General features: G+C 31.3%; 102 protein-coding genes, 4 tRNA genes and 2 other RNA genes (2 of these 108 running past the window's edge). 45 read left to right on the top strand and 63 right to left on the bottom strand.

What is annotated here, in order from left to right:
* The 3 genes from rlmD to NPA09_RS01605 form a co-directional block, all read right to left on the bottom strand.
* Positions 1-253, bottom strand: the beginning of a protein-coding gene (gene rlmD, locus NPA09_RS01615) for a 23S rRNA (uracil(1939)-C(5))-methyltransferase RlmD (protein ID WP_129721852.1). It extends 1022 nt beyond the left edge of the window; 253 of the gene's 1275 nt are visible here — the first part of the coding sequence; the start codon lies at positions 251-253; its stop codon lies off the left edge, out of view.
* 40 nt (positions 254-293) lie between these two features.
* Positions 294-2222 (bottom strand): DNA topoisomerase (ATP-hydrolyzing) subunit B, encoded by a 1929-nt coding sequence (gene gyrB / locus NPA09_RS01610; protein WP_129721855.1) that lies wholly within the window; start codon positions 2220-2222, stop codon positions 294-296.
* Between the two features lie 109 nt (positions 2223-2331).
* Positions 2332-3150 carry a Cof-type HAD-IIB family hydrolase gene (locus tag NPA09_RS01605; protein WP_165036220.1) on the bottom strand — a complete coding sequence of 273 codons (819 nt, stop codon included), beginning with the start codon at positions 3148-3150 and terminating at the stop codon, positions 2332-2334.
* A 63-nt stretch (positions 3151-3213) separates the two neighbouring features.
* On the opposite strand from NPA09_RS01605, the gene NPA09_RS01600 reads away from it, so the two are divergent.
* Positions 3214-4059 carry a hypothetical protein gene (locus NPA09_RS01600; RefSeq protein WP_129721861.1) on the top strand — a complete coding sequence of 282 codons (846 nt, stop codon included), beginning with the start codon at positions 3214-3216 and terminating at the stop codon, positions 4057-4059.
* Between the two features lie 9 nt (positions 4060-4068).
* On the opposite strand, the gene NPA09_RS01595 is transcribed toward NPA09_RS01600, so the two are convergent.
* The 7 genes from NPA09_RS01595 to NPA09_RS01565 all read right to left on the bottom strand — a co-directional run bounded on the left by NPA09_RS01595 (position 4069) and on the right by NPA09_RS01565 (position 11634).
* A complete protein-coding gene (locus tag NPA09_RS01595; RefSeq protein WP_129721865.1) occupies positions 4069-5139 on the bottom strand; it encodes an aminopeptidase P family protein in 1071 nt (356 codons plus the stop codon).
* A gap of 30 nt (positions 5140-5169) precedes the next feature.
* A complete protein-coding gene (gene rpmG, locus NPA09_RS01590) occupies positions 5170-5322 on the bottom strand; it encodes a 50S ribosomal protein L33 (RefSeq protein ID WP_129721868.1) in 153 nt (50 codons plus the stop codon).
* 62 nt (positions 5323-5384) lie between these two features.
* Entirely contained in the window at positions 5385-6203 is an 819-nt protein-coding gene (locus NPA09_RS01585) for a Fic family protein (protein WP_165036222.1), read from the bottom strand.
* A gap of 152 nt (positions 6204-6355) precedes the next feature.
* A complete protein-coding gene (locus tag NPA09_RS01580) occupies positions 6356-7201 on the bottom strand; it encodes an ABC transporter permease (RefSeq protein WP_129721874.1) in 846 nt (281 codons plus the stop codon).
* Positions 7188-8126, bottom strand: a complete 939-nt coding sequence (locus NPA09_RS01575; RefSeq protein WP_129721877.1) for an ABC transporter ATP-binding protein — start codon at positions 8124-8126, stop codon at positions 7188-7190. The genes NPA09_RS01580 and NPA09_RS01575 overlap by 14 nt, the downstream gene beginning before the upstream one ends.
* 66 nt (positions 8127-8192) lie before the next feature.
* A complete protein-coding gene (locus NPA09_RS01570) occupies positions 8193-11279 on the bottom strand; it encodes an AAA domain-containing protein (protein ID WP_129721880.1) in 3087 nt (1028 codons plus the stop codon).
* Positions 11269-11634 (bottom strand): PTS transporter subunit EIIB, encoded by a 366-nt coding sequence (locus NPA09_RS01565; RefSeq protein WP_129721883.1) that lies wholly within the window; start codon positions 11632-11634, stop codon positions 11269-11271. The genes NPA09_RS01570 and NPA09_RS01565 overlap by 11 nt, the downstream gene beginning before the upstream one ends.
* A 79-nt stretch (positions 11635-11713) precedes the next feature.
* Here NPA09_RS01565 and trpS point away from each other — a divergent pair, with 79 nt between their 5' ends.
* Both trpS and thrS read left to right on the top strand, forming a co-directional pair.
* Positions 11714-12721 (top strand): tryptophan--tRNA ligase, encoded by a 1008-nt coding sequence (gene trpS / locus NPA09_RS01560; protein ID WP_129721886.1) that lies wholly within the window; start codon positions 11714-11716, stop codon positions 12719-12721.
* Position 12722: 1 nt separating this feature from the next.
* Positions 12723-14477 (top strand): threonine--tRNA ligase, encoded by a 1755-nt coding sequence (thrS, locus tag NPA09_RS01555; RefSeq protein WP_129721889.1) that lies wholly within the window; start codon positions 12723-12725, stop codon positions 14475-14477.
* 123 nt (positions 14478-14600) lie between these two features.
* Here the strand turns inward: thrS and NPA09_RS01550 are convergent, their stop codons facing one another.
* Positions 14601-14846 (bottom strand): hypothetical protein, encoded by a 246-nt coding sequence (locus NPA09_RS01550; protein ID WP_129721892.1) that lies wholly within the window; start codon positions 14844-14846, stop codon positions 14601-14603.
* A 53-nt stretch (positions 14847-14899) separates the two neighbouring features.
* Between NPA09_RS01550 and parE the strand changes: the two genes are divergently transcribed.
* From parE to NPA09_RS01530, 4 genes are all read left to right on the top strand, one after another.
* Positions 14900-16825, top strand: a complete 1926-nt coding sequence (gene parE, locus NPA09_RS01545; protein ID WP_129721895.1) for a DNA topoisomerase IV subunit B — start codon at positions 14900-14902, stop codon at positions 16823-16825.
* 247 nt (positions 16826-17072) lie between these two features.
* Complete coding sequence (parC, locus tag NPA09_RS01540) at positions 17073-19613, top strand: DNA topoisomerase IV subunit A (RefSeq protein ID WP_416906708.1); 2541 nt, start codon at positions 17073-17075, stop codon at positions 19611-19613.
* A gap of 38 nt (positions 19614-19651) precedes the next feature.
* A tRNA-Leu gene (locus tag NPA09_RS01535) sits at positions 19652-19734 on the top strand.
* A 1-nt stretch (position 19735) separates the two neighbouring features.
* Positions 19736-19820: transfer RNA gene (locus tag NPA09_RS01530), tRNA-Leu, on the top strand.
* A gap of 87 nt (positions 19821-19907) precedes the next feature.
* On the opposite strand, the gene NPA09_RS01525 is transcribed toward NPA09_RS01530, so the two are convergent.
* From NPA09_RS01525 to NPA09_RS01435, 19 genes are all read right to left on the bottom strand, one after another.
* Positions 19908-20717 (bottom strand): MurR/RpiR family transcriptional regulator, encoded by an 810-nt coding sequence (locus NPA09_RS01525; protein ID WP_129721901.1) that lies wholly within the window; start codon positions 20715-20717, stop codon positions 19908-19910.
* 1 nt (position 20718) lies between these two features.
* Positions 20719-21183: an MPN499 family protein gene (locus NPA09_RS01520; RefSeq protein WP_129721904.1), complete on the bottom strand. Its 465-nt coding sequence runs from the start codon at positions 21181-21183 to the stop codon at positions 20719-20721.
* Positions 21176-22024, bottom strand: a complete 849-nt coding sequence (locus tag NPA09_RS01515) for a Cof-type HAD-IIB family hydrolase (protein ID WP_165036224.1) — start codon at positions 22022-22024, stop codon at positions 21176-21178. Before NPA09_RS01515 ends, NPA09_RS01520 begins: the two co-directional genes overlap by 8 nt.
* Entirely contained in the window at positions 22005-22736 is a 732-nt protein-coding gene (locus tag NPA09_RS01510; protein WP_129721910.1) for an L-ribulose-5-phosphate 4-epimerase, read from the bottom strand. Before NPA09_RS01510 ends, NPA09_RS01515 begins: the two co-directional genes overlap by 20 nt.
* Positions 22736-23614, bottom strand: coding sequence for an L-ribulose-5-phosphate 3-epimerase (locus NPA09_RS01505; protein WP_256541853.1), 879 nt, complete (start codon positions 23612-23614; stop codon positions 22736-22738). The genes NPA09_RS01510 and NPA09_RS01505 overlap by 1 nt, the downstream gene beginning before the upstream one ends.
* Positions 23589-24242 carry a 3-keto-L-gulonate-6-phosphate decarboxylase UlaD gene (locus tag NPA09_RS01500; RefSeq protein WP_129721913.1) on the bottom strand — a complete coding sequence of 218 codons (654 nt, stop codon included), beginning with the start codon at positions 24240-24242 and terminating at the stop codon, positions 23589-23591. Before NPA09_RS01500 ends, NPA09_RS01505 begins: the two co-directional genes overlap by 26 nt.
* Positions 24243-24249: 7 nt before the next feature.
* Positions 24250-24735: a PTS sugar transporter subunit IIA gene (locus NPA09_RS01495; RefSeq protein WP_129721916.1), complete on the bottom strand. Its 486-nt coding sequence runs from the start codon at positions 24733-24735 to the stop codon at positions 24250-24252.
* Positions 24736-25020, bottom strand: a complete 285-nt coding sequence (locus NPA09_RS01490) for a PTS sugar transporter subunit IIB (protein WP_129721919.1) — start codon at positions 25018-25020, stop codon at positions 24736-24738.
* Between the two features lie 76 nt (positions 25021-25096).
* Positions 25097-26857: a PTS ascorbate transporter subunit IIC gene (locus NPA09_RS01485; protein WP_129721922.1), complete on the bottom strand. Its 1761-nt coding sequence runs from the start codon at positions 26855-26857 to the stop codon at positions 25097-25099.
* 41 nt (positions 26858-26898) lie between these two features.
* A complete protein-coding gene (locus tag NPA09_RS01480) occupies positions 26899-27963 on the bottom strand; it encodes a phospho-furanose lactonase (RefSeq protein WP_129721925.1) in 1065 nt (354 codons plus the stop codon).
* Positions 27964-28309: 346 nt separating this feature from the next.
* Positions 28310-30481: a dihydrolipoyl dehydrogenase gene (gene lpdA, locus NPA09_RS01475; protein ID WP_129721929.1), complete on the bottom strand. Its 2172-nt coding sequence runs from the start codon at positions 30479-30481 to the stop codon at positions 28310-28312.
* A 1-nt stretch (position 30482) separates the two neighbouring features.
* On the bottom strand, positions 30483-31388 hold the full coding sequence (locus NPA09_RS01470; protein ID WP_129721932.1) for a 2-oxo acid dehydrogenase subunit E2: 906 nt from the start codon (positions 31386-31388) through the stop codon (positions 30483-30485).
* A 17-nt stretch (positions 31389-31405) separates the two neighbouring features.
* Positions 31406-32401, bottom strand: coding sequence for an alpha-ketoacid dehydrogenase subunit beta (locus tag NPA09_RS01465; protein ID WP_129721934.1), 996 nt, complete (start codon positions 32399-32401; stop codon positions 31406-31408).
* Complete coding sequence (gene pdhA / locus NPA09_RS01460; RefSeq protein ID WP_129721936.1) at positions 32401-33510, bottom strand: pyruvate dehydrogenase (acetyl-transferring) E1 component subunit alpha; 1110 nt, start codon at positions 33508-33510, stop codon at positions 32401-32403. Before pdhA ends, NPA09_RS01465 begins: the two co-directional genes overlap by 1 nt.
* 141 nt (positions 33511-33651) lie before the next feature.
* Positions 33652-34623 carry a glycosyltransferase family 2 protein gene (locus NPA09_RS01455; protein ID WP_256541852.1) on the bottom strand — a complete coding sequence of 324 codons (972 nt, stop codon included), beginning with the start codon at positions 34621-34623 and terminating at the stop codon, positions 33652-33654.
* 62 nt (positions 34624-34685) lie between these two features.
* Positions 34686-35651 carry a glycosyltransferase family 2 protein gene (locus NPA09_RS01450; protein ID WP_129721945.1) on the bottom strand — a complete coding sequence of 322 codons (966 nt, stop codon included), beginning with the start codon at positions 35649-35651 and terminating at the stop codon, positions 34686-34688.
* A gap of 7 nt (positions 35652-35658) precedes the next feature.
* Positions 35659-36654 (bottom strand): UDP-glucose 4-epimerase GalE, encoded by a 996-nt coding sequence (gene galE / locus NPA09_RS01445; RefSeq protein WP_129721948.1) that lies wholly within the window; start codon positions 36652-36654, stop codon positions 35659-35661.
* Between the two features lie 321 nt (positions 36655-36975).
* Positions 36976-38061: a DNA-methyltransferase gene (locus NPA09_RS01440; protein ID WP_129721951.1), complete on the bottom strand. Its 1086-nt coding sequence runs from the start codon at positions 38059-38061 to the stop codon at positions 36976-36978.
* Positions 38062-38128: 67 nt separating this feature from the next.
* Positions 38129-38974 (bottom strand): HpyAIV family type II restriction enzyme, encoded by an 846-nt coding sequence (locus NPA09_RS01435; RefSeq protein ID WP_129721954.1) that lies wholly within the window; start codon positions 38972-38974, stop codon positions 38129-38131.
* Between the two features lie 153 nt (positions 38975-39127).
* Here NPA09_RS01435 and NPA09_RS01430 point away from each other — a divergent pair, with 153 nt between their 5' ends.
* The 4 genes from NPA09_RS01430 to NPA09_RS01415 are packed head-to-tail and all read left to right on the top strand — an operon-like array spanning position 39128 to position 42961.
* Positions 39128-40120 (top strand): NAD(P)H-dependent glycerol-3-phosphate dehydrogenase, encoded by a 993-nt coding sequence (locus NPA09_RS01430; protein WP_129721957.1) that lies wholly within the window; start codon positions 39128-39130, stop codon positions 40118-40120.
* Positions 40113-41348 carry a trigger factor gene (gene tig, locus NPA09_RS01425; protein ID WP_256541851.1) on the top strand — a complete coding sequence of 412 codons (1236 nt, stop codon included), beginning with the start codon at positions 40113-40115 and terminating at the stop codon, positions 41346-41348. Before NPA09_RS01430 ends, tig begins: the two co-directional genes overlap by 8 nt.
* Positions 41348-41572 (top strand): YneF family protein, encoded by a 225-nt coding sequence (locus tag NPA09_RS01420; RefSeq protein WP_129721966.1) that lies wholly within the window; start codon positions 41348-41350, stop codon positions 41570-41572. Before tig ends, NPA09_RS01420 begins: the two co-directional genes overlap by 1 nt.
* Before the next feature lie 18 nt (positions 41573-41590).
* The gene (locus NPA09_RS01415) at positions 41591-42961 is read left to right on the top strand and encodes a M17 family metallopeptidase (protein ID WP_129721969.1); all 1371 of its coding nucleotides are present in this window, start codon (positions 41591-41593) and stop codon (positions 42959-42961) included.
* A gap of 44 nt (positions 42962-43005) precedes the next feature.
* Here the strand turns inward: NPA09_RS01415 and NPA09_RS01410 are convergent, their stop codons facing one another.
* From NPA09_RS01410 to NPA09_RS01400, 3 genes are all read right to left on the bottom strand, one after another.
* On the bottom strand, positions 43006-44061 hold the full coding sequence (locus NPA09_RS01410; protein WP_129721972.1) for a DnaJ C-terminal domain-containing protein: 1056 nt from the start codon (positions 44059-44061) through the stop codon (positions 43006-43008).
* Between the two features lie 111 nt (positions 44062-44172).
* Positions 44173-44249: transfer RNA gene (locus tag NPA09_RS01405), tRNA-Arg, on the bottom strand.
* Between the two features lie 60 nt (positions 44250-44309).
* Positions 44310-44744: an L-threonylcarbamoyladenylate synthase gene (locus NPA09_RS01400; RefSeq protein WP_256541850.1), complete on the bottom strand. Its 435-nt coding sequence runs from the start codon at positions 44742-44744 to the stop codon at positions 44310-44312.
* Between the two features lie 60 nt (positions 44745-44804).
* Between NPA09_RS01400 and NPA09_RS01395 the strand changes: the two genes are divergently transcribed.
* Together NPA09_RS01395 and NPA09_RS01390 are read left to right on the top strand one after the other, a co-directional pair.
* Entirely contained in the window at positions 44805-45629 is an 825-nt protein-coding gene (locus tag NPA09_RS01395; RefSeq protein ID WP_129721978.1) for a DNA-formamidopyrimidine glycosylase family protein, read from the top strand.
* Positions 45611-45880 carry a Smr/MutS family protein gene (locus NPA09_RS01390; protein WP_129721981.1) on the top strand — a complete coding sequence of 90 codons (270 nt, stop codon included), beginning with the start codon at positions 45611-45613 and terminating at the stop codon, positions 45878-45880. The genes NPA09_RS01395 and NPA09_RS01390 overlap by 19 nt, the downstream gene beginning before the upstream one ends.
* Before the next feature lie 20 nt (positions 45881-45900).
* Here the strand turns inward: NPA09_RS01390 and scpB are convergent, their stop codons facing one another.
* From scpB to NPA09_RS01375, 3 genes are read right to left on the bottom strand one after another with little or no spacing between them, the layout of a single operon-like run.
* Positions 45901-46473: an SMC-Scp complex subunit ScpB gene (scpB, locus tag NPA09_RS01385; RefSeq protein WP_129721984.1), complete on the bottom strand. Its 573-nt coding sequence runs from the start codon at positions 46471-46473 to the stop codon at positions 45901-45903.
* The gene (locus NPA09_RS01380) at positions 46463-47269 is read right to left on the bottom strand and encodes a segregation/condensation protein A (protein ID WP_129721987.1); all 807 of its coding nucleotides are present in this window, start codon (positions 47267-47269) and stop codon (positions 46463-46465) included. The genes scpB and NPA09_RS01380 overlap by 11 nt, the downstream gene beginning before the upstream one ends.
* Entirely contained in the window at positions 47256-48008 is a 753-nt protein-coding gene (locus NPA09_RS01375) for a lysophospholipid acyltransferase family protein (protein WP_129721990.1), read from the bottom strand. Before NPA09_RS01375 ends, NPA09_RS01380 begins: the two co-directional genes overlap by 14 nt.
* A gap of 94 nt (positions 48009-48102) precedes the next feature.
* Between NPA09_RS01375 and recU the strand changes: the two genes are divergently transcribed.
* Positions 48103-48591: a Holliday junction resolvase RecU gene (gene recU, locus NPA09_RS01370; RefSeq protein ID WP_129721993.1), complete on the top strand. Its 489-nt coding sequence runs from the start codon at positions 48103-48105 to the stop codon at positions 48589-48591.
* On the opposite strand, the gene der is transcribed toward recU, so the two are convergent.
* Genes der through NPA09_RS01350 form a run of 4 tightly spaced genes read right to left on the bottom strand, consistent with a single transcriptional unit; the run spans position 48575 to position 52088 of the window.
* Positions 48575-49876, bottom strand: coding sequence for a ribosome biogenesis GTPase Der (gene der / locus NPA09_RS01365; protein WP_129721996.1), 1302 nt, complete (start codon positions 49874-49876; stop codon positions 48575-48577). The two genes, recU and der, sit on opposite strands and share 17 nt — an antisense overlap.
* On the bottom strand, positions 49863-50534 hold the full coding sequence (gene cmk, locus NPA09_RS01360; protein WP_129721999.1) for a (d)CMP kinase: 672 nt from the start codon (positions 50532-50534) through the stop codon (positions 49863-49865). The genes der and cmk overlap by 14 nt, the downstream gene beginning before the upstream one ends.
* A gap of 7 nt (positions 50535-50541) precedes the next feature.
* Complete coding sequence (locus NPA09_RS01355) at positions 50542-50931, bottom strand: hypothetical protein (RefSeq protein WP_129722002.1); 390 nt, start codon at positions 50929-50931, stop codon at positions 50542-50544.
* A 53-nt stretch (positions 50932-50984) separates the two neighbouring features.
* Entirely contained in the window at positions 50985-52088 is a 1104-nt protein-coding gene (locus tag NPA09_RS01350) for a DnaJ C-terminal domain-containing protein (RefSeq protein WP_129722005.1), read from the bottom strand.
* Positions 52089-52175: 87 nt separating this feature from the next.
* Between NPA09_RS01350 and NPA09_RS01345 the strand changes: the two genes are divergently transcribed.
* Positions 52176-52251: transfer RNA gene (locus tag NPA09_RS01345), tRNA-Thr, on the top strand.
* Positions 52252-52339: 88 nt separating this feature from the next.
* On the opposite strand, the gene NPA09_RS01340 is transcribed toward NPA09_RS01345, so the two are convergent.
* Together NPA09_RS01340 and NPA09_RS01335 are read right to left on the bottom strand one after the other, a co-directional pair.
* On the bottom strand, positions 52340-52891 hold the full coding sequence (locus NPA09_RS01340; RefSeq protein WP_129722008.1) for an inorganic diphosphatase: 552 nt from the start codon (positions 52889-52891) through the stop codon (positions 52340-52342).
* Positions 52891-54183: a glucose-6-phosphate isomerase gene (locus tag NPA09_RS01335; protein ID WP_129722011.1), complete on the bottom strand. Its 1293-nt coding sequence runs from the start codon at positions 54181-54183 to the stop codon at positions 52891-52893. Before NPA09_RS01335 ends, NPA09_RS01340 begins: the two co-directional genes overlap by 1 nt.
* Before the next feature lie 103 nt (positions 54184-54286).
* Here NPA09_RS01335 and dnaX point away from each other — a divergent pair, with 103 nt between their 5' ends.
* From dnaX to NPA09_RS01320, 3 genes are read left to right on the top strand one after another with little or no spacing between them, the layout of a single operon-like run.
* The gene (gene dnaX, locus NPA09_RS01330) at positions 54287-56251 is read left to right on the top strand and encodes a DNA polymerase III subunit gamma/tau (RefSeq protein ID WP_129722014.1); all 1965 of its coding nucleotides are present in this window, start codon (positions 54287-54289) and stop codon (positions 56249-56251) included.
* A complete protein-coding gene (locus NPA09_RS01325) occupies positions 56241-56531 on the top strand; it encodes a YbaB/EbfC family nucleoid-associated protein (RefSeq protein ID WP_129722017.1) in 291 nt (96 codons plus the stop codon). Before dnaX ends, NPA09_RS01325 begins: the two co-directional genes overlap by 11 nt.
* Positions 56532-56533: 2 nt before the next feature.
* Positions 56534-57109 carry a toprim domain-containing protein gene (locus tag NPA09_RS01320; protein WP_129722021.1) on the top strand — a complete coding sequence of 192 codons (576 nt, stop codon included), beginning with the start codon at positions 56534-56536 and terminating at the stop codon, positions 57107-57109.
* 8 nt (positions 57110-57117) lie between these two features.
* Here the strand turns inward: NPA09_RS01320 and NPA09_RS01315 are convergent, their stop codons facing one another.
* From NPA09_RS01315 to NPA09_RS01305, 3 genes are all read right to left on the bottom strand, one after another.
* Positions 57118-57651, bottom strand: coding sequence for an NUDIX domain-containing protein (locus NPA09_RS01315; protein ID WP_129722023.1), 534 nt, complete (start codon positions 57649-57651; stop codon positions 57118-57120).
* 2 nt (positions 57652-57653) lie between these two features.
* Entirely contained in the window at positions 57654-59027 is a 1374-nt protein-coding gene (locus tag NPA09_RS01310) for an FAD-dependent oxidoreductase (protein ID WP_129722027.1), read from the bottom strand.
* 108 nt (positions 59028-59135) lie between these two features.
* Positions 59136-60086, bottom strand: coding sequence for a nucleotidyltransferase (locus NPA09_RS01305; RefSeq protein ID WP_129722030.1), 951 nt, complete (start codon positions 60084-60086; stop codon positions 59136-59138).
* A gap of 112 nt (positions 60087-60198) precedes the next feature.
* On the opposite strand from NPA09_RS01305, the gene rpmF reads away from it, so the two are divergent.
* On the top strand, positions 60199-60390 hold the full coding sequence (gene rpmF, locus NPA09_RS01300; RefSeq protein ID WP_129722033.1) for a 50S ribosomal protein L32: 192 nt from the start codon (positions 60199-60201) through the stop codon (positions 60388-60390).
* A gap of 151 nt (positions 60391-60541) precedes the next feature.
* Here the strand turns inward: rpmF and NPA09_RS01295 are convergent, their stop codons facing one another.
* Positions 60542-61105: a hypothetical protein gene (locus tag NPA09_RS01295; protein WP_129722036.1), complete on the bottom strand. Its 564-nt coding sequence runs from the start codon at positions 61103-61105 to the stop codon at positions 60542-60544.
* A gap of 546 nt (positions 61106-61651) precedes the next feature.
* On the opposite strand from NPA09_RS01295, the gene NPA09_RS01290 reads away from it, so the two are divergent.
* The 3 genes from NPA09_RS01290 (at position 61652) to NPA09_RS01280 (ending at position 75448) form a co-directional block, all read left to right on the top strand.
* Positions 61652-66142 (top strand): lipoprotein 17-related variable surface protein, encoded by a 4491-nt coding sequence (locus tag NPA09_RS01290; protein ID WP_129722039.1) that lies wholly within the window; start codon positions 61652-61654, stop codon positions 66140-66142.
* Between the two features lie 31 nt (positions 66143-66173).
* On the top strand, positions 66174-70997 hold the full coding sequence (locus tag NPA09_RS01285) for a lipoprotein 17-related variable surface protein (protein WP_129722042.1): 4824 nt from the start codon (positions 66174-66176) through the stop codon (positions 70995-70997).
* A 200-nt stretch (positions 70998-71197) separates the two neighbouring features.
* Entirely contained in the window at positions 71198-75448 is a 4251-nt protein-coding gene (locus NPA09_RS01280; protein ID WP_129722045.1) for a lipoprotein 17-related variable surface protein, read from the top strand.
* Positions 75449-75723: 275 nt separating this feature from the next.
* Here NPA09_RS01280 and NPA09_RS01275 read toward each other — a convergent pair whose 3' ends face one another.
* The gene (locus NPA09_RS01275; RefSeq protein ID WP_197722250.1) at positions 75724-76119 is read right to left on the bottom strand and encodes a YggN family protein; all 396 of its coding nucleotides are present in this window, start codon (positions 76117-76119) and stop codon (positions 75724-75726) included.
* 693 nt (positions 76120-76812) lie between these two features.
* Here NPA09_RS01275 and NPA09_RS01270 point away from each other — a divergent pair.
* The 3 genes from NPA09_RS01270 (at position 76813) to NPA09_RS01260 (ending at position 81112) form a co-directional block, all read left to right on the top strand.
* Positions 76813-77370 carry a lipoprotein 17-related variable surface protein gene (locus tag NPA09_RS01270; protein WP_256541849.1) on the top strand — a complete coding sequence of 186 codons (558 nt, stop codon included), beginning with the start codon at positions 76813-76815 and terminating at the stop codon, positions 77368-77370.
* A gap of 14 nt (positions 77371-77384) precedes the next feature.
* Positions 77385-77702 (top strand): lipoprotein 17-related variable surface protein, encoded by a 318-nt coding sequence (locus tag NPA09_RS01265; protein ID WP_256541848.1) that lies wholly within the window; start codon positions 77385-77387, stop codon positions 77700-77702.
* Between the two features lie 80 nt (positions 77703-77782).
* Positions 77783-81112: a lipoprotein 17-related variable surface protein gene (locus NPA09_RS01260; protein ID WP_256541847.1), complete on the top strand. Its 3330-nt coding sequence runs from the start codon at positions 77783-77785 to the stop codon at positions 81110-81112.
* 277 nt (positions 81113-81389) lie between these two features.
* Here NPA09_RS01260 and NPA09_RS01255 read toward each other — a convergent pair whose 3' ends face one another.
* Positions 81390-81947: a YggN family protein gene (locus NPA09_RS01255; protein WP_129722051.1), complete on the bottom strand. Its 558-nt coding sequence runs from the start codon at positions 81945-81947 to the stop codon at positions 81390-81392.
* Between the two features lie 373 nt (positions 81948-82320).
* On the opposite strand from NPA09_RS01255, the gene ruvA reads away from it, so the two are divergent.
* The 7 genes from ruvA to NPA09_RS01220 all read left to right on the top strand — a co-directional run bounded on the left by ruvA (position 82321) and on the right by NPA09_RS01220 (position 89977).
* A complete protein-coding gene (ruvA, locus tag NPA09_RS01250) occupies positions 82321-82911 on the top strand; it encodes a Holliday junction branch migration protein RuvA (RefSeq protein WP_165036226.1) in 591 nt (196 codons plus the stop codon).
* Positions 82898-83839: a Holliday junction branch migration DNA helicase RuvB gene (gene ruvB, locus NPA09_RS01245; protein WP_129722057.1), complete on the top strand. Its 942-nt coding sequence runs from the start codon at positions 82898-82900 to the stop codon at positions 83837-83839. The genes ruvA and ruvB overlap by 14 nt, the downstream gene beginning before the upstream one ends.
* 616 nt (positions 83840-84455) lie before the next feature.
* On the top strand, positions 84456-84782 hold the full coding sequence (locus tag NPA09_RS01240; RefSeq protein WP_129722060.1) for a hypothetical protein: 327 nt from the start codon (positions 84456-84458) through the stop codon (positions 84780-84782).
* The gene (locus tag NPA09_RS01235) at positions 84725-85270 is read left to right on the top strand and encodes a leucine-rich repeat protein (RefSeq protein WP_318035871.1); all 546 of its coding nucleotides are present in this window, start codon (positions 84725-84727) and stop codon (positions 85268-85270) included. The genes NPA09_RS01240 and NPA09_RS01235 overlap by 58 nt, the downstream gene beginning before the upstream one ends.
* Before the next feature lie 567 nt (positions 85271-85837).
* Positions 85838-88495 carry a protein translocase subunit SecDF gene (gene secDF / locus NPA09_RS01230; protein WP_129722066.1) on the top strand — a complete coding sequence of 886 codons (2658 nt, stop codon included), beginning with the start codon at positions 85838-85840 and terminating at the stop codon, positions 88493-88495.
* A gap of 86 nt (positions 88496-88581) precedes the next feature.
* Positions 88582-89253, top strand: coding sequence for a nuclease-related domain-containing protein (locus NPA09_RS01225; protein ID WP_129722069.1), 672 nt, complete (start codon positions 88582-88584; stop codon positions 89251-89253).
* Entirely contained in the window at positions 89228-89977 is a 750-nt protein-coding gene (locus NPA09_RS01220; RefSeq protein ID WP_129722072.1) for a YgjP-like metallopeptidase domain-containing protein, read from the top strand. The genes NPA09_RS01225 and NPA09_RS01220 overlap by 26 nt, the downstream gene beginning before the upstream one ends.
* Here NPA09_RS01220 and NPA09_RS01215 read toward each other — a convergent pair.
* Positions 89974-91179: a hypothetical protein gene (locus NPA09_RS01215; RefSeq protein ID WP_129722075.1), complete on the bottom strand. Its 1206-nt coding sequence runs from the start codon at positions 91177-91179 to the stop codon at positions 89974-89976. The two genes, NPA09_RS01220 and NPA09_RS01215, sit on opposite strands and share 4 nt — an antisense overlap.
* Entirely contained in the window at positions 91172-91495 is a 324-nt protein-coding gene (locus NPA09_RS01210) for a S1 domain-containing protein (RefSeq protein ID WP_129722078.1), read from the bottom strand. Before NPA09_RS01210 ends, NPA09_RS01215 begins: the two co-directional genes overlap by 8 nt.
* 83 nt (positions 91496-91578) lie before the next feature.
* Between NPA09_RS01210 and NPA09_RS01205 the strand changes: the two genes are divergently transcribed.
* From NPA09_RS01205 to NPA09_RS01195, 3 genes are read left to right on the top strand one after another with little or no spacing between them, the layout of a single operon-like run.
* On the top strand, positions 91579-92931 hold the full coding sequence (locus NPA09_RS01205; protein WP_129722081.1) for a glycine--tRNA ligase: 1353 nt from the start codon (positions 91579-91581) through the stop codon (positions 92929-92931).
* Positions 92932-92945: 14 nt separating this feature from the next.
* The gene (gene dnaG / locus NPA09_RS01200; protein ID WP_256541846.1) at positions 92946-94784 is read left to right on the top strand and encodes a DNA primase; all 1839 of its coding nucleotides are present in this window, start codon (positions 92946-92948) and stop codon (positions 94782-94784) included.
* A gap of 12 nt (positions 94785-94796) precedes the next feature.
* Positions 94797-96089, top strand: coding sequence for an RNA polymerase sigma factor (locus tag NPA09_RS01195; protein WP_129722087.1), 1293 nt, complete (start codon positions 94797-94799; stop codon positions 96087-96089).
* A gap of 21 nt (positions 96090-96110) precedes the next feature.
* Here NPA09_RS01195 and NPA09_RS01190 read toward each other — a convergent pair whose 3' ends face one another.
* Genes NPA09_RS01190 through NPA09_RS01180 form a run of 3 tightly spaced genes read right to left on the bottom strand, consistent with a single transcriptional unit; the run spans position 96111 to position 99830 of the window.
* Positions 96111-97154, bottom strand: coding sequence for a hypothetical protein (locus NPA09_RS01190; protein ID WP_129722090.1), 1044 nt, complete (start codon positions 97152-97154; stop codon positions 96111-96113).
* Positions 97155-97163: 9 nt separating this feature from the next.
* Positions 97164-98150, bottom strand: coding sequence for a hypothetical protein (locus tag NPA09_RS01185; RefSeq protein ID WP_129722093.1), 987 nt, complete (start codon positions 98148-98150; stop codon positions 97164-97166).
* A 30-nt stretch (positions 98151-98180) separates the two neighbouring features.
* Positions 98181-99830, bottom strand: coding sequence for a ribonuclease J (locus NPA09_RS01180; RefSeq protein WP_129722096.1), 1650 nt, complete (start codon positions 99828-99830; stop codon positions 98181-98183).
* 96 nt (positions 99831-99926) lie between these two features.
* Between NPA09_RS01180 and ligA the strand changes: the two genes are divergently transcribed.
* Positions 99927-101903 carry an NAD-dependent DNA ligase LigA gene (gene ligA / locus NPA09_RS01175; protein ID WP_129722099.1) on the top strand — a complete coding sequence of 659 codons (1977 nt, stop codon included), beginning with the start codon at positions 99927-99929 and terminating at the stop codon, positions 101901-101903.
* 11 nt (positions 101904-101914) lie between these two features.
* Here ligA and NPA09_RS01170 read toward each other — a convergent pair whose 3' ends face one another.
* Positions 101915-102409: a deoxycytidylate deaminase gene (locus tag NPA09_RS01170; protein WP_129722102.1), complete on the bottom strand. Its 495-nt coding sequence runs from the start codon at positions 102407-102409 to the stop codon at positions 101915-101917.
* A gap of 20 nt (positions 102410-102429) precedes the next feature.
* On the opposite strand from NPA09_RS01170, the gene ffs reads away from it, so the two are divergent.
* An RNA gene (gene ffs, locus NPA09_RS01165) (signal recognition particle sRNA small type) lies at positions 102430-102527 on the top strand.
* A 29-nt stretch (positions 102528-102556) separates the two neighbouring features.
* On the opposite strand, the gene nagB is transcribed toward ffs, so the two are convergent.
* The gene (gene nagB / locus NPA09_RS01160; protein WP_129722106.1) at positions 102557-103267 is read right to left on the bottom strand and encodes a glucosamine-6-phosphate deaminase; all 711 of its coding nucleotides are present in this window, start codon (positions 103265-103267) and stop codon (positions 102557-102559) included.
* Positions 103254-103889 (bottom strand): tRNA (guanosine(46)-N7)-methyltransferase TrmB, encoded by a 636-nt coding sequence (trmB, locus tag NPA09_RS01155; protein WP_129722108.1) that lies wholly within the window; start codon positions 103887-103889, stop codon positions 103254-103256. The genes nagB and trmB overlap by 14 nt, the downstream gene beginning before the upstream one ends.
* A 75-nt stretch (positions 103890-103964) precedes the next feature.
* Here trmB and gmk point away from each other — a divergent pair, with 75 nt between their 5' ends.
* Genes gmk through NPA09_RS01130 form a run of 5 tightly spaced genes read left to right on the top strand, consistent with a single transcriptional unit; the run spans position 103965 to position 107782 of the window.
* A complete protein-coding gene (gene gmk, locus NPA09_RS01150; RefSeq protein WP_129722111.1) occupies positions 103965-104546 on the top strand; it encodes a guanylate kinase in 582 nt (193 codons plus the stop codon).
* Complete coding sequence (locus tag NPA09_RS01145; RefSeq protein ID WP_129722114.1) at positions 104546-105280, top strand: PP2C family protein-serine/threonine phosphatase; 735 nt, start codon at positions 104546-104548, stop codon at positions 105278-105280. The genes gmk and NPA09_RS01145 overlap by 1 nt, the downstream gene beginning before the upstream one ends.
* Positions 105281-106285, top strand: a complete 1005-nt coding sequence (locus NPA09_RS01140; RefSeq protein WP_129722117.1) for a serine/threonine-protein kinase — start codon at positions 105281-105283, stop codon at positions 106283-106285.
* Positions 106267-107127, top strand: coding sequence for a ribosome small subunit-dependent GTPase A (gene rsgA / locus NPA09_RS01135; RefSeq protein WP_256541845.1), 861 nt, complete (start codon positions 106267-106269; stop codon positions 107125-107127). Before NPA09_RS01140 ends, rsgA begins: the two co-directional genes overlap by 19 nt.
* Positions 107108-107782, top strand: coding sequence for a ribulose-phosphate 3-epimerase (locus tag NPA09_RS01130; protein WP_129722121.1), 675 nt, complete (start codon positions 107108-107110; stop codon positions 107780-107782). Before rsgA ends, NPA09_RS01130 begins: the two co-directional genes overlap by 20 nt.
* Positions 107783-107796: 14 nt before the next feature.
* On the opposite strand, the gene NPA09_RS01125 is transcribed toward NPA09_RS01130, so the two are convergent.
* Positions 107797-108600 (bottom strand): HAD-IIB family hydrolase, encoded by an 804-nt coding sequence (locus NPA09_RS01125; protein ID WP_129722124.1) that lies wholly within the window; start codon positions 108598-108600, stop codon positions 107797-107799.
* A gap of 59 nt (positions 108601-108659) precedes the next feature.
* Here NPA09_RS01125 and mutM point away from each other — a divergent pair, with 59 nt between their 5' ends.
* Entirely contained in the window at positions 108660-109478 is an 819-nt protein-coding gene (gene mutM, locus NPA09_RS01120; protein WP_129722127.1) for a DNA-formamidopyrimidine glycosylase, read from the top strand.
* A 61-nt stretch (positions 109479-109539) separates the two neighbouring features.
* On the opposite strand, the gene NPA09_RS01115 is transcribed toward mutM, so the two are convergent.
* Genes NPA09_RS01115 through NPA09_RS01105 form a run of 3 tightly spaced genes read right to left on the bottom strand, consistent with a single transcriptional unit; the run spans position 109540 to position 112629 of the window.
* Positions 109540-110145 carry a ribonuclease HII gene (locus NPA09_RS01115; RefSeq protein ID WP_129722130.1) on the bottom strand — a complete coding sequence of 202 codons (606 nt, stop codon included), beginning with the start codon at positions 110143-110145 and terminating at the stop codon, positions 109540-109542.
* Complete coding sequence (gene thiI / locus NPA09_RS01110) at positions 110145-111278, bottom strand: tRNA uracil 4-sulfurtransferase ThiI (RefSeq protein ID WP_129722133.1); 1134 nt, start codon at positions 111276-111278, stop codon at positions 110145-110147. Before thiI ends, NPA09_RS01115 begins: the two co-directional genes overlap by 1 nt.
* Positions 111268-112629: a hypothetical protein gene (locus NPA09_RS01105; protein ID WP_129722136.1), complete on the bottom strand. Its 1362-nt coding sequence runs from the start codon at positions 112627-112629 to the stop codon at positions 111268-111270. Before NPA09_RS01105 ends, thiI begins: the two co-directional genes overlap by 11 nt.
* Positions 112630-112847: 218 nt before the next feature.
* On the opposite strand from NPA09_RS01105, the gene rpsD reads away from it, so the two are divergent.
* Together rpsD and rpmE are read left to right on the top strand one after the other, a co-directional pair.
* The gene (rpsD, locus tag NPA09_RS01100) at positions 112848-113447 is read left to right on the top strand and encodes a 30S ribosomal protein S4 (protein ID WP_129722139.1); all 600 of its coding nucleotides are present in this window, start codon (positions 112848-112850) and stop codon (positions 113445-113447) included.
* Positions 113448-113454: 7 nt separating this feature from the next.
* The gene (rpmE, locus tag NPA09_RS01095; RefSeq protein WP_129722142.1) at positions 113455-113673 is read left to right on the top strand and encodes a 50S ribosomal protein L31; all 219 of its coding nucleotides are present in this window, start codon (positions 113455-113457) and stop codon (positions 113671-113673) included.
* 85 nt (positions 113674-113758) lie between these two features.
* On the opposite strand, the gene NPA09_RS01090 is transcribed toward rpmE, so the two are convergent.
* The 3 genes from NPA09_RS01090 to ssrA all read right to left on the bottom strand — a co-directional run.
* Positions 113759-114361 carry a hypothetical protein gene (locus tag NPA09_RS01090; RefSeq protein ID WP_129722145.1) on the bottom strand — a complete coding sequence of 201 codons (603 nt, stop codon included), beginning with the start codon at positions 114359-114361 and terminating at the stop codon, positions 113759-113761.
* 22 nt (positions 114362-114383) lie between these two features.
* A complete protein-coding gene (locus NPA09_RS01085) occupies positions 114384-115133 on the bottom strand; it encodes a hypothetical protein (protein WP_129722148.1) in 750 nt (249 codons plus the stop codon).
* A gap of 67 nt (positions 115134-115200) precedes the next feature.
* Positions 115201-115343: a transfer-messenger RNA gene (gene ssrA, locus NPA09_RS01080) on the bottom strand (it continues 237 nt past the right edge of the window).

Raw genomic sequence — 115343 nt, 5'->3', positions numbered from 1 at the left:
TTAAAGGCGCTGCTCCTGACGCTAACAAAGCGCTATCGGCATCAACGACACGGTCATTTGAGATCTTATTAAATCTTATAACCCTGGCATAAGATATTTTGCTAGTTGTCTTATACACCTTAATATCTACGTTTTCATTAATTAAAGCATTTTCCACTAACAGTAAATGTTTATCAAATCGTACGGCTCCATACCCTTCATAAGTTATTTCATTAATATTTACATTTTCAATAATTTGTCCTTGTTTAAACATTGTATTTTAATTATATAAAAAAGAACAACTTGCGTTGTTCTTAAGCATCAATATTTTTAACAAATTTAGCATTTTGTTCAATGAATTCACGACGTGGAAGAACATCACTCCCCATTAATGTACTAAAGATGTTATTTGCTTCACTAAAATCACTAATTTGGACTTGATACATCATTCTAGTTTCAGGATTCATTGTTGTTTCTCAAAGTTGTTCTGGATCCATTTCTCCAAGCCCTTTGTAACGTTGAATTGTATATTTTTGGTCATTTAAATTTGCTTTAATAATTTGTTCTTTTTGTGCATCACTATATGCATATCAAATTTGTTTCCCTTTAGTAATTTTGTAAAGTGGTGGTTGTGCTATATACACAAAACCATACTCAATAATTGGTCTAAAGAAACGATACAAGAATGTTAATAATAAGGTTCGAATGTGTGCGCCATCGACATCGGCATCGGTCATAATAATAATTTTGTGATATCTAATTTTGTTAATGTTAAACTCATCACCAATTCCGGTTCCAATCGCGGTAATCAGGGTTCTGATTTCTTCGTTTGCCAACACTTTGTGGAACTGGTTTTTTTCAGCATTAATAACTTTCCCACGCAGTGGCAAAATCGCTTGGGTTTGACGATCACGCCCCATCTTAGCGCTACCGCCAGCTGAGTTCCCTTCGACAATGTATAATTCGCCAAATTCTGCATTTCGTGTTGTACAATCAGCTAATTTACCTGGTAAAGCACCAATTTCAAAAGGAGATTTTTTTCTTGTTGCTTCACGCGCCGCAATTCCGGCTTCACGCGCTTTTTTACTAATTAATGCTTTAGAGCAAATTAGTTTTGCTTCAGTTGGGTTTTCATTTAGGAAACGTTCTAGCACTTCGCTAAAAACACTATTAACTGCTTTCCGCGCATCTTTATTTGCTAATTTACCTTTGGTTTGACCCTCAAACAATGGATCGGTATGTTTAATCGAAACGATAGCAGTTAAGCCTTCTTTAATATCATCACGAGTTAATTTTTCTTTTTCAGTTTTAATTAACCCATTTGCCATTGAATAATTATTAATAATTCTTAAAAGGGCATCAAAGAACCCGGTTTCGTGTGTTCCGCCTTCGGCAGTAATAATGTTGTTAGCATAAGAAATAATATTATTTTGGTAGTTTTCATTATATTGGATTGCAACTTCAACTTGAATTGTATCTTTGCCATCGCTGTATTCGCCTTCAGCATAAATTGGTTCAGGGTGTAGTACTTTACGGTTTTTGTTTAATTCGTTAATATAATCAACAATTCCACCAGCAAATAAGAATTCTTTTTCAAAGTTTACACGTTCATCAATAACAGCAATATGAATTCCTTTATTAAGATAGGCGATTTGCTTAGCGTGGTCTAAGATAACTGAGAGATCAAATTCATTATTATCCATAATAGTAAAATCAGGTGTAAATTTGATGGTTGTTCCCGTATCGCTAACTCCAACATCACCGATTACACTTAATGCCTTAACTGGCTTACCACCATTTTTAAATTCCATATAATGAATTTTACCTTGACGTTTTACTCATACTTCAAGATGACTACTTAAGGCATTAACTACTGAAGCACCAACACCGTGTAAACCACCAGAAACTTTATAAGATGAACTGTCGAATTTACCACCAGCATGTAAAACTGTTAATACAGTTTCAACAGTTGATCTTCTTGTTTTTGGATGGATATCGACTGGAATGCCCCGTCCATCGTCTTCTATTTTAATCGAACCATCATTACCAATAGTAATAATTACTTTTGTCGCTTCGCCCGCCATTGCTTCATCGACTGAGTTGTCAACAATTTCTCAAATTAAGTGGTGAAGACCTCTTTTACCAACACTCCCGATGTACATCCCAGGTCTTTTACGAACCGCTTCTAGTCCTTCTAGAACCTGAATATTACTTGCGCCATATTCATTATTATTTTTTGCCATATTTCTCCTTATTATATATATAAGTTATATATATTATATAAACATTAAAATTATATACTATTATGTAAAAAGTGATGTATTACGCAATCAGTAAAATAAAAAAAACAAGCTACGAAATTTGCTTGTTTTTTTTGTTTATCAAATCTTTTAGTATATATTTAATTGCATCATCTTTAGCACAGACATCGTAAACTTCATCAGCAATTTCTTTTAATGCGCTTGAGGCATTACCAACCGCTATTAACTTACCAACATACCCCTTGCAAGTTCCGTCATTCATTGTATCGCCAATATGAATACAGTCCTTTGGATCAACTTGATAGTAATTAGCGACAGCAACCTCCGCAAGTCCTTTTGTTGCTTCCTTATGAGTGATCTCTAAATAATGTGATCGACTACCTGAAAAAACACAAATTGTATTTGGTAGTGAATTAACAAAATCATAAATTTGTTGTAACTTTTTGCGAGTATGACCAAAAACAAGCGCCTTGTAAAAAATCTTATCTTCATCAAGGCGTTTAATGTGACGAACATAAGCACCCTTGACAAAAACTGAAAACATTTTAAGTCAATTACTACGGAAATATGTGTCCTTTTTATTACTTTCAAACACAATATTTAACTTATTAGCTTTTGCGTATTTAATAAAAGCGTTAGCATCATTTGCGGCCATTGGTTTATCTACAATAACCTTATTATCCACAACGGCGCTGGCACCATTTCAGTAGATAATATCATCAAGCTCAAGCGCCTTCATTACCCGAACCGAAAGGTCGCGAAAGGGACGACCAGTTGAAATTACAAACCGAAAGTGCTTTTTAGCTGCTTTAATTGCTTTAATATTAGCATCGGAAACAAACAATTTTTTACCATGTTTATCATTAAGTGTGGTACCATCTAAATCTAGGAAAATAATATTTTTATTCATATTGCAATTATACATTGAATATAGTAAAATTAAATAGTAAACTATTCATCCAAAGGAGGATTAATGTTTTTAAAATTACCACAAGAAAACGATAGTGTAGAAAAACTTTGAAAAAATGAAAAAACAGTGTATCGTTACTGAATATTTGGCACAATTGCCGCAATTGTCTTTCTTATTATCTTGTCATTTCTTCAATTACTTTTTAGTCACGTTCTTTTTAAAGAACAAGTAAATAATGTAATGCAAACAATTGCTGATAGAAATGAAGCAAAAGAAAAAGAAGCATATGCACAAGGAATTTTTAACTTATCAAGTGTTTTTATTCCCGGTATCTTCTTTATTGGCGCAATTGTTAGTTTGTGTTTTTATATCCAATCAGTTGTTAAATCATACAAAGTCAAAGATTTTCAATACTTGAGCCGTAACTTCCGTGTTTTCTTTACTACTTTCTCATTTTTAATTATTCTTAGCTTTTTATTTTTTGGATTTAATGAAAATAATGTAATCGTTAATACAATGAAATCGGTATATTTTATCCCTTTTACAATGCTTTATATTGCTACACCAATCACCGCATTTTTACTAGGTGAAATCAACTTAATTCGCCAAATCTTTGCAACCGTAACCATTCGAAGAGATATGAACAATTTTCTTGAAAAAATCAAAAATGGCGATATTGCTAGCGCCATTCAAACCGCCCCAACTGGCGAAAAAATGCAAGTTGCTGAAGTAACAGAAAGCGATGCTGTTAAAGAAATAGAACATGACAAAAACAATGTTCGTGCCACACTCGAATCATTACCTAATGCAAAACTTTATGCAATCGCTGAAAAATTAAACATCTTTGGTTACAAAGATATGAGTCACGAAGAACTTATTAGTAAGATTATTGAAAATATAAAAAAATAACCATCGCGGTTATTTTTTTTCTGCTTTAACGATTTTTGTTTTGATGTTGTAGCTAAGAACACGGTGTCCTTCAGCGGTTACTAGGACATCGTTTTCATCACGTGCTCCGCCTAAACCTTCAATATAAATTCCGGGTTCAACAGTTACAACCATTCCTGGTTCAAACACAATATGACTACGTGATGATACATAAGGAAGTTCATGAACATCAATTCCTAAACCATGTCCTGTTGAGTGAGCAAAGTATTCGCCATATCCTTTTTCAGTAATGTAGTCACGGCAAATTTGATCAATCTGCGCACCAGTCATACCTGGTTTAACAGCATCACGTCCTTTTTTAGCTGCTTCCTCAACAATAGTCATAATTTCAACTAATTTAGGATTGCTTGCATTTTCCTTGCCACCAAAAATATGGGTTCTTGTAATATCGGCAGAATAACCTTTGTAAAGGGCACCAAAATCAATTTTAACAATGTCGCCATAAACTAATTTACGGTCAGTTGGGTGGTGGTGTGGTTCGGCAGCATTAGGTCCAAAAGCAATAATGTTATCAAATGATTCTTTGTCTGCGCCTTCTTGTTTCATGAAGAAGTTTAATTTACGATCAACTTCCTTTTCACTCATTCCTTCTTTTAATCATGAAACAATGCGATTATATGCACGCATTGAAATGTCAATTGCTTTTTGCATTTTTTCAATTTCATCATCTGATTTAACAATTCTTAACTCTTGTCCTTTTAAAAAAACGCTTTTGGCATTTGGACTTAAGCTTTCTAGTGATTTAAGTGTTTCAACTTTGAGATAATCATCTTCATAAGCAATTGTTTGATATTTTTTCTTAGCTAAAAATTCCTTTAGAACACCTGGTTTAAGTAAAATAACTTCGACATTTTTGGCGTTCTTTTGACAATATTCGATATATCTAGCATCAACAAATAAATATGCTTTTTCCTTTTCAATAATAATATAACCATCACTAGTTGCAACTTCAGCATATCAAAGACGAGTTTGTGGCGCTTCTGAAATTAAAGCATCAAAGTGGAGTTCATTAAATTTTTCATTTAGTTTTGTGCGATTCATTTTTTACCTTTCCAAACAAAAAAAGAGAGACTATTTTTTCTCTCTATGGTTAGTGTGTTTATTGCATTTTGCACAGTATTTAGATAATTCGATTTTTTCTGTTTGAGTTTTCTTGTTTTTCTTGCTAATGTAATTTTCCATCTTACATTCGGTGCAAGCAAGTGTATATCCTTCTCTTGGCATAACTTCTCCTTTTACATACAGTAATTTAATAATACATTATATTTTACTAAAAATAAACATTTTTAACGAATTTTATAGAGGGAAGTAATTTCTGTTTCATACTCATCGTTCTTTGCTTCAACTTCTTCCATATATTGCGTTACTTCTTCTTTGCTACGATTTAAGAACGGATTAAATTCAGCGCCATTAACAAAACGATTATTTTGTAAAAAATTATCAATGTCAAGACGAATATCATGACTAAAATCTGACTTATCACCTTGGTATTTTTTGTAAATATTATTGATATAAGGAATTATATTTCACTCATCAAGTAAACGCTTGCTCGATGCTAAACTTGTTTGTTGGTCAGCGAGAATACGATCAAAATATGGTCCTAAATCATTATTAATTAATAACTGGTTAGTAAGAAAAAAAGTAGTGCGTTTGTTGCCGTTAAAAAACAACTGATTTTTTAATAAATAACTAGAAATTAAAATAATTTTAGATAGTTTGTGTTTTGGCTTTGTAAGCATTAAATCTAAATCAGTCAGTAAGCCTTTATAATCGAGTAGAAGTGGTGGTTCAGATTTTTGTTTATTGCTAATTTCATCAGTTAAAACGATCATATCTTTTTTTGTCCGCAAAATTCCGGCATTGTCCTTAAGTTCGTTAATATTATTAAAAACTTTCGTATTAAGGGCAATTGCTCTTTTTAAAATATCTTCTGGTTTAATTTTTTCTAATTTCAAATTATTTTCTTCACGACAAATATCTTCGAGATTAAAAGCGAAGTTTTTTAATTCTTGTTGCGATCTTAAGTTAAAAAGATCCTTGCTAACAAAAAAATTATCATCCTCTTTGTTGGCAACTAGTTTTTTAATAACATCCTCAAAATGCATTTGATTATAGGGTAAACAATAATGAACAAAAAACAATTTTATAATTGTGTTTTTATTATCTAATAACAACTTCTTCCGATCCATATTAACCTCTTCCTTGTGTAGACAAAAAACAACTTTTTCAGTAAAAAACATTGTTTTTTTGTTGAATATTATTGTTTTTTAATTTTAAAATTTACTGTTAAATTAATCGTTAACATCAGCGCTAATCAAGCTGCTATATAAACATATGCTACTCAAATATCAATTTGTTTATTAATTAAAACAACGTGTTGTGGTTGATAGGCAAATTTAATTTCGCTAATATTAGAAATCATAATATTTTGGAAAATATTTACAATCTGCGTTTGTGGTAAAACTGATGCGGCGAACTTTAATCCTTCAGGCATTGCTCCTCAAGGAATATATGCGCCAATTAAAAACCCAATCACACTTGAAAGTACTGCGGTAATTGCTGAAAACACATTAACGTTGCTGATAAAACTGAGCGCAAACGAAACAATTAATGTATTAACTAGCGCTGCAAAAAAAATGAATAAGAAACAGTATACATAATAAATTGGATTACCAACTATCGTTCCCACAATCGCCATATAAACTACAACAATAACATAAACTAACGCTGTTAATATAACATTCATTAAGTAGTTAAAAATTACATAACTAAAGCGTACAAATGCCGAGTTGGTTGGTGTAATCCCAAAATCAGTTAGCACTTTGTTTTGTTTGTCATAAACTAATGAACCACTAAGTGATAAAGCATTTGTAAATGTTGAAACCGCACAAATACTTGAAAGCAATAATAAGTCTGCATACGAAGCAGCTCTTTCAGGAGTAAAACCCGGAATATGTTCAACCGATGATACAAACTGACGACGTGCAAACAGTAAGAAAACCATAACAAAAATGATTGGCGCTAAAAAGGTAAAGAAAACAGCTGCTTTATTTCTAAAAAACCGAATTACATTACGTTTTAAAAGGACATTAATTTCTGACATCTTGCTCCTTTCAGTTACGTGTTACCCTTAGAAAAACATCGTCCATATTTCCTTTTTGTACTTCATAATCACTAATAAATTCCTTATTTTCTTTAAAAAATTCATCTAGTGAAGCAAAATTTTTAAACAAGATTTGATATGTATCACCTTTTAAGTGATATTGCAAACCTTTCTTATTAAGCAAACCTACAAAATCAGGATGATTTACTTTGTAACAATATAAAAACGCTTGCGAATATTTTGTTTTCAAATCAAATGGTGTTCCTTCGGCCACGCATTTGCCATTTTCAATAATCGTAATAAAGTCACAATTATTAGCTTCTTCCATATAATGTGTCGTTAACAAAATTGTTAGCTTGTCTTCATCACGAATCTTATTAAGAATACTTCAAACTAATTTACGTGAACTAGGATCTAAACCTGTAGTTGGCTCATCCAAAAACAGAATTTTAGGTTGATGAATTAAAGATCTGGCAATATCCACCCTTCGTCTTTCACCACCCGACAACTTACCATAACGACGCTTTAAAAACTTTTCAAGTTCAAATTTTTTAACAATTTCATCAAGACGTTCGTTTAAGTTTTTTGACCCTAAGTATTTTTTATATAGCGTTAAGCGAATTTTTAAATTTTCTTCGACACTAAGTTCAGGATCAAGAACTGATTCTTGAAAAACAACACCAATTTTTTGGCGAACTCTTTTTATGTCTTCAAAAGCATTGAGTCCATCAACTTCAACTTGACCGCTGTCACTGTCTACTAAACCTAAAATAATATTCAATGTTGTTGATTTTCCTGCTCCATTAAGGCCTAAAAAACCATACAATTGTCCCTTTTGCACTTTAAAACTTAAATCATCAAGTGCACGTAAATTTTGAAAAGATTTAGTTAAATTTTTCACCTGAATAATATTCTCGTTCTGCATATTTCCCCTTTTTTCTGTCTTTGTCTCATAAATTATAATTTATAAAAATAAAAAATAGCCAAACGGCTATTTTTGTTCTAACAATTCTTTAATTTTATTAATCACTTCTTGTTTTTGGGTATATCAAGCTAAGTTATCGATAATAAATGTGTTGTAGTTTTTAGCATTAAGGAATTTTACTTTATCTTTAAGGGTTATATAATTTTCAACATTATCTTTATAGTCATTATCATCAATCTTGATGCCACAAACATATTTTTCACCATCAAAAATGGCTAAATCAATCTTTTGTGTTCCAACCACATAATCAGAAACAACATTAACTTCCGAATTTCCAAATTCATTTTTTAATGCCTCAGTAATCGTAATTGCCAATTGACTATATTCAGCTGTTTTTTCTAGTAAAACTTCTTCCGTCTCTTTAAAATCAATATATGAATCTTTTTCTTCTTTGGTTAATTCAAGAAAACGAAGTCAGTATTTGAAAACACGAGCGTCCGAATTATTAATAGTATTAGCAATATCATCAGCCTTAATTGACTTAACAACAATCATTTTATCTTTTGCCCGACTAATAGCGACATTAAGCGCATGTTTTCCCGAGTCACGACCAATGTATGTTGAGTGTAGCTTAGCATTTTTATCATAAACTACAGAAACAATCACAAGGTCCGCTTCCTCACCTTGAATATTTTCAATATTTTTTAACATTAATTGTTTATTAAGAATTGCTTCTTCGAGATCAGGATATTTTTCAAAAATTAAATCTTGAATGAAGTTCATTTGTGGCGAGTTAAAAGTTAAAATAATAATCTTTTTATATTTTGCTAAATTTTCTTGCGCTAAACGAATTACGATTTCGATTTCTTGCTCGTTTTTCGAGTTTTCTCAGACACCTTCGGCCTCAACTACTTCAATTGAGAATTCTTTTTCAGGAGTGTTTAAATCAATAATATCAAGTTTTGAATCGTAGAAATGTTTCGAACTAAATGTCATTAACGATGCATAATTCGATCGATAGTTTTTATCAAGTAGAATCTTATAAATTCCTAGTGACTTAGCATATTCTAATAGTGACTCTGATTGACCAAAAATTGAATCACTTTGATTTCTAGCAGTAAATCATCTTGAAGGACGCATTTGTTGGTCATCGCCGGCTAAAATTTTAATTTTCGCCAAGTATAAAACTGGCAATCCTTTTTCAATGAACATTTGACTACATTCATCGATAATTGCATAATCAAACTCTTCACGTTTTCACTCACTTAAATCAGTATCAGGAGTTGTAATAATAATTGGAAATAACTCTTTAATAATTGCTGAAAAGTTTTTAAGAAAACGAGAAATATTCATTGATGCCAAACGTACAACGGCGGCAAATTTCTTATATTGATTAGTTTTTTCTTGGTCAAAATTTTTGATTTTTGACAATGTTTTATGAACAATAAATGACTCAATATCTTTATCTAAATTAACGAAATCTGCATTTTCAATCCGTTGTTTTAGTTCTCATAATTTTATAATTAATAAGATTTGGTGGTTATCGAATTTTTTAACTAATTCAACAAATTTGTTGATATTTCCTTGAAATCCTTTAATTTCTGTTAATGAATTTACTAGCTTATCAACTTGTGATTTATAGCGCTTATTTTCCTTCTTAATTTGTTTTATAAAGTTGCCATTTCATTTAATATTTTCTGGAAAATGTAAATTAGAAGTATGTTCTCTTAAATCATTAAACAACTGTTCGCTATATTTAATGTGGTTAGCTTCTAAAATACCATTTAATTCAAATAACTCAAATGAATTTGGGTTTTTTGCAACCTGATTAATTAACTGCACATATTTGTTTTCTTCGTCAGAAATAATATTGACAGTATTGATTGGTTTTCGTTTGTTAGAGTGTTCAATTAAATCAATATATTTTTTAAGAGGTTCATAGAAATCTTCTTTGTTAATTGAATTACTATTTAGTAAAAATAATCCAAACTTCGAAAGACTACCAAGACGCTTTTGAATAACCTCAAGTGCGGCACGCTTTTGCGAAACAACAAGTGCAGTTTTTTCATAGGCTAAAACATTAGCTAAGATATTAACAATTGTTTGTGATTTACCCGTTCCTGGTGGGCCTCAAATAATTGTGTTTTGATTAAGCGCACTAACAATGGCTTTATCCTGTGAAAAATTAGTTGGCGTAATTTTTAGGAAACCAAAATTCTTCTTACTAATCGTTTCATCAATACATTTTTTATAAACATTTTTATCGATTTCTACATCAAGAATTTTGTTAATATGATCATTTTCAATAATTTCAATCATTCGGTTACGAAGGTATCCACCTAGAGGTTGAAAAATTCCAAGAATCATTCCTTTATGAAAAGCTACTTTTTCGTTTTTAATATCTTCATAAGCAAATTTCTTGTGTTTTGCCACAATATTTTCTTCAATGTCAAATCTTGAACTTCAAGTTACTTTAACACTGTGAATTACTTGCGCAATTGACATATCTTCATGCTTAACATTAACGTCTAAATTAAAACCTTCATTTTGCAAGAAGTAAAATAATTTTTCGTTTTTACGGATAGTTCCATCTGAAACAAGGAATGGGTTAGAATTACGAAAATCAATATTAACTTCTTTTAAAAATAATGGTGCATAAATTTTCTTATCATCATTTGGTGTTGATAAAGTAATGAACATAAAACCAATGTACATACTTCAGATGTTTGATTCTGAATTAATGTTTTCTGCTTTATTCAAAAATAATTTTCATTTTGATGATGATTTTTGTTTTTCAACCTCAAGCAAATCAACTAATTTTTCTTTCGCAAAAGTAAAATCAGTTCGAAGATTTTTTAATTGTTGGTTAACTAAATCTTTACGTTTTTGCATTACTCTAAGCACATCATCAACATTTTCGCACGTCTTTAAGTTTTCGATCAAACGCGAGGTTTCATACTCGATAACCGGAATATCTAATGTAACCTCATTATAAATTTTGTTCATTAATTCTGGCCCAAATGTACTCATTACATCAAAATATTCTTTGTTATCTTTACGACAAAAAATTGATGCATCATTGCTTGAAATATCAAGTAAATTATCAAGAATTACGTTGTATGTTTCATCATCTTTGGTAATTTTAATTGCCATTTACAACCTCCATAATTGCATTTTTAAGATTCTCTGCACCATAACCAACAATTAAGCTGAGTGAAGATGAAGATAAAACTAATCCGCTTGCTGCTTTGATTTGTTTGATAGCTTCTAAATCAATTTGTTTTTTATCTTTGAAAAAAACCTTTATTTTCGATAAAGTTGCTTCAACATTTGAAATATTATCTTTTCCGCCAAAAAGCGAAATTAAATAATCGGGTTTAATTGGTAATTTTTGTTCTTTGTCGATGTTATTTTCTTTCACTACACGTTTTTTCTTCAAAACAATTAGAAAAAGACCGAATGTAATAATCACTAAAAAGATAACTAATGCTTTGTGTTTTTTACTCATAAATTCCTTAACGTGCCCAGGGCAATATATATTATTTATTATAGTCACAAAAATATAAAAATTGTATAATTAAAACATCATGATTAACAACGACAAAAAAAAGAAACTAGTAAGTGGAATAACAGCAACCGGCAAGCTTACGCTTGGTAATTATTTGGGTGCAATCAAACAATTTATCAAACTACAAGATGAATATGATTCGTATTTTTTCGTTGCTGACTTACACGCTCTAACTGGTGATATTTCTAAACTTGATTTAAAACAAAATCGTAAGGACATTTTCGCACTTTATTTGGCCTGTGGTCTAGACCCAGAAAAATGCTGCATTTTCTTCCAATCAGATGTTTTAGAACATACATATTTAAACTGAATTTTAACTAACAATTCGACAATGGGCGAGCTTTCAAGAATGACACAATTTAAAGATAAATCAAGTAGAATCAAAACTGCTAATAATACCGAAACTATCCCAACCGGTCTTTTTATGTACCCAATTTTAATGGCTGCTGACATTATTTTGTACGAACCAGATGTTGTTCCTGTTGGCATTGATCAAACACAACACGTTGAATTAACACGGACTATTATCAACCGTATCAATAACAAATACAACTTAAATATCAACGAACCTGTTGCGCGTATTCCAGAAATTGGCGCAAAAATTATGTCACTTGTTGACCCAAGTAAAAAAATGTCTAAATCTGACCCAAATCCTAAGGCTTCAATCTACTTATTAGATAATCCAAAAGAGGCATATAACAAAATCTTAAAAGCAGTGACGGATAGTGAAAACAAAGTTTATTTAGATGATAACAAACCTGGAATTAAAAACCTTTTAACAATTTATTCTGCGCTTAATGACATCGATATCAAAGAAGCTGCTGAGAAATTTAAAAATGCAAATTATCTTGAATTCAAAGAAGCAGTGGCTGAAAATGTAAAAACATTTTTAGAAAAAATTCAAGAAAAATTCAAGGGTTTTTACTCAAAAATTGATTTTTACGCAAAAGCAGGTGCACAAAAAGCCAGCGCTGTAGCCGGCCGTACAATGAAAAAAATAACCAAGAAAATTGGTTTAGGAGATTAATATGAAAGCAGATAAATTTTTAAACCACACCACCAGTCACTTACTAGCAGCGGCGATTTTCGAAATGTTTCCAAATACTAAATTCGCCTTTGGCCCAGCAATTGATGAAGGGTTTTATTATGATTTCGAATTTAGCGAACCACTTAGTGACGAAAAATTAGTTGAAATCGAAAAAAGAGTTAAACAACTTGCTAAACGTGACATTGAAATGATTAAAGTAACTAAGAAAGAATTTGATGAATTCTTTAAAACAAAACAACCTTACAAAGAGTATATGCTTGATAAATTACAAAACGAAGGCAAGGATATTACTTTTTATTCACTTTATGATAAACAAACAAAAAAACATGTTTTTGTAGATTTATGTGCAGGCGGTCACATTGAAAACGTTAAACCTATTAAATATTTCAAATTACTTTCACTAGCGGGCGCATATTGATTAGGCGACTCAAATAGCATTCAGTTAACAAGAATTTATGGAACCAGCTGATACAAAGCAGAAGAATTAAAGGAATACGAAGAAATTCTTAAAAACCGCCGGGAAAATGACCATCGTCAACTCAATAAAACTCTTAATGTTTTTGGTTTTGATAATATGGCTGGACAGGGCTTTCCATTCTGATACCAAAACGGAATGAAAATCAGAAATGCAATTCGCGATTACGTTCTTAAGTTAGATAAAAAATATGGCTTCACAGAAGTTCTAACTCCACACTTTGGAAGCATCGAGCTTTATAAAAAATCAGGCCACTTATCACACTATAAAGATGATATGTTCAAACCACTAGAAGTAGAAAATGAAAAACTAATCCCTCGTCCAATGACTTGTCCACACCATATTTTAATTTATCAAAACGACTTACATTCATACCGTGACTTACCAATTCGTTTTAGTGAACAATCACGTCTTTACCGTTATGAAAAATCAGGAGCATTAACCGGTTTAGAACGGGTAAGATCAATGGATTTAACGGAAGGCCACTTGTTTGTAACTCCAGAACAAATCGAACAAGAAGTTGAATCAATGTATAAACAAATAAATGAAATTTTAAGTGTCTTTAAAATTCAAATTGACTACATTTCACTTTCGCTTCGCGACAAAGAAAACAAAGAAAAATTCTTCCCAGATGACAAGATGTGAGACGACTCTGAAGCAATGCTTGAAAGAATGATGAATAACCTTAATATCAAGTACGAAAAGAAGGTTGGCGAAGCTGCTTTCTATGGCCCAAAAATTGATATTCAGATTAAAACATTGCTAAATCACGAAATCACAGTTTCAACAATTCAACTTGATTTTTTACTCCCTAGAAAATTTGATATTTCATACATTGACAAGAATAATGAAAAACAAATTCCGGTTATGATTCACAGAGGATTAATTGGAACTTATGAACGTTTTATCTCGGTCATTTTAGAGCAATATAAAGGTAACTTACCTCTATGATTAGCACCTAACAAAATTCAAATTATTCCTGTAGTTCTTGATCACAAATTAATTAAATACGCTAACAAAATTAAAGACTTTTTAGCGTCAAAAGACATTGATGCAAACATCAATTTAAAAGATGAAAGATTACCAAAAAAAGTGCGTGAAGCGCACTTTGAAAAATACAAATACCAAATCATCTTAGGTGAAAACGAAATGAAAAGTAATACCATTTCATATCGTGAATATGGAAACGATAAAACTATCACCATACCCAAAAATGAATTTGCTAAACTCGTTTTAAACAAAATTAAAAATTATGAATAATCAACAAAAAATATACATTTTTCTTGCGTTTTATTTAATTTGTGTTATTACGCCTTTGTTCATAATCTGGATCTTTTTTGGGGGCGATATCAATAAACCTGTAATGCAATGAAAAAAAAGTATTTATATCTCAATTGCCGTAGTTATTGGAATTTTGTTGCTACAAATACTATTCATATTACTCAAATTAATAAATCTAAACACAATCGTATATGTAGCACCTTTTGCCTTAGCGATGCTCGCTTTGACATATAGTCACCCATTACCAATGTGAGCAAGAGTCTTAATCATGATTGGCTGTGTCTTAATTGCGATCCCACTTAATTTTTTAAGCGGGTATCTCGAAGATAAGAAACTTAATAAGCACATATAGTGCTTTTTATTTTATATAAATTTTTTACATATTATTTATAATTAAAATTATGGAAAAATATGAAGCATCGAGCATAAAAAAATTAGAAGGATTAGAGGCCGTACGTAAAAGACCAGGGATGTACATTGGCTCAACTGATGTAAATGGTTTGCACCACTTAATTTGAGAAATTGTTGATAACTCAATCGATGAGGCGTTAGCGGGTTTTGCCAATAAAATTACTGTTACATTATGCGCTGATAAAAGCGTTATTGTTGAAGATAATGGTCGGGGCATTCCAGTTGGTAAACACTCAAAAGGAAAAACAGCTGTCGAAGTTGTCTTTACCGAATTACACGCTGGTGGTAAATTTGATGACAGCGCCTATAAAACATCAGGTGGTTTACACGGGGTAGGTAGTAGTGTTGTTAATGCCCTTTCAACAAATCTAGCGGTTACCGTCTTTCGTGATAAAAAAATATACTTAACCGAATTCGAAAATGGGGATAATATCGTAACAAGAACCAAGATTATTGGCGACACCAATAAACGCGGAACAAAAGTACAATTCATGCCTGATTATGAAATTTTTAAAAAGGCAAGTTTTAGTTATGATCGTATTAGCGAGCGTTTAAGAGAGCAATCATTTTTAATTGCTGGTTTAAAAATTGAATTAATTGATGAAATTAATAAAAAAAGCGAAACATTCCATTTTGAAAACGGGGTGGCTGCTTTCATCGAATTTATCAATAACTCAAAAAAAACAATTTCGCCTGTTGTAACTCACAAAGAAATGGATAAAAAACGCGACATCGAAGTCGAGTTTGGTTTTCAATATACCGATGGATACAACGAAACAATCGTTTCTTTTGTTAACAACATCAAAACTCGTGATGGTGGTACGCACGAAACGGCATTAAAAACTGCGCTAACCAAAACTTTTAATGAATATGCAACCGAAAAAAACATTTTAAGAGGTAAAAAGTCGTTTGAGGGCGAAGATATCAGAGAAGGTATCACATTTATTATTTCTTTAAAAGTGCCAGAAAAGATTTTAGAATTTGTTGGTCAAACAAAAGATAAATTAGGAACGCCTGCTGCTAAGGGTGCTGTTGAAGACATTGTTTCGCGCTTTTTAAAAATTTGACTCAACGAAAACAATAAAGATGCTCAAGTCATTTTCGAAAAAATCAAACACGCATTTGATGCCAGAATTGCATCACGCCAAGAACGTGATGCTAATAAGCAAACAAAAAGCAAATTAAAAGAAAAACAAATTTTAAGTGGGAAATTAACCCCAGCACAAACAAATAACCCCAATGAACGTGAATTATTCTTAGTTGAAGGTGACTCGGCCGGCGGTAGCGCAAAATCAGGACGTGATCGCCGAACACAAGCAATTTTACCGTTAAGAGGAAAAGTTCTTAATACTGAAAAAGCAAAATTAATCGATATCCTAAAAAATGAAGAACTAGCCACAATTATCAATATCATTAATGCCGGAGTTGGAAAAGATTTTGATATTAAAAATGCTCAGTACAAAAAAATTATTATTATGACCGATGCCGACACCGATGGTGCCCACATTCAAACTTTACTGCTAACTTTCTTCTTTAGATTTATGCGTCCACTTGTTGAAAATGGAAACGTTTATATAGCCTTACCACCGTTATTTAAAATTATTAAAAAAGGTGCTTTTGAGTATGCTTGAACCGAAGAAGAATTAAGAGAAAAAATTGCTAAAATGAAAGGTTATGAAATTCAACGTTACAAAGGGCTTGGTGAAATGAATGCCGAACAACTTTGAGAAACAACAATGAACCCTGAAACAAGAACACTTATTCAAGTCTCTATTACTGATGCCGCAATCGCTGAAAGACGGGTTTCAACCTTGATGGGAGATGCCGTCGAAAAACGAAAAGAATGAATTAATAATAACGTTGAATTTAGTCTAGAAGACTCATTCGAAATCAACACTAATAAAGTTAATTTTTAACCTTATTTTCAAAAAACATTAATGACTAAAAATCAATAAATATTCAGCGTTTTTCGTTCAAAATATAATAAAAACGAATATGAAATTAACTGCTTAAGCACGAAATATTTTATCAATTTTAACTTAAATATTAATAGTATAATAATAGTATAAAAAATGGAGGAATATGGCCAAAAATACTAAAAACGTAACCACCGAAAATAAGCCAATACAAGAAAATGTTATCGTCCAAAGTATTGACCAAGTTATGGATGAAAAATTTGGCCGTTATGCCAAATATATTATTCAACAACGTGCTCTACCAGATGCACGCGATGGTCTTAAACCAGTACAACGTCGGATTTTATACTCAATGTACGAACTTAATTTAACGCACGATAAACCATTTAAAAAATCAGCTCGTGTAGTTGGTGATGTTATTGGTAAATATCACCCACACGGAGACAGCTCAATTTACGAAGCAATGGTCAGAATGTCACAAGACTGAAAGATGAATATCCCACTTGTTGAGATGCACGGAAACGTCGGAAGTATTGATGATGACCCTGCTGCTGCGATGCGTTATACAGAAGCAAGACTTGCTAAAATTACAAGTCATATGCTCGAAGATTTGAAAAAAAATGGCGTTAATTATGCACCAAACTTTGATGACTCGGAAAAAGAGCCAGTTGTTTTACCTTCACTAATCCCAAACTTATTAGTTAATGGTACACGAGGAATCGCTGCTGGTTATGCCACCGAAATGCCACCACACAATCTTGGCGAAATTATTGATGCAACAATCGCCAAAATTAAAAACCCTTCAATCACACTAAACCAACTCCGTAAATTTGTGCAAGGACCCGATTTCCCAACGGGCGGTGTTATCTATGGTGGCGATGGTATTATCAAAGCGTTTGAACGTGGAAACGCTAGAATTATCCTTGTTAGCAAGAAACATATCATCGACAATGAAAAAGATGAATTTAAATACATTGAAGTTACCGAAATTCCTTACGGCGTAGTTAAATCAAAATTAGTTTATGATATTGACTCAATCATTCAAAACCAAAGCATTGATGGACTTCTTGAAGTTAAAGATCAAAGTGATCGTAATGGAATTTCAATTATGATCAAACTTGATAAAAACGCTTCGGAAGAAACAATTTGAAAATTCTTGCTCTCGAAAACCGAATTACAAGTTTACTATTCATACAACAATGTAGCAATCGTTAACAATACACCAAAGGTACTTAATTTAACACAATTATTAGATGAATTCATTAATCACATTACTGATGTTAAATACCGTACCATTCAATTTGATTTAGAAAAATTCTACGCTCGTCTTGAAATCGTTGAAGGTTTCATCCGAGTTGCTGAAATGCTTGACAAAGTAATTAAGGTGATTAGAAACGCCGAAAACTCACGTCAAGGGGTAATCGATGCTTTAATCAGCAACTTTAACTTTACACCAAATCAATCAGCAGCAATCGCTGATATGCGTCTTTACAGATTAAGTCAAACCGACCGTGAACTTTACATCAAAGAACGTGATGAGTTAAAAGCAAAAATCGCTTTCCTTAATAACTTAATTCAAAATAAAGATGATTTTAATAAATGATTAATCGAGATTTTAAAAGGTATTCGAAAAGATTTTGCCGAACCGCGGAAAACCCAAATTGAACAAAAAGAATTTACAACCAGCTACAACGAAATTGACCTTGTTAAAGAAGAAGAAGTTTTTGTTGGTGTAACCAATGATGGTTATCTTAAAAAGTTGTCGAAAAAAACATACAAAGGCAATGAACTACAAACATATAAATTGAAGCCTTACGATTACTTGTTAGCGCTAATGAAAGTTAAAAGTACAACAAATCTTTTGATATTTACTGATTTGGGGCGTTATGCACTAATTCCAGCCTACAAAATTCAAGAAAGTAAATGAAAAGACTTAGGGGTACACATTACCGAATTTGTTGATTACAAATCAGATGAAAGTATTGTTAGTGTAATTGGGGTTGATGACTTTGATTTAAATGCATATGTAATTATTGCTACTAAATCTGGTCTTGTCAAACGTATCGCTTTAGAAGATCTAGTAACTTCAAGATACAATAGCTTTCTAATTGCCATGAAAATTAAAGAAGGCGACATGGTAATTAACGCACAAATTTCAAATAATAAACAAGATGTTATCTTTATTACTAAAAATGGACTTGCAGCCAAATACTCAGAAACCGAAATTCCAATCTACGGAACAAGAACACAAGGTGTTAAAGCCTTTAATATTGGTAGCAAAGACTATCTAACATCATTTTGTTGTATCAATGAAAATGAAGAGCTATTGATGTTCACCAAAGATTTTGCCGGTAAACGGATTAAGTATTCAGATATTAGCTACACAAACAAGAAAAATGTTGGTAAACAATTATTTAGCCAAAAATTAACTAAACCATATTTACCAGAAATTGTTGCCGCCGTATCAAAAACCGATAAATTCTTACTTAAACATAACGAAATTATCGAACAAAAATTAGTTACTGAAATCCCGCTCACAAATGTAAACGATGGCTTCCGCAACCTAAAAGAGACCAAAATGGAAGGGATTACAATCTGAGTAAACCAAATTGTTAATGCTAACAATAAAATGTTTACATCAATCAGCAAATCTAAAGAAGAAGTTGACAGGGATGATGATCGTCAATTTGAAATTGCTGAAAAAAAACTTATTGAATTAAGTGATAATATGGACATCGACGAAATCCTTCGTCGGATCAATGAAAATGTTAAAAAAAATAAAATGTAAGTAAGGTGTTTTGTTATAAAATATTATTACTTATCTTAGCCCGAATGGTGGAATGGCAGACACGAATGACTCAAAATCATTTGCCTCTGGCGTGCAGGTTCAAGTCCTGTTTCGGGCACCATGCCTAGATGGTGGAATTGGCAGACACGCTAGACTAAGGATCTAGTGGAGCAATCCGTGCAGGTTCAAGTCCTGTTCTGGGCACCATATCATATTTGATCAAAAAAATGCTGACCATCACAGCATTTTTTTAAAACAAAAAGTTGAAGCTTTGTTCTTCAACTTTTTTTCATTCTAAGACTCATTTCAGTCTTTAATTAACTTGTTTCATTGCGTAATATTATTTTTATTTGGTAAGTTTTCAATCACGCTGCCAAGAATCACATCGCAAATGTAATGTTGAACAATTTTTGCACTAAGGGAGGTAAAGCCAAGTTCGCGTTCAGTAATTTCATGTAAAATGGAGTATTTATATTTATTTTTAATTAAACGATTGGCAGTAATAATTAGATGTGGCACCTCATTATCAGTCACCACTTTTAATAAGTGATTGAATTCTCTAGTTTTAGCAGCTTTAGAAAGTAAAATGACAAAAGGTTTTTTATTGTTTTTAAAAATATAATTCCCGAGCCACAAAAGCACCGCGTGATAGTCAGTATCAAAGTAAGAACCAACGTTGATTTTTTGTAAATTAAGCGATAATTCTCTTGCGGCCACACTACTTGATCCAGTTCCAAAGACTAGCACATTATTAGAAGATAAAATGGCTTTGGTTACATAGTCTAAAATATCTGGATCGATTAAATTGTTTGTAGAATTGATAGCATGAATATAACTTTTGGAAATTTTTTCAAAGATTTCGTTTTTAACATATATGTTTTCCGTTGATAATAAACGGTGTTTAATGTAAAATTGTAAATCTTTAAAAGAAGTAAAATCTAATTTTTTATAGAGTCTAGTTAAGACACCGGTCGATGTTTTACTATTATTAGCACACTCTTCAATCGAACTAGACGCAAAAACATCAGGATAATTGTTAATATATTCTAGCGCTTTGCGTTCGGTGTTTGTTAATTTCTCTACTTCGTTAACAAAGAATTTCATGTTAAATTGCTTCCTTATTGATAATAAAATAATTTTTCCGTCAAGTTAAAATTAGCTTCTCTTCTGGTGTTACTTTCTCTGTTATTAAAAGATGTTCAAAGTAATGTTTTGGACAGCCGAAGATCCGGCCGCTTCGAATTAATTTAATGCTTTTTTCATCTAATTTAATAAACAAATTTTCGAATATTTTCAATAAAATTGTTGATTTTTCACTGAAATTTTGGTTTTCTAGTTTTATCAAATAACCAAGTTTTTTTTGAATATCATTAAAATGTTTAAATGTTTTATCGCCATTAAAATTAAAGGCGGTAGGCATAATATTTAAATCTAGTTTTTCAAACAATAAATCTAAATTTTTAAATGGAAATGATGCTCATTTACGACGACTAAAAGTAAAAATACTAGGGACAATCCAATAACGACCATCAACATAGTTAATGCGTAAATTATTAAGACTACTACTCATTTTTGCCTAATAAATCAACAAAGTAACTAATACCATCTTCTGTATTACTTTTTGTAACGAAGTTTGCATTCGCTTTAACCCGTTCGTTGGCATTTCCCATGGCTACAAAATATCCCGCTGCTTCTTGCATTGACAAATCATTATCAGCGTCACCAAAAGCAATTACTTTATTTTTATCAATGTTATGATTTTTAATAAATGCCGCTAACGCATGACCTTTTGATGCATTTTTAGGCATAATATCAAGAACATCTCTTTGAGAATTAATTCCGTAAATATCATCAAATTTAGTGATTAATTTGTTTAGTTTTTCAATCTTTTCTTTGTTAGTATCTTCTAATAAAATCAAATACTTAACAATTTGAAAATCGTTAATCATTTTTGTAAAATCATGAGTAACAATATTCTTAAATGGATATTTATAGTTTTTGTCAATAAAGGGTAAAACGATTCGGTTACAAAATTCAGATGGCGAGTATTGTGCCACGATCATTGTATCGCTAGTATAAACTAAATGATTTATTTGATTTGCTTCAAGATAACTCGAAATTTCAAATCCTGTTTTTGTACTAATAGTATCGATATACTCAACTTTTTTGTTATCGATATCATAAACTAATGAGCCATTTGATGAAATCATTGACGATGTTAATTTTAGTTGATCAATAAGCTCATAGTTACGATAAAATGGACGTCCAGTAGCAATAACAATCTTTTTGCCTTTAGCCCGTAAATCATTTAACGTTTTAACTGTTTTTGGACTAACACGCTTATCTGGTGTATATAAAGTGCCGTCTAAATCAAAAACAAAATATTCAAAATTACTTAGTTTTTTGTCCATAATATGCCTTTTCTCCGTGTTTTCTGTCGTAGTGTTTTTTAATAAGTGCGTCTTGCGCACTTGTTGCATTATTATTATAAACGATAAATGTTTTTATCGCCATTTTAGCCACTTCTTCTAGGGTTAATGCAGTATCGACAGCGTGTTTTGGATTATTGTAACTTCAGGCAAATGGACCATGTTCTTTAACTAAAATTGCACTGCAGGCTTTTGGGTCGATGCCACGTCTAGCAATTTCTTCAAGAATTACTAAACCTGTATTGTGTTCATACACACCATCAATCTCTGCTTTGGTTAAAGAACGAGCGCAAGGTACTGGACCATAGAAATTATCTGCATGGGTGGTACCTAAGCAAGGAATATCCTTACCAGCTTGCGCAAACGCAACAGCGTTTGGGCTATGTGTGTGCACAATCGCTTGAATGTGGGGATTGTTTTTATATAAAAGAGTATGTGTTGGTGTGTCGCTTGAAGGATTATATTTACCTTCAACAACATTGTTTTCAAGATCGGTGACAACCATATCTTCGGGTTTAAGTGTTTCATATGAAACACCACTAGGTTTAATCACCATATATTTACGATCTTTAGTAATTCCTGAAACGTTTCCTCAGGTGTGAATTACAAGATTGTATTTTACAAGCAACATATTTGCTGCATAAACTTCATTTTTAAGTTCTATAATTTCTTTTTTATATGACTTATCAAGCATTAATTATCACCTTTCACTTTAGCTCATTGTGCTTCATAAAAATCTTTGGCATCTTTAATATATTTAATCGATGCGGCTTTGGTTTCGTTTTTATCATTTAACGATCACATTTCAATCATAATTGGTTGATTTAATTCTAAGTCTTTTAAAATTGTTAAAAGATAAGGAAAATCAACACTTCCGGTCCCAAATGGGGTATCACGGAACTTGCCTGGAACTGTATCTTTAAAGTGAAAAGCAACAATGTGGTTTTTAGCTAAATCAAATTCGTGATATAAATCTTCTTTTTTAGCTCATTGGAAAATATTTCCTAAGTCAGGGTAAATTTGTAAAAATGGCGAATCAACAATTTTAACAAACTTCATTGCCCGCGAATTAAGTCCCATAAATGGTGTATCCATAATCTCGAACGCTAACATCACTGAATGTTTTTGCGCCAAACGAGTTGCTCATTTGATTCCAACGATAAAATTATCAATCGTTTCTTGATCGCTTGGTTCATAATAAACATCATAACCTGCTAGCTGAACGGTTCTAATTCCTAATTTTTTTGCTAAAATGATCGCCTTTTCCATAATTTCATAGGCTTTTTGACGAATTTTAGCATCTTTTGAACCAAATGGATATTTACGGTGTCCACTTAAAGTCATCGAATTAAAATTAAATTCGTGCTTAATTAACAATTTTTGCACTTCTTTAATTTGTGCGTCGCTTCAGTCTAGCCGCGCTAAACGCTCATCGGTTTCATCAACTGAAAACTCCATAAAATCAAAACCTGCTGCTTTAGCAATTTTGATTTTATCTTCAAGACTTCATTTATTGTTGATTCCCTTTTCGTAAATACCAACTAATCTATTTTCAGTATTTTGCAAATTCATCCTTGAATTCCTTAGCGGCTTTTTCTGGATTAGCAGCATCTCTTAAAGCACGGCCAGCGATAAAGATAAAAACAGGAATATCTTTGAATAATTTAATATCTTCAAGTTCAACACCACCAGTAATAGTTACTTTAAAACCATCTTTGGCCAAACGACTTACAGCATCGATATCTTTTTGTCCTCATTTAACACCACTAGCTTGCGAGTCACGTGAACGGTGTCAAACAACTTGTGGCACACCAGCTTCTTTTCATGCTTTTACTTGGTCTCAAGTAAAATTGCTGGTTAATTCAATTTGTACTTCTTTATCTTGACCATATTCTTTAGCAATTTTCATTGTTTCTGAAATGGTTGGAACTTCTGCGGCACAAATACAGGTAGTAAAATCTGCTCCGTTTTCAAAGAACATCTTACCAAACACTTTACCAGCGTCGGCAATTTTACCATCAGCGACAATAATTTTACTTGGGAAGGCTTCTCTTAATGCTTTAACTGCTTTTTTACCTTCGCTAGCAATTAAAATAGTTCCAACTTCAATTACATCAATATATTTTTCTACTTTTTTTGCACTTGCAATCGCATCTTCAATTGTTAAATTGTCAAGCGCAATTTGTAACATTGGTTTCATCTTTCTCCTAACTTAAATATTTTGTATAGTCAATTGCCTTGATGATATCAATAATTTCTTGTTTTGATTTAGCATCAGCAATTTTTTTAATGTTTTCTTCGTTTTCAAAAACGGCAATGATTTGAGGAATCGCTACAGCGGTGTGGGTTTCACCGTCTTTAGCGGCAAGCGCAACCAAAATGCTGACACGACGTTCATCATTTTCAAAAGCAACAGGTTTAGTTAAGGTTAATAGTGAAAAACCATTACCAAACACTGAATCAGTAGTTGCACTGGCATGAGGCATTGCAAGACCTTCAGTAATAATGTAATAAGGCCCGTGTTTTTTTGTTGATTCTAAAATAGCATCGTAGTATTTTCAGTTAATAATTTTTTTATCAACAAGTGGTTCAAGAGCTTTATGAATAGCATCTTTTCAATCTTTGGCATCGTAATGACAAATGATTGAATCGTTTAATACTAAATTGTCAAGTAAATTTAACTTTTGGCTCATTTATTTGATTCCTTTACTTTGTGCATCAGCCAATGCCGCTTTAATTTCTTCAGCATTCATAATGTTTTTTAAACCATAAGCTAATGCTTTACCTTTTGATACTTCACTTAAGAAGTTTTGAGTACATAACACAACATCAACAGCGTTGATAAGACCTTTTCCTTGGCCTAATCCCATCGCTTCAACGCTACCAGCAATTCCTAGTTCTTTCATGGCGTTGGTTACTTTAACTTTAATAATCATACTGGTTCCCATTCCTGAACCACATAGACATAGAATTTTCATTTTAATCTCCTTTGAATAATTGACACATAAGAAATAAAAACGGATGCCCGTTTTTATTTTAAGTTATTTTTTTAGATTATTCCGCTGCGACCGCTTCGGCTTTAGCTTCTTCTCTTAAGTTTGGTTTAATTCTGAATAGTTTTTGGAAGAATGTAGCTTTTTCTTGTCTGTTTGAGTCAACGATTTGTGCTGATAAAATAAGGAGTACAGGCACTAACGAGAAGACAATAAATGACACATACATATTGTATGAAGCAATAATTAATAGAAGACCTCATACTAATGTTCAGTCAAACATACCATTATAACCGGTTGCATATGGACTTGCTCATCCTGCGTTATTACCACCGTATGTTTGAAGAATTGAAAGACCAAATGCAACTACTAGAATTTCAACAAAACCAAAGATTGCAGGAACAATTAATGATGCTTTGAAACCACCTGAAGCGTTAGCAAATACACCAAGTGTACCCGAGTTAAAGAATAAAGTAATAAATAATGGAATTGGAGTTACCAATTTGAAGTCACCTAAAGGTGCAAATGATAACCCAAGTACAAGTCCCATTGCAGCAAATTGCGCAATAGTACCTGACACGAAACCATAAGTTACTGAGTTAGGTGAGAAACCATATGTTGCAGCACAGTCAACAGCAACCACAGCACCAGGAACTAATTTTTCACTAATTCCTTGGAATGATTGTTGTAATTCTGTAACGAACATACGAACACCCATTTGAATAACAAGGATTGAACCAACAACTTTAAGTGATCCAAGAACCAAGTTTGTTAATCAAAATGCTCCACCAGCAACATTTCATGTACCATATTCTTTACTATTTAGTACAACGTTATTAATTGAAAATCTAACCTTTTCAGCAGTAACAGAATTTGGAAGTGGTGCGAATTGTAAAATTAGCACTAAAATTAAGAATAAGATAAGAATGATTACTGATTGAGTAAAGATGTTATCTTCAAAAACCTTAATTTTGTTTGATAGTTTTTTGGTTTCAGCTGAATCTTCTTTTTTACCAAAGAATTTACCTACACCGTAAGCAACTGCTGCCCCAATCATTTGTTGGTGACCAACAGCAAAACCAGCATCTTCAGTTACAATATCACTACCTTTAATAGTTGCAGTTGATGCAACAGCTCAGTAAGCACCAAGAATTAATCCTGAAAGAATAACAACTCCGGCTTGTGCGGCTGCTGTAGGTAATTTTGCGCTTGTTAAGAATTGTGCACCACTAAACATTGTAAAGAATACTGTGGTTACTACAAGTGCTGATTGTTGGAACATAACGTGACCTGTAATCATAAGTGAGTGCACGTTTGTTCATCTTCTAAGAGCAACTAAAATAATGTTAATTGCAAAACCAATTAGAAGAGCAAATGAGATTCATGACACGAATGCACCATCAATCCCTTTAAGGAATGTTTCTCCCGAAACTCATCCCATGTATGGGTCAAGTGGGGTAACGTTTGAACCTAGTTTACTAATCCCCACGAAGATTGGTTTCGCCATATTAATTAGGACACCTGAACCAATTGATAGGACAAGTACCCCGATAATGGCTTTAATTGTACCAATTAAGGAATCTGAAATACTTCTACCAAGCACTAAATATCCAATAAGTACAAGTAATCCAATTAGAATCGCATTAACACCTAGAAAGTTGTCGATAAGGATGTTCTTCATAAAGTAGGTTGTACCTGCTGCAAAGTCTCATTTTTTAAGACCAACAGTGAGCAATCATCCACCAACAAATAAGGCAAGAATAACTAGGCCGACAACTAATGCTTTTCAGTTAAATTTTCTTGTCGTCTTATTTTCTGACATTTTTTCTCCTTCATATTTTATATAAGAACTAACGCAAGATTTTAGTCTAATTTTAATTCTTTTTTAAGTTCTAAAACTTCTTTTGATACTTTCTTTGGCTCTCATTTACGAGGTTCATCGAAAGCAAGTACCCGCGCAGGGTTGTTAACAAGAATGTCTTTAATTGCTTCATCGCTAACACCGACTTGTTTAAGAAGTGGGATAAATCTTTCAAATAGGTAAGCAAAACCAAATGTTTCTTTACCTTTAGTAAGACCATAATTTCTTTGGTATAGAATTCTACCAGCATCTAATGCTAATGTAATGTGTTTTTGTAAACCTTTGTCAACTAAATACTTAATGTTTTCAGCAAGTGTTGAGTCTGGGTAGTATTTAACACGGTCTGGACCATCAAAACAAATTGTTACTCCGGTTTCTTTGATAATTTTTTCGTAGTAGTACTTGTCTGGGTTTTTATTTAAGTGTGAAAGTTGAATTTTATCTGGGTTAGCACCAAATCCAATAAGGTGTTGTGCAACTTCAAGTGCCATTGTACCTAATTGTGTATGAACTAGAATTGGACATCCAGTTAAAATACTGGTACGAGCAGCAATTTCAAGCGCTTTTAATTCAAGACGGTCAATTGCAGCGTATCCTGTACCTGCTTTAATAATTCCAGCTTTAGCTTTTGAACGTTTAACAACTGGACCATTGTAATTGTATTCGTCCATACCTTCTTCAATTTCAGCCACTGTCATTTTAACGATTTCGTCAGTTGGCACACATGCTAATCATGAACAATATTTGTCATAGAATTTAGCTTTGTGGAAACCTGTTGACATCACGATGTTAATTTTACCTTTGATGTCTTTGTGGTTTGCAATTTCAAGCATTCTGATAACATCACGTCCAACATTAGGTGGATCCATTGTTACCATTGTTTTACCGTTATGCTTTGCATATTCAATTAATTCTTTAACTGCAGCATCGGTACTTAACATTAAAAAGTCAATGTGTTCTTCCATTTCTGGACCACCGTTTTTAATAAGGTGGTCGTGACAGTCGGTAATTCCGATTGAATCTGCAGGAACATCACCTAAAACGGTTCTAACAAATTTTTTACTCATTTTTCTCCTTTATATTACGCATAATTTCTAGAACATATAAAACATAATGTTCTAATCTAATTTTACTAATTTATGACCCGCAAAAAGCAAATAATTGAAAAAAATTATCAAAATATGGAAAAATAAAAACAGAAATTTTCAGAATTTAAGCAAACGTTTTCAGCGTTTTTATATTCCGAAATGATAAATTATGTTAAAAAACTTGTATTTTTCCGAAAAAAAATGTCAATTTATTGAGTTTTTGTCATATAGCACTTTTTAGAAAAAGTTATTAAATTTTTTATAATTTAATTTTTTTGTTTCATATAAAAAACCAACAACCGCGGGGTTGTTGGTTAAAAACTAATTATTTTTTGTGTTTTAAATGTAATTTAAGAGCAGCGCTACGAGCAGCTTCTCAGATAATTTCAGCGAAAGTAGGGTGTGGGTGAATTGTATTTGTCAACTCAAACACAGTCGCTTCAAGTTCAATTGCTAATGCAATCTCTGAAATAAAATCGGTTGCATGAGCACCAATAATATGGCAACCTAGCACTTCTCCAAATTCTTCATCGACAACAAGTTTAATAAATCCTTGTGTTGCGTGGGCCGCAAGACCTTTTCCTAAATATTCAAAAGCATATTTACTACTGAAGGCTTTGTAACCTTGTTTTTTAGCTTCTTGCTCTGTTAAACCAACTGTTGCAATTTCAGGGTGTGTATAAATGCATCCTGGTGTTGCTTTGAGTGAGGTTTTTACATTTTTTCTACCCAAGATGTTATCAACCGCAACAAGCGCATGTTTATAAGCAACGTGGGCAAGCATATTTTGATTAGTTACATCACCAATCCCATATACTCCTGCTACATTTGTTTTTTGGTGTTCATCAACAATTAATTCACCACGCGAGCCAAGTTTGAAACCGGCTTCTGCTAAACCAAGAGAAACTGGAACACGACCAATTGATGTAAGAATAACATCAGATTTAATCTTTTGCTTTTTACCATCAATTTCGTAAATTAATTCCGAAGTTTTTTCATTGAATTCTTTAGTATCGACATTGTAAAGAATTTTAACTTTACGTTCAATTAATGATTGTTCTAAAACTTTAACAATTTCTGCATCAAGGGTTGGTAAAAGACGATCTGCGTTTTGTAAAATTGTGACTTTTGTTCCAGCGGTTGCGTAAACTTGCGCAAATTCAACCCCGATTACACCACCACCAATAATAGTTAATGATTTAGGTAATTTCTTGTCATAATTAATCGCTTGTCTTGAAGTAATAATTTTACCTGTTTTGTAACCTTTGTCAAAACCTTTAAGATTAAGAAGGCGGTTAACACTACCAGTTGCAATAATGAGGTTTTTAGCACGATAAACCTTACCATTTACTTTAACTTCGTGCGAACCTACAAATGTTGCTTCGCCTTCAATAATGTCACATTTTGACATTTTCATCAGATTTTTAACCGAAGCAGAAATTTTATCAACAACAGCTTTTTTCTTGCTGTGCATTCCTTTTCAAGTCTTATCAGCATCTATTTTTAAATCTTTAAAGTTACCGGCAATACCATACTCAGGAGCATGATTAATATAATCAATTACTTCACTTGATTTAAGTAATTCTTTGGTTGGAATGCAACCAACATTAAGACAAACACCACCTCAGTGTTCTTTCTCAATAATTAAGGTTTTAAGTCCTTGTTTACCTGATTCTTCAGCAGCTAAATAACCACCAGGACCAGAACCTACAACAATTACATCGTATTCTTTTTCAACAGCACCGGTATAAGCTTTACCTGGTTCACCGACATAACTATCGGTTTCTTGGGGGTTTACTTCGTTTGCTACTGGTGCACTTTGTACAAATTTTTTAGCAGGTGCTGAAAGTACGCTTAAATCAAATAACTCATCAGAAACTTTAACTTCGCCAACAACACTTGCACCACCTGATTCGCCAGCAGTTTGTGACTTGGTAACAGCAGCATTTTCATGTTTTTTTCCATCATCAATATGATAAATAACTTGGCCAACATGAATGGTGTCACCCTTATTCATTAATACCTTTTTAATGGTTCCGCTAACCGGACTAGGAATATCGCTTGTTACTTTATCGGTTTCTACACTAAATAAAGAATCGCCCTCATTTACTTTATCGTTTTCTTTTTTATAAATTTCAGCAACTACACCCTCATGTAGTCCTTCACCAATGTCGGCAAATTTAAATTCATAGAATGAACTGCCACCACCTGTACTTGAAACACTTGGTTGTGCTTGTGGCGCTGCACTCTCATTGCCTTTGCTACCATCATCAATTAAGAAAATTTCTTGGCCAACATGAATAGTGTCACCTTTTTTCATTAAAATTTGTTTCACAGTTCCTGTCACAGGACTAGGAATATCACTTGTTACTTTATCAGTTTCCACACTAAATAAAGAATCGCCCTCATTTACTTTTTGGCCTTCTTTAACATAAATGTCGCCAACTACACCCTCATGTAGTCCTTCACCAATGTCAGCAAATTTAAATTTATACATCTTAGTACACTCCTAAAATTTCGGGATTTTCAAGTAATTCAGCAATTCTTGAAGCAAAACGGCCAATTGTTGCTCCATCGATTCAGCGATGATCAGCAGCAACAGTTAAGTACATTGCTTTTCCAGCAACAACCGCACCATTTTTAACAAATGCTTCATCAACAATTGCACCAATACCAAGAATACCTAATTCTGGTCAGTTAATAACTGGTACACCATACAATGATCCAACGCTACCATAGTTGGTAATACTAAATCCAGCACCTTGCATATCAGCAGATTTGATAGTTCTTTCACGTGCAGCTTTTGCTAAAGTTGAAATTTGGTTTGCTAATTCTAAAACACCAAGAGTATGCGCGTGTTTAACAACTGGCACCATTAAACCTGCAGGTGTATCAACGGCAATTCCTAAATTAACAGTATCTGGATAATCAATTGTGCCAGCTGCTTCGTTATATTTAGCAGTAAAAATAGGGAATTCTTTAAGAGCAATTGCAACCGCTTTAGCGATATAAGGTAAGAAAGTTAGTTTAACACCGGTTGTCTTAAGAACTGTATCCTTAATACTTGCGCGCAAATCTCATAACTTTGTCATGTTAACACGGTGAATTAGGTTAACATAAGCCACATTATTTCATGAATTAGTCATCGCTTTAGCGATTGCTTTACGAATTGGGGTAATTGGTTCTTGACGTGATTGTAATGGGTTAGAATTAAAGGTTACTTGTGGCGCAGAAACGGCTGGTTTTGCACTTGGTGCACTTGCAGGAGCACTAGCGGCAGGATTGAAGTTTTTAACATCTTCAACTAGAATTCTGCCACCTATTCCAGAACCTTTAACGTCTACAATATTAATATTAAGTTTTTTAGCCATTGCCCGAGCTAATGGCGTTGATTTTATTTGCATCTCTACTTCCTTTCTAATTAAAATTGAAACCCAACAACTTCTTTAATTTTGGCTACAATTTTGTCAGCATTAATAGCGTGGAACCCTTCGCCCTTAGCAAGCGGCACGGTAACATCATAACCCGTCAAACGAGCAAGTGGTGCTTTTAAATATTCAAATGCTTTTTCATTTACTTGGGCCATAATTTCCGCAGAAACTGAAAATGACTTAACCGCTTCATGAACAACAAGTAAACGACCAGTTTTCTTAACTGATTCAATCACAGTTTTATAATCAAGTGGTTTAATTGTTCTTAAATCAATTAATTCAACACTAATTTCAGGGTTTGTTGCCTTTAATTGTTGAATTGCTTGAATTGAATCGTGAACTTGTACACCATAAGTTACAAGGGTAATTGAATCACCTTGTGCAAGAACATTTGCTTTACCGATTTCAACTGTATAGTATTCTTCTGGAATTTCTTGTTTTCCTGAACGGTAAATTTTCTTAGGTTCAAAGAAAATAACTGGATCATTATCTTCAATTGCTGCTAATAAAAGTCCTTTTGTGTCATATGGAAAGGCTGGTAATACCACTTTAACACCAGGCACATGTGCATAAATTGCTTCGAGCGCTTCTGAGTGATGTTCGAGCGCTCTAATCCCTCCCGACATTGGAATCCGCATCACAAGTGGACAGTGGAAACGACCACGTGAACGGTTTCTCATTCTTGCCGCATGAGTAAAAATTTGTTGCATTGCTGGATACGAGAAGCCGCTAAATTGGATTTCAGCAACAGGACGAAGTCCGGCAACTGCCGCACCAACCGCTACCCCAGCAATTGATGCTTCAGAAATTGGGGCATCCCAGCTACGTGTTACACCAAATTTAGCTTGTAAACCTTCAGTAGCACGAAACACTCCACCTTCAAACCCGGCATCTTGACCATAAGAAACAACACGTTTGTCTTTCTTCATTGCTAGCTCAAGCGCGTGGGTGATTGCGCCGATATTATTTAAGGTAATATTAGCCATTATTTCGCTCCTTTCGCTTTTGATCAGTACTCAATAGCTTTTGTTCTTTGTTCTAATAAATCATCATCAAGTTTTTCGTATGTGTAATCAAAAATTTCTTCGATTTTTGTATTCACTTTGGTAAGCGATTCTTGATAAGCTGCTTTAGCAGTTTCCATAGCATCGTTTCAAATTTTCTTGATTTGATCCTTGGTAATAATTTTATTGTCCAGCATATATTTTTCAATCCGGTGCATTGGTTCTCATTTTTCATGCTCTTTTTCTTCTTCTTCGGTTCGGTAGATCCGTGGGTTATCACTTGTAGTGTGCGAACCTTGTCTTCAAGTAACAAATTCCACTAAAACTGGTTCATTTTTTTCACGGGCAAATTCAACTGCATCTTTGATAACCGAGTAACTGGCAAGTAAGTCGTTGCCATCAACTCTTAAACCATTAATTCCCACCGCATGTGCTTTAGCAGCAATGGTTAAAGAAACCGTTTCAAAATGGTTTGGTGTTGAAATTGCTCACTGGTTATTGTTTACGCAGAAAACTGCAGGTCATTTTTGTACTGCGGCCATATTCATCGCTTCAAAAAATTCACCTTCGGTTGTTCCCCCGTTACCGATAAATGAAACAGCAACTGCTTTTGTGCCTAGCTCTTTTGATGCATATGCAATTCCCGCCGCGTGCGAACATTGGGTTGCAATTGGAATATTAACTGGTAAAACATTAACGCCTTCAGGCATAAATGAACCGTTTTCATTCCCGTTTCAGTACATCATTTGGTTAACCATTGGCACTCCCAAATGTAGCATAGCAGCATTTGAACGGAATGCTGGTACAAGTCAGTCTTGTTTTTCCATTGCTAAACTTGTGGCAATTTGTAACGCTTCTTCTCCTAGGTTAGGTGGAAAAGTAAGCATTCTGCCTTGTCTTTGAAGTTGTAACATGTATGTATCTTGTTGACGCGATAGCACCATGAATTTATAACCTTCAAGAATTTGGGCTTTGGTTAATTCGATTGGTTCTTTTTTGTTAATCAAATTACCATCAAGATCTAAAAAGCGAATCATTTCGTCAGGTTTAGACATCACGATTGGCTTGCTTAAATATCTAAATTTTTTCATCACTCCTACTTTCTTTCTTCCATATTCTTAATAATATATATTAAGTCTATGCCTTTATAATATATGATAATGATATCACATTCCAAGCATAAAATATATTCAATGTGTAATTGTTTCCACTTTTATGCAAAATAAAACGAGCTAGGCTCGCTCTTTAAAAACATTAACAATCTTTTTATAGCAATTCATATACATTTTTCAAGGTGCTAAACTAAACTTAGGCCGTCAACCCACGCTCTCACCAAGTGGTTTAAAGTAGTTTCTAGCATGTTCAATAATCTTTAATTTATCTTTTGCATCTAATCGATCATAAAACATAAATAAAACACCAAAATATTGGTACATTTTATGCGAAATTAATGCTGCTTTATACTTTGGTTTTTCATCACTATGATAAATAAATTCACACGCTTTTTTGTAACCCTCATATGCACCTTGTAAACGCTCTTCTAATCACGATGGATTATAACTTGAAAGCGAGTTTTTTCTTCGTAAATATCTAATTGAATAAACATTTGCATGAGCGTAACTTCTTGCATTTAAAAACATTTTAACAGGTGGGAAAACATCTTCATAAAACGTTGCGCCTATTATTAAATTTAAACTATCATAATACTCTTTTTTTACAAAATAACCTCAGAAAAAAGTCATATTATGTAGAAGAAAATCGCTTGCTCCTTTAATACCACACCATTTGTAAAAAGGCGGCATAATAACTATAAAAAGCTTCTTTCATACAAATTTAATTTTGTACTTTGATGTAATCATATCAGCATCAGTTTTTTCAGCAACTTTAATCATTTTTTTCATCGCATTTTTGTAAATAAAATCGTCATCATCTAAAAAGAAAAAGTACTTTGTATCACACTTACTAATAAGCAAATCACGCATTGCCCCTATACCTATGTTTTGTGGCGATTTCAAAATCGTGAATCGCTTATCGTTTTTAATTTTTTCTTTTAAATAAGTGTATGTTCCATCCGTACTACAATCGTCAATAATTAACACTTTAAAATTAGGATTAGTCTGTTTTAAAATAGCATCAATCGTTTTATCAATGGATGACATAGCGTTATAAACTGGCATTAATATAGTTACAATTGGGTTATCCATACTTATCCTTCTTTTTATAAAAAATTGGTTTTTTAACAAAAAATCCGGTTAAAAATGTTTTTTTACTCTTTTAGTGGTTTTACTATCTTAGAATGACTGTTAACAAAAATCTTTCAACTAGCCATTGAAAACTTGGGCTTAAAATTAACTTTTTTAGCAAGTGGTTTTACCTTTTCTTTTACATAGCTAACAATTTGTTTTTTATGAACACCTTTTAGCTTTTTATAAAAAAGAACCAAAATTGCTAAGAAACTATACATTTTAGAATCAATCATTTGTTGTTTTTCCAAATTAGTTGCGTTACTTTTATTGATATAATCAAATGATCTTGCATAACCTAAAATAAGATGTTTTAATTTCATATTAAGGTTGTTGTGTTCAAACGATGAGAGCGATTGTTTACGACGTAAATATCTAATTCCATTAACATTAGCATGGGCAAATGACTTTGCCTTTAAAAACAACTCAGTAACAGGACCAATATCCTCATAAAGTGCGCTTCCTATCGTTAAGTTTAACGAATCATAATAAGATTTTTTAATAAAATGTCCTCAAAAATATACAATGTTATTAATCATAAAATCTCTTGCATGCAAAACTCTATGATACTTATAAAATGGCGGATAAATGGTAATACCTCATTGTGGTGAACCAAAACGATACTTAGTTTTAGAAGTAACCAAATCTGCATCTGTTTTCTTCGCAGTTTTAATCATTTTTTTCATTGCATTTTTGTAAAGAAAATCGTCATCATCAAGAAAGAAAAAGTACTTTGTATTGCACTTGCTAATAAGCAAATCTCGCATTGCTCCTAACCCGATATTTTGTTCTAATTTTTCAACTACAAAACGAGGGTCATTTTTTACTTTTTCCTTTACATGTTCATATGTATTATCACTACTACAATCATCAATAATTAAAACCTTAAAATTTGGGTCTGTTTGCTTTAAAACAGACTCAATAGTGTAATCAATATATTCGCTTGCATTGTAAACAGGCATTAAAATTGTTACTAATGGTTCATTCATCTTTCCCTTAATTTTTCATATTTTTCTTTACAACATTTTTTCTTCATCTAAATTCACTGGCTACTATATCATCTAAAGAATAAATATTGCTGAAGTTCATTAATTTTCTTATTTTTGTTGAATCAGCTACAAGAAAATCAGGATCTCCCGCTCTTCGAGGGCCGATTTTATATTTGAGTTTAATTCCATTTACTTTTTCGAATGATTTAATTATTTCTAACACAGAATATCCGTTTTTAGAACCTACATTAAAAATGTTGGAATTATTTTTATCTAAATATTTAACAGATTCAATATGCGCTCTTGCTAGATCAACAACATGCACATAATCGCGAACACATGTACCATCTTTAGTTTTATAATCATCACCAAAAACTTTTAATTCCGGAGTTATATTAAAATAACTAGAACTAATTACCGGTACAATGTGCGAGACTTTTGTTTGATCCTTAGTTAAATAACCAATTTTATCACTTTCGCTAGCACCAGCTACATTGAAATAACGTAAAATTACATACTTAAATTCAGCAACATTAGCAAGGTCTTGAATCATTCTTTCAACCATTAATTTTCCTGCACCATATGGATTAATTGGCGATTTGGGATCATCTTCTTTTAATGGTTTATTTTCTCCCAAACCATATGTTGCAGCAGTTGAAGAAAAGATTAACTTTGGTACATTAAATTCTTTGATACATTTAAGAGTATTAATCGCACCTTTTACATTGTTATCGTAATATTCGATAGGTTTTAAAACGGATTCGCCGACTGCAATTTTAGCGGCAAGTAAAATAACGACATCTATTTTATTTTTAACAAAAACAGATTTTAATTCTTCATAATTTACAAAATCGCCTTGAACAACTTTAGCGCCTGTTGTAAATTCTTTAAAACCCGTTGAAAAATTATCGAAAATAATTATGTTATTTTTTTTATCTTTTAGTAATTCTTCTTTAATATGAGAACCAATGTAACCGGCTCCACCAATCAATAAATAATTCATAACTTCCTCAACTCCTAGAATAAATATGTAAGTATTTGTTATATTATAATGCAAATATTTTATCGCCTTTTAATTTTAAAACACTTTGATACTAAAATATTGAAAACTACATTAAAGTATAATGTATGCATAACTATAAATTTTAGAATACATTTTTAACTTGTTTTCAATAAAAAATACTGAAATATTGTTGAAAATAATATATTTTTGATATTTTTTTAAATAAATAATAAGAAGTTAAAAAGCAATTGAATAATTAAAAAATAGCACTACAATTTCGCTAACAAATGTAAGTGTTTAGCAAATAATAATTGCAATGTTTTATATGTCGTTTTGTAATCGTAAACGATACTCATTTCTAATTTCATCAATAGAAATTAATTTATTATTGCGCTCAACAAAGAAATAACTAAATGCATTTTTACGTCGAGGGGAATTCATCATTAATCCCGCAATTTCATGCATAGAATCAATTATTTCATTATATTTTAATGACCCGTTTTCATCATTTAAATATGCAACTTTACCGTTTTTGTGTATAAACTTTTCACCAACAACAAAAAAGCCTGCAGCAACCATTTTATTAAATGGTGCTTTAGAAGGTTTTATATCAAATTCCGCTGATTCAACTGCACCAATTACCGGTGTAATATTATCAATTCGCTTTTGTCCAAATTTAATATATTTTTCATCTCTTTCAATCATTGTAAACGATCTACCTGTCATTTTAGCGACTGCAGCGGTAGTCATAGTACCGCCAAATGGATCTAAAATTAAGGCGTTCTTATTAGTAAATAATGTAATTATTCGATGCAATAATGCTTCTGGTTTTTGAGTGTTATGTAGTTTCTTGTTGTTTTCATCTTTTAGTCTTTCATTACCATTACATACTGGAAATTTTCAAATTGAACCCATCTGTTTACCGCTATTTAAATGTTTACCGGTTTTGTAATTAAAAATAAATTTGCTTTTCTTTGATTTTGAGGCTCAAAGTATTGTCTCGTGCGAATTGTTCAAGCGACTTCCTGAAAAATTTGGTGTTGGATTACTTTTTTCTCAAATAATGTCATTAATAATTCAAAAACCGAGTTCACGCAAAATATTTCCTATTTCGTAAACCGATTGCATACCCGATATTACGCAAATTGTTCCGTTGTCTTTAAGTAATCTTTTAACTTCTATTAATCAATTTCTTGTAAATTCCTTGTATGCGGCCATTGAAGGAAATTTATCTCATTCATCATCACAACCATCAAATTCTGTTCCTTCAACTCTAAATAATTTTTTACCTTCTTCAATTTGCATAAAATAGGGAGGATCAGCAAAACAAAAATCAAAAGTTTTTGGCGGTAACTTTTTCATTTCTTCTATACATTCACCATTTAAAATACTATTTTTGAATTCCATTTTTCCTTCTTTTCCTCCTGTTTTACATAATAATTTTATAAAAAACATAACTAAATAAATAATTTGTTTATCTTTCAAGTCCTTTTTCATATTCTCGCGATTCTTTTGCTTTTTCTAAATTATCACCCGATGAAAATAATTCTTCTCGTATTTGAATATAATCATCTTCATTAGAAAGCAACTTTTTTCATTCTTTATTTGGTAATTTAATAAGAGCATTAAGAACTTCGTTGCTATTCCCGAAATTAGGAATTTCTACATTTTCATTTTTATTTAATTTATGATAATTTTCTAATAGAAATATTAATTCCTTCCAAGCTTCGTTACCATTTTTTAACGAATTAAAAAACTCGCTACCATAAAACAAGTGCAATTCTGTATTTGGAATAATCACTTTATCTAATTCATCAACATAAAATTTTTTATTTTTTACCATTCCACCATCTACAAATCACATTGAGGCCACGATGTTTCGACATTTATTTTGTCTTTGAATTGCTTCGAGTTTGCGTTTAAAATTATCTAACTGACCTCGTTTTTTTGAACTGTCATGATCATCTCTGACTTTCATTTCAACCATGTAAACAGTTTGACCGTCTGTAAAATATTGATCGATATTTAAAATTTCGCGTCTCCCGTCGCTGTTTTTTGCCTCGAGTCTTTTATCAAGGTTTTTATACCCTAAATGTTTTATATAATCTCTCGTAATGTCTTCTAGTAAATCTCCGAATTTAATCTCAATACTTTGTGTAATGTTTTGTAAAAGTTTTGTTTTTGCATTAGATAATCTAAAAATCCCGACATATCTTTTAGGATTATTTATTATATTCTTTAAAAGCTTCGAATAAAATTCCTCATCTTCTTTAATTTTGGATTTTATTTTCTTTATAAATTCATCGTAACTAATATACATTATTCTACCTTTTGCCTTTGTGGAATTGAAACCTTCTAAATAAATTGTTTCACTAAAATAATTAATTGTTATTATAATAATTATTTATAATAATTAATATTGTATCTAAAATATTCAAAAAACAAAAGGTATAAGCTTAAAAATGGAGATTAAATGAAAATAACAATTTGTGGAACTGGCGCATGGGCTACAGCGCTAGCAACGGTGCTTGCTAAAAACAAACACCAAATAACAATGTATGGAATTGACGAAGAAGAAATAAAAAACATTAATTCAGGCAAAAACCCTGAATATTTTTCAGAGCCATTCAAATATAAAAATATTAATGCGACCAATAATTTAGAAACAGCACTAAAAGACACAAAATTAGTTGTCTTAGCAATTCCTAGTCAGCAGATCATTAATGTTTTATCACAACTTGCCGATGTATTAAAAAATAAAAAAATAAATATCGTTAATGTAGCTAAAGGTTTGGATGGAAAAAGTACTAGTTTTTACTCAGTTTTAATTCGTAAAAACTTTTCAAAAAACCTTAATATGCTTGCTACAATTATTGGCCCCTCATATGCTCATGAAGTATACGATGAACAACTAACTGCAATTAACGTTGTTGGTAATAATTACGACTACTTAAAAGAATTAAAAAATATTTTTCAAACCGATAAATTTATTTTAATCCCAAGCACAAAAGAACATGGTTTAGAAATGTTTTCGGCAATGAAAAATGTTCTTGCGATCGGAATTGGAATTGCTAAATTTTATTATTCTTCATCAATGAATCCAATTTCAGCCTTATTTGCAATCGGGTTTAAAGAAATGTATTTAATTTACAAAACACTTTATCCACTTGAATCTGATGCGATTGGTTATGATTTAGCGGCAATTGGTGACGCCTTTCTAACCTGTAGTTCCTTCAAAAGTAGAAACACACAGTTTGGCTACAACGTTGCAAAACTAGGTGTCAAACAAGCGCTTGCCACTAACAAGGCAACCATCGAAGGTTATGTGAATGCAAAATTTATTGATAACATTATTAAAAACGAAAAAATAAATGTCCCATTTATTAGTTCAATCATTGATATACTTTACTTTGATAAGGAACCGGAAACAATATTTGATTTTTTAGAAAAGGAGAATTATGATTAATATTGACAAGAAGAACCAAACAGCGACAATAAAAATTGTTGCTGATGAAGGAAAATGAAGCGAAACAATTAAAAATGTAGAGTCTTTTTTAAAATCGTTAAACCACGAAGTTAAAGATGTAAAAAAAGAAGTTTGAAATCCCGCAGTTCAAATCTACCTACAGGAAAATGCTGAGGCAATTATTAAAAACTATGAAAAGAAAAATAAAATTATTTTAATTGAATCAGATATTTTCAAAACACCAAAAATTAGCGAAAGCGAACTAGAAATTGAATTAAGTTTTGTTTACTACGATCAAGATACTAAGCTAAAACTTAAACACGAAACAACGCTTGAAAAAATTAATCCGTTGTTTGTTCGTCTTAATGCCGAACAAGAATTAAAACAACTGTTAGCAAGTCACACAAAAGAAAAAGAAGTTAAAAGAAAAGCGAAAAACGGCGACTTTATGACATTTGACTTTGTTGGCAAAATTGATGGCAAACCATTTGAAAACGGCAGCGCTAACGACTATGAATTACAACTAGGAAGTAAACAATTTATCGCATCGCTTGAAAGCCAACTTGTTGGTCTTAAAAAGGGAGATAATGTTGATCTTGATGTCACATTCCCAGATAATTATCACGCTAAAGAATTAGCTGGTAAAAAAACAGTGTTTAACATTAATGTGAAAAAAGTTGCAACCAAAGAACAACCAAAACTCGATGATGAATTTGTTAAAAGTTTAGAAATGGGCACTAACACCGTTAAGGAATTACAAGATAAATTATCAAGAAAACACGAGTTATCACTCGAAATGCGAACAAAAAATCAATTTTTTGAACAATGTTTACTCGAATTACAAGAAAAAAATAAAATTAAAATGAGCGATCAATTAGTTAACTTTGTTAAAGAAAACATCAAACAAAAAGCACTTGCTCAATTGGATCAACAAGGTCAAACCTTAGAAGATTATTACAAAGCAACCAATACAACAAGTCAAGATTTTGAAGAAGCAATGACAAAGAATGCTACTGAAAGTGTGACAATTAACACATTAGAATCGCTTCTAAACAACCAACTTAAAATCAAAGCAAGTCAAAAAACAATTGATTTGGTTTGAGAATATATCGCACTTCAATACAACAAAGAAGTAGAAACAATCAAAACACAAATACCACAACAACAGATTGATGCGTTTGCTAAACATATCGCATTAATTGATGCATTAGTTAAGGAGGGAAAATAATGCCAGGATGAGGAATTGCACTACTAGTTGTCTTACCTATTTTGTTCTTTTTAGGTGGTGGGTTTGCCGGGTTTTTCATTGCTAAAAGAATGTTTGAAAAACAAATTCGTGAAAATCCACCAATTACCGAAAAAATGATTCGTGTTATGTTTATGCAAATGGGTCGCAAAGCTAGTGAAGCACAAATTAAACAAGTGATGCGTTCAATGCAAAACGCAAAATAATAGATTAAAGGAGAAATTATGTACATTAAAAAATCAGTTGAAAACAATAACTTAGTTTTACGAACTATAACTAAAGATGCTAAACAAAATAAGATCGTAAAAGAAAATAACTATTTAAATGATTTTCTTAGTGAAAATGTATCTTACGTATACATTGAAAATGCAAAAAAATATAGTGCTAAAGATTTTAAGGAGTTAGTAACAAAATTAGTTGCCAATAAACGCTCATGTGTAATTGATGCTAAAAGCTTTATCTTTGAAAACCTTAAAATTCATGAAATTATCAAGACTTTTCTTGATACTTACATCTTTGAAAAACACATTTTATGAAACGAAAAAACAACAGTAAAAAACAAGGAATTTACAGTTGAATTACTGCTATCTGAAGAAGATACCAATAAATTTAGTGATTTAATTAACAAAACACTAATCGTTGCTGAACAAGTAAATATGGCGCGTGATTTACAAATCATGCCACCAAATATTTGTAATTCAGAATTTCTTGCTAGCTACATTGAAAACAAAGCTAAAGAAATTAAAAACCCTAATCTAAGTGTTAAAGTCTTAGGAAAAGAAGAAATTACAAAACTAGGAATGAATTTACTACTTGCTGTTAACCGGGGCAGTAAATACGAACCACGTGTCGTAATTTTGGAATACACTGGTGATAAAAATAATAGCGACAAAACTGTTTATGTTGGTAAAGGAATCACTTTCGACTCTGGTGGTTATAACCTTAAAACTGGCGGTTATATTCTAGGAATGAAATATGATATGTCTGGTTCAGTGATCGTGGCAAGCGCAATGCTAGGGATTGCCAAACTAAATACCAAGAAAAACATTTCATGTGTAATGGTTATTACTGATAATAGAATTGATGGTGATGCTAACTTGCCAGATGCGGTTTGAAAATCAATGAACGGTAAAACAGTTGAAATCAACAACACTGATGCTGAGGGCCGTCTTGTTTTAGCAGATGGTATAACCTACGCCATTCGTGAACTAAAGGCGACAAAAATTCTTGATATTGCAACCTTAACTGGTGCAATTAAAGTTGCTCTTGGACAAACTTTTACCGGGATGTGAGCAACCGAATCAAAATTTGCAATCGAATTCAAAAAAGCAGCCAAAGATGCTAACGAACTCATTTGACAAATGCCATATCATGAAGACTTTGCTAAGGACATTAAAACATCAAAAGTTGCCGATTTAAAAAACTCTTCAACTACAGGGATGGGCGGTAGTATTTCAGCCTTTATGTTCTTAAACGAATTTAACGAAAAATTACCACACATTCACCTTGATATTGCTGGTACCGCAAAATCTGCTGAAGAACCTGTTGGTGTAATGGTAAAAACATTAATTGAACTTGGAATTAATCAAGGCTAAGCCTTGATTTTTTTATAAAATAAAAAAATAGAGGCATTTTGCCTCTATTTTGCTTCTTTTACTTCTTTAACAAAGTTTTTGTTTGTTGGATCATAAGCTACTGAAAGTAAACGTTTTAACTCTTGTTTAAGCAACTTATCATATTCAGGAACAACAACCTTTAATCTTACCCGCAAATTACCGACTTCACCATTGATATTAACACCTTGTTTTTTAAAGACAACAACGGTATCAGTTGTATATGTTTCTTTAAGTTGAATTGTGATTGTTCCCGTTGGTGTTGGAACAACAACTTTTTCTTCATTTAAAATTGAGTTAATTGAAACTGGCATTGTTAATAATAAATCATTGCTATCATATCTTTTGAAATATTTGTGTTCTTCAACAGTAACGACAATAATATAATCACCATTACCCTTACGGCCAAACTTACCTAGACCCTTAAGTTTTAATTTACCTTTATTATGAATTCCACTTGGAATCCGAATATTAACTAACGAACTAATTTCAGTATATTGACGGCCATTACATGCTTGACACTTCTTGCTTAAAATATAACCATTTCCATAACATTGGGCGCAGACAATAGATGAGAATTTACCACCCAGTTGTTGAACTAATTTTCCTTGTCCTTTACACAAATCACATTGTGTTTTATAACTCAAATCATAGCCAGACATTTCACAGTATTTACATCCTTCTTGACGAGTTAATTTCTTTTGAATAACAACTCCACTTAACGATTCAGCAAAACTTACATTCATACTTGCATAAATATCTTCACCAACCCGACCAGGATCAACGTATTGAGGTTTAACTTTAGCGGTGTTTGTGTATTCAAACCCTTGTTCAAATTGTTGTTTTTGTTGGGTTGCAAATTTTGCTTTGTTTTTTAGTGAATTATCATATTCTTCACGACGAGACTCGTCACTTAAAACGCTGTAAGCCTCATTTAACTCACGCATTTTTTCTTCTGAATTGGCGTCGCTTGATTTATCTGGATGATATAGATTAGCAAGTTTTCGATAGGCACTTTTTATTTCAGCAGTCGTTGCTGTCTTATCAACCTGTAAAATGTAATAATAATCTAATTGGCTCATAACATTTATTTTAACACAATATACTCTTACTTGATAATTATATTAAGCGATATTTCTAATGAGTTAATCAGTAAATTTAAGTGTTTTTATGCCAAAAAAGGCATAAAAAAATGGCGATCACGACAGGATTCGAACCTGTGACCACAAGCTTAGAAGGCTCGTGCTCTGTCCATCTGAGCTACGCGACCGTGCTTATAATAGTATATACTTTTTTACCAAAAAATCACACTGTTTTTATGTTTTCTTGCTTAATTACGCAAATATGTCTTTGTTTCCAAGACGAAAATTGAACTTGGTTTACCATTTGGGGTGCAATAATTAAGATATTTTTTTACTTGAGGGAATTTTTTTTTTGCTGCTTCAAAACTTAACGGCAACTCTTTGGTTTTGTTAGCGCTCGTAACATGCATGGCCCCATTTGCTAGAAAAAACTCACAGAGTTTAGGACAATCTGGCATACGAAAACCGACCCCGTTAACAATAATCGATCGTGCGCCAGGTCAGTGTTTTTTTGCTCAATTTGTTGCTTTTTTATTTCAAACAGCAAAGGTTTCTGCTTGGGCAATTGAACCAACAAGAATGATAATTTTTTGGTCTTGAGCGCGCCCTTTTAAACGATTAAGTGTTTGTTCTAAGTCATCTTTTACAAACGCACCTATACCACAAACGGTATCGGTAGTCATAAGCCAAATTTTATCGATGTTTTCATTAAAATGCATATTTAATCTATTATAATATATAGTATGCCAGAATTACCAGAAATCCTAACCATCAAACAAGCGATGAAAAACGTCTTAGTTGGTAAGACATTTAGTTCAGCCGAAATTAGAAAAGCGACCTTAATTAAAAATATTGAAATGACTGATTTTGAGAAAACAATTAAGGGTGAAACTATCCTAAAAATAAGCTCAAAAAATACCTGCTTATTGCTTGAATTAACAAACAATAAGATTTTAATTTCCACCCCAAAACAACACGGAAGTTATATGTATTTTGCTGAACCAACCACCCCTTCAAAACACACTTTAGTGATCTTTCGTTTTACTGACACAAGCGAATTACACTTTGCCGATCCAAGTCAACTAGGGTGTTTCCACATTAGTTCGTGCAAAACATACGACTGCAAAGCGCCAGTTTTATGTAAGGGTGCTACCGCAAAAATTGTTAACCACGAAATTCTTTACTCAAACTTATACAAAAAGAATAAATCAATTAAATGAGCACTTAAAAGTAATGATTACATCATGGGAATTGGCGATGTTTATGCTGATGAAATTCTTTATAAATCAAAAGTTCATCCCTTTACTAGCTGTAAACGCGTAGGTAAAGAAGAAATTCGCCAAATAGTTATTAACGCACAACAAATTTTAGAAGAAGCAACCCAAAAATTTGGTAGCGATACTAAATCAGTTATTGATAAAGATTTTAAAATCGGACTTTACAAAAAAGAATTAAAAGTTTACAATCGTGAAGGCGAAAAATGTCAAATTTGCAATGATAAAATTAAACTCATTACTCGCCACAATGAAAGTTCGTTTGTGTGTTTAACATGTCAAAAAGAAAAATAAAAAAATCTAGTTATTACGAACCCAACATTACCGCCGAATACAACTTTGGTTTACCAGAATATGATTTACACGGAATGTATATTGATGAAATGATTAGTTTTGTCGCAACAAAACTAATTGGCCTTAATGGTGCCATCTTTATTACAGGTCACGGAACAGGTGCTTTAAGCACCGCGTTAGAAAATTTTCTTGATCAAGAAAACTACAATTATAGATTAATTCACAAAGGTAAATACGAAGTTTGAAAATAAAAAACGCGTCTTGCGTTTTTTTATTGGTCATGACGTTGCGAACTAAATAAATCAATGCCTTCATTTGCTTCAGGATTATCATCAAATTCAAATTCTGCTAATTTAGGTAATTCCGACAATGTTTTAAGTTTAAAATAATCGTAAAACTTATTAGTTACACCAAATAATGCCGGCGTTCCAGGTGTTGGTGATTTACCAACTTCTTCAATTAGTTTTTTATCAATTAACGATTGTACCAAACTGTTTGAGTCAACCCCACGAATTTTACTAATTCCGCCCCGAGTAATTGGTTGTTTGTAAGCAACAATCCCTACAACTTCCATCATTCCGGCAGTAAGTTTTCCTCGTCTTTTAATCGAAACAAGTTTTTCAACTGCTTCCCGAACAGTTTCACGAGTCGCAAGTTTATAAACGTCGTTAAAATTAACAACCTTAAGTCCACGGTCTTGTTGATTAAAGAATGAAATAAAGTCTTTAATAACTTTTTTAGCTTCTTCAATTGTCATTAAATCAAAAACTTCTTTAATTTGTTCAAGACTTAAACCTTGATCACCTTGAATATATAAAAGTGCTTCAATGATTTTATTCCGCATACGCTTCTCCTTTAGCAATGGTTATTGGTCCATATTCTTCTTCTTGAAAAAGAACAATTTCTTGGATTTTAACAAGTTCTAGTAGCGCCATTAAAGTAATAACGAAGTGCTCGAGACTTGGTAAGTAGAAAATATCTTCAAAGGTAACATTTTCTTTTTCGCGAAAAAGTTTTCTGATGTGTTCAATTTGATCACTAGCAGTAATTTTAAGTGTTTTTACTTTTGAACGACGTAACGCTACAGCGTGCACACGTTCAAACATTAAACGCAACGCTTTGATTAAGGTCATTGGATTCCCATTACCATCTAGCGCTGTTCGATCAATTGGTTTTTTAAATTCATCAACATTGCTTGGTTTTTTAATAAAAATATCGCGTCTTGAAAGTTCATGCTCTTGTAAGACAGGGGTAAGTTCTTTGAACTGTTTGTACATAGCCACTTGGAGAAGAATCTCTTTTTTGTCTTGGGCCAATTCTTCATCTTCTTCTTCGTCTTCTTCAAGTAAGCTCCGCGCCTTAATTTGTAAAAGAGTAGCGGCCATAACTAGATATTCACTAGCCAAGTTAATGTCACGATCCTGAACGCTTTTAATAATTCTTAAATAATTTTCTGCCAACTCAACAAGATCGACTTCCATAATATCGATATTTTTATCTTTAACTAGATTAAGTAATAAATCAAGCGGACCATTAAAATTCTTAATTTCAATGTTGTATGGGTTATCAGTATAGACGCTATTAGGACTAATTTTTTTGTCGTCATCGATTTCGATTTTGATTGACTTAGTTTCGATCATAATTTTCAACTCCGTTTTGTACAATTTGTTGAACGCTTTGCGCTAGTTTTTTGCGGTCTTGTGAAACAAAGGTCATTGGTTTAATTACTGAATGAAAAATAATTGTAATTTTTTGCTTACCACGACGACTTAATTTATCAGCGCCAAATCCATTAATAATTGACACTGGCACAATTGGTAAAAAATAGGCTTTTGCAATATCGAAGGCACCAGATTTAAATTCATTCATTTTGCCATCTTTACTTCTAGTACCTTCAGGGAAAATAACGCCATATGTTTTATTTGCTTTGACAAAGGCCCCAAAATTCTTTGAAATTTCATACGATTCTTTTGCTTTGTTACGATCAATTACAAACGTATCTAGTAAAGACATCGCATTGCGCACTACGTGTTTTTTGGTTAGCTCTTTCTTAGCAATAAAAGTAGTTAAACGATTCGCTTCATCCTGTTCAAACGATTGTTTTCTTAGGGCGTAAATAATTGCTAAAACATCTATATTTGATGTATGGTTTGGAATTAATAAGCAAGGTGATTTATGTAAATTTTCCAACCCTTTTGTTTCAACTTCAACATTAAGTGTTTTTAGCATTTTCGTTACGTACTTAACAATAAAATCTTGACGACTTTGAAGTGGGTGGAGGTCAGGTGCTTTACGATATTTTCTTGCCCGTTTATTAATCCGTGTCATTCTTCAAATTCAAAGTGGGAAAGTCAAAATTAATTTTGCTCTTGGTGTCATATTCCTCCTAATATACTAATAATTTTATTTGATATTTCCTATTTTTTTTCGTTTTAGTAAATAAAAGTATATTTTTAAGACATTATATAGTGGAATGAAAAATAATGGCAAATTTTTAGAAAGTATAATTGACAACAGTTTAACGTACTACAAAATCAATAATCTCGCAATTGTACATCGTGTATTTTTAGATATTTCCTTTGGCAATGTGCAAGAAAATCACAAACTAAATAAAGCGAAAATTCGCGCTAAAAGTACTGTAGATTACTACGGAATATATCAAGGGAAATTTTTCGCATTCGACGCTAAATCAACAACCAAAAGTTATTTTGAAATGAAAAATATTAAAAAACACCAACATGAATATTTGCTGGATATTATTAATCATAAGGGGCTAGGTTTTTATATCATTGGTTTTTTAAATTTCAATGAATTTTACTGAATTTCTGCTGAAAAATTGAATTTTATGTCTTCTCGTTTTAGTTATAAATATATTCAAAAAAACGGTTATAAATTACAAATAATCTTGCCCGGTTTTCTTGATTTTATACCAGTTATTGCTAAAATTATTTCTTGTCAATAAAATTGAGTTTGATTGGACAACCTTCAAGATTAATTGAATTTCTCAATTCATTTTCAATTGAACGTTCATAGGTAAAGTGTAGGTATTTTTTGTTATTGACATAGAAATTAAAAGTTGGAATATTAGCTTTGATCTGTTTGACCAAACTAATACTTAAAACACCGCCTTGAAATGCTTTCGGTTGACGAAAAACTTGCATTTCAACCATTAAACTAGTAAGGATTCGTGGCGCGATTTCCTGGGTCAAATTAGTACGAACTTGGTGTAATTTTTCAATTAGTTTATTAACATTTTTATTTTCCTTTGCAGAAATAAAAACGATTGGCACCCAAGGTACAAAGTGAATTTTATTTCGTACTTTTTTCTCAAAATCACGTAATGTGTTCGTGTCTTTTTCAATTAAATCTCACTTGTTAATGACAATAATAATTGGTTTCTGATTTTCAAGTGCATAACCAATAATTCGCGAGTCAAAATTACTCAACTCCTGAGTAGCATCAAGAACAATAATTGACAAATTAGAGTCTTCGAGCGAATCTTGTGCCCTTAATCAAGCGTAATGATCAACACTCTCAACTAACTTTGATTTTTTTATTAAACCAGCAGTATCGATTATTTGATACTTTTGTTTATTGATAACAATCGTTTCTTCAACACTATCTCTTGTTGTTCCGGCAACATCAGAAACAATTGAACGTTCCTTTTGTGAAAGTAAATTAAAAAGTGTTGATTTACCAGTGTTAGGTTTTCCTAAAATTGCTAGTTTGAATTCATTATCTTCTTCATCTTTTTTATTACTCAAAAACGAACATGCCAAATCTAACATATCGCCAATTCCTTGGCCATGTAATGCTGATATTTTAAAAACATCTTCAATACCAAGTCCGTATCATGAATAATCAAGATTGTTTTCGTCTTCCATTTTGTTAAGGGCTAAAATTATTTTTTTACCAGACTTACGCAATAAATTAATAATAAAAATATCATCACTCGAAATTTCGCTTCGCGCATCACAAACAAAAATAATAACTGCGGCATCATTAATTGCAATTTGTGCTTGGGCTAAAATTTCTTTTTGAAAAACGGCGTTTTGAATATGAATTCCACCAGTATCAATAATATAAAAATGATGATTAGTTCAAGATGCTTTGTGATATAAACGATCCCTTGTTACACCTGGCTCATCATGAACAATTGATTTTCTTTTGCCGATAATACGGTTAAAAAGCGTACTTTTACCAACATTTGGTTTCCCAATTAAAGCAATCGTATTATTTGTTTTCACTTTCCTTGCTCCTTACTAATTCGGTAATAACTTCAATTACTTGTGCTTTATTTAAATTAGTACAATCAATTTTAATGGCATCTTTTGTCTGATGTAATGGGTCAACTTCACGATTCATATCTTGCTCATCGCGCGCAATAATATTTTTTAAAACTTCGTCATAATTTGAAACAAAACCCATTTCCTTATCTTGTAATAAACGTCTTTTAGCACGCTCACTAGCATCAGCCCATAAAAATATTTTAAGCTCAGCATTTGGCATTAAGCGGAAAGTGGTATCACGGCCATCCATAATATAGCCTTTTTTATTTTTTACAATGTTTTGAATTAGTCGAACTACGAATTCACGTACTTTAGGATATGAACTAGAAACTGAGGCAATTTGAGAGATATGTTGTTCACGTAATTGATTTTCTACTTCTTTACCATTTAAAAAAACTCGATCTTTTTCTAGTTCGATTTTGATATTTGGAAGATTTTGAATTACTAATTCTTGATTTTTATAATCAATTTTTTTAAGATATAAATAAAGCGCAACTGCTCGATAAACACTACCACTGTTAATAAAGTTATAACCCAAATTTTCACTAATATGTTTACTAATTGTCGACTTCCCTACACCGCTTGGTCCATCAATTGCAATATTAATCTTACCCATCTTGCTCCTATTCTTCATCCTCAGAAGGAATGTAATTTACATTGTATATAACTGTATCATAATTATTTTCAAGCTTATTATCACCAGTGTTTTCAAATTCGATTTCTTCACTTTTTAAAAAATCATAAATATCATTAGAAATTTCGCTTAAATAATCCAAATTCTCACTATTTGTATTTACTCGGATCTCATCAAATAAATGTAAAAAGTGATTAGTTTTTGCTCATTTTAAACCTTCGAATTGTTTAATATTTAGTAAATTTTCTAACTCATGTTCCACTAAAAAATCATCAATATTTTGATTGTTTTTTGCGAGTAAATGTGAGATTTTAACTTGTAATGCAGGGTTATCACGAACAAGTCAGTGATCTTTGATGTTATCCTTGTTATATTTCATAAAATTAATTATAAAGTAAAAAAATATATGCAATTGGATTTTGCATATATTAATTAGTTATTTTTTAAAACGTCTTTTGCGTATTTTTCATTTACATCATCATGCGCTTTTTCAAGCACTGATCTCAATAAACTTTCAGTTTTATCGTCATATTTGGGGTGAATAATTTCTAAAATAGCAATTAAATTACCATCGCCTTTATTAGTAATTACCCCTTTACCACGTAAGGTTACGGCCATTCCGTTTGTATAATTGCGCTTCATTTTAATTTCAACAATACCGTGTGGAGTAGGAACCTTAACATTTTTTTCGGTTAATACATCTTTTAACGAAACCTTCAGTTCAACATAAATATCGTTGTTTTTACGTTTGAAAAATTTATGTTCTCTTACATTAACAATCATAATGTAATCACCATTGCCGGCTGGACTAAATTCGCCAAAACCAATAACCCTTAATTTTGTTCCATCATTTACACCGGCTGGAATTTTAACATTAACTTCTTTTTCAACAATACTATATTTTTTACCGTGACAGATATTACATTTTTCTTCGTAACGATAACCATTTCCATCACATTTTGAACAAATATATGTTTTTGTTTGAACGCCAAAAATTGAATTAACCTGTTTTAAAATCTCGCCGCTACCATTACATTCATAACAATCTTTACGTTCAGATTTTAAATTATAACCAGTTGCATTACATCCACTACAGTGTTCATATTTTTTAAGTTTCTTTTTAATATTAGTTCCCAAGATCGAATCAACAAAACTGATACTTATTTCTTCGCCAAAATTTCGAGCACCTGATTTATTTCAGCTCCCACTATTTGCCTGATTAAAAAAGCTCTCGAAAATATCACCAAAGCCACTAAATCCACCAAAATTACCAAACCCTTCAAAACCATCAAAACCGCCAAAACCTGATTGTGCATTTGGGTCACCAAAACGATCATAATTAGCGCGTTTGTTTTCATCAATTAAGGTATCATAAGCCTCATTAATTTCCTTCATTTTTTCTTCAGCATCAGGGTCTTTTGATTTATCGGGGTGATATAAATTAGCAAGTTTACGGTAAGCGGTTTTGATTTCACGCGCCGACGCATCTTTGCTAACTCCTAAAACCTCATAAAAGTCTCTTTTTTGTTTACTCATATCCTAATTTTAGCACACTATCACTTTAAGTGCTAAAAAATATTTACATCAATTATTATATTTTTTTATATAATAAAACTTATAAACGCCGTCTTAGCTCAGCAGGTAGAGCACATCCATGGTAAGGATGGGGTCGCAAGTTCAAGTCTTGTAGATGGCACCATATCACTTTGTGACACTTGCAATAACTTTTTGCCAAACTGTGCAAAAAGTTATTTTTTATTAAAAAAACAGCCGTTTTTGCTGTTTTTTTAGATTGTATATTTTTCAGGGTGTTCTTTTTGCATTTTTTTAACAAATTCTTTTTTAGGTAATTTACCATATTTATTCATTAATTCAATGCATTCATTAATTTCAGCCAACGCTCACTTTTCATCTTCGAAACCTGGCACTTTAGTAAGATCTTTACCTTTTCAATCTTTATAATGACTAAAGAAATATTTTACATTTTCTAGTCATTTGCTTGGTATGTCCTTAAGTGAGTTAATGCCATCAAGTAAATAATCATCAGCATGAACCCCAATTAATTTTGTGTCAGTTTCACCACTGTCAATCATTCGCATCGCTCCTACAATTCGAACATTAAGAAATGTACCTGGTAAAAAATCACGATCGCTGTAAACTAAAACATCAAGTTCGTCTCCATCTCAGTCAAGTGCTTGTGGTAAAAAACCATAAGTTGCAGGATATTTAAATCCATCCCGTAAGATTCGATCAACTTCAATCGCATTTGTTGCACGGTTGTATTCATATTTAATCTCTGAGTGACGAGGAATTTCAACCATTATTTTATATTTTTGCATTATTTATTCCCTTTCAAAATTTTAAACATATTTGTTTTATAAACTTCCACACCTGGTTGGTCAAATGGATTGACCCCAAGCATATACGCGCTCATTGCTAAGGCTCATTCAAAGAACATAAAAATTCATCCTAGTGATGCCTCATTTGCTTCTTTAATATTAATTACAAGGTTTGGAATTCCCGCATTTTTGTAGTGCGCCATTCTTGTTGCTTCGTATGCTGCTTTATTAATATTATGAATATTGTTCATATTCAAGTAGAAAAGTTTGTCAATATCTTCTGATTCCTTAATTTTAACTTCAAAATTTAAGCGTGGTTTTTCCAATCAAAAAATTGTTTCAAATAAAATCGGACTTCCTTCTTGAACAAATTGACCAAGTGAGTGTAAATCAGTCGAATAAACAAGACTGTATGGTAAAAGCCCTTTGCCTTCTTTACCTTCTGATTCCGCGAAAAGTTGTTTTCATCACTCGCTTAAAAAGCTTCAATTTGGTTCATAAGTAACAAGTGTTTCTAGCTTATATTTTTTACCTAGTAAAAATCTTGTTACTGCATATTTATATGAATCATTAAGTTTAAGATCGGGATTTGAAAAAACTTTTTGTGCTTCTTTTGCTCCTTGCATTAACGCATCAATATCAACACCGGCACAGGCTAATGGGAATAACCCAACAGGTGTTAAGATACTAAATCTACCACCAACATCATCAGGAATAACAAATTTTGTATATCCTTTTTTTGTTGCCAAGTCAAATAAAACACCTTTTGCTTTATCAGTGGTTGCGACAATAAAATCTTTTGCTTCTTCCTCACCAATTTTAGCTTCTAATAATTTACGAAATTCACGAAAAGCAATTGATGGCTCAAGTGTAGTTCCTGATTTCGAAATAACATTAATTGCAAACTTTTTATCCTCAACATATTTAAGTTTATTGATTAAATCATAACTACTAATACTATTTCCGGCAAATAAAAGCTCAATTTTTGGTTTTTGAGTTGCATATTGTCCATAAAGATATTCGTATGCAGCCTTGATTCCTAAATAAGAACCACCGATTCCGATGGAAACAATAACTTCAACACCATTTTTTTGCCACTCTTTGGCTTTTGCTTTTATTTTCTTAAATTCATCATTATCATAGTTATTAACAAGTTCGCATCAGCCTAAAAAAGCATTGCCTTTACCTGTTTTATTTACAATTTGTTTGTGAATTTGATTAACCTGTTCTTGATGTTCTAAAACTTTATCTTCATCAATTGCGGTACTCAAATCTAAATTTAACATTTTCATTTTGCCTCCAATAAGACCTTTTATATTATATTGATTAATAACTAAATATGGTGTTAAATGATAAAATAATTTTAAGTAATCTAGAATTGTAGGAAGGAGCAAAATGGTTAAAAATAAAACTGATAACAATCAAAACACTGAACACATCAATTTATATCGAAAATATCGTCCGCGTAAATTTAAAGAAGTAAAGGGGCAAGATAATATTGTTACCGCTTTAACCAACTCATTAATTAATAAAAAACACGGACATGCTTATTTATTTTCAGGACCCCGTGGTGTGGGAAAAACTTCAGTAGCTAAAATTTTTGCAAGCGCTCTTAATTGCATTCATCGCAATAGTGATGATCCTGAACCTTGTGAAAACTGTATTGAAAACGTTAATAATTCATTAAATATTGTCGAGTTTGATGGCGCTTCTAATAACACGGTTGATGATATGCGTGATTTAATTGAAAAGGCCTCAAACGCCCCTTTTGAAGGCGATTATAAAATTTATATTATTGATGAAATGCACATGCTATCAAATCATGCATTTAACAGTTTATTAAAAATTTTAGAGGAACCACCAAAACACATTGTTTTTATTTTAGCAACAACCGACCCACAAAAAATCCCTTCAACAATTCTTTCACGATTAATTCGTTTCAACTTCAAATTAATGAGTCAAAAAGTAATTGTTTCGCAATTAAAATACATTTTTGATAAAGAAAAAATTACATATGAAAATCAAGTCCTAGAACATATTGCTCGACTTTCAACTGGTGGGATGCGGGATGCGCTTTCAATTGCCGATCATGCGATTAGTTTAGGTAATCGCAACATTAAACTTGATGAATTGGTTCATGCATTCAGTATTGTTTCAAACGATAACTTAATCGCAATTATTAACCACATTAAAGAAAAAAACAAAAAAGAATTGATTGCCCTACTCGAAGATTTGCATCAGGCTGGAATCGAAACTGAAAAACTTATTTATAACCTAATCGATGTGCTAAAAGATTTTGTTGTTTACAAGGCTACTAACCGTACAGGATTATTAAATGTCCTATTAAAAGAACAACTTGAAACTTTTAAAATTGATTTTGATGAAGCTAGAACATATGTCTTCGAGTTATATTCAATTTTAAAAAAACTTTACTACATTGAAAATACATTTGAGTATCTTGAAATGAAGTTGCTTGAAATTTCTCTTGGTTTGCCAGAAAAACAAGAGGTATCAAAATCAGTTGATTCACTAAAAAAATTCATAAATAATACAGAACAAAAAAATGATATTATTCAAGAAAAATCTACAAAAATTACTGAAAAATATAAAAATACAGATATTGAAAAATCAATTAATATTCAGGGATCAATTAATTTTCCTGAACCACCAGAAATGCCTGAAATTCCAAACGTAAAAATACCAAATTTACTTAAAGAAAGCAATTCTAAAAAAACCAAACCCTTAGTTGATGAAGAACAAAAACCAACACAAAGCACAACCGAATCAAAACCTAAAACAAAGTTTGTGTCACGCAATAAAAAAAGCGATATTAACAAATACTCTCTTGAAGATTACACAAGCTTATTCTTGCAAAGAGATAAAAATCTTAAAACATCTGATGAAGCAAAATTTTCTTCAATTGAATATATAGTGTATTCCGACTTTACAGCAACTGACCAAGCACAATTTACTGAAAACGAACTTCATTTAGTACAACAATCACTAGCAAAATGTAAAATAGTCTTTTCATCAGAAAAATTCTTGTTACTAACTTCTGATAGCGAAAGGGCGCTTAGTCACGTAGATGAACAAGTTAAAAAATTATGTATTAATTTACTAATCTATAAAGTATTCAAGGAATACCGTTATATCTACTTAATTGATCGTGAATTCCAACAACAATTACTAGACTATATTAAAGATGTAGCTAATGGAAAAGTTCCTAAACCAAAAAAACATGAAATTTTAAAAGCAGATTTTGTAATAAAATTCTTAGAAAAAGAGAAAAAAGAAATGGATGAAATATTTAGTAATACTATGCTTTTAAAAAAATTTCAAAGGAGAAAAGATGAACATTAATGAAATGATGAAACAAGCAAAGAAAATGCAAGCCGAACTCGAATTAAGAGAAAAAGAATTTATTAAAAAAGAATTTACCATCGAAAAACAAGGGCTTAGCCTTGTTATGACTGGTAATAAAAAGATTAAATCATTGAAAATTGACCCAATTTTAATTGATGAAGATGATATCGAGTTGCTAGAAGATATGATCGCACTTTCAATTAATGAAGCAGTTGATAATATTGATACAGAATACGAAGCATCGGCACCAAAAATGCCAAAAAATATGCCATTTTAGTTATGGAAAATCACATTATTAACGAACTTAATCAGGCTTTAAGTAATTTGCCTGGCATCACTAAAAAAACAGCAGCAAAAATTTCGCAACATCTATTAAAGATGGAACCACAAGAAGTTGCTAATTTAATCAAAGCAATTGAAAAAGTTAAAAATTATGTTTTTATCTGTGACCACTGTCATTATATTGCCACTGATTATTTATGCAATATTTGTTTAGATAATAACCGCAATAAAAATCAACTAATGATTGTTGAAACAATTAACGATGTTGACAAAATTGAACAAGGTGAATTTTATAATGGCGAGTATTTTGTTTGAGAACAAGCAATTGATAAAAAACAAAATGCTCCGCTTGAGTTAAAAAGTAACGATTGAGATTATATTAATACTCACACTAATATTATTTTGGCGTTGAGTCCAAATTTACAAGGCGAAATCAAATCAGAATTTTTAATTAACAAATTGAAAAATAAAAATATTTCCAAACTCGCAATCGGTTTACCTTTTGGTTCGCAAATTGATTATATTGATGAAATAACCTTGAAACAAGCATTTGAAAACCGAAAAAAAATCTAGTACAATGACTAGATTTTTTTAGTTAGTAAATAACAAGACGTTAGGCTAGAAAGATAAAGTTCTCTTTCAAAAATTGTTTCTAATTCAGCAGCAGTTTTTCACTCATTATAAGAAACAGCTTCGAATAAGGAACCATCATTCATAATCTCGCCTTGTTCCAAATTTGTTACATCAACTAAAAAATTGAAAACCTTTTCATTCATTTGTGTCGTTGCGATTGACACAGAACTTGCTTTAATATGCTTTTTAGTAACTTTAAAGCCAGTTTCTTCTTGAATTTCCCGGATTACACACTCAACTGGTTTTTCTCCCTCTTCAATTGCGCCCGTTACTGTTGAAGGAAAACAATCATCGAATTTTGTTTTCTCCTCTACTTCTGGCAAAGGTTGATAATGAACTAAAAATAACTTTTCATTATCAACTTTTTTATAAAGTAACGCCGCAATTGAGTTTACGCTTTTGCGCTGACAATAAATAAACCCTTTTTCAGATTTGTGTACAGAAATTCAATCAGTTTCAAATAATTTAGTTGATTTTGACATATTTATTTTTTGTATTTAATACCTAATGCGTTAAGTAATGGCATTAACATGAAGTTAAATGGCTTGTTAAAGTGAGGTAGGAAGTAAACATCACTTAAAGCAAGATCTAGTAATGTCATTTTGTTTTGAATTGCTACAGAAAACATATAAATTGCTTCTGTGTGTCTTACTTTTCCTCAAGTACCTAATTGAGCACCTAAAATTCTTAAAGAATCTTTATCATAGGTCACTTTAATTCCCACTTTTTCTACACTTCTCATGAATTCTGGTCTGTCATTGTCAATTCAATATTCAACAGCAGCGTTTTTGAAACCATTTTCTTTCGCAGCCTTAAGTGTAAATCCTGTTGATGCGTACGAGCAACCAAAAACATTAATTGCGTTTGTTCCTGCTACACCAGGGAATGGAGCATTAACACCAGCAAGGTGAGTAGCAGCCACAACACCAGTTTTAACAGCGTTTGTTGCAAGGGCAACGTGTTGGTATTCACCATTAACCATTGATTTTAAAGCAGCTGAGTCACCTAATGCATAAATGTTAGGATCCGAAATTGTTCTTTGGAATTCGTCAACTTTAATTGCACCATTTGGTAATTTTTCAACATCAATACAATCTGTACGAGGTTTAAAGCCAATTGACATAATTACAAGATCAGCTGGGTATTCACCTTTATTAGTTACAACGCTTGATACGTTTTTACCATCTTTTGATTTAAATTCTTGAACAATTTGACCCAACGCCATGTTAATTTTGTGTGTCTTCATTCTTTTTTCAAGCTCATCTGTAAATTCGGCATCAAAGTAATTTGGAAGCACACGACTTTCCATATCAATTAAAGTAACATTTTTACCTTTAATATGGAATGCCTCAACTAGCTCAACACCAATGTAACCAGCACCAACAACAACAACATTTTTAATGCTTTTATCGTTTGCTTTTTGTTGAATATATTCACCGTGCTGGAATAATTTTGATAACACAATGTTGTTTAAGTTTGCGCCTGGAATGTTAATTTCAACAGGTCATGTTCCACCAGCAAACACTAGTTTGTCATAACTATCCTTAAATTCTTTCTTGGTTCTAAGATTTAAAACAGTAACAGTTTTATTTTCTCGATCAACACCAATTACTTCGTGTTCAATATGAAGATTAATCCCATAATCCTTAATTAATGATGCGGGCGAAGAGTAGAATAAACCGGTTGGTTCTTTAAATTCTCCCCCTACTCATAATGCAATACCACATCCTAAAAATGATGTGTTAGTATTACGATCATATGCTGTGATGTTAGCGTTTGAATTCAAAGTTTTAATTGTTCTTAAAAAACTTGTTCCCGCGTGGTTGGCACCAACAACAATAATTTTTTCTTCTTTCATTTTTTCTCCTTCTATAAGTAATTATTTCCACAATATCACTTCAGAAATATTTTACCATTTTTGAAAATAAAAAGTTTCAATGTAATTTCGTGTGTTTTCATGGCTTTTTTAATAAAAATTGATTCAGAACTTACGAATTTTAAGTCGTAAGGGAAACTGTTTCAAAAGAATCGCAAGCATTACTCGCTTAATTCTCGAGCTAGTATAACGTTTTGAGTTACAACGATCGATAAATTCTTCATATGTTTTTGCATCAATATGTTTTTTAAATAAGTTCTCAATTCCTTCGCTGACAAGTGGAATTTGCGCTAAATCAGTATTATCTGTTTTACGTAAAATTTCTTTAAATCTCTTGAATTTGTCTTGAATTTTAGGAAATTTTGTTTTTAATTTTACAGGCGTATATTTACTTGCTTCTTCATAATTACCTTGTACTAATTGTTCTCGTATATACGTTGCTGATGCATAAACTCCATTTGGAATCTTAGCGTGAAAGTCATTTGTTCTTTTATGACAAAATGGTTCGATCGATAACTTATGTTTATAAATTGCTTTGACATATTCGAGACCTAAAATATCATTTGGCATAATAAATTCACGACCAAAAATTTCTTTTAATGCCTCATTATTAGCGCGTGGAAAAGAGAAGCCTTGCTTCAAATATGATTTTAAAGTCGCACGAAAATTCGAATCTTCGCTACAAATTACATTCGCCGTCTTTTTAAAAACATCAATGTCATTAGTTTCGCTGCCAAATAATAAAGAATTAATATGGTGTTTCTTCATCATTAAAATTGCGTGTTTTGCAAAAATGTGCGCTGCTTGAATAACATATTTTTGTTTCAATTTGATTACTTTTTTCACACCAAATTTCTTTGCAATTTTAACACGTGTGCGAAACGGTAAAATATTTATTTCTGCACGCTGAGTATATTTGCCTGACATAAAAAGATAAATATCATGGCATGGAAAGTGTTTTTTCGCATATTCTAATTGAAAAATATGTCCGTTATGAAACGGATTATATTCAACTACAATACCTAATCGTGGTTTTCGCATATTTTTATTATATAAATTTGCACTTTTATTTTAAAAATTATTTGATAAAATTGAAAAGAATGATTTATAATATTCATTACGATTAATAGCAACATCACATAAGGAGGAGAAAGTGGCAATTGTTCCCAAGCGTAAAACTTCAAAGCAACGTAAACATTTAAGAAGAACCCATGATTCTTTAACAGCAACAGGTACAAGAGCGTGTTCTAATTGTTCAAAACAAATTGAACCTCATGTTGCATGTCAGTTTTGTGGATTTTATAAAAATAAAAAGGTTGCAGGTTTTAAACCTTTAAACGATTAATTAAAAGCAGCGCTGCTGCTTTTTTTATTGCTTTATACTTATCATTGCTAAAACTGTTTTTTGCACAGTAACCTTATGCGATTTTCAACTTCTTCAAAATATAGTTTTAAGTAAATAAAAAACGTCTTACAAACGTTTTTTATTCTCAAAATTAGTTAATGTTATGAAATGACTTAAGTATTAACACATCAGATTGAAGAACTGCAACATCTGTTTTGAGTTGCGCGACATCTGTTTTGAGTTGTGCAACATCTGTTTTGAGTTGTGTGACATCTGTTTTGAGTTGTGTGACATCTGTTTTGAGTTGTGTAACATCTGTTTTGAGTTGCGCGACATCTTGTTCTAGTATATCGAGTCTAGAATTAACCTTGTTAAATTCAATATACATTTCTTTTTTTACGTCAGCAATTGCGCCAAGGAGGGTTTTAGTAAGTGTCTCAAACTTTTCTTCAAATCTCGTTTCAAAGCTATCAAATCTCTTATCAATTTGATCAAATTTCTGATCTATTTGTTTGAATTTGTCATTTTCTGTTTTTTGTTTCATATTATTTTGATCTATTTTTGCAATTAATCAAAGGATATTGGGTTCATTTTCAAACATCATTTGAAACATATCAACATCCGAGTAACGTTTTAAAATAGACATTACCTCCTTATTGGTTAGTTTGGTTGCATCTTTAATTAAATTATAAAGTGCATTTTCATTTTTGGGCATAGATCACCCCCTTTCTTTTTTTATAACCACTTATATATGTATTCTGGAGGGATAAAAAATACTAAAAAAATAAAAAAATATGAAAAGCTGTTATTTTTTCATAGCAACTTGGGTACTTATTGCAATTTACTGAGAATAAAAATGCGTTCATTTCCCTAATTTAGCGTATTTTTTTATCTTTTTTCTCGCTTGCAAAAATGTTTTTTTTCACATTAATGTCTATGTCTGTTTTAAAACATTTTTCGGTTAAATGCAAAGATTTACACTTCATTGATTTTTGTAAATGTTATAAGTTTTTTTTAATCAATTTGTTAAAAATATCCCCTCAAATAGCGCAAAAACTTACTGAAAAATTTTGTTAGTTGAAACCACTATTAAAAAATGATTTATTTCATTTTAGGGCGATATTTGGCCATTTTTTTGCTTTTTTTTTTTTTTTTGCAAAGTTGTATATTTAGGGAGGAAGTAAGATTGTAACTATGTTACATATTAATAGATATACAAACATAACTATAACTTCTTTCACTAAATAGGAGTGTTAAAAAAATGAGTAAAAAAGAACATAATCAAAACGCTGATAGTCATACCGAAAACAAAGACCTTCAGCTAACTCAAAACTCAAACCCAAATCAATTGACACCGCAACCAACACAGACAACAAATTTGCCCGAATACTACACACAATACAACCAACAACCAACCTCTATCCATCCACAGCAAATTGCTAATGCTAGACGTCCACTTAATGTAAAGAATATTGTTGGCGCTTTAATTGCCGTTGCTGCTCCCGTTATTGTTTCGGTAGGCACAATAGCTGTATTGTTAAATGTCGCAAAAAAACAACAAGAAAGCAAAAGTGACATTCAACAAATGAAAACTACACTAAGAAGTTTATCGCTTGATGTTGAAAATAAAGAAAGCAAAAGTGTGATAGATGTTTCATATGACAACTTGCAACTAATTGGAAGCGTGCCAAGCGACTATACCGTGAGTTACGATATTATTAACATCGATAAAAACAATAACAAGCTTACGGCTTGCATTTTTTTAATTGACAAAAATGGTCATACCGAAGTTAGTGACGAAATAACTATTACCGGTTTTAAAGCCCCTGATTGAAATAATAAGGAACTAATAGCCTTAATTGGGGCAGTTTCAAGTTTACGTGGTAACCTAAATGCTATTCGTAAAATCCCACTAAACAAAAACAAAGTTGTAACCTTAAACAATAAAGATAAAGTTGTAACTAACGTCCTTTACCCTGAACTTAGTGATTTAGCAGCAGATACTGGCTTACCACTAACCGAACTTGCTAATAGCGATCCAACTCTTGGTAGTATACCAATTGAGTTAACGTTTAGTTATACACCATTCCTAAGACCAGGTACACAAGAAGTTGATGCGATGGAAGTAACACTTAATCTTACTTGTGACCAAGAAAGTGCAAGTGTTAAATTCATTATCGAAGGTTATCTACCACAAAGTGTTAAAGATTCGCAAACCCTTGATGAAGCTTTTGCTGGTTTAGGTAAAAGTTTTTTAACAAGCAATTACAAAGCCAAAACAACAGAAGAAGTAATTGCTAGCGATTATCTTAATGTTGAAAATATTTTCCAAGATATCCATTTTGATTTTGCAAGTCTAAAATCTAAAATTCCTGAATCAAGTTTTGATACACCAACCTTTGAATTAAAATCAAACGACTCTATAGATGTAAGTATTGTTGCTAAGTTACGCAAAACAACCAAAAATATTAAATTTAATGTTGAAGGTTTTGCGCCTTTACAATTTTCACACCAAAAAGAATTAGAAAACGTTGCTTTAGAAATCGCTAACAGCACTGTTACAAGACAAAACACTAATAAATTACCAAGTCTTCACAAATACGTTGACTACATTGATTTCTTTAACGATGTTGACTGACACTTTGATGACGAGGCAAAGAAAAAAAATATTAGCTTTACACTCGAATCACAAGCACCTAATGATACTCGTGGTGAAAAACTCTTAGTTTTAGTGCTTAGCAAACAAAAAGCTAAGTTACGTAAAAACATTACAGTCACTGGCTTTATGGATGAAAACGCTTGAGCAGAGTATGCATTTAGTCAAATCTTTAGAGAAATGGATGAGTACCATTTTAATACCAAACATGTTAATAATGAAGCATCAGAAGTTACATTTGATACCATTCAAAAACTGGCAACTGATACCGGATATGATTTTGAAGCAAAAACACAACCTTACAAAGTTAACTTAAGAGTTGTACACGAAGTTAATGATGGCGTGTACTATGAACGCGGTGAAAAATTAGTAACAATTGAAGCAGAATTCAACAATATTACTAAAACAAAAGACATTATAGTTCATGGCTTTTTAACTAAAAACAATATTGATCGTCGTAACTTAATGCACTTTGTAAATGAAGTAGGTAAAGAAACAGTAACCAAAAATCACACCGATAAAGGAGTAAGTTCACCAGCTTCAGCATATGCTAATTTTGATGACTTTACCGCTGATGTTGCCGTACCAATTAAAACCATTATGCTAAACTACCAAGGTTTAACTGTAAAAGATTACACCTTGCTTGCTAATGGAGATGGAGTAAGAACCGTTAGTTTTATTGCACAAATTGGTAACGAAACCGAACTAATTACCATGAAAATTAAAGGCTTTTTAAGTGATGCCGCATCACTTAACAAAGATATAGCTGCAATTAAAGCCGCGATTAATGATGAGTACCAAACAACGCTTTACAATGATGATGTTGCTTCAGCAACTTATGATAAATATAATGTGATCGGCGATCTTGATAATGATTGCAAAACATCATTAGTTGACTTAGCAAGTCAGTACGGTGCTACAATCACAATTAAACAACGATTAAATAATGATCCACTCGGGTATGTTAAAGTTACCTTAAACATTAACTTGCGTGGAACTGATTATGAAGAAATTTTCCTAATTAAAGGCTTTTTAACTTCGGCACAATGAAGACTAAAAATACTTAATGAAGCTAAAGCAAAAATTAAAAGTAGTTATACAACTAGCATGTATAAAGACTTAATTCCAAGTACTGACCCTAGTGCAGCGATCTATAAAACTATTACTGAATTAGAAAATGATATTAAAGTAAGCTTTGCAGCGCTAGTACCAAGGATTGATGTTAGCTTTGCTTCAGCAACTCATACTTACAGTTCGCTATCAGGTTATGTACAATGTGACTTAAAACTAAGTTTTCATGGTGAATCAATCGTTCACAGAATTACAGTTACTGGCTTCTTAACAAAAAAAGTAGCATTAAAAAGAATGGTAGATAACTTAATTAATAAACTTCCTAATGAAGTAACCACTAAAAACAATATTGATAAACACGCAAGTATTGTTCCATACCAAACAAGAGATGCACTAAAAAATGATACTCCAATTGATTTAGCAGCACTTGAGGCTAGTCATGAAGTTTTAATTAATATGCAAAAAGTTGCAACCGTTGGTGATAAAAAAGAAATAACACTTCTAATTAAATCAAAAGAGGATCCAACAATTTTTGCAGAAAAAATCATTAATATTACTGGATACCTTACTGCTAAACAGTTTGAAGAAAAAGTTCTTGTTCAAGAACTCATTACACAATGGGGCTCTGAATCTGTCGAGATCATAAGAGCGTACAGTAACTTACCATCAATGATTCGATTTACCGATTTTGACCTAACAATGTCATTTTGCAAACCAAAACCATCGAAACTGCAACAATTAGCAAGACAAATTACAAGCAAATATAAAATTCACGATAATACCCGAGATTTTACGTTTGCTATCGATGAAACTGTTGGTAATGAGAACGATGATGAAAATGGTACAAAAAAAATATATATTTTGATTACATATGGAAATCTTCAAAAACGAGTACCGTTAGTCATTACAAACTTCTGCTCACATAAATGAAAAAAGAAAATGATAGACGGACTTAATTACTGAAAAAATACACGTAAACTAAAATTCGTATTACTTAATAATGGTTTAGAACAAGATGGCAGTTATCATCAAAATGACCCAGATAAGGTTAAAAATGAAGATATTGTCCTCAGATCAGAGGATGGCGCCTCACTTCCTGCCCCTTATAAAATTCGCGAGACAATAAGAAAAAATTTCGACGATTACATCGAAATTAAATATAAACTTATGGCAGAAGAAAATGGTAAGTGATATATCGAAGATACTCAAGCAATCCAAAAAATTTACACAGCAAACCCGCAAACAGTGATTAATAGAGTGTTTGATGCAACAGATTTTGGATATATGATTCGAAGCGAGCACGCTGAATTCCGTATGCATCCTGCTGATACAAAGGTGGTAATTAATTGTTCTTCCCCTGGCACATTAACTGCTCGCGATCTTCAACGTGAAGTGGATAATTCAGGAAAACCAGACACCGTAAATAAATGGTCACAAATGCAATATTTTGAAAAACCACAATATCCTACCGGTTTAACAAATGTAAAAATAACACTTGCACGTATAGATGGAATGATATCTACGGTTGATGAAGAACATAACATTGGTCATAAACGTTGATTAGTAGTAAAAAAACCTACTAATGGAGTTATTGAACGTTCCATTCATTGCTATTCACAAAATTTAGCAAAACACCCCGCGTTAAAATATATTTTTAAGGATCTAGTTTTATATCACGAAAAATATAGTCATATATCAATTCCATTGACTCATTTACCAGCACAAATTCAAACATATTCTTCAGCTATTAATAAAAAAACTGGTACAACTTTTACACACAACCTTGTAATTCAAATTGAATATACCTATTACGGAAAAGTTTATTACAAAAATATCACATCTGCAGAGGCGGCAATTTATATTCCAGAAGACGATAACACAGACGCATATTTCCCTGCCCCAACTCCTGTAGAACAATATCCCGACCAAAGTACAGGAGAGCTTGGTAATGGAACAATATGTTACATATTTGATTTTTCAAAAGCAAATAAAGCTGTTGTAAGAAAAGATGGTAAAGCAATTTAGTTTGTTGCTTTATATATAAAGAAAGGAAAACATGAATCAAAAACCAAATAATATTCCAAGCGTTGCCGAACAACAACCGCAACAACCTACTCAATATTTTCAACAACCAACCCAAATAGTGCCGCTTCACCAGCCGCCACTATCTCCCCAACCGGCACCTAGATCTAGTCTTACTAAGAAAATTGTTAGCTCAGTAATTGCTATTGGGATTCCGGTTGTCATTACAGCCGCGATTGTTGGTGGATTTTTAGGAGCAAGCAAGAAAAAAGAACAAAGCGATCCTAAACTAGCTAATCAAATGAGTTCTAGCTTGAATGGATTAAATGTTGAAATTGAAGATAAACAAGATAAATATCTACTTGATATTAATGATAGCGATCTTAAATTAAAAGGGATTGTTCCTAAAGATTGTAGTGCACACTGCAACATTACCGAACTTGATTATAAAAATAACACAATGCTTGTTTCTGTACGAATTGTGACCAAAGAAGGCCGCGTCTTTGAAAAAGAAATTAGTATTGGCGGGTTTAAAGAAATCAAATATGATGATGCCAATGTAATGGCAGCGCTTAGTGCTGTAACCTCATTAAGAAACAATATTAAAGCTACAAAAAACAAAAATACTGATAAAAAGATCATTACCGCTAACCACAAAAACACTGTTGTTAACGACCTTGTTTATAACAATTCCACTGAACTTGAAAACGATACACAGTTGCCAATTACCAAAATTGAGGCTGATAACAATGTGGTAATTGAGATTATTCAACGTCCACACTACAATCCCGTAACCAAAGAAGTTGATCAATTACAAATCATCGCAACAATTAGTAGCGGAAGTGTAAAATCACAAGTTATTTTCTACATTGATGGCTTTATGTCACAAACCAAAATGGATCTGCAAACCCTTGATTCAATCTTTAGTTCGCTTGGTAAATCATACACAACAATTCACTACGACACCAAAACTAACGAACAAGTTTCACAAAATGAATACTTGGACTTAAACAAGATCTTTGCTGATATTAACTTTGATATCGCTAGTGTAAAAACAGCAAACCCTGAACTTTCATTTGAAGCACCACAATTCAAAATTAGTGGCGACACTGCGCTTGAAGTCAGCATTAATGCTAAACTAGGTAATGCAACAAAAGCACTTGTTTTTGAAGTTAGTGGCTTTAGTTCTCTTAAACAATACAACCGGACTGAACTTAATGAATTTGCCAAAAAATTCATTAGTCCGGTTGCAACAAGATACTACACTAACCGTTTACCAAAAGCATATACTTACCGTGATTACTTAGATTTATTTAGTGATCTTGACTGACACTTTGAGGCTGAAGCACAAACAAGAAATATCACAATTGATTTAAAGTCGCAACAAAACAATGACGATGCTGGTGAAAAGATTGTTGAAATTATCTTAGGCAAAAACCAAGCCGAAGTTAAAGTTTTATTACGTGTTACTGGTTTTAAAACTTTAACACAGTTTGCCGAAGATAACTTTAATACTTTCTTTGAGCAAATCCCTAGTCCTTTATTTACCACAAAACACACAAAGCAACAGCCAAAAGATGTTGACTATAACCTTAATGAGCTTGAATCTGATACCCACTTTAACTTTACTAATGTTGCTAAAGATTATGGTTTAACCATTAGTATTAAAGCGCAAAATAATAGTGGTACATTTGCTGAAAACGGATTTAAACAAGTTACCTTAGAAGTACAGTTAGGTTCACTAACAAAAACCAAAGACATTGTTGTTGAAGGCTTTTTAACTAAAGGCGAAGCGAATAAAATTGATTTTCCAAAGATTTTGGCCGCAATTGGCAATGCGCCACAAACAACCAAAAAATACACTAACCGTGGTGCTAGCGAACCTGATTCACAATACAATACTTTTGATGATTTTGCCAATGATGTGCAAATCAATTTTGCTAGTCTTAAAAGCAGATACCCTGATTTAAAATTCGAAAGTTTCCACACTCTAAACAACGAAGATGGTTTCCGTACCGTTTCGTTTACTGTACGTTTAGGAAAAGAACACTCTGTTCGCACAATTCGCATTAACGGTTTCCTTAACGATGCTGTAGCAGTTGAAGAAAACGTTAAACGAATTAGAAACGCTATTAATGATACTTATGTAACAACAAAACACACAAAACAGTTACCAGCAACCACCTTATATAGTAAGAATCTTGCAAAATATGATGCTGATTTAGGCACAACCCTTAGTACCTTAGGACAAACATACCACGCAACCATTAGCGCTAAAAATGAAACAACCGATCAAAACAATGGTTTAATGATTATTACCTTAAACATTAATTATAATGGTAAAGATTACGAAGAACGCTTTACCATTACCGGTTTCTGAACCAGAGATATTTACATCAATAAGGTTCTTGATTCAGTAATTGCTAAACTAAACTCAACCTACGCAACAACTACCCATACTAAAAAAATACCTAGCAAAGTTAAATACGCCAATGCAGCAGACTTATGCGCTGATTTAGGAATTGATTATGCTGGCATTACCAGAAACAATGGTAATAACGATATTACAATCGAAATCGATAACACCAAACCAGAAGTTAATGATGATACTAATGGAACCAAACAAATTTATCTAAACATAGCCAAAGATGGTCATGTACGAAGTCATCGCATTCTAATTACTGGTTTTAGTAATGAGGAACAATTACATAACAAGGTTGTTGATGATTTTGTCAATGGCTTGACAAAAGAATACACAACTACACTTTACAAAAACACTCACAACACCCAAGTCTTATACCAAACTAAAGCTGATATTAAAAATGATATCGGTCTTGATTTAAGTCAAAAAGAATCGGAGCTAGGTTTATTAATTGATTTTAGTAAAGGGACAATCGGCGAGGGATTTATTGAATTTAATTTAAATGTTAAGTCAGCAGCAAAGCCAACTATTAGTCGCAGTGCCACAATTACCATTCAAGGCTTTTTAGCAACAAATATCTTTGAACGCAATGTGCTTAATGAATATATTGCTAACTTTACGAGCAACTTCACAACCCTTAAGTACACGCAAACCTATGTAAAAAACGTTAAATATAATACTCTAAATGAAATCTATAATGATGGCGCTAAAGGCCTTGAAGTAAAAGCAGAGGAAACTTCGACTAAATACCAAAATAACGATAATAATCGTCAAATTACACTTGAGCTTAATAACGGCATTGCTGATATCGATGATATCGATGCCGCAACCAAGGTAATTCACTTAAAAGCCAGATATGGTAATGAGGTTAAAGAATTCACAATTACATTCGCAGGTTACTTGTCACAAGCTAAATTTGAAGAAAAAGTTCTTGATGAATACTTGTCTATTTTCCGTAATACCCAATTTACAACAATTAACAATAAAAATAATTTACCAGCCAGTGTTAAATATAACAACATCAATGCTATTTTTAATGATGGTGCCAACACACTTAAAACAAAAGCGCATGAAATAACAGAAAAATATAAAGCAAATAATGCCCGCCAAATCTCACTTGCGCTTGATAATACAAAAACAGATATTGACGATAAAAATTCGGGAACAAAAAATATTCACTTACGAGTAAGTTATGGACAAAGTACCAAAGATTTTTCAATCACTTTTACTGGCTACAGCAATGCAGCAACACATAATACATTATTAAAGAAACAACTTAACGACTTCATTAATAATGAATTAAAAGCAATGTTAAAAAATAACGGCAACCCTGTTGATGATCGTTATATGCAAAATCTTCCTAGCGCAGTGCGTAATGAAGATATTATTTTTGGGAAAAAAAATGGTTCGGCAATCGAGTCTTGATTTAACGTTAGTTTGTCCAACATTGTTCGTGATGACCATACCCTACAAATCAGTGTTGATCTAAACGTAACAATTTCCAAAGATGGCGACTCTGCGACACAAAAAGTAACGCAAATAATTAAAACAGGCGATCCTCAAAAAGTAGTAAATGATTTCTTTGAAAATTCTAATTTTGGTTATGTAAAACTAACAAGAGGTTATGACGTCCGTGGTGATTACGAAACAAAAATGAATTTATTCGAGGTCGCAATACCAAGACATACCGATTTTATAAATCTAAAAGATAATTTGGAAGCAAATGATTTGAGCATAAATTATATTACGAGTACTTGAAAACCAAACACAATGAATATTTCCTTTGATATTGCAAAAGTAGAATATAAAACGGATACTACCTATACTGCATATGAAATGGAAAATACTATAGTAACCGAGCCAGGAATGGCGGGGGATATGATATATTTACTTGATAAAATTAATTATGGTGCGTATCGTGGTGTGTTGAGCGAAATTCAAAACAACAAACTTATTCCTTATTATTACAACGGTGACATATCGAGTTCTTTAGAACATGTTGGTGTTGCCTATGCAACAGATTTTGAGCCTGGTAATACCAGTGGTGGCGAATTAAAAACGAGATACAAATCATATAGCAGCACTTCTGACCAAGCGTTGTATGGCGCTTGTCATGGTGTAAGACTAGGACGTTTTGCTGTTGAAAATAATCCTATCCCTGGTTTGGACCACGACGGTATGGCAGACGTTTTTTACCAAGCTCAAATTAACGTAAAAGGCAAGGGCTACATCCATGACGAACCAACCCTTTGAATTAATGTAACATTTGATTTTTTAGGTAAAAAATACTATAAATCTATTCGTTCATCAACGCCGGTAGTTGATTTAGATACAAATATAGGAGTCTTTACAAAACAAAATAATAAATTCTACATTAACTATTACTTCGACATTTCTAAAGAAAATGCAATAGCACGTGAAGACGGCAAAAAATAAAAGAAGTAATTAGCAGTAATTCCAACACAAATTCAACACTTTCGCTTGAATTTGTGTTTTTTTATATTTTTTGCCCGCAATTTTCGGGTTTTTTGCTTTTTTTTTTTTTTTTTGTAAGAGAAAATAATATAATCAAATTGTCATAATAATAAATTATTATTTAATAAAAACAAGGAGGTTAGGTCTCATAACCTATAAAAATGAATAATAAACATAACCAAGATAACCAAAATATTGATGTAACAAGTAATGTGCCACAAATACAACCTACTACATATTTACAACCATACCAAACCCAAGCCGCTCCTTACCAACAACCAATTCAAAAACAACCTAGCATGACAAAAAGAATCATTAGTTCAGTAATCGCTGTTGGTGTACCAGTTGCAATTACTGCCGGAGTTGTTATTGCTTTTTTAAACCTTAACAAACAAAGCAATGATGATCAATTACAAAAAATGAAGCTTATTGTTAAGAATTTATCACTAAATGTTGAAAAAAAGGCGGAAAAAGAAGCCCTTACAGTTCAAAATAAGGACTTACAGTTAATTGGTGTTGTCCCTAATGAATATAGTTTTAGCTCGCATATTCATAATCTTGATGCTAAAAATGGAAGCTTACAAGCCACCATTACTTTAATTGCTAAAAATGGAACCTCAGTCGACTCTAGCCCAATTACAATTGATGGTTTTAAAAAGCTTGATGCTAACGATCTTGATGCCTTAAGTGTTGCTAGCGCTGTGGCAACACTTCGTGGTAATTTGCAAGCGATTAAAGCGCTTAATAATGATAAATTAATAATCACTAAAAACAAAGGACATTTAGTGCCTAGTGAATATATGTATACTAGTGATTATGATTTAGAAGCAGATACTGGCTTACCAATTAAAGAAATTGCTAACGGAATTAACTTTAGCATTACCCAAACTCCATACTTTAATTTTGCAACTAATGACACCGACCAACTTAAAATTACCGCAACTATTTCACGGGGTAAACACGCATCACATGTTGAGTTTTTAATTAGCGGTTTTATGTCGCAAACCAAAAAAGATTTAGCAGAACTAAATAAGATCTTTGAAAACTTTGGTAATTCATACTCTACCCTTAACTACAGCGCCAAAACTGCTGAAGCCGTAATGCAAAACGAATACTTAGAAGTTAATGAAATCTTTCGTGATATTGCTTATGACATTAAAAGTATTAAAGAAAAATACCCAAGCATAGTCTTAAGTGAACCACGTCATGAAATAAGCGGCGATACCGGTTTAAGCATCGAAATCGATGCCAAACTTAATAAAGCAGTTAAAACCCTTAAATTTAAGGTTAATGGTTTTAGTTCATTGAGTAACTATAACCAAAGCGAACTTGCTGAATTTATGAAAAACTTTAATTCACCTGTTGCAACTCGCGAACACACAAATAAACTTTCTAGCGAATACAACTATCGTGATTACTTAGATTTATTTAGTGATCTTGACTGACATTTTGACCAAGAAGCAAAAGCTAAAGGCATTACGATCACCCTTGGTAACTCAACCAACCAAGACGGCGTTAAACTAGTTACTATCATCTTAACTAAAAACTCAGCGCAGCTAACTAAACAAATTAAAATCACCAACTTTAAGACTAATGCTGAATATGCTGATTACATCTTTAAACAATTCTTTGACCAAGTTCCTGATATTCTTTACACCAATAATCATAGTGATAAAGTGCCAAGCGCTGTAAACTATGACATTGTAAGCCTTGATGAAGATACCAAATCTAATTTACGCTCGCTTGCGGCTCGTTTTAACATCACGCTTGGTGTTAAAGCACAAAATAATGAAGGTGTCTTTGCCCAAAACGGTAGCAAACAAGTAACCCTTGAAGCTAAAATTGCTGGACAAGTAAAAACCAAAGATGTAATCGTTGAAGGTTTTTTAACTGCCAACGAATCACACAAGCAAACCTTACCAAAAATTGTTGCTGAAATTGGTAACAAAAACCAAACAACTAAAAATCACACCGATAAGGGAACTAACGATCCTTTATCTGCTTACGACAATTTTGAAGCTTTTGCTAACGATGTGCAAATTAATTTTGCCAATATTAAAAGTAAATATCCAGGTGTAAGCTTTGAAAGTTTTTATACAGTTTCGAATGATGATGGTTCTAGAACTGTTTCATTTAATGTTAAATTAGGTAATGAAAGCGCCAACATCATTATTACAGTTGAAGGCTTTAAAACCAACCAAGTTGTTACTAATGAAACAGTTAAAAAGATCAAACTTGCTATTAATGAAGAGTATACAACAACTAAATATGCCAATAAATTACCAAGCGAAGCAAGTGATTTATACACCGATATTGCCGAAATTGATGCCGATTTATCAACAAACCTTGAACAATTAGCAACAGCTAACGGTGCACTAATTGCAATCAAAAACAAAAAAGCAAATGACGAAGCTGGAACAATGATTATCAGCCTTGATATTGTTCTTGGTGCCCAACACTATGATGAATTCTTTGTTGCAAAAGGATTTACAACTCCTAGCGCTCGTGCTAACGCTCAACTTGATGCTGTTATTAATCAGTTGCAAACAACTTATCCAACCCAAACACACCAAAACGAAATTCCTAGCACTGTAGATTATGCAACTGTTAATGAATTAGCAACTGATTTGGGAATTAACTTAAGCGCCCTAACACCAAAAGTTAATATTAATTTTGATAAAAATAGAGTAGCTCAAAATGATGATGCTAAAGCAACCAAAAAAGTATTTTTAACTTTAAGTATTAATGGTTATGAACGTAGTCATGCCATTACTATTACCGGCTTTACTACTAGTCGCGAAACCGAAGTTAAAAGAATCAATGATTTTGTTAATAGCTTTAAGAAAGACTATACAACCTTACTTAACAACACAAAACACGCAAGCGAAGTCGATTACCTTAGCAAAGAAGAGCTTAAAGCCGATACTAACTGTGACTTAAGCGCACAAGAAACAGCTAATAATGTTTTAATTAATCTAATTTCTCAAACAACTAACGGTGATGTTAAAGAAGTTAATTTAGAAGTTAAATCAAAACAAGATAGCACAATCAAAGCAACGCTAAAAATTAATGTTCGCGGTTTTATTACTAGTACACAGTTTGAAGAAAAAGTATTGTTTGAGTATGTTAATAACTTTACAAATAATCAGTTTACAACAATGAACAATAGCAAAGCATTCCCAATAGATGTATCCTACAGCGATGTTAATAAAATTATTAATGATGGTGCCAAAAAACTAGAAGTTAAAGCACAAGAAATCACTACTAAATACCAAGTCAACAATAATAATCGCGCCTTAAGACTTGAACTTAATAATGCTGTTTATGTTATTGACGATGATGATAACGGTACCAAAACAATTAGTCTAAAAGCAATTTATGGTAATACTACAAAAGTCTTTAATGTCATTATGACTGGATTTTACAGCAAGAAAAGTAAACGATATCTTGAAGATAAAATCAACGAATTTATTAATAAGAAACTCGATGTTAAGTTAATAAATAACGGCGAAATGATTGAAGGAGCCTACCGGGCAAAATTGCCTTCACAGGTACCTGATGGTGATATATTGTTTACTACTAAAGATAGCGGTGCAATTGATAATAAATTCCAGGTATCATTAATCCGAAAAAATGCAAATGACACTAATCATTTATTAGATGTTTACTATAATGTAACCTATACCGAAAACGGCAATTCACTTACTTCACAAGAAAAGCTTAAACAGATTCCAACTAGTGATATTAAGCCAATTGTTGATAAATTATTTGATGCATCTGATTTTGGTTACTTTAAAACCACAAGAGCATGAAGAGGAGTGTATGATAATAGCGATTTCTCATTTCAAGCTGTAAATAATAATTTTAATACCTCCGCAAATTCCGGCGATCCTAGAGAAAGTGACGATTTTCAAGTTAACTACATAATTAAACCTTCTTTTCCTAAAGGAGCAGAAAATATAAAGGTTGAATATGAGATTGCTAAGTATGAAATAAATGAATTTGATGAAAGTACAAATCTTAATAAATACCCTCCAATACTTCTAGTTAAGGATATTATTAATAATAAAATAACATACGATACTTATGCAAAAACAAGGTTGCTTTCTCCTAGTTTAAGAAAAGCCGCTGCTAATCTTAAGAACCTATTATATGTTAATCGTGGTGAGATTTTTTACAATAAGAATTATGGTCCAATGTACGATAAAATTAAAGCATTAATCAATATTAAATATACATATATGAATCAAACAATTTACAAAAATATATTATCAGATTATAATACTATAAAAGTTGCTAATAATCCCATAGTTTTTATAAAAAAAGGTGATTTTCCATACAAAGTATATATTGAATACTACTTTGTTTTATCAAAAAGCGCTGCCACAACACGTAAAAACGGAAAAGCATAATGAATATATTTTCAACACAAATTCAACACTTTCACTTGAATTTGTGTTTTTTTATGCTTTTCAACTTCTTCTTTACTTTTTAAACAGTTTAAATTTGTTTATTTAATCAATTTAACGCTATTTATGCAATCGATAAGATTATAAGCGCTATTAACTATCTAAAATCAATAACTATAAAGTACTAATAGTTGCTTAATGTGATCAACACAAATTCAAACTTATTAAACAAAAAACCGCACATTTGGCGGTTTTTTAATTTTAACTAGTTTACTAGCTTATAAATTGTGAAGTTTTTTAAGACCCGAAACATCTTGTTTAAGGATTAAAACATCCTGTTCTAAAACACCTAGTCTTTGTTCTACCTTGTCTAGTCTTTGTTCTTCCTTGTCTAGTCTTTGTTCAACTTTGTCAAGTCTTTGTTCTACTTTGTCAAGTCTTTGTTCTACTTTGTCTAATCTTTGACTTAACTCATTAAAACCTTCATTCATTTTTGTTGTGATAGTATTAATAGCGCCAATAACAATGTTTTTAAAATCTTCGAATGTATTTTCTAATTTCTCAAACTTTTTATTAAAAGTATCTTCAAAAACTTCAAATTTGTTTTCCAAGAATTTAATGGAGTTTTCTAGTTGTTGAATCTTATTATCTTTATCTTTAGTAACTTGAATCATATTTTCTTTAGCAATTTCATTGACTATTCAAAAACGATCATTAACATCATTTGAAACATATCAACATCCGAGTAACGTTTTAAAATAAACATTACCTCCTTATTGCTTAGTTTGGTTGCATCTTTAATTAAATTCATTTTTGGGCATAGATCACCCCTTTTCTTTTTTTATAACCACTTATATATGTATTCTGGAGGGATAAAAAATACTAAAAAAATAAAAAAAATATGAAAAGCTGTTGTTTTTTCATAGCAACTTGGATACTTATTGCAATTTACTGAGAATAAAAATGCGTTCATTTTCCTAATTTAGCGTATTTTTTTATCTTTTTTCTCGCTTGCAAAATGTTCTTTTTTCACATTAATGTCTATGTCTGTTTTAAAACATTTTTCGGTTAAATGCAAAGATTTACACTTCATTGATTTTTGTAAATGTTATAAGTTTTTTTAATCAATTTGTTAAAAATATCCCCTCAAATAGCGCAAAAACTTACTGAAAATTTTTGTTACTTGAAACCACTATTAAAAAATGATTTATTTCATTTTAGGGCGATATTTGGCCATTTTTTTGCTTTTTTTTTTTTTTTTGCAAAGTTGTATATTTAAGTAGGAAGTAAGATTGTAACTATGTTACATATTAATAGATATGCAAGCATAACTATGACTTCTTTCACTAAATAGGAGTGTTAAAAAAATGATTAAAAAAGAACATAATCAAAACGCTGATAGTCATACCGAAAACAAAGACCTTCAGCCAACTCAAAACTCAAACCCAAATCAATTGACACCGCAACCAACACAGACAACAAATTTGCCTGAATACTACACACAATATAATCAACAACCAATTCAAAAACAACCTAGCATGACAAAAAAAATCATCAGCTCAGTAATTGCTGTTGGTGTGCCAATCGCAATTACTGCTGGAGTTGTTATTGCTTTTTTAAGCCTTAACAAACAAAGCAATGATGATCAATTACAAAAAATGAAGCTTATTGTTAAGAATTTATCACTAAATGTTGATAAAAAGGCGGAAAAAGAAGCCCTTACAGTTCAAAATAAGGACTTACAGTTAATTGGTGTTGTCCCTAATGAATATAGTGTTAGCTCGCATATTCATAATCTTGATGCTAAAAATGGAAGCTTACAAGCCACCATTACTTTAATTGCTAAAAATGGAACCTCAGTCGACTCTAGCCCAATTACAATTGATGGTTTTAAAAGCTTGATGCTAACGATCTTGATGCCTTAAGTGTTGCTAGTGCTGTGGCAACACTTCGTGGTAATTTGCAAGCGATTAAAGCGCTTAATAATGATAAATTAATAATCACTAAAAACAAAGGACATTTAGTGCCTAGTGAATATATGTATACTAGTGATTATGATTTAGAAGCAGATACTGGCTTACCAATTAAAGAAATTGCTAACGGAATTAACTTTAGCATTACCCAAACTCCATACTTTAATTTTGCAACTAATGATACCGATCAACTTAAAATTACTGCAACTATTTCACGGGGTAATCACGCATCACATGTTGAGTTTTTAATTAGCGGTTTTATGTCGCAAACCAAAAAGATTTAGCAGAACTAAATAAGATCTTTGAAAACTTTGGTAATTCATACTCTACCCTTAACTACAGCGCCAAAACTGCTGAAGCCGTAATGCAAAACGAATACTTAGAAGTTAATGAAATCTTTCGTGATATTGCTTATGACATTAAAAGTATTAAAGAAAAATACCCAAGCATAGTCTTAAGTGAACCACGTCATGAAATAAGCGGCGATACCGGTTTAAGCATCGAAATCGATGCCAAACTTAATAAAGCAGTTAAAACCCTTAAATTTAAGGTTAATGGTTTTAGTTCGTTAAGTAACTATAACCAAAGCGAACTTGCTGAATTTATGAAAAACTTTAATTCACCTGTTGCAACTCGCGAACACACAAATAAACTTTCTAGCGAATACAACTATCGTGATTACTTAGATTTATTTAGTGATCTTGACTGACATTTTGACCAAGAAGCAAAAGCTAAAGGCATTACGATCACCCTTGGTAACTCAACCAACCAAGACGGCGTTAAACTAGTTACTATCATCTTAACTAAAAACTCAGCGCAGCTAACTAAACAAATTAAAATCACCAACTTTAAGACTAATGCTGAATATGCTGATTACATCTTTAAACAATTCTTTGACCAAGTTCCTGATATTCTTTACACCAATAATCATAGTGATAAAGTGCCAAGCGCTGTAAACTATGACATTGTAAGCCTTGATGAAGATACCAAATCTAATTTACGCTCGCTTGCGGCTCGTTTTAACATCACGCTTGGTGTTAAAGCACAAAATAATGAAGGTGTCTTTGCCCAAAACGGTAGCAAACAAGTAACCCTTGAAGCTAAAATTGCTGGACAAGTAAAAACCAAAGATGTAATCGTTGAAGGTTTCTTAACTGCCAACGAATCACACAAGCAAACCTTACCAAAAATTGTTGCTGAAATTGGCAACGAAAACCAAACAACTAAAAATCACACCGATAAGGGAACTAACGATCCTTTATCTGCTTACGACAATTTTGAAGCCTTTGCTAACGATGTGCAAATTAATTTTGGCAATATTAAAAATAAATATCCAGGTGTAAGCTTTGAAAACTTTTACACTGTTTCTAATGATGATGGTTTTAGAACTGTTTCATTTAATGTTAAATTAGGTAATGAAAGCGTCAACATCATTATTACAGTTGAAGGCTTTAAAACCAACAAAGTTGTTATTATTGAAACAGTTAAAAAGATCAAACTTGCTATTAATGAAGAGTACACAACAACTAAATATGCTAATAAATTACCAAGCGAAGCAAGTGATTTATACACCGACACTGCCGAAATTGATGCCGATTTATCAACAAACCTTGAACAATTAGCAGCAGATAACGGTGCACTAATTGCAATCAAAAACAAAAAAGTAAATGACGAAGCTGGAACAATGATTATCAGCCTTGATATTGTTCTTGGTGCCCAACACTATGATGAATTCTTTGTTGCAAAAGGATTTACAACTCCTAGTGCTCGTGCTAACGCTCAACTTGATGCTGTTATTAATCAGTTGCAAACAACTTATCCAACCCAAACACACCAAAATAAAATTCCAAGCGCCGTAAGTTATGCATCTGTTAATGAATTAGCAACTGATTTAGGAATTAACTTAAGCGCCCTAACACCAAAAGTTAATATTGATTTTGATAAAACTAGAGTAGCTCAAAATGATGATGCTAAAGCAACCAAAAAAGTATTTTTAACTTTAAGTATTAATGGTTATGAACGTAGTCATGCCATTACTATTACTGGCTTTACTACTAGTCACGAAACCGAAGTTAAAAGAATCAATGATTTTGTTAATAGCTTTAAGAAAGACTATACAACCTTACTTAACAACACAAAACACGCAAGCGAAGTCGCTTACCTTAGCAAAGAAGAGCTTAAAGCCGATACTAACTGTGACTTAAATGCACAAGAAACAGCTAATAATGTTTTAATTAATCTAATTTCTCAAACAACTAACGGTGATGTTAAAGAAGTTAATTTAGAAGTTAAATCAAAACAAGATAGCACAATCAAAGCAACGCTAAAAATTAATGTTCGCGGCTTTATTACTAGTACACAGTTTGAAGAAAAAGTATTGTTTGAGTATGTTAATAACTTTACAAATAATCAGTTTACAACAATGAACAATAGCAAAGCATTCCCAAAAGATGTATCCTACAGCGATGTTAATAAAATTATTAATGATGGTGCCAAAAAACTAGAATTTAAAGCACAAGAAATCACTGCTAAATACCAAGTCAACAATAATAATCGTGCCTTAAGACTTGAACTTAATAATGCTGTTAATGTTATTGACGATGATGATAACGGTACCAAAACAATTAGTCTAAAAGCAATTTATGGTAATACTACAAAAGTCTTTAATGTCATTATAACTGGATTTTACAGCAAGAAAAGTAAACAATATCTTGAAGATAAAATCAACGAATTTATTAATAAGAAACTCGATGTTAAATTAATAAATAACGGCGAAATGATTGAAGGAGCCTACCGGGCAAAATTGCCTTCACAGGTACCTAATGGTGATATATTGTTTACTACTAAAGATGGCAGTGCAATTGATAATAAATTCCAGGTATCAATAGCTCGAAAGGTCCCAAATGACACAAACCATTTATTGGATGTTTACTATAAAGTAACCTATACCGAAAACGGCAATTCATTTACTTCACAGGAAAAGCTTAAACAGATTCCAACTAGTGATATTAAGCCAATTGTTGATAAATTATTTGATGCATCTGATTTTGGTTACTTTAAAACCACAAGAGCATGAAAAGGAGAATTATATAATCAATACGAACATTACTTATTTCACGCTGTAAATAGTAAATTTAATACCGCCGCAAATTCCGCCTATCCTAGAGAAAGTGATGATTTTCAAGTTAACTACATAACTAAACCTTCTTTTCCTAAAGGGGCAGAAAATATAAAGGTTGAATATGAGATTGCTAAGTATGAAATAAATGAATTTGATTATAGAGAAAATCTAGATGAATACCCTCCAATACTTCTAGTTAAGGATATTAATAATAATAAAATAAGATACGATACTCATGCAAAAACATCGTTGGTTTCTAAGGAATTAAAAGATGCCTTTAATCGTCTTAATGATAAGTATAATTATGCACATCCTATTCATGCTGCTGCGATTTTATACAATAAGAATTGAGATACAAAGTACGATAAAATTAAAGCATGAATTAATATTAAATATACATATATGAATCAAACAATTTACAAAAGTATATTATCAGATTATAATGCTATAAAAGTTGCTAATAATCCCATAGATTTTAGTAAAAAAGGTGATTCTTTATGTCATGTATATATGGAATACTACTTTGATTTATCGAAAAGCGCTACCATAACACGTAAAGACGGAAAAGCATAATAAATATATTTTCAACACAAATTCAACACTTTTAATTGAATTTGTGTTTTTTTATACTTTATTCGACTTCTTCTTTACTTTTAAAACAGTTTAAATTTGTTTATTTAATCAATTTAACGCTATTTATGCAATCGATAAGATTATAAGTGCTATTAACTATCTAAAATCAATAACTATAAAGTACTAATAGTTGCTTAATGTGATCAACACAAATTCAAACTTATTAAACAAAAAACCGCACATTTGGCGGTTTTTTAATTTTAACTAGTTTACTAGCTTATAAATTGTGAAGTTTTTTAAGACCCGAAACATCTTGTTTAAGGATTAAAACATCCTGTTCTAAAACATCTAGTCTTTGTTCTACCTTGTCTAGTCTTTGTTCAACTTTGTCAAGTCTTTGTTCTACTTTGTCTAATCTTTGACTTAACTCATTAAAACCTTCATTCATTTTTGTTGTGATAGTATTAATAGCGCCAAGAACAACGTTTTTAAAATCTTCGAATGTATTTTCTAATTTCTCAAACTTTTTATTAAAAGTACCTTCAAAAACTTCAAATTTGTTTTCCAAGAATTTGATGGAGTTTTCTAGTTGTTGAATCTTATTATCTTTATCTTTAGTAACTTGAATCATATTTTCTTTAGCAATTTCATTAACTATTCAAAAACGATCATTAACATCATTAAAAGTAACATAATGTATCTTTATATTTGAATATTTCTTTAAAATTGCTGCTTCCTCCTTCTTGGTTATTTGTGGTGAACCTTCTATTACATTATAGAATGGTTCTTTATTTTCATTACTATTATTCATGTTTTTTTTATGAATTTTCTTCATTTGTTTTCCTCCTACTTATATATGTATTCTGAAAGGAAAAAATACGCCAAAAAATAAAAATTTAGGAAAAACTGTTATTTTTTCATAGTGACTTTAATGTTTTATTTGCAATTTGCAATTATTAAAAACAATCAGGTAACAAAAAATAAAGAAAAAAGATGCATTAGTGACACACTTACCATTACTAAAAATAGCGTATTAAAATACCGCAACCTTGTTTTTGTTACTGAGAATAAATTAATCATTCAAACTGCTTGCAAATCAGGGCAGTTTTTACCGATGCCGCTATGAAAAAACAGCATTTTTTCATAAAATAGTTTTTTTATCAATGTTTTTTAGCCATTTTTCACTAAATATAAGCGAGGTGAAAAAAATGGTTATTTACAAAATTGGAAAAATTCAATACAAATCAAAGAATTACATTATCTTTGATTCAAATTTAACGGGTTACAAAATCTTTGTAGCTGATATTGCACGATACGATGAAGACAAGGCTTTTCGTCTTTATTTATATGAACATAAAAACGAATACTCAAGTTCAACATTTGGGTTTTTAGATTTTAAAGAAAAAATGTTATTTGAAGATCTTTTAAGTTTAAACGGCGTCGGACCAAAGACGGCACTTGAAATGCTTAACTCAGGTTGAAAACAAATTGCTACCCTAGTTGCCCAAGGTAATGTCGATGAACTAGCAAAATTTAAATATGTAGGTCACAAAACTGCACGACAAATTGTTTTCGAATACCAAGATAAGTGACAAAAACTAACAAACAATTTAGAATATACAGAAAGCTCGAAAGTTTTAAATACAAACGAGGTAATTGAAACTCTCAAGATGCTTGGTTTTAAACGAAACGAAATTAATTCTGTTATTGACAAACTAACTGCTAAAGATACAGAAGCAATGGTAGAAGAAGCAATTGAATTGTTGACATTAAGACCACAATTAAATGCAACAGATTAATTCTTTCAAACGTTTCATTGGTCAGGAAAGTGTTAAAAAAACAATCAAGACCATGATTAATTCCAAACTAAAACAAAATAAAACCCTTGATCATATTTTGTTTTACGGAATGCCAGGAACTGGAAAAACTACACTAGCAAATATTATTAGTCAACAAATAAATACAAAAGTACATTACGCGCAAGGGCCTATGCTTGATAGAAAATCGGACATCATTACTTTATTTAACAACATTAAAGAAAATGATGTTGTTTTTATTGATGAAATTCATGGCATCAATAAAAATATTGAAGAATTACTTTACTCAATCATGCAAGATTTTAAAATTGATATTGTTATTGGTAAAGATGCAAACTCGAAAATGGTAAGAATTAATATCAAACCATTCACATTAATTGGCGCCACAACAAAATTACACCAAATTGCGCAGCCATTACGGGATCGGTTTGGCTATATCGCCAAATTTCAACCATACAATATCGATGATATTGCGCAAATTATTACTAATTATATTACCGATCGACAACTAGATATTAGTGATAAAGAAATAATTTATATTGCACAATTTGCAAAATATACACCCCGAATTGCCTTAAATTTAATAGAAAGAATCATCGATTTTAGCGTTGCTAACAATACGCAAAAAATCACAATTAACAATATTAAAAAATATTTAACAATTATGGGTATTTATAAATATGGTTTGAACGATGAACATATTGAATATCTAAAAGTATTAAATGAAGATAATAAATACAATTACTTCTCATTAGATTTAATTGCCGGAATTACAAACTATGACAAAGAAAATATCTTAATGGAAATTGAACCAATTTTATTACAACTAAAATTTATCATCAAAACTTCCCGCGGGAGAAGAATTACAAAGGCCGGAATTGAATACATCAATAGCTTTAAAAACATATAATAAATTAATTTTTATATGTGTGTACTAAAACATTAGATATATAAATAGTCAGATTCATAAAAATAATTAGTAATTTTATTGTTGTCGTTCGTTGCTGCAATTAACTCAATTGTCTTTAGTGCTTTATTTTTGTTTCTAAAAATAATATATTAATTGAATATAGTGGTGAAATTAAAGTAATTATTCAAAAAATTTATTAATCGCAAAGATAAAATCCCTGCATTAGCGGAGCGCGTCAAAATCAATTGATGTACATCTAAATAATAAACATTAACCAGCAAAAACCACATAGTTGTGTGTTTTTTTCTTTTAAAACACTAAATTAATTTTTCTTAATTTTTATTTTTAATAAAAAAACAACATGCACAGAAAATCTTTATATCAAATTAAATACCAAAACCCACTAACGGTTCTTTACAATATTATTAAAACGCAAAGTGATGTACACAAAATATATTGATATCCTTTATATTAATGAAATCTACAACCACTATATATAAATAAATTTTTACGTAAAAACATTAATGAAACCTTTACAAAATTGAACATTTTTACTTATTTTTTAAGAAAATACCGAAAGTTATTACTCTTTTTTACAAAATAAGATAATTAACGCGTGATAAGAGTTACATTTGCAACTGTTTATTACATTTTAATAAAGAAAAAGACTAAACTAATTTTATTTGGATTATGCACTGTATCAGCAATCGCAACAGCAATTGCTGCAGTTAGCTGCAATAACAGTAATAACAGTGAAAACCAGGGGAATGAAAACCAAGGGAATCGAAATTGAGAAGCGGAAGGAACAAAGTATATTGAAAAAATTGCCGAGGTTGATGAAGATGGTGTATCAGTACCAATTAACAAGCAAATTTCTTACACTAAATTTCCAAAACACATCAAAAAATTATTATTCCAAACACACTTAATGGCAAAAAAGTAACAGCGCTTGGTGGTTATTTATTCTATGACTTACAATCAGAAGTTGATGAAATTGTAATTGAACCAGAAATTACCGAAATCAAACGTACAGCTTTTAATATGTCTAGACGTGAAAATGAATACTGAGTTAGAAAACTTGTTATTCCGAGTACAGTAAAAACGATGAGTAATTACGCTTTTGCTGATCCTGGATCTGAGGAAAACGGTGCTCAAATTAAGAATCTTACTTTTCAAGATGGTGTAAAATTAAGATGACAAGATCCTGATACAAGCAAATATTGACCAACAACCTACTTATTTAAAGAGGCAAAAATTGGAATATTAACCTTGCCTGACGACTCGGATGTCATTTCAGAATGATGATTTGATAACGCAAAAATTGAAAACTTCAGAATTCCTGATGCTGTGAAATTTCCTGATCCAACCGCATTTGCAGATGCTAAATTTGGTACATTCACACTTCGCAAAAAGGTATACGACTATATATAAAGCAAATGAACATACTTCATTCCTGGCGAACCCGATTCAGCATCATGAGATAAGATTGTCATAATATAAAACATCCTAAAACATTAAAATAAAACTGCTTTTATGTAGTTTTTTATAAACCGTTTTTAATAAATATTGTTTATAATTTGTTGATTTTATCTAGAATTTTGCTTTTTATTGCTATTTTATAAACCATATATGTATGGTGAATAATTAACTCTTATTAATTACTGTTCCAAAATTTCATAATACTCAATTATATTTTGTAATTATCAAAATGTGCAGCTCACATTGCTCTAAATTTAATACATGGCAAACAACACTAAAAATACAATTAAAACGATATACACATGCATCGTAAATAATGAATATACCAAATACTTAAAAACGTTAAACAATATTAAAACACAATTACTCTCATCAGTTTGTGAAAGATATTTTAATAAACTTTTACAGCTAAAATTTATCATTAAAATTTTGTGGTTGTATAACTAGTAAAGCCAGAATTGGATATTAAAAACATATAAAGAATTAATTATTATATATATGTGTTAAAATATTTTGTACATGAATAAAATTAAGAAATTTTTTAGTCTAAACTCGTGAAAAAGATGAGTAATTCTATCATTAACATTCATTACCACAATTATCTCGATTGTCTTTGGCAGTGTGTTTTTTGTTTCAAAAAACATTAATAAATCAATTGAATATGGTGGTGGAATTCAGGCAATTGTACAAGTAGTTAATAAAGAATCTGCTAACCCTGAAGATGTAGATCCAGCCTTAGTTGAAACTGTTTCAGAATCTATTAATACACGTCTAAATGGTGGTAATGGATTAAACGGAATTAAAACAACAATTGGTAGTGATGGCAAAATTCGTGTTACTAAAAATGGTTCAATTTCCGAAAGTCAAATCCAAGAATTTATTAATCAAATTATTAGTAAACCACAACTAACAATGACTGATACGAAAATGCAACCATTGTTTATTGATGGAGTATTCAATTACAGAATTAAGGATTCTAGCGATCCTGCTAACAAGATTGACTATAAAAATTTATCAAAATATACTCCACCAATCCAATCAGGAAGTGTTAAAGCTCTACTAAATCAAGATGGTAGCAACTACCTTTCGCTTGATTTAAAAGATGATGGTCAAGGCGGATATGAAGTTGAATGAACCAAGGCAACCGAGTATATGTCGCAAACACAAGATCGAACAATTTTAATGTGAATTAATTTGGATACCCTTGTTCAAATCGCTAAAACAAGTTTTCCTAAAGAATGAAAAAATGCCAAAGAAAATCCATATAACTTTGTATACGTCAATGAGACACCAACCATTACAGCACCGCCTGGTGCACAAGATTATTCACAAGTAATTCGTCCACTATTAAAAGAAAATGCTTTTAATGCTAAAAATTTCTTAATTTCAAGCGCCACTGTTTCCCAACCACTTCACGGTAAATCATTTACCATTTCCGGTTCATTTACAAACCAAGAAGCCAACCAACTTGCTCTTAACATCAACTATGGAACGGCAAAATATGATTTAAAATTCATATCAAGTTCAATTATTGCACCTAATAGTTCAAACGTTTCAAATTTTGACCACGCAATTATTGCTGGTGTTGTAGTTTTGATTTTAATTGCTGTCTTTATGATTGCTAACTATGGCTTACTAGGTGTATTATCAACCCTATCGATGTCCTTATACATTTTCCTAACGCTTTTACTATTCTCGGCACTGAATGGTGAATATTCACCGGCCACAATTGCTTCTTTAGTTATTGGAATTGGATTAAGCGTTGATGCTAACATCATTACATATGAGCGGCTCAAAAACGAGCATTATAATGGTGATAGTTTAGTCAAAGCAACAAGGAACTCGCATCGCTTCTCCTTGTCTTCAATTTTAGACGCTAATATCACAACCTTAATCATTACTGTCGTACTCTTCTTCTTTGGATCAATTAATGTTAAAAGTTTTTCAATTTCATTAATGATTTCAATTATGTTTACGTTATTTGTGATGCTTGTTTTTAACAAGTTACTAGCAACATTACTTGTGAACATTACCACTATCAACAAACGTCCATGACTCTTTGGAATTTGAAAAAAACAAAAACATCAAGTCGAAAATCCAAAGACACCATTTTACAAAAAAATTGATTATGTTAAGGTTTCAAACTATATGTTTATCGTTTCATTTTCAATTATCGCAATTGCCATTGTCGCCTTTGTAGTATTAAGCATTATTAACAAGAATGTATTTGGAGCATTCGAATTATCGGTTGATTTTAGCGGTGGAAGCATCGTTTCAATCGAATCATCTGGTGGCGAAATCCCATTAAATGATAATTTAAACATCCGCAACGCTACAAACATCAAAAATGAGGTTATTAAAATTTTCGCAAGTCGTGGTATTGATATTGCCAACGATACCAAAATTGTCCAAAAAGATGTGGCTGGAACAAACTACGCAATTGAAATTAGAACCGCAAAAGATATTATTGAATTCCTTAATGATAAGACAAACAATGGTTTTGAAAAAATATTAGGCAACAAATTTATTGATTTGAAAGTTGCAAACTACTCAATTTCACAAGCTGAATCAATTAAAATTGTTAATAATGTAATGCTATCGATTGGGATTTCATTTATTGGAATTATTATCTATACCTTAATTAGAATGCGCTGAACATACTCAATCGCCGCAATTATCGCACTACTTCATGACATCTTATTTGTAGCTGGTAGTTTTGTTGTGTTAAGACTTGAGCTTTCACCGATCATTATTGCCGCAATGTTATCGATTGTTGCGTTTTCAATTAATGACACAATTGTTATCTTTGACCGGATTCGCGAAACACTAAACACCGAGTATGCAACAAAAATAATTAATAAACAAGATCTTAAAACAATCATTAATAAATCGATTGGCGAAACAATCAAACGTTCACTATTTACATCTTTTACAACAATTCTTACAGTATTAGTTCTTCTTGCCTTTAAAGATGCAACCGGATTAACTTTTAACATTGCGATGTTAATTGGATTAACTGTTGGAACATATTCTTCAATCTTTATCGCTTCACAAGTTTGATATCGTCTTGAAACATGAAGACAAAAGGGAATTGAAAAACGTAAAAAAACAAACTACTGAAACATCAATAAACCAGGTGAACAAATCTTCCCAGGAATTAATGATTTTAAATATTAAACATCATATTGATGTTTTTTATTTTTTGCTTTTAATCTGATAATTTATTTTGGTTTAATTTAAATAACATCAATTATAATATTCATATGTTAGCCGGAATTATTATTGGATCAATTATTACCTTTTTATTTGTAATTTGCATCATTGCTTTTGCGATTATTAACAAGAAAAACGTTAATTCACGTCGCAAAAAGGGAATTGTTGCCGAAAAAAGGGTGAATCAATTTTTAAGTGATTATGCATCGAAACACAATATGACATTTATTCCTTCAAATGTTTATGCGTACGAATATGAAGGGAAAAAGAAATACTTTGAAATTGATGGAATTTTAATTGGTAATGATTTAATGTTAGTTGTTGAAATCAAAAGCATAAATGGCACAATTTATGGCGATGCCAGTGCTGAAAAACTTAACGTTAAAAACAGTTTAAGTTACACAATTAAAAACCCTATTGTACAAAATGATGTTCATATTGAACATATTGAAAAAATCATAAATGATTCATTTCCTATTTTTTCAGTTATTGTGCTTTGCGAGATCACAAGAGAAAACATTAAATTCAAACCAGACCACGTAATTCTTGCTAAAGAATCAAAATTAAAAGAAGAACTTGATAGTTTTTATGCTGCTGTTGACACCAAATTCAAAAAAATTGGTGACCAAAAATATAAAGAAGTGATTACAAAAATTAAAAACCAAGTTGCAAACCATGAAGATTTAATGAGATTTTATGAAATTACCAAAAGATTCAATTAGACTTCTAACCAATATCAATACAAGCAAACACTTAAATCCTTTGCCATCTGAATTAATTTATCAGTCATCAAATAGCGAAAACTCGCTATCTTTTCCAATATATTTTAAAGATAAAAATGTCTGACAAATTACCTTAAGATTATTTAAAGAAAATTATTTTGTTGTTTCATACAATAATCGCTTGCATACGCCAGAATTTCTGGCACAAATGATTCTTAAAAATGCGCCAAAATTAATCAAACGACAACAAAAAATTCCTCAGGAAAAATTAAAATTCCTTAATTTAAAAGAAAATGAATTTGCATTGTTTGATGAAATTCATACCTTTAAGGTTATTGATAATAAATTAATAATTGATGATAAAAAAATCATTAGTATCGTGCGTAAAAACACAAATATTCGCGCCGTTCTTGATAAATACATTGCTAATCAACTATTGATGTATCTTACAAAAAGACAAAGCGAACTTGAAGCAATAATGAATACACCCGCCTACAAAATCAAGTTAATGAACGCCAATACCTTGTGGGGTAAAAACTGGTTTAATCGACGCGAAATTGCTTATTCATTTAATTTAAGTAAGCAAAAAATAGCATTTATTGATGCCACAATCATTCATGAGCTAGCACACCATTTCCATCAAAATCACTCAACTAAATTTTGAAATGTTGTCTTAAAATACTGTCCTGAATACAAAGAAATTAAAAAATATGCAACCCTTTAAATAAATGGGTTCTTTGCATCTAAATATCTTAGTAAAATGCAAATTCGTTGCATTAAAACCATAAAATGTGACAATGTTTTATTGCTTGTATCCTCAAAAATAAACTCAATAATTGGCGTGTTGCCAAAATTGCTTTTAACTTCAATCGTAGATTCTTTAATACTGTCTTGAATATTATTCATACTTAAAGTATTAATGTTTGCTAAATTATCTTCGTTATAAATATCATCGTAAACATCGTAGTCATACATTTTATTTTTGAATGAAAAAATATGATCTAGGGTTGAAAGACCATTACGCATTAAATTAACATTTGTATAAAATGCTAATGGATATTTTTGTTGAATAACAATCTTTTTAGAAACATTTAAAAGTAATGACGTAGTGAATTCAATTAGCTGTTCGTTCTTGTTTTCGAAATATCCAAAAGATAATGTTTGACGGTTTAAAGCGTTTACAATAGTGACATATTTTAACAATTCATTAAAATCAATATCTAGCTCATTAAATTCAGCATCTGCTTCAATTGCCGATTTAATAATCTCTTCGACGTTAACACGATTTAATGCCAAAATAAGTAATGATGGATAGGAAAAAAACGAAAAGTTTTCCATAAATTTTTCGTTAATAACTAAAACATTAAACTTCTTATATTTAGCAAAATAAAAGTTTTCGCGATCAGATGTTTTAACAGCAAAATAGATGTATTTCTTTGAATTATATTTACCTTGTGAGGCAATTAACAAATTATTAAAAATTTCAAAAACGTGTTTTTGATAGTTGTTTTTTGAAAACATAAAATTGATCAAAATGAATGGCTTTTGTTGAATTTTCTTGGAAATTTCGTTAATTTTATCAATTGAATCACCATTAGAAATGAAATGCGTTTTAATCGTATTTTTACTGTGAACATGCTTATTCATTAAAAAATCAAGCGCAGCAGCTAATTGCTTACAAACAATTGGAGAACAAATTACAACAATATCTTTAATCTGTAATTCATTAATTTTTTTAACTTCTTCTGCTAACATCAAGAATGTTTTTTTGTTGTAACCGTAAATAACATCTTTAAACGATAAATATTCAAAACCATCAATTGTATAATTTTCAATTGCGTTCGCCACTTCTAAAACCTTGGGGGCGTTCGCTTCTAAAATTGAAGCAACTGGAACATTATGATAATTAATTAAAATGTTACTCATCATACTCCTTAATGATTGATGTTAACAAATTCTTAAACGCATTATCTGTTTCCTTAAGTTCAAAACTTCCAAAATCTTTTTGAAAATTCATATGTAAATCTTTGAAAGAAGCTAAAAAACGTTTTTCTGCTTCTTTCACTTCTAAAACACGAAAAGTAATTTTTTCATTCACTGAAAAAATTTTACCAATGTTTATTTCGCTGTAATCAGTAATATCGCAATATTTGATAATTCCTTTCCAATCACCTGATTTTACTTTAATAAAATTGTTACCAATTTCATAAATTCAGCCATACGCATTTGTGTTTACTTCCATATAGTAAAAATTATACACATATATAATTAAATAATAATATTGTTAATATAATATAATAATACATAGATTTGAAGGTGGTAGTTATGGCACAAACCAAAGATATTAATGAAATAATTAGTCACTTAAAAGTACAAGGATTTGTTTTTCAAGGCTCACAAATTTATGGCGGTCTAGCTAATACATGAGATTACGGACACCTTGGTGTCTTACTTAAGCAAAACATTTATAATGAATGAAAAAAATTCTATGTTTTAAGTGAACCAAATAATTATTTACTCGACTCAAAAATTTTAATGCACAAAGATGTTTGAGTAACATCTGGTCATGTTTCGAACTTTAATGATCCATTGATTGAAAACAAAATTAACAATAAACGTTATCGAGCAGATAAACTAATTGGTGAATTCGATGACAAAATTAACGCTGAAGCAATGAGTGAAACTGAAATGTTCAATTGAATTAAAACACATATTAAAGAATATGATGGCAGCAAATGTGAATGACTACCAATTCGCAAATTCAATTTAATGTTCGAAACAAAACAAGGGGTAGTTGAAGATAAAAAATCACTTGTTTACCTTCGTCCAGAAACAGCGCAAGGGATTTTTATTAATTTTAAAAATATGCTTCGCGCAACCAGAAGTAAATTACCAATGGGGATAGCCCAACTTGGTAAGTCGTTCCGTAACGAAGTCACACCAGGAAACTTTATTTTCCGTACTCGTGAATTTGAACAATTAGAACTCGAAGTCTTTTGTGAAAAAGCAGATGCAAAACAAATTTTTAAGAAATACCTTGATAAATCTGTTGCTTTTCTAAAATACTTGGGAGTAAACGAAAAAAACTTTCGATTAAGAGCGCACGCAAAAGAGGAATTAGCACACTACTCACTTGGCACAACTGATATTGAATATAATTTTCCATTTGGTTGAGGTGAACTTTTAGGCGTTGCCAACCGGAGTGATTTTGACTTATCAAGTCATATGAAAGCGACTGGCGAAGACTTAACTTATCTTAACGAACAAAATCAAAAAATTACACCTTTTGTAATCGAACCATCAATGGGACTTGATCGTTTAATGCTCGCTATTATTTGCGACGCATTTGAAAAAGAGCAAGCAAATGATGATCGAATTGTTCTAAAATTCAATAAAAAACTTGCTCCTTACAGGGTAGCAGTTTTACCACTTGTTAAAAAACAAGCGCAAGAATCACAAGCAATTTACGATTTACTTGCTAAAAATGATATTAGTGTTACTTATGATGAAACAGGTAGCATTGGTAAACGTTATCGCAGACAAGATGCAATTGGAACCTACTACTGTATAACAATCGATTATGATACAAAAGATGATAATTGCGTTACCATTCGTGAACGTGATTCGATGAAACAAGAACGAATCGCAATTAAAGATATTTTGCAATACATCAAATAGAAGGGACTAAATTAATGAAATATTCTAATCAATTAATTCAAGAAATTAAGGATAAAAATAATATTGTTGAGGTCGTCAGCGAGAATATTTCATTATCAAAAAGTGGAAGTAATTATTTAGGAATTTGTCCGTTTCATGATGATTCGAAACCTTCACTTTCAATTAATGAAGCAAAACAAATCTTTAAGTGTTTTGCTTGCAACACAGGTGGAAATGTAATTAAATTCGTTGAGTTATATGACAAAATAAGCTTTGTAGCTGCACTTAAAAAATTAGCGCAACGCGCAAATATTACAGCAGATTTTAGTCAAATAGACGATAATATCGAAGTTGATAACTACTCAAGAGAACAATATGAATTGATCAATAGTTTAATTGATGCAACAAGATTTTTCCGTTTTAAATTGCATAACAATGAGCAAGCAAAAGCTTATTTATACTCGCGTCATATTGACGACCAAATTATTAACTATTTTAAAATTGGTTATGCCGATGGTAATGATGTTATTAAAGAGTTAAAAGAAAAACTAAAATATGAAGACTATCTTTTAGAAGCAGCTTCATTAATGAATGAAAAAGGAAATGCCATTCTTTGAAACCGGATTTTCTTCCCTATTAAAGACGAATTTGGTTATATCGTTGGTTATAGTGCAAGAAGTCTAGAAGAAGGTCAAACCAAATATATAAATTCTAAAGAAAGTGCTGTTTTTCAAAAAAATAGGATTCTTTTTAATTATGAACGGGCACACATCATCGGAATTGAAGAAAAAGAAATGTATTTGACCGAAGGTTTTATGGATGTTATCGCCTTACACCGTGCCGGCATTAAAAATGCCGTTGCCCTAATGGGTACTGCATTAACCGAAAATCATTTTCGCCTTTTAAAACACATTCCAAAAATTGTTTTATTCCTTGATGGGGATGAAGCAGGAAGAAAAGCAACATTCAAATCAGTTGATTTTTTAGTCAAAAACAACTTTAAGGTTGAAATTGTTAACAATACAACAAATTTAGATCCTGATGAATTGCTTAATCAAATCGGACAAGAAAAATTTATCGAACTTACCCAAAATCGCAGCACAGCGATTGATTGACTTTATAAGTATTTACTTGATTATCACAAAATTTCCAAGGATAATATTGTTTCATACGCTATCACCGATTTTGTTAAACAATTTGGTAATTATTTAAAATTTGAACCCAAAGAAATCTTTAATTTTTATGTTGCTTTAATTGAAAACGAATATAAAATCTCGCGTAATTTATTTACCAAACCCAAGGAAGTTGTTTACCCAACATACATTGATATTGAACCATTTAGGGCGAAAATAATCAAAAAAACCAACATAAAAATTCAAAAAATATTAATGTTATTTCTAAAACTTAATCCTAAATTTATGAACCTGTTGGCAAAAACAATTGATGATAATACACTTAGTTATCCCTTTTCCGGTGAATATTTAGAAGATTATATGAAACTTTATGATAATATAAAGGCGAATATTACCCTAAACAACCAAAGCGATGGAATAACAAGTGAGCGAATCGAAGCTAGAAATCAATTAGAAGAAATAGAAGAAACTTACGGCGCTAAAAAGGATATTCAAAACATTTTCAGTATTTTTTGAAAGGCTATCGACGGGGATACCGACAATAACCTTCACAAAGAATTTTGACAACTTTACTCGCGCGCCTTACTTGAATCAATTACCGACCAAATTGAAATAGCATACGAAAACTCAATCAAAAGCGGAGCAACCGCCCAACTAAAACAAAATATTCATAAAAAAATTAATGATTTAAAGGCAAAACAAGAGCAAGCAAACCGATATATTAAAATATTCTCGGAATAACGAAAGGATAAAATGGCAAAAAACGAATTTAAAGGCTTAATTACTGACTTGAAAAAAGACCTTCAAGGCAAAAAGAAGGCTAAATTTCTAAGTCACGAAGCAGTTATAGAATATCTTGATAAGAAAAAACTTGAGCTAGATGATGACCATCTAGATAGTTTTTTTGATGAATTAATCAAGGAAAAAATTATTGAACCATATACTGATGAAGATGATGATAAAGAAGTCAGCGAAGAAGATTTTGAAGAAGAAGTAACAAATGATGATTACAACCCCGACACCGACGAAATCAGCCTAAGCGAAGAATTAGATGAATTAGACGAAGAAGATGATGAAGTCTATAACTTTGATGACTTCGATGCTGAAAGAATCAATCTCGAAGACGATGAAGAAGAAAAGTTTAAAAACGATAAATTAACTAATAAACTTACCGAAACCAACGATATTGTTAAATGATATATGCGTTGAATTGGTAAGTATGGAAAGCTTTTAACTGCCGAAGAAGAAAAGGAATTATCAAAACGCATTCAAAAAGGTGGGCTTCGTGGAAAACGTGCTCGTGAAACCTTAATTAAACGTAACTTAAGACTTGTAATTAATATTGCCAAAAAATATAAAAACCGGGGACTAAGCTTTATCGATTTAATTTCTGAAGGTAATGCCGGAATTATTAAAGCTGTAAGTAAATATGACTTTACTCGTGGTTATAAATTCTCAACTTACGCTACATGATGAATTAGACAAGCTATTACTCGTGCCGTAGCCGACCAAGCTAGAACAATTCGGGTACCAGTACATATGGTCGAAACCATTAACAAAGTAATTCGTCACGAACGTGAATTACAACAAGAGTTAGGTTATCAACCTACCGACAAACAAATTGCCGAATCAATTGGCGAAGACTTTGATGAAGAAAAAGTACAATACATTCGAAAAATTAACATCGACCCAATTAGTCTTGATAAAAATGTTGGTAAAGAAAACGACACCAGCTTTAGCGACTTTGTTAAAGATGAAAATGTAGTTAATCCAATCGATTATTCTGCTAAAAAAGAATTAGCGGTAATTCTTGAAGAATTACTAAGTGAAACACTTGATTATGACGAACAAGAATTAATTAAAAAACGTTATGGGGTTGGTGTAGATGACTTTGGTAATCGTTTCCGAATTCACTCACTTGATGAATTAGCGGAAGAAAAAAATGTTACAAAAGAACGAATTCGTCAAATTGAAACCAAAATTTTAAGAAAACTTAAAAACAATTCGTCAAAACGCAAAATTTTAAAAGATTATTTAGGAATATAAAAACAGCCATTTGGCTGTTTTTTATTCTTGATATTTATACGAAAATTTCTTTTGGTTTCCGTTATAAATTGAATATCTTAATAGCTCAATAATGCTATAAACATCCCTTTTAAGATCTGTCACTGTAGTTTTAACATATGATTCTAAATCATTAAAATTTTTACCTTCAATAATTAAATGTTTTTTATTTAATGGCGCGAATGTAACACGCACAACATTGTCAAATTTACGAACAGCAATTCGTTTTAAAAGCGAATTTTTCATTCCATCTAAAATTTCTGCTTGTATAACTGGGGTAAATAGTAGTCTTGCTTTAATTTCGTCAGGAACGTTAAGTTTAACTTTCTTATTGAATTCGCTTGATTCAAGATTAATATTTGTTTTTCAATTACTAAACATTGCATAATTAATATCATTTGCTTGATCAATATTTTTCAGATTAATGGTATGTTGTAAAATCCCAACATTACAATATACTTCGCGAGTGCGTTGTCCATCGCTTTCTTCTCATCGATATTGCATAATTTTTAGCTCGATAAAATCTGCAAATTTAAAGCCTAATTTAAATTCGTAGTGCCCTCAGCTTTTTGATACTATAGCATCTGAAGGAATACCATATTTTGATAATTCAAAATCGTACAACTCATGAATATCACGCGACTCTTCAAACCCATCTTCTGGAACAATAGGTTCTATCAATGGATCAGAACAAAATGTTTCTTTAACTAGTTCTCTTTCATTAATTAATTTCCTTAATTCGTGTAAGTAACTTCTTCGTTTAAGAATTGCAATTAGTATCAATATGCCAGAAAAAAGAACAAACGAAACTATAAATACGCATAATAATAAAATATCAAAATTTTGAATAACAAACCACGAAATTGTAGCTATTAATAAACCTGACACCAAGCCTATTGCAACATAAAGAAATCATTGTCAAATAGAAAAAAAGAATTTCTTTCGCTTGGTGTTGGTGTCTCAGAATTTTGATACATCATTTCTAATTCTTTCTTTTAAATTTTGATCTACAAATTCTGAAAATTTTTCTTTCTCAATTATCTTCATAACTCTCCTTTATTTCTTTTCCTTTTTCTTTTCTCAAAATGGATTATTTGTTAATTCGAACTCGACGCTGTATTGATCTTCAGTATTTTGCGCATTCGAAATTTCTTGAGTAAATGAAAAAGTGGATGTATAACTTTTTTCGGGTTCTTCTGAAATTGCCGATTCATCGTCAATATCAACTTCTGTTCTTAGAACTTCTTTAGTAATTGAAAGTTGTTCTTCGTTTAAGTTGCTTACTTTATTTTCAGTAATCGCTTCCTCTTTTTGGCTGATTTCATTAATAGCATTTTCTTCATTTTTCAATACTTTTTGTTTATTTTGTGTTGATTTTTTAACTTTTGTGTTTGCCAATCATTTATTAAAAAGTTTATATTCTTTATTAAATAATAATGTAAATGGTTTTTTAAAAACTCCAATTAAAACTAAATATGCAACAAGAAGTAAAGCTACAATAAGTGGGGTAATGTTGCTACCTGTTAGACATAATAAATCATAAATAACGGCTCAAAACATTCCATAAATATTTGTGTTTGGAAACATACTATTTGTTGTATTGGTAAAAGTTGCGTGTCATTTTTTAGTATTAACAAAGAAACCATGATCAAATCCAAACCACATTTTACGAACGTGTGCATCAAAACCAAATTGGATAAATAGTGCAACCATTAAAACAAATAGTACAATACTTACGAATTTGATCCGCCCTGTAAATTCATAATAAAATCGTTTGTGACGTGAAACTTTTACTTCTATTAATAGTCAAATTCCATAACTAAACATAATGAAATATCAAAGATACGAAGTATATCCAAAGACCATGCCGAATGTATATGCGTGAAATACACCTAAACCTTCAACGTTTTTTCCGATTGCCGAGACCAATAAAAAGGTACTTAGCGTCACAAAAAAGATAAAGCGGACAATTCGACTTTTAACAAATCTACTATTAACTACACTTTGAATGAAAGTGAGAAATTTATTATTTTCTGTTCTCATAATTACGTAACCTATTATATATTAAATTTGTTAGGCGCCATAAAATGTAACCACAACCATTGGTTCTTTATCAGTGATTTTAAAAATCTTTTTACGGACGATTCGACGAATTCGCTCTTGCGCTTCCTTAATTCCTAAAAATGTTTCTTCTGTTAAAGTTTGGATGATAATCGACTTAATAAATTCATCTATTGTTTTCTTTTGTGATTTTGAAATTACACCATAGTAATTAATATTAATATCGCCCACAATTTCTTTAGTTGCATTCGAAAATAGTAAAGCAATTGCAATCACACCATTTTGACCAATTACTTCCCGTTCTTTAATAACTTCAGTGGAAACATCACCAATTCCAAAACCATCAATAATAGCATCGCCAATATCTGGAATTTTACCCTTACTACTTGATAAAACACCATTAATAAAATGATGAATTTTTCCATTTTGCGAAATTAAAACATTGTTGTGTTTTAGTTTAGTGTTTTCAACAATTTTATTTTGCGTCACAATCATATAACGATACAATCCCATAACTGGAATTACATATGTTGGATTAAGAACATTAACGGTATCAAGTATATCTTTTTCATAAGGACGATGTAAGTGAAATTCACTATCAGGAATATCAGTTAATTTAGGACTAATTCGTGCCACCTCATCTAATGTGTAGGCAGCAAGCGACTCAATTCCATTAATTGGTGGCGCTAACATAATTACGTTATCGCTACGTTTTAATCGTAAATAAACATCTTTTTTATCGGCAATTCTCAAAAATCTTTGATAAAGACGCTCAACCGTACTTGTAACTAAAATCACAGCGTTTTCAGTTTTATTTGCTTCTTTATAATCGATAAAAGTAGGAAATTCTTGTTCTTTATTAATTTTAGAAATTAAATAAATTAATTGTCCATATGATTTTCCATAAGTAATAACAGGACGTTTGTATTTAATTGCTAGGTCAAGAATTTCAGAAATTGAATACATTTCCTCGTCGTAAGCACCAACAATAATCCGTTGATTATCTCTGGCTTTTTCAAAAACTTTCGCTACCTGAGCAGGCAACTTAATTTTGTCGCGACCATAGCCGGTAATATTTGCTTTTCCCGAGTCTAAAACAAGCGCAAGTACTTTCTTTGTACCAATATATTTTTTAATATTTTCAAGATTTGTTTCACCATAAACACCTAAATTGGCATTAACATAGTTAAACATAAATATAATGTGGCCATCTTCAGTCTCAAAGTCAAAACCATTAAGTCCAGGCATAGAGCCGGCAAGCGGAATTGGTTTAACTAAAACTTTACCAATCTTAACTGGTTTAGTAATTTTATTAATTGTATAATCAGCGTGACCGATTTTATATTTTTCGATCCGGTTTTTAATGATCAAACAGTTAAATGGACTTGAATAAATATCTACTTTTTTAATATCCATTAAAAGTCAAGGTAATGATGAAAATGAATCATTTTTTGTGTCAGTAATAAAAATCCCTTTGATACGTTTATGGTTTTTAACCAAGTAAGTGTAATCAGGAATTACCGTATCAATTCCATTTTTTGAATTTACGGGAATTTTTGCTCCTGCATTAATTACAAATAAGTCATTATCAATATCAATTAAGTATGAATTTTTACCGTTTTCATCAACTCCACCGAGTGATGAAATCTTAATATGTGCCATAAGTTCTCCTATATTATTAATCCTAGAAAAAAGTTTCAAATGAAATATATTCTTTATTATATATAATAATCTATTTTTAACTATAATATTTTTACTATGCCCGATAACAAAGCTAAAGAAAAAATTAAAAAATTAACAGATTTAATTGATAAATGAAATCAAGAATATTACGATTTAGATGCGCCGACCGTCTCAGATTTTGAGTATGATGAAGCTTTTATCGAGCTCGAAGCCCTTGAAGCGGCATTTCCTGAATTCAAACTACCTAATTCACCAACAAACCGCATTGGCGCAAGTGTTGATAATCGCTTCCAAAAAGTTGTTCACGATAAACAAATGCTTTCACTTAATAAGGCATACAGTTTCAATGAAGTTAAAAAATATATTGATAACATTAAAAAGAAATTAGAAATTGAACAGCCAGAATTTTTCTTAGAACCAAAAATTGATGGACTTTCAATTTCAGTAAAATACAAAAATGGAAAACTGACACAAGCCGTAACTAGAGGTAATGGTGTTGTTGGGGAAGATGTTACCCATAACATTTTAGTAATAGATTCGGTGCCAAAAAAAATTAATTATAGTCAGGATATCGAAATTCGTGGCGAAGTTTTTATCAGTAAAAGCGATTTTGAAACACTTAACAAAATCGCAAAAGCAAATGGTCAAAAACCGTTCGCAAATGCTCGAAATGCCGCGAGCGGAAGTCTTAGACAACTCGAATCAAGTAATGTTAAGGAACGAAAATTACAGGCAATTATGTATTTTATTCCCGATGCTACAAAACACGGGATCGCAAACGGTGATGAACTTTTTGCATTTTTGAAAAAAAATAAATTTAAAACACAGGAGTGAAATTTTAAAACAAATAATCTTAATCTTTTAGAAAAAATGATCCACGACTACAAAGACTTAAAAAATACTTTTTCATATGAGTGTGATGGCCTTGTAATTAAATTTAACGATTTTAGCAAATACGATTTACTAGGAAAAACTGCCAAATTTCCGCACCATTCAATTGCTTATAAATACGAAATTGAAAAAGCAATTACAAAACTTGTTAACATCTTTCCGTCGGTTGGTCGAACTGGGAAAATCACATATAACGCTGTTTTAGAACCGGTTGAATTAAACCAAACAACAGTTTCCGCCGCAACGTTACACAATTATGATTATATTGCTGATAATAAAATCAATATTGGGGATGATGTTTACGTAATTAAAGCAGGGGAAATTATTCCACGAGTAATAGCGCCGGTTGAGCCAAAAGATCGAACATATTTTACACCTGCTACCAACTGCCCAAGTTGCAATTCTTTACTGGGAAAAATTGATGAAAATGTTGATCAATATTGTTTAAATGAAAATTGTAAAGAAAAACAAGTAAGAAGCTTAATTTACTTTTGTTCGCGTGAAGCAATGAATATTGAAGCACTTGGTGAAAGAGCGCTTGAAATATTCTTTGAGTTTGGTTTAATTAAAAATATTCAAGATATTTTCTACCTTAAAGACCATAAAAATGAAATTACAAAAATACATAGATTTGGCAAGAAAAGTGTTGAAAATATCTTGAAAAATATTGAAAACAGTTCGCATTGTTTTGTTTACCAAGCGCTTAATGGACTTGGTATTAAATACGTTGGATTACAGGCTTCAAAAACACTTGGAAATGTCTTAACGAAACTATCAGATTTATATAACTTTACCTATGAAGATTTAACAACACTTAAAGATTTGGGAACAAAAACTGCTGCTGAAATTATTGAATTTATTAACAATGAAAAAAATCAAAAACTAATTTATTTCCTTGATGAACACCTTACTTATAAACAAAATAAAAAAGTTTCTAATATCTTTGAAAATCAAACCTTTGTTATTAGTGGAACCTTATCAAATCCTCGTGAATACTATAAAAAATTAATCGAAGACAATGGTGGAAAAGTTGCATCAAGCATTTCTAAAATAACTAACTATTTATTGTTAGGAGAAAATGGAGGCAGCAAAAAAGACAAAGCAAATGCTTTAGGAATAGCAATAATTACCGAAGAAGATTTATTAAAAATGATGCAATAACGCACCATTTTTTAATTACTATATTCCTTATCTCCCACTCTGACATTAACGTGTGTATCAATTGCTATTTTCCGAGTTTGAATGTTGCTTTCCTTTAAAATTTTTCTTGAAATTGCGAACTCAACTGTGTCATGATATTTATCTTCTTGATAAACGATTTCCTTAATTCCTGTTTGTGCTATAACCTTAGCACAATTATCGCAAGGAAAAAGTGAAACATATAACGTGCAGTTTTTAAGGTTTGCTCTAGTATTTAAAATAGCATTAATCTCAGCATGAACAACATATGAATATTTAGTATTCATTTTGTCATTTTCATCCTTGCCTCAAGGAAAAGCAACATCGTTTCCTTTTGGCATACCATTATAACCAAGCGAAACAATAATATTATCTTCATTAACAATACAAGCACCAACCTTTGTTACTGGGTCTTTACTTCGCATTGCCGAAATTTTGGCGAGTGACATAAAATATCCATCTCAGTATAGTGAAACATTTTTCTTCATATGAATATTTTATACTATAATACTTAAGCCGCTAAAATGATTACAGCATAACCTGGTCAGGTTGGAAACAAAGCAGCCACATTGCCTCGGATCGTGTTTGGCGGTCATTTTTTTTATTTAAAAACAGCACCAGACGTGCTGTTTTTCTTAAATTTTCGAACCCGCTTCTTCATCAACAATAATTGTTACATTTCCGTGTAATTGCAATGATGATGCTGGACATGCGTTAGTATATTGCCCTTTAACTGTTTCGTAAATTGCTTGTGCTTTTTTAACTCCCGAAGCTAATAAAATAATTTTCTTTGAATTTAAAATTGATTTGATTCCCATTGAAACCGCTGTTTTAGGAACTTCATTCATACTTTTGAAAAAACGCGAGTTTGCTTCAATTGTATTTTTAGTTAATTTCACTTCACGTGTTTCATCTTCGAATGAACACCCTGGTTCGTTAAAGGCGATGTGGCCATTTTCCCCAATCCCCAAAATCACAAAATCAAGTGGCGCATTATCGTGTAAAAGTTTATTATAGGTAGCTATATTTTTAGCTATATCACCTGTTCCAAGTGGAAAATTAATCTTTTCTGGTTTAACATTGATATGCTTGAAAAGATTTTCTTGCATAAAATAAAAATATGATTGTGGGTGAGTTTGTTCTAAACCGATGTACTCATCAAGATTAAAAGTTTGTATTTCTGAAAAATCAGTTTTACTTTTAATTAATTCTTTATACATTCCAATTGGTGTTGAACCAGTTGCAAAACACACACTAGAATTTTGTTTGAATGTAATTTGCTCAATTAAAATCTTTGCCGCTTGTTTCGACATTTCCTTATAATCTTTGACTTTAATGATTTCCATTTTTTTCTCCTTCTTGTTTGAATTTGAATTCAACATAATTAATGTTTTTATTTAATGACGATCATTTCTTTTCATATTCTGTCATAATATTGCCTTCGGAACGATCCGAAGTGTGAAGATCTTTTGTCATAAATAAGATATCACAATTATACCCCTTTAACGAATTAATGCTAAATTCAAACAAACCATCATTATCTGTCTTGAACTTAATAATACCATCACTAAGTAATAGTTTTTCATATTTTTCTAAAAAATATGGATGTGTTAAGCGTCGTTTTGCATGTCGTTTTTTAGGTCACGGGTCACTAAAAGTGATCCAAATTAAGGATACTTTACCACTAAATATTTCTTCAAGTCGATCAATATCCTCGCACACAATTCATAAATTTTTAAGATTAAATTCCTTTATTTTCTTCAAAATTTGTAGAGCAACTGTATGGTATTTTTCAACTGCATAGAACATTTGGTTTTGGTTTGCTAAAGCAAGTTTAGCAATCATCTCGCCTTTTCCTGCCCCTAATTCAATCACGTCGTTTTTATTTAAAACAATGGGAAACTCTTTGATTAAAAAACCACTATTTTCCAAAATTGTTTGCGCTTCTGGGTTATTTCGTAATCTCATTGCAATATTATAAAACTAAAAATGCAATTTTAATAAGCAATATTAAATTATAAATATATAATTAGTAATAAGATTATGACGAGAAAAGTAGTAGTATTTTGCGGCCCTAGTGGCGTAGGAAAAGGGACAATTGAGTCTATTTTATTCAAAAAACCTGAATTAAAATTAAAACTTTCGGTTTCTGCGACTAGTCGCAGTCCCCGCGATCGGGAAAAAAATGGTGTTCATTATTTCTTTATTTCGCAAGAAGATTTTAAGAAGAAAATCAAAAATAACGAATTTTTAGAATGAAGTAAACATTTTGAAAATTACTACGGAACACTTAAATCACAAATTCGAGAAATTTCAAATGCTGGTTTTATTCCTTTTCTAGAAATCGAAACCAATGGCGCTAAACAAGTTATTGATATTAATAATGCAACCGGCGATTTCGATTTAATTACGATTTTTTTACATGCGCCAGATATGAAAGAACTTGAACGCCGCATTCGGGGACGTAATACCGAAACAGATGAGGTTATTCTTCAACGCCTTGAAAAAGCAAAAAAAGAAATTGGAGAATCAATCATTTTTCAATATCATGTTATTAACCATACACCAGAACAAGCAGCTACTGAAATTGAAAAAATTATTTTAAGTCACGGGAAGGAAGAGTAATGCACACATATGCTTCAGATATTGGATTAGTCAGAAACGAAAACCAAGATAAGGTTGGGGTTTGAGACAAAGAACACATCACATTAGCTATTTTGTGTGATGGAATGGGTGGCCACTACGGTGGAAAAGAGGCATCAAGCCTTGTTGTTTTAGCTTTTGAAAAAGAATTTGCAAACTACAATGTAGAATGAACCGACCAAAACGACATTCAAAATTGATTTTATATTGCTGTTAAAAAAGCTAAAGATTTAATGATGCTTAAAACGCAACAAAATGAATTGTTTAAAGATATGGGAACAACATTAACCGCTGCCATCATTAACCACAAAACTAAGTATATTTATATTATTAATATTGGTGACTCACGCACCTATGTTTTTGGTAACAACCTCAAACAAATTACTTATGACCACAACCTTCAAAACTACTACATTCACGAATTTAATTACTCTCTCCGCAAGGCAAGTAAACTACCAAATGCCAAAGGACTTGTTTCAGCACTTGGTCCAACCAAGCGTACACAAATGGAAGTGTTTATCGTTGAGCCAAGTAAAGAATCAAAACTTGTTGTTTTAACATCAGACGGAATTCACGATCATGTTTCCCTCCCTGTTTTTGAAGAAACTCTTAAAAGTCGACAAAAAGATTTACACGAAAAAGCACTTGAACTAATCGACCTTGCTAAACGTAATAACTCACTTGATAATTTATCAATTATCATCGTGGAGATATAAATGAATTGATGGGATTTATATAAAGTTGTAAAGGAAATCGGTAAAGGCGGGATGGCTCGCGTTTACAAAGTGAAAAGAGTAAATTCGAATGACAAAAATCTCTACGCCCTAAAACTAATAAAACAAAGTAATCGTAAAGATGATAGTTTTACTATTTCGCAACGTTTTTACAATGAAGTCAATAGTCATCGCCTTGTAAACTCGCCCTATGTTTGTCGTTTTTACGAATCATCACTTAACTATGCCGAAAAGTTACGTGATGGTTCACAGTTTATGCTTGTTGAATTTATTGATGGCAAAATTTTGTCAGAAAAAATTAAATCAATGGGTCGAATTAGAGAACGTTTAGCAGTAGATATTGCTATAAAACTATGTCATGGTTTTAGTGAAATACACCGGAACGGAATTATCCATCGCGATATTAAAAGTTCCAATATTATGATTGATAAATATGATAATCCTAAGATCATTGACCTGGGAATTTCATTAAGAAAAGACTCGAGCCGTGTCACGAAAATCAACTACATTATCGGCAGCCCATCATGAATCGCGCCAGAATTAGTTAACGGAGAAGCGGCTACAGTTCAGTCTGACATCTATGCTTTAGGTCTGCTTTTATACGAAATGGTGTGTGGTAAATTACCTTACAAATCACAACGAAATGACAACCGAGAAATCATTTCACAAATTAAACACCAATCAATTCCAAGCATCAAAAAAACGCTACCAACAAGTTCGAATGGACTTGCAAACGTAATCGCTCGTGCAACAGCGCGTAATCCAAAATCACGCTACAGCACGATGCTTGAATTTGCAAAAGATTTACAAACATGTTTAAATGATCGTCGGGTAAATGAACCACTACTTAACCCAAATAATCTTCGACCTAAGAAAACCGCATCTTCTGTTATTACAACACCCGCTTTTATTATTTGTGCTATTTTATTTGTAGTTTTAATATTAGCAATAGTTATAGGAGTTTTAATTTGGAAATTCGGGGTATAAAAAAAGCGAAAATTCACCAAGTCAACGCAGGCTTTTACGAAGTTTATTTTAATAATAAATTTTACACACTGCGCGGAGCGGGCAAGCTTCGCGCTAATAACATCACACCAGTAGTTGGTGACTATGTTGAAATTAGCGAAGGCTTTGTTGAAGATGTTCTAGAACGTAAAAATCAATTAATTCGACCTAAGGTTGCTAATGTAGATTACGCATTTGTTATTTATAGCTACAAGGAGCCAGAACTAAGTCCAATTATGATTGATACTTACTTGGCAATGATTGAATTTAGTAATATCAAACCTATTTTAATCTTCACCAAAAGCGATTTAACAAATAACTTTTCATGAAAAAAACGCTATGAAAAACTAGGATATCAATGTTACAACTTTTCAATAAATTCAACAAAAAACATTGAAAATATAAAGAAAATAATCAAAAACAAAGTATGCGTTTTTATGGGTCAATCAGGTGTCGGAAAAACATCATTAATTAACAAATTAACTAATCAAGATTTACTTACACAAGAAATCTCAAAGTCGCTAAATAGAGGCAAGCATACAACTCGAGTTGTAACGCTTTATAAATACGACGAAACAGAGATTATTGACACACCAGGATTTTCAAATTTAATATTAAATTTATTACCACTTGAACTTTCTCATAGTTATAAAATATTTAAGGAGAATGCAATTAAATGTAAATTTAGTTCTTGCCTTCATGATATCGAAGATATCAAAGATTGCTACATTAAACAACTAGTAGCCGAAAATATTATTGACGAATTTCGATATAAAAATTACTTAAAATTATTAAAGGAGAGCCGTGCGCTGAAAACATATTAGTCCAAGTATTCTTGATGTTAAACAAGAATATCGAGCAGCTTTTGTAAACGATTTAATTACAAATAAAAATATCAAATGAATCCATTACGATGTTATGGATGGCGAGTTTGTGCCAAACACCGCTATTAGTTTAGAAGAAATTAAAGCAATTAAAGAAGCATCACCAGATCATTTTTGCGATGCCCACTTAATGATCGTAAATCCTCTTGACCAGGTAGAAAAATTTGCTAAATATGTAAGCACTGTAACATTCCATTATGAAGCAATCGAAGAAATTGATTTAGCATTATTTATCAATCGTTATTCTCACGATTTTTCAATTGGACTAGCCATCAACCCAGATACACCAGTTGATGATATTGTTCCTTTTCTTGAATTTTTAGATATTGTTCTTGTTATGTCAGTTTGACCTGGTAAGGGCGGGCAAAAATTTATCGAAACATCATTAGACAAAATAAAAGAATTAAAAAGATTACGTGCCTTAAAAAATTATCATTACTTAATTCAAGTTGATGGTGGAATTAATAAAGATACAGCAAAATTAGCATGAAAAGCCGGCGCCGATTTATTAGTAGCAGGTTCATATATTGTTAAAGATCCATCACAAGAAAATATTGACAGCATAAGCTTTGAAAACAGATTAAAGAAAAACTAGATTGCCTAGTTTTTTTATTTACTATTAAACAATTTATATAATCCACCATTTGAATGTTTTGGGCCAACATAAGTTGCTAGCTTTTTAAATTCACGCGAGGCATTACCCATCGCAATTACTGTTCCTAGTTGATTAATGCAAGTAGCATCCGTCATCGAATCGCCTATATGAATTGCTTTTTTGGGTTCAATATTTAACATTTCACAAACTTGAAGACCAGCCTTACCTTTATTACAATCTTTAGAAGTAATTTCAACCACATAATTAGCACTTGATGAAAACACATCTAGGCTAGGAAACATTAAACGTAAGCGTTTAACCAAACCAGGAGTAAAAAATGGTGTTTTTAAAATAAGTGAAATTTTAAAAGTATTATTATTAACAGTTATGCTATCGGCATAATTAGGATTAACGCCTTTTACAAAACTACATAATGCTACTTGAAGTTTGTTATAAAGATAAATATTCGCAATTTGTTCATTAAAAACAACAAAAACTATTTTTCGTTTTATCAAATAACGAAAAAGCAAGTTAAGTACTTTGACATCGATATAATTGGTACGAATAAGTGAAAAACGATTATAAATTTTTGCTCCATTATATAAGATTAGCTTGTTTATATTATATTCCTTCATTATTCTGTAAACTTTATAATCAAAACCACGCGATGTTGAAATAGCAATCTCTTTATCTTTACCTACCTGATCTAAAAATAATGCATTTTTGGTAGATATAAGAGTCTTTCTTGCATCAAAAAGCGTTCCGTCCAAATCTAAAAAAATAATTTTACTATCATCTAGTATCTTTGTTATATCCATAATTCCTAAAATTCCTAATATTTTACATTATATAACACGTTATATAATAAAATAGAATTATGCCCGAATTACCCGAAGTCAGAGTTGTTGTCAAAAGTCTAAAAGAAAAAGTTTTGAACAAAAAAATTATTAAAGTAAATGTTTTAAATAATAAATTTATAAAAGAAATTTCTTCTGACGAATTTATTAGTAAGCTTGAAAACGCAATCATTAAAGACATTATCAATATTGGAAAGTTTATTGTTTTTAAACTTTCCAATAATTTTGTTGTTCTTTCGCATTTAAGAATGGAAGGAAAATATTCGTTTTTCACTTACAAAGAGCCACTATATCGTCATAATTATTTAACTTTTGATTTCAGCGATGGTACACAATTAAGGTATTCCGATTCAAGAATGTTTGGCACCTTTCACCTACGAACTATAGATAATTATTTATCAATATTACCGTTATCTAAACTTGCTAGAATACCTAGCGAAACAAATGTTGACGAACTTTATAATAAAATCAAAAATCGTTCAACTGCAATTAAAACACTTTTACTGGATCAAACACTCGTTTTAGGAATTGGAAATATATATGCAAACGAGTCACTTTGAAGCGCGAAAATTTTACCAACTAGAAGTGCGAAAAGCATTTCTAAAGAGGAACTAAACACAATTTTAAAAGAGGCAACAAGAATTATGGATGCATCTACCGAATTAGGAGGAACAACCATTTCAAGTTATGAATCACTCAACCATAAACAAGGTGAATTCCAAGCATTTTTAAAAGTTCATGGCAAAGAGAAAAAATCATGTCCAAATTGTTATAAATTAATTGAAAAAATAAAAGTTAATGGACGTGGTACATACTTTTGTAAAACTTGTCAAAAATAAAAACAAAAAAACGATTTTCTCAGTAAAAATCGTTGAAAATATCTTGAATTTTGTTATTTTTTTAATTCTGTAAAGATAAAGCCTTTTTAATATTTTTGTAACTTTTACGATGCTCTGGTGTAACACCATATTTTGCTATTGCTTGATTATGTTCTTTTGTGCAATATCCTTTGTGCTTTGCGAATTTATACCCAGGATACTTACCGTCAAGCTCAATCATGTATTTATCTCTAGCAACTTTTGCAAGAATCGATGCAGCAGCAACACTAATACTTTTAGTATCACCTTTTACTAAATTATCTTGTTTAATATTAATATCAATTTTCTCAAAATCCGTAATTATCAAGTCTGGCTTTATATTCAATTCCATAATCGCGTTTTTCATCGCTAGTTTACTTGCATTTTTAGGATTAATTCTATCAACTTCGACTGCAGGAATAAATTTAACTTCATATGCAAGGGCATCGGCAATTATTTTATCAAATATCAACACTCTTTGTTTGTTTGATAACTGTTTTGAATCATTAATTTGATTATTTTGATAATCTTTAGGAAAAATTACGGCTGCGGCTACAAGTGGTCCAGCACAGCATCCTCGTCCAGCCTCATCAACCCCACAAATTAAATTAAAGTTGCCATTTCAATATTTTTTCTCATAATCAAGCACTATTTAAAAACCTCGATTTTTTCATGTAATATCTCTTGTTCAAAATTAGTAAGCTCAATTAATTCCGCCTCTAGTTTTAATGCTTCATTAACATTTGGTTTAATGACGGGATTTTTGGGCGCAAAAAGCTCACATGTTTCATTTGCTTTTTCAATCGAAATATCATACGTTCCAATTTTAGTTGCTATGTTAATTGTTTCCACTTTATCATTTGTTAAGACAGGACGAAAAATCGGTAAATTAGTTACGCTGCTAATTACATTAATTGATTCTAATGTTTGAGATGCTACCTGTCCTATGTTTTCGCCATTCGCTAATGCTTGATAACCATACTTTTTAGCTACTTGATCTGCTATACGGTAAAAACTGCGACGCATCAAATTAATCTTATATTCTTGTCTTGATACGAGCGAAATATAATTCATTAACCTTGTATAATTAACCAAATAGTAAATGCTTGTGTTTTGATATTTGTTTAATATTTGAATAATCCGTTTCATTTTACTAATCGTTTTTTCATCAGTTTGTGGAGGTGTTACAAAACTAATAAAATCAACTTTAAGACCACGTTTAATTAAATTAAAAGCCGCAACTGGCGAATCGATCCCACCAGAAAGTAAGTGTAAAACTTTCCCTGAAGTACCACACGGCAAACCTCCAAGACCCTTAATTTGATCAAAAAATACATAAATATTTTTTTGTCTAACTTCAATATTAATGTTTAAATCAGGCTCTTTAACATCAACTTTTCAGTCCGTATTTTCTAAAACTAGACCACCGAATAAGTTATTAAGCTCATTTGAATTAAGTGCAAAATTTTTATTGTTTCGACGAGCAGAAATCTTAAAAGTCTTAACTCCTTTTTTACTTATAACAAATGACAAAATTATTTGCTTTAATTTCTCAAGATCTAGTTCAGAAACAATCACGGGCGAATATGAAGATATTCCAAACACAAATTGTAATTCATCTAAAAATCTTTCTTCATAAGGTATAAACATACGATCATAACTACCATCAACTTTGGTTTTCAATTTATTTTGAATATCTTGCTTTAGGGCATTGATAAAAAACTGACGATTATTCTTTTTTAAAACTAGCTCACCATAGCGAATTAAAATCTTACTGTACATTTTCCTCCTTCTCAAGTTCACTCTCTACAAGAACGCCGAGTTCATACAACAACTTTGCACGAATCTTTTCAGCTAATTCCAATAAATAAACAGGATCATTATTAATGTTCGAATCATTTTTAAAAATTTTATTGTAGTACTCATTATCAAAAACATTAGCGGCATAAACCTTGTTAAAAGTATCAACAACGCTTGATGTTTGTTGTGCTAGCTGAATATACTTTTCATACATATCAGCGCAAATAAAAATATCTTTATCAGTTTCAAACATATCAATCAATTCTTGTAGGCTATCGATTTTATTTCCAATTACTTCATGCCCAATAATGTCTTCAACATTTTGTTTTGTTGCTAATATTTTTTTTATGTTATTACTAATTTCTTTTTGGACTTCGTGATAGTGAATATTTTCAATAATTTTTTGATAATAATTCTCACGAATGATTGATTCATTAATTTGATTAATTGTTTTCTGAATTGCTTTGAGTTCATCAATATTGTCAGCCAAATGATTTTGTTTAAAATTTCTTTGTAATTTTAATAAACGTTTTTCACAATTTTCCAGCATTTTTTGTTGATTTTCAAAGTGAAAATGTTCATTAATGTTTTCTTTTTCTAACTTGGTTTTAATAGCATTGATATTAATCGATAAGCGATGAAAAATAATAAAATCAATATTATAATAAACGTTTATTTTTTTAATTAACTCATCAATACGTATCGCTACTGCTGTAATTGCTTCTTGCTTTTCAGACAATTGATTATCAGCGTTTTCTATATTATAAATTTCGCTAACTAATAATTTAATTTCGCGCTTAAATTCGCTTGTTTTTCTTGGAAAAATTAACTTATTTAAATCAATAAATTTTTGTACTCCGTTAAGTAGTGTCCGTTTTTTATAATATGTATCGTTTAAATATTCAACGTTTTCAAAATACTCTTCGTAAACAGCGTTAAATTTAATACGCAATTTTTCTAAATCGACTTTATTTTTTTCGTACTCACGAATCTTTTGTGATTTCAATTTTAATTTTAAATTTTTTGCTTCAAAAAGCGTTTTTAAATCCGTAATACTTTTAGTATATTTTTTAACTAATTCATTGTAAATAAGAACAAAATCTTTAATTTCATCATCAATTTTTTTATTAAAATTGCGCATAATAAAATTTGAATTTCGTTCAATTTCGGTAATAATCCCCGAAACATCCAAAACTCCGTTTTGCTCAATATCAGATCATTTTTTGCGCAATTTAATATCAAAATATAAGATCAAAATTGCTGTACTTAAGCCTAAAATAATCAACACTGTCAGAAGTGAAACTGACATAACTACCACTAGTTTTTGATCCATATCTACAATTATATAAATTATTAATAAACTTATCTAATAAATATTTAATAAATATGAATAAAAATTTAGTAAAATTAAAAGGCATATACAGCAGACTAATATTTAAAAGCAATGTTAAGTTTGTATAGAGTTGAAAGTAGATTTTGCTGAAATATTGAAATCATTAAACTTAAAATATAGTTAAAGAATTAGTCCCTTTATGCGAAAAAGGAGAAAATATGTCAAGATATACAGGACCCGTGTTCAAAAAATCAAGACGTTATGGTTACTCGATTCTTGAAAGTGGTAAAGAATTTGCCAAAGGTAAGAAAAGAAACTACGCACCAGGACAACACGGACAAAGAAGAGTGAAACTATCAGACTATGGTTTGCACTTATACGAAAAACAAAAATTAAAATTTGCTTTTGGGATGACAGAAAAGCAATTTAGAAAAACATTTGAACGTTCAAGTAAATTACAAGGGATTAGTGGTACCAACTTCTTACAAATGTTAGAAAGCCGTCTCGATTCACTTGTATTTAGATCAGGAATGGCACAAACTAGACGTCAAGCTCGTCAATTTGTTACCCACGGTCACTTTTTACTAGATGGTAAAAAGGCTGATATTCCTTCAATGCATGTTAACTTAAAGCAAGTAATTACATTAAAAGAAAAATCAAGAAATAATGTTCAAATTACCCAAGCAATGGAAAGCACAAATGTAGCGCCATGACTAACAGTTAAAAACTTCCAAGTTACCTTTGATCGTTTACCAGAACGTAGCGAAATGCACAAAGATATTAACGAAGCATTAATTGTTGAGTACTACAACAAATAGGAGAATTATGAAAAAAGATATTCACCCAAAACACGCTACCATTACTGCGGCATGTACAACATGTAACACAAAATTTGAATTTGGAAGTTCAAAAGCAAAAATTTCAGTCGATGTTTGTTCAGGATGTCACCCTGTTTATACCGGTGATAGAACAAAAGCAAAAGCAACTGGTAGAATCGAAAGATTTAACCGCTTGCTTCAAGCTAAAAATAACAAGAAAAAATAAGCATTGCGCTTATTTTTTATTTAGAATTTCATGTAACAATTTAATAATTATTATGATTTTCTTATCATAATATAAAACACTAGCCTTATGGGGTAGTGTTTTCCTTTTTATAACGCTCGATAATGTCGTGTAATCCTTGTAATGAATTAAGTGCATTAATTAGCGAATGTTGGTTGGCATTAAAGCCACTGTTTTCTCTAATATTATTATTGTATGCCAAAAGCAATTCTTTTTTCTTGGCGTCGTCTGTATTAGTGTCAGCTATAATCGCATTTAACTTATCTTTTTGTTCTTTAACAAATTTATCGTGTTCTATTTCGAATGTTTTTTTCTCTTCATCTAGTGGTTTATGCTTTTCACTATGCAAAATATCTGTAAAATATCAATTTGCTATAAACGCTGATAAAAAGGGCGCTTTAAGAGCATCAAGTTTTGCTTCGATTGCCGTCTTAATTTCAGCAACTGATTTATTCGCATCAATTTGTGCATCTAATGTTTTTTCTAGACCAACAAGTGCATTTTTAGCATCTTCAATTGGTTTTTCTGTTTTAATTGCACGTTTCGCAACTTCATCTTGTTCTTTTTTTTCTGCTTCTGAAAGCTCACCTTTACCACAAGAAATTGCAAAAAGTGGTAATGAAAAACTTATAAGGGTAAGTGGAAAAAGCAAATATTTCATTTTCTTCATATATATTCCTTTAATTAATACATTAAATCTTGCCTTGAGCTTTTAATGCAATCAGTGTAATTGCAATCACGGCAACAGTAATTCCTAAAACAATTGATAAAATCAAGATTATTTTTGCGTTACGCTTTGCACGAATATCGCTGATTCGTTTCATTTGTAAAATCTGTTCAATATCATGCATATTGGTTGGATCAACTTCATCATCTTTAGTAGGGGTGGTGTTAAAAATAACGTCATCAGAAACAAATGTCGAATTTGTACGGAAATTTTCAAATTCGCTTTGTAATTCATTGTAATAAAGTTGCACGCCATCAATAATCCGGATTTGTGTATCTTTCTTAACATTTCCATCAAAGTTTTTATCAAGAATTTTCAAGTCATAATTACTTAAATCTTGTTCAATTTTCATCTCTAAATCACCTTTGAGTGCTTTTTGTTGTTTCTTGATGTTAATAGTTTTATCCTCATTTAAACAAATTGAATCAATAAAGGTGTTTGCTTCTTGCGGAGTATGATTAATAATAAAGTTAACGCTATACTTGTTAGCATTCTCTTTTTTTTCAATAATTCCTGCTACTCCATCACTTGAATTAGGTGTTTTAAAAAAGATACGGCACTTAATATCTTGAGCCATTAATCAAATAATTGCGTTGTGTCTTTTGGTAAAAATTGCGCAGGCATCTGCTATTCCGTTAGGGTTGTCTTTAAAAATAACTCATTTATGAGTTTTTCTTCTTTTGTCATAAGCAACATAATAATCTTTATATCTCATAGTATTACTATTATATATATAAAAAATAAAATCCACCTGTTAAAAGGTGGAAATGGTCATTTTGATATGGTGGAGATGCCGGGAGTTGAACCCGGGTCCAAATATTACTAAAGCCACAATTCTACAGTTTATTCCATCTAGAAGTCTTAATAAATAACACAGATGAACAGATTGTTAAATATTGCAAAGGCTAAATTTAACTTCAAACTA

Source organism: Mycoplasmopsis equigenitalium (assembly GCF_024498255.1).
Lineage (GTDB): Bacteria > Bacillota_I > Bacilli_A > Mycoplasmatales > Metamycoplasmataceae > Mycoplasma_H > Mycoplasma_H equigenitalium.
Note: the sequence above shows the minus strand (reverse complement) of the source record. Positions and strands in the feature narration are given on the sequence as shown.